This is a genomic window from Leclercia sp. G3L (assembly GCF_021117075.1).
In the GTDB taxonomy this organism is placed as follows: Bacteria; Pseudomonadota; Gammaproteobacteria; order Enterobacterales; family Enterobacteriaceae; genus Enterobacter; species Enterobacter adecarboxylatus_C.
Window position 1 is genome coordinate 57,672 of sequence record NZ_CP088265.1, and the last position, 114,950, is coordinate 172,621.

Below are 114,950 nucleotides of genomic sequence, written 5' to 3' on the forward strand. Positions count from 1 at the left end.
GGTATGTTCGTTCGTGCAAGCCTGGAAGAAGGGACTAACCCAACCGCACTGCTGGTTCCACAGCAGGGTGTGACCCGTACGCCGCGCGGCGATGCCAGTGCAATGGTTATTGGCGCTGAAGACAAAGTCGAAGTCCGTCAGATCACCGCCACTCAGGCGATTGGTGACAAATGGCTGGTCACTGACGGTCTGAAAGATGGCGATCGCGTCATCATTACCGGTTTACAAAAAGTTCGCCCGGGCGCCCAGGTTAAAGCGCAAGAGGTCAAGTCTGACAATCAACAACAAGCCTCCGCAGGCGGCCAGTCAGAACAACCTAAGTCTTAACTTAAACAGGAGCCGTTAAGACATGCCTAATTTCTTTATCGATCGCCCCATTTTTGCGTGGGTGATCGCCATAATCATCATGCTAGCCGGGGGACTTGCGATCCTGAAGCTGCCTGTCGCGCAATATCCAACCATTGCGCCGCCAGCAATTTCAATCGCCGCAACCTACCCTGGGGCTGATGCCAAAACGGTGCAGGACACCGTAACCCAGGTTATCGAACAGAACATGAACGGTATCGATAACCTGATGTACATGTCCTCCAACAGTGACTCCACCGGTACGGTGCAGATCACGCTGACCTTTGAGTCCGGTACAGATGCGGATATCGCTCAGGTTCAGGTGCAGAACAAACTGCAGCTGGCGATGCCGTTACTGCCGCAGGAAGTACAACAGCAGGGCGTGAGCGTGGAGAAATCCTCCAGCAGCTTCCTGATGGTTGTCGGCGTTATCAACACCAACGGCACCATGACGCAGGAGGATATTTCCGACTACGTGGGCGCCAACATGAAGGATGCCATCAGCCGTACTTCAGGCGTGGGTGACGTGCAGCTGTTCGGTTCCCAGTACGCGATGCGTATCTGGATGGATCCGAACAAACTGAACAACTTCCAGCTGACGCCGGTAGACGTGATCACCGCCATCAAAGCGCAGAACGCCCAGGTTGCAGCCGGTCAGTTAGGCGGTACGCCACCGGTTAAAGGCCAGCAGCTTAACGCCTCGATCATCGCGCAGACCCGTCTGACCTCAGCAGATGAGTTCAGTAAAATTCTGCTGAAAGTGAATCCGGACGGTTCACAGGTTCGCCTGCGTGACGTTGCGAAGGTGGAGCTGGGCGGTGAAAACTACGACGTTATCGCCAAATTTAACGGCCAGCCGGCTTCCGGTCTGGGGATTAAACTGGCGACCGGCGCTAATGCCCTGGATACAGCAACAGCGATCCGTGCCGAACTGAAGAAAATGGAACCTTTCTTCCCGTCAGGTCTGAAAATCGTTTACCCGTATGACACCACGCCGTTCGTTAAGATCTCGATTCACGAAGTAGTGAAAACGCTGGTCGAAGCGATCATCCTGGTATTCATCGTAATGTATCTGTTCCTGCAGAACTTCCGCGCGACGCTGATCCCTACCATTGCCGTTCCGGTCGTTCTGTTGGGTACCTTTGCGATACTGTCGATCTTTGGCTATTCGATAAACACCCTGACGATGTTCGGGATGGTGCTGGCGATAGGCTTGCTGGTGGATGACGCCATCGTAGTAGTGGAAAACGTCGAGCGTGTGATGTCCGAAGAGGGGCTGCCGCCGAAGGAAGCCACCCGTAAGTCGATGGGTCAGATCCAGGGCGCACTGGTCGGTATCGCGATGGTGCTGTCCGCCGTATTTATCCCGATGGCCTTCTTCGGTGGCTCTACCGGTGCGATTTATCGTCAGTTCTCCATCACTATCGTCTCGGCAATGGCCCTGTCGGTACTGGTTGCGTTGATCCTGACCCCGGCACTGTGCGCCACCATGCTGAAACCGGTAGCCAAAGGCGATCACGGCGAAGGCAAAAAAGGCTTCTTCGGCTGGTTTAACCGCATGTTCGATAAGAGCACGCATCACTACACCGACAGCGTGGGCAATATCCTGCGCAGCACCGGTCGTTATCTGCTGCTCTATATCATCATCGTGGTCGGTATGGCGTACCTGTTTGTTCGTCTGCCAAGCTCCTTCCTGCCGGACGAAGACCAGGGCGTATTCCTGACCATGGCCCAGCTGCCAGCAGGTGCATCCCAGGAACGTACCCAGAAAGTGCTGGATGAGGTGACGGATTACTACCTCACTAAAGAGAAAGCCAACGTTGAATCGGTGTTTGCGGTTAACGGCTTTGGTTTTGCGGGTCGTGGCCAGAACACCGGTATTGCCTTCGTTTCTCTGAAAGACTGGGCTGAGCGTCCGGGCGAAGAGAATAAAGTTGAAGCCATTACTGGCCGTGCGATGGGCACCTTCTCGCAGATTAAAGATGCGATGGTCTTTGCCTTTAACCTACCTGCGATCGTCGAGCTGGGTACGGCAACCGGCTTTGACTTCCAGCTTATCGACCAGGGCGGTCTGGGCCATGAAAAACTGACTCAGGCGCGTAACCAGCTGTTTGGTGAGGTGGCAAAACATCCTGAGCTGCTGGTGGGCGTGCGTCCTAACGGCCTGGAAGATACGCCGCAGTTTAAAGTGGATATCGATCAGGAAAAAGCACAGGCGCTGGGCGTCACTATCAGTGACATCAATACCACGCTGGGCGCAGCCTGGGGCGGTAGCTACGTCAACGACTTCATCGACCGCGGTCGCGTGAAGAAGGTGTACGTGATGTCTGAAGCGCAATACCGTATGTTGCCGAACGATATCAATAACTGGTACGTCCGCGGCAGTAACGGGCAGATGGTGCCATTCGCCGCCTTCTCCACGTCACGCTGGGAATATGGCTCACCGCGTCTGGAACGTTACAACGGTCTGCCATCGATGGAGATCCTCGGTCAGGCGGCACCGGGCAGAAGTACCGGTGAGGCCATGAACCTGATGGAAGAGCTGGCGGGTAAACTGCCAGCAGGCATCGGCTACGACTGGACGGGGATGTCCTATCAGGAACGTCTGTCCGGCAACCAGGCCCCTGCCCTGTATGCCATCTCCCTGATCGTGGTATTCCTGTGTCTGGCAGCGCTGTATGAGAGCTGGTCTATTCCGTTCTCCGTTATGCTGGTTGTACCGCTGGGGGTCATTGGCGCCCTGTTGGCAGCCACGTTCCGTGGCCTCGGTAATGACGTTTACTTCCAGGTGGGCCTGCTGACAACCATTGGCTTGTCGGCGAAGAACGCGATATTGATCGTGGAATTCGCCAAGGATCTGATGGATAAAGAGGGCAAAGGGCTGATTGAAGCGACGCTGGAGGCGGTCCGTATGCGTCTGCGTCCGATTCTGATGACCTCCCTGGCGTTTATCCTCGGGGTTATGCCTCTGGTAATCAGTTCGGGTGCAGGCTCCGGTTCGCAGAACGCCGTAGGTACTGGCGTAATGGGCGGGATGGTTACCGCAACCGTACTGGCTATCTTCTTTGTTCCGGTATTCTTTGTGGTGGTACGTCGCCGTTTCAGCCGTAAAAACGACGATATCGAACACAAACATTCGGTGTAAGAGACCAGCATCCTGCTGTTAACAGCTAAAAAGGCCGCTAATGCGGCCTTTTTTTTGGCAATTGAAAATCATAAAATAAGCTTATTGGCGGTTTATATATTTTATGTCACCTTTAAACGGCTTATCATATTTAGCCCATTCTTCTTACACAAACTCTCAAATTGTTGCGCGGCTTCTTAGTTATTAAGAGTATTCCTGGTGTTTTTTTGTATATGATCGCGCCTGGTAGCGATTATAGAAACGGTAGAAAAATGTTGCCTGATGATAAGAGCGCTCCGCCTCGGGATAAAACAATATATAACATAGTGCTCGGGAAACCCTTTAACATGCTGCGTAATTGTAATTTTTCGTAATAGCGCGGTGAAATCCTATTCAGAGTAGATTATAGTTAAAGGCAAGAGGCATAACAGTAGTCGTTGACGTTAAGTCAGATGTACCCTTCCCGACAACGATGTTCGGTGAGTAAAAAATCACTCAAAAAGGGGATGCGCTATGGACGAATACTCGCCCAAAAGGCAAGATATTGCACAGTTGAAATTCCTTTGTGAATCCCTGTACCATGACTGCCTTTCCAATCTCGATGAAAGCAACCATGGCTGGGTCAATGACCCTACTTCTGCCATTAATTTGCAGCTAAACGAGTTGATTGAGCATATAGCAACCTTCGCCCTTAATTATAAAATTAAGTATAACGAAGATAATAAGTTGATTGAGCAAATTGACGGATACCTGGATGACACTTTTATGTTATTCAGCAGCTACGGCATTAACGCGCAGGATTTGCAGAAATGGCGTAAATCGGGCAATCGGCTTTTTCGTTGTTTTGTCAATGCAAGCAGGGCTAACCCGTTAGCTTCTCCGGTTAAAATTATTACAAACAATTAGGTGAATTTATGTCTGATAAACCATTAACCAAGACAGATTATTTGATGCGTTTGCGACGCTGTCAGTCAATTGACACCCTTGAACGTGTGATTGAGAAAAATAAATACGAGCTTTCTGATAATGAGTTAGCGGTATTCTATTCCGCAGCGGATCATCGCCTGGCTGAACTTACGATGAATAAGCTGTACGATAAAATTCCTACCGCCGTGTGGAAATTCGTACGCTGATTGGGTGACACACTTCAGAGGACATCACACCGCATTAGACGTTTAGACGCTGTTTTAGACCACCAGCATGCAGCTCCTCACCCGGATGGGCGACCGTTTTATCGCCCAGCGGAGACGCTGCGTCATACCGAAGAGATCCACCGCATCATCTGACCCGCCCTTTCCTGGCAACTGTTATGTTTTTTCTTAGCGTAACTGTTACTTTCCACAAACATTGTGGTCACTTAAAATACACGGATCCCCCGTTTTAAGTTGATTTGAGAAAGGGCAGAAGATGACCGAGATACAACGCCTGCTTACCGAGACCATTGATGACCTCAATGTACGCGAAAAGCGTGACAACAAACCGCGCTTTAGCATCAGCTTTATTCGCAAACATCCGGGCCTGTTTGTTGCTATGTATGCCGCCTGGCTGGCAACGCTGGTGGTGATGCTGCAGTCGGACACGCTGATCGGTTCCGTCTGGCTCCTAGTGGTATTATTCGTCGTCTTTAACGCCTTCTTCTTCTTCGACGTTAATCCGCGCTACCGCTATGAAGATATTGATGTGCTCGATTTTCGCGTCTGCTACAACGGTGAGTGGTACAACACGCGCTATGTGCCCAACCAGCTGATCGACAGCATCCTGCATTCACCTCAGGTTGAATCCCAGCAAAAAGAGAAACTGCAAAAAATGATCGCCACCAAAGGCGAACTCTCTTTCTACGACGTCTTTACCCTTGCCCGCGTGGCTGCCTGAAGTCCGCTCTGACCTGCCGCCGACAGCCTCGCTGTTAGCGGCAAGCTTCCTGTTCTGGCCTACCGTTTCTTCTTACGCCCCTGCACCGCCTTGAAGCGCGGATTGGATTTGCATATCACATACAGCCGCCCCTTACGTTTGACGATCTGACAATCCGCATGACGTTGTTTTGCGCTGCGCAATGAATTAAGAACCTGCATGTTTACCCCTTACAAATATGATTTGTTATAACATAACAATTAGCATATCCGAGTGGCGGTGGAAAAACAACTCAGGACGGATAAGCGGCACGTAAACTCATCTAAAATAGTTCTACACTTCAGCATAGCTTTCCGTTTTAATGTCATCGACTTGTGCGCCCCACGCCCGGCGTTATAAAAAGGAAACAGGAGCATGACAACCCGACACCTGGTTAGTGTGGTGACCTGCGTACTGATTATTGCAGTGCTTGTTCCTGTCTGCCTGAGCGTCTGGCTGGCGCATCGTAATGCGGAAGATAAGTTTGTTGATGACCTGAACGATTACTCTGCCCGCGTCCAGATCCGTACCGACAGAGTGATTACCCAGGCCAAATCCGCTCTGAACGAAATGCAATCCTTCAAAGGCATTCCCTGTAGTCGCGAACATGCGCTGGTAATGCGCCGCGCCTCTTTCTCCTGGCGCTATATCCAGGAAGTGATCTACGTTGACGATCTCAAGCCACGCTGTTCCTCCCTGGAACAGGAGAGCCACGCCGCCCCCTTTCCGCCAGCATTACGCATCACCCCCGACGGCTATCGGGCCTGGGTTACCTCGCACAACGATCTGAATCTTAAACGTTATATGGCCGCCATTGGTACAGGCCACTATATCGTGATGATCGACCCCGCCTCGCTGATCGACGTGATCCCCTTTGGATCCTGGCCGATCGACGTTGCGCTGGTGGGTATCCGTCGAAATATTGTTTTCGCCAGCAGTAACAGCCTGGATATGCAGGTGTTCAATGAAATGCAGCGCAATGGCAGCTCGCACTTCCAACATAACGGCGCTATGTATGATGTGCATAATGTGCCCGACCTGGGGTTTGCCATCGTGGCGTGGGCTTCCCTGAAGCCGTTAAAAGAGAGCTGGCATCACCAGCTCTATTTCTGGCTGCCTTTTGGCGTGTTGATCAGTTTGTTGACGGCATGGTTTGTCTTGCGCGTGTTACGCCGCCTGCAATCTCCCCGGCATCGCCTGCAGGATGCTATCAATGCCCGGGAATTCCAGGTCCATTTTCAGCCAATTGTCGCGCTGAACAGCGGCAGACTGACCGGAGCGGAAGCGCTCGCCCGCTGGCCACAGCAGGACGGCAGCTATCTGTCTCCCGATATTTTCGTCTCTCTGGCGGAGCAGACGGGCCTGATAAATCAGTTAACCGCCCTGATCGTTGAAAAAGTGTTTGAGGAGATGGGCGAATGGCTACGCCAGCATCCGGACCAGCATATCTCGATTAACCTTGCCCCCACGGATTTGATCTCGGGTGCAGTGCCCCCGCTATTGAGCCGTCTTCTGAATCAATGGCAGCTTCCGCCGTCGCAGATTGCGCTGGAGCTTACCGAGCGGGGTTTTGCCGACCCCACCGTCAGTGCCCCCGCCATTGCCGGGTTCCGGCGCGCAGGACACTCTATCTATATTGACGATTTCGGCACCGGCTACTCAAGTCTCAGCTACCTGCAGGATCTGGACATCGATACCCTGAAAATTGATAAATCATTCGTCGACGCGCTGGAGTATAAAAACGTGACGCCGCATATCATTGAGATGGCCCGATCGCTCAATCTGGCGATGGTGGCGGAAGGGATTGAAACCGAAGGTCAGCTGACCTGGCTGCGCAGCCACGGTGTGCAGTACGGTCAGGGTTGGTTTTACAGTAAGGCGCTGCCAAAAGAGGCTTTTATTCAGTGGGCTGAACAGAATCTCGACCCGGAATCATACGAATAACGCCCGGCGGGAAGTGCCGCCGGGCACCACGCCTATTCGTCCAGCAGCGGCGAGAAGCCGCCATAAATCATCCGTTTACCGTCAAACGGCATCGATTCGCCAAATTCTTTCATTCTGGGATCGTTCATCATCTTCTGATTCGCTTCGTCGCGAACCGCTTTTGAAGGATATTCGATCCAGCTGAAGACCACTTCTTCGTTCTCTTCCGCCTTCACTGCCAGGCGAAAGTCCGTTAATTTGCCGTCGGGTACATCATCTGCCCAACACTCTACGATGCGAAGCGCGCCAAACTCCTTAAACAGCGGTGCGGCTTTCGCTGCCATCTCGCGATAAGCCTCCTTATTATTCGCAGGAACGGCAACCACAAAACCATCGACATACTTCATCAGATAAACCTCCGAAGTGAATGTGCGGCCACATGGTGTGGCCGCATCAGCGATTAAGTTTAGTTCTGTTGCCAGCTAAAGGCGTAACGCACCTTTTTCCCCTGCAGGATAAACTCCGGCGACACGCTGGGGCTCCAGGAGTCATCGCCCCCGACCCCCATATGAAACGCATCCAGGTTCAGCCAGCAGCCGGGCTCTTCCCGTAACAGATGGTGATGGGTGGTCTCGCGCAGCTGCGTCTGACTATAGCGACTCACCCCGAAGTGGAAGTCGCCATCGAACTGATGCTGCCCCAGCTTCAGCTGGCGAGTATCGCAGCGCAGGCCGTTTTCGGTTGGGAAAATGTAAGGAGTATGCAACGCCGCCAGCGGCAGTTCCCAGCGTCCCTGGCGGGCGGCAAGCTTGCGATCCGGGTAGTTCTCACAGGGACCGAGCCCACTCCAGTTCACCGTTTGCGGCACCTGCGCCAGCTGACAGGTCAGCCCGATACGCGCGGGCTCCGGCATGTCGCTTGCCACCTGCACCTCAACATCGCCATGCAGCACGCCATGGTTATCGATGCGCCAGCATTTTCGGCTCAGGAACAGCACCTGGTTGTTGTACTCCCAGGCATGCAGGGTGGTGATGACCACTGCCTGCTCCAGCTGCTCGCCGTCGCACTGCAGCAGGCGTGGCGACAGACTGTACATCCCGGCCGCCTTCCAGCGTTCTACCCAGGCATTCGGATCGATACGGGTCGCTTCGCTGACGCCGATATCGTTATCCAGCGGAGCGCGGGTAAAGTTGTCGGTCAGCGGCGCGAGCAGCGTCGCCTCCCCTTCGCGCCACCACTGGGTCAGGTCGCCGCTGGCGCGGTTAAACTGCCAGCGCTGCTGCTGATGGGTGACTACCAACGCATCATCTTCACGCGTGAGCTGAGGGGTTAACCCGGCAACTTTCGGCGGAGCAATGAGTAACGGGGCGGGAAGCGACCATTGATCCCAGGCGCAGAGATGATTTTCCGCAGACCACGGCGTGGCCGCGGGCTGGAATACCTCAACGTTCAGCCACAGTTCGCCCGGGGTCGCCACCCACTGCGGCAGCGCGATCTCCAGCCGTTGTGTACTTTGCGCCACGATATTGAGCACCACCACATCAGAAGCCAGCACCTCGCCATCACGCATCACCGACCAACGCAGCTGCTCGTTATCGGTCTGACGGAAGAGATAGTCACTGTGCACCTCTATCACCAGCGGCGAGTGGCTGATCAGGGTAAAAGTGAAAAACTGCTGCGCACGCTGGGCCTCATACAGGGCCGGATGCGGCGTGCGGTCGGGGAAGACCAGCCCGTTCAGACAGAACTGTCGGTCGTTAGGTTTATCGCCAAAATCGCCGCCGTAGGCCCAGAAGGGGTTGCCCTGTTCGTCATGCTTCGTCAGGGCCTGGTCCACCCAGTCCCACACAAAACCGCCCTGCAGGCGAGGATGTTTGCGGAAAGCGTCCCAGTATTTAGCGAATCCGCCAAAGCTGTTGCCCATCGCGTGGGCATATTCGCAGAGGATCAGCGGACGTGTCTCATCCGGCATACCGATCCACTTTTTAAGTGACCATTTCGGTACCGCCGGGAAGGGCTGATCCTGATCGACGCGGGCATACATCGGACAGACGATATCGGTGGCAGCCGTATTGGCCCCGCCCCCCTCATACTGTACCGGACGGGTGGGATCGGTCGCCTTCACCCAGTGGTAAAGGGCATCATGACTGGCCCCGTGACCGGACTCATTACCCAGGGACCAGATAATGATCGACGGGTGATTGCGGTCGCGCTGCACCATACGGGTGACGCGCTCGCTCATGGCAGGCAGCCAACGGGGATCGTCAGCCAGACGGCTCATCGGTACCATGCCGTGGGTTTCGATGTTGGCCTCATCCACCACGTACAGCCCGTAGCGGTCGCACAGGCGATACCAGAGAGGGTGGTTAGGGTAGTGCGAGCAGCGGACGGCATTAAAGTTGTGCTGCTTCATCAGCTCAATGTCGCGGCGCATGGTGGCTTCATCCATCACCTGCCCGCGCTCAGGGTGATGTTCGTGACGGTTCACGCCCCGGATCAGCAGCGGCTTACCGTTAAGCTTCAACAGTCCGTTGCTGATTTCGACCCGGCGGAAACCGACATCGCAGGCTTCAACGTCCAGTACCTGGCCCTGCCCGTCGCGCAGCACAAGGGTTAAGCGGTACAGGGCGGAGATCTCCGCGCTCCACAGCGCAGGTTGATCCACCTTCAGAGAGACATTCACCCTCTCCTGCCAATGGCCACGCTCGTCGACAATGGCCGAGCCAGGCGTGCCGGTGGTGCTGGCGATACACTCCCCTGCCCGCCAAAGATTGACGCTAACCTCGCAGTCCTTGTAGTCGGCCCCACCGAGGGTCAGCGCCAGCTGCAATTGGGCGCGGTCGTAATCGGCGTTCAGCTCGGTCACGACATGGTAATCGGCAATGTGGGTGTCAGGTTTGTGCAGCAGGGTCACATCCCGGAAGATGCCGCTCATGCGCCACATGTCCTGATCTTCAAGGTAGCTGCCGTCGCACCAGCGAAGCACCATCACCGCCAGGCGGTTGCTGCCCACGCGCAGGAACGAGGAAACGTCAAACTCCGCAGGCAGACGGCTGTCCTGGGAATAGCCCACCCACTGCCCGTTGCACCACAGGTAAAACGCGGAATTAACGCCCTCAAACACCAGGCGCGTCTGCCCACTCTCCAGCCAGCTGGCATCCATGTCGAATGTGAGCGAGTAACAACCAGTCGGGTTCTCTGCCGGTACGAACGGTGGATTGACCGCGATGGGATAGGTGACGTTGGTGTAGATCGGAGTGTCAAAGCCCTGCATCTGCCAGTTGGAGGGAACAGGCATCACGACCGCATCAGCGCAATCTTCCTGCGTCCAGCTATCGGGAACCTGTTCCGGAGCGGCAAAGAAGCTGAACTGCCAGTCGCCATTCAGCGAGCAGATGGAGGAGGAGTCGCCCTCCTCCCGCGCAGTCTGCTCGTCGCGCCAGCCGCTGAGGGGCACGTGGGCAGGGAGTCGATTCCATTGGGTGACGCCTGGGTTTTCCCAGTCACGACGAGCAAGCAGAGTGCTGAGAATCAGCGGAGCGGGATGGGACATAATTACCTCTTTGCGAAGCGCTCACAATTTTTATTACAATGCCCTGCCTGGAGGACAGGGTAAAGCAGGAGAGCGTCATGAAGCGATGACGATCACAAAAGCGTTAACGGCGCGCCAGCTGTTCAGCCAGCAGGGCCAGGGATTTTAGCTGCTGAGCGAGATCTTCACTCCCCTGTGGGATCCCTTCCCGGGCGGTGGAGTGTCGTTCGACCAGGGTGACAGGGAGACGGGTTTGTGCGGGCTCCTGCCCGGCGTGACCCTGCTGCCCCAGCAGCCACTCCACGCTGCGCAGCCCGGCCTCGCGAAAGGCCTGGCGAACGGTGGTCAGTGGCGGGGTGAACCACGCGCTGTCGGTGGTATCGTCAAACCCCACCACCGAGAGCTGGCCCGGCACGGTAATGCCTTTTTCGGCGCAGGCACGCATCACGCCGAGCGCCATCTGATCGTTTGCCACCAGAATCGCCTGCGGGAGCGTGGCACCGGCCAACAGCTGATGGCCTTTCTCGTAACCCGAGGCAGCGCTCCAGTCGCCCTGGGCGATGGCGCAGGGCTCTACCCCAGCCGCCTCCAGAGTGGACAGCCAGCCCGCAAGACGGGCACGCGCCGAAACGGAACTTCGTGGCCCACCGAGCAGGGCGATCCGCTGATGGCCCAGCGCCAGCAGATGATGCGCGCCGAGCGTTGCGCCCTGTTCGGCATCAAACACCAGGCTGTGCACCCGGGCGGTGGGCGAGACATCAAGAAATAACACCGGCACCGGGGCGGCCTGCGCCTGCAAACTTTCTGCCAGCTCGTCCTCCAGCGGTACGTTGACCAGCAATCCCTCCACGCGCTGCGCCAGCAGCTCCTGCACTGCTGCAAGACACTGCTGCGGATTTTCGACCATGGAGATAAGCACGCTCGCCCCGCGCTCGCCTGCGCGCGTCTTGACCGCCGAGGCAATCTGCGAGGGGGCATGCAGGGCAAGGTCGGTGGTGATCAGCCCCAGGGTGCGGGTGCGCTTTCCGGCCAGCTGCTGGGCCCCGCGGTTGGGGACATAGTGCAATTCGGCCATCGCCTGGAGCACTTTTTCCCGGGTCCGGGCGGAGACATGCGCCGCATCATTAATGACCCGCGAGACGGTTTGATAGGAAACGCCCGCCAGGCGGGCAACATCGTAAAGGGTTATGGCTTTCATGCGCGTCGCGTTGCAATGACTGATGCGCGTATTCTGTCATAACCCATCGCGTAAAGCATGTGAGCGCTTCGCAAAATCAGACAACGCGCTCAGGCTGCGGAGCTAAGAGGCGCGGCTTCCGACGAAACCACGGCAGACAAATCTGGATCAGCGGGCCGATGCTTAAGGCATACAGCACGGTTCCCACACCAAAAGTGCCTCCCAGCACCCAGCCAAACAGCAGGACTGAAACCTCAATCGCCGTGCGCACGCTGCGTACCGACCAGCCGGTACGGGCGTTGATCCCGGTCATCAGGCCGTCGCGCGGCCCGGCGCCAAACCCGGCGCCAATGTACATGCCCGTCGCCAGCGCATTGACGATCACCGCGCTCACCAGTAACAGGCTGCGCGCCACCAGCGAGTCGATAGCCGGAATAAACGTCAGTGCGACGTCGGCCGCCAGGCCAATGGCAATCACGTTACTGATGGTGCCGAGACCCGGGCGCAGTCGCAGCGGGATCCACAGCAGCAGCACCAGCACGCCGGTCAGGATGATGACGGTGCCAATATCCATGGCCAGCAGTTTTGCCACCCCGAGGTGGAAGACATTCCAGGGATCGGCCCCCAGATCCGATCGTATAAACATCGCCGTTGACAGGCCATACAGGCTTAATCCGACGTAAAGCTGAAGTAATCGACGCAACATGATCTTTCTCCGGTTAGCGATGCTTTCATCATTACCTGAAATGGCACTATGATTAATATCCAGTTTTGAAAAAGTGGACTGCTTATGTCATCGCGTCGATTTGGAAGCCAGTCATTAGTTCGCCTGTTGGGCCACTGGCAGCAGGAGCCCTCCCGTACCCCGCTATGGCGTCAGCTGGCCGATGCGTTACGCCTGCTGATCCTCGACGGCAGGCTGGCGCTGGATACGCGCCTGCCGGGCGAGCGCGAGTTGGCCTTAACCCTGGAGGTGAGCCGTACCACCGTCAGCAGCGCACTTGCGCATCTGCGCGATGAAGGCTATCTCGAAAGTCGCCATGGCAGTGGATCCCGGGTGATCCTGCCCGACAGCCGCACGCCTCCGACCCGCGCCAATGCCAGCGCGGCGCTGGATCTCTCCACCGCTGCACTGGGCGCCGGACCGGAGATCCATCAGGCCTATACCCACGCCCTGACCGCTATTACGCAGCATCTGACGCAAACCGGCTACGACCAGCTGGGTTTGCTGGGGCTGCGCGAGGCCATCGCCGCGCGCTACAGGGCACGAGGACTGCCTACCCGGGCGGAAGAGGTGATGGTGGTGAACGGTGCCGTCAGCGGGCTGGCGCTGGTGCTGCGGATGTTCACCGGACCCGGCGACAGGGTGGTGGTGGATCACCCTACCTACCCGCTGGCTATCGCCGCCATTCAGGGAGCATCCTGCCGGCCAGTTGGTGTGTCGCTGCCGCAGACCGGCTGGGATATCGACGGCTTTGCCGCCACCCTCGCCCAGACCGCGCCTCGCCTGGCGTACCTGATGCCGGACTTTCACAATCCCACCGGCCGCTGCATGGACGCGGCCAGCCGTGAGGCCATTGCCGCCATTGCCGCCCGGGCCCGCACCACGCTGGTGGTGGATGAAACCATGGCCGATCTCTGGTTCGATGCCCCTCCACCGCCGCCGCTGGCGGCCTTCTGCCCGAACGGCAATGTCATTACGCTGGGCTCGGCGGGAAAAAGTTTCTGGGGAGGCCTGCGTCTGGGCTGGATTCGCGCCCCGGCGCGCACTATCGCAACCCTGGCGCAAACCCGCGATACCCTCGATCTCGGCTCGCCGCTGCTGGAGCAGCTGGCAACCCTGTGGTTGATTGATAACGGCGACGCATTTTTACCGGCGCGGCGTCAAATGCTGCGTGAACACCGCGATCGCTGTGCGACGTTACTGAGGGAACATTTTCCCCAGTGGCGTTTCCAGATCCCGGAAGGTGGGCTCTCCTACTGGGTGGAGCTGCCGGATATGTTAGCCACCCAACTGGCTACCCGCGCCGAAGCGGCAGGTATTCATCTGGGAACCGGTACGCGCTTCGGTCTTTCCGGGGCCTTTGATCGCTATCTGCGGATGCCCTTTTCGCTGGAGCCGGCGGAGCTGGAAAGCGCGCTGGTGCGGATCAAGCCGCTGTGGCTGGCGCTGAATGAAAGCGGACAAGTGTTAAAACGCCCCCTGGTATAATCGTCTGCCTGCAAAGGAGCGACTGTAACAGCGACATTTATTACCGGGAAGAAGTGAGCGGGCGCACAAATAACGGCGTAAAAACGACGATTTAAAAATGTCTGACTGTAATAGTTACAGTCAGACATTTTCAGCAGGAAAGAAGTCAGTGCTGAGCAGGGATAGGGAAACCTTTCAGGGAAATAACAAAACTATCGCCTTCTTTCTTTATTTTTGCGCCGGTATCACACCAATCAGACGCAATTCGAAAGAACTCATCACTGCCAACATCCCAGCCCAGGCGGACATGTTTGACATAGCCAGAGCGCAGAAGCGTGCAGGCTTCCGAGTAGCTGCTGGCGGTGGATTGCTGATATTGTTTCATTTTTTCTTCTTCAGAATTTTTCTTAATGCTTTGATTTCTTTAGGAGTAAAAGGTGCTACGTTCTCTTCTTCCGTATGTTGATTGTCGATATCCTCTTCCGTTACTCCCGCCTCGTCTGCTACAGCAAAGGCCATTTGCAGCAGTTTCTCTGTGGTAACGCTGAGATTCTCATTGTTCACTTCTGCGTAATGACGAAGCTTCTCTTTCAGCGCTTCGTCGATTTTTACATTCAGCACGGCAGTGGTCATGGTGGCTACGTCCTTGACATCAATTTGTTAAATTAATACACGAAGTTATCATTATTATCCAGATATATATTGCCTGCTTATATATCATAAAAATGTCACACTTACCCTGCACAACATTTATGACAGAATAATGACAACCACATTTCAGTATGATGACAATTAACGAAATAAACAGGTCAGTTCAGAAATATATAATGTGCTTAGGGTTGCTATGGGTAAACGAAAAGAAGTTGGGCCTGTGGCATGAAAGTGCTGAATGATGGGAGAAGACGAGAAATTTTGCGGAAGGCAGAAATGGGTGGGGGCCCTGCCAGCTACATCCCGGCACACACGTCGTCTGCCCTGGCTGCTTCCTTCCGGACCTGACCTGGTGAACAGAGTAGCGTTGCGGGAGAACCAACAGAGCCCCCATTGAGAGCGTTGTTAACCAACGCGCTGGCGCATTATCACTGTACCAGATAGCAATTGCAAGTTAACGGCGTCCGGGTGATGGTTTATTGCGCAAAGCGTTTACAGAGTGCACGCTTTCTTCCTGTCTTGCCGGGTAATCTTTATTATGCCCTCAACACAGGAGCAAAAAATGGATGAGCACGACTCTTTTCCTCAGCGAGTCTGGCAGATAGTAGCCTCAATTCCCGAAGGTAGCGTCACCACCTATGGCGAAGTAGCACGCCTGGCAGGTTCTCCACGCGCTGCACGGCAGGTGGGCGGCGTACTTAAACGGCTACCGGAAGGCAGTACCCTGCCCTGGCATCGGGTGGTGAACCGCCACGGGGCGATCTCCTTAACCGGCCCTGATTTACAGCGTCAGCGTCAGGCCTTGCTCAGCGAAGGGGTACAGGTATCAGGTAGCGGGGAGATTGATTTGCAGCAATACCGCTGGCGGTATTAAACAGCCCCTCTCAGGCGAGAGGGGCTGGCGACATTAAAGCTGGGTAGGTGCCGGGGTGGCCGTAGACGGGCTCACCTGAGTTGGCGAAGTGGAAGGTACGGTCGTGGGCGCACCGCCGCCAGGCTGTAACGGCAACTCGGTCTGCTGTACCGGCACCAGCACCAAATCGGCTTTGGTCCCGCCCTGATTAATTACCGGTTTCACGATATCGGTCACCAGTACGACCTTATCGTTAATGGTGATCGCGGCACTCAGCAGAATACGCGCGTTAGGCTGCACGTCCGCCGGGTTAAACGGCAGTTCAAACTTGAACGGAGCCTGTTTACCTTCGGTACGGGTCGCCTGCTGCGCCAGTACTTTCGACGGTGAGTCGGCCAGAGAGGCATCAGACAGGGTGACGGTTAATACCGCATCCGGCGGCAAAGCCACTTTCTGACGGATCCAGATGGTCCCGGAAACATTTGGCTGCTGAATGGTCGGTTGAGCCGCCACGGCAGCAGTGTTTGGGTTTGGCGCTGGCGTCTGGATATCTGCACTTTTATCTGCACAGGCAGAGAGAGCAACCGCTACCGCTAAACCACTTAACGCGTGCACGAGTTTCATTGAGTTCTCCTTATCATCAATGCACCAGCGGGATCGATACCGCCAGATGAGTGGTTAATACCAGGTTAACGAGAGTAAGTGTGGCACACATCAATTATTTATGCCTGGAATCTCCCTGTTATTCAGATTATTGCACCCATCGGACCACTTCCATTTCTGCGTTATACTCTGCCTATCTTTCGCCACGGCGTTTTAATTGAGGACGACTATGAGTCAGGCACTAGGCAATCTGCTGACATTATTAAACCTGGAAAAAATTGAAGAAGGACTCTTTCGGGGACAAAGCGAAGATCTGGGCTTGCGCCAGGTATTCGGCGGTCAGGTTGTGGGGCAAGCCCTCTACGCAGCTAAAGAGACAGTACCTGCGGAACGCTTTGTGCACTCCTTTCACAGCTACTTTTTGCGCCCTGGCGACAGCCAAAAACCAATCGTTTATGACGTAGAAGTCCTGCGTGACGGCAACAGCTTCAGCGCCCGCCGCGTGGCCGCGGTGCAGAACGGTAAGCCGATCTTCTATATGACGGCGTCGTTCCAGGCACCGGAGCCGGGCTATGAGCATCAGAAAACGATGCCCCCTGCCCCGGCACCGGACGAATTAAAGTCTGAAACGGATATTGCCCGCGCGCTGGCGCATCTGCTGCCCCCGCAGGTGAAAGAGAAGTTTCTCTGCGACAAACCGCTGGAGATCCGCCCGGTTGAGTTCCATAACCCGATGAAGGGCCATACCGCCGAGCCGGCGCGTCAGGTCTGGATCCGCGCCAACGGGACGGTGCCGGAAGATTTCCGCGTCCATCAGTATCTGCTGGGTTACGCGTCCGATTTCAACTTCCTGCCGGTCGCGCTGCAACCGCACGGCGTAGGTTTCCTTGAAAAAGGGATGCAGGTTGCCACTATCGACCACTCGATGTGGTTCCACCGTCCGTTCGATATGAACGACTGGCTGCTGTACAGCGTGGAGAGCACGTCGGCGTCGAGCGCCCGTGGGTTTGTTCGCGGTGAGTTCTATACGCAGGACGGCGTGCTGGTGGCTTCTACCGTGCAGGAAGGGGTGATGCGTAATCGAGGATGATGTGAAAAAGCCGGGCGGCGGCTTCGCCTTACCCGGCCTTCAAAAGCATAATCCGTAAGCCCGGTAAGCGTAGCGCCACCGGGCAATACCTCTCATCACGCGTTATACGCATTCTCGCCGTGGCTGTTGACGTCCAGACCTTCACGCTCCTGCTCTTCCGGCACGCGCAGACCCACCGTCATGTCCGCCAGTTTGTAGCCGATAAAGGCCACTACGCCCGACCAGACCACCGTGATGGCGATACTTTCCAGCTGAACCAGAACCTGATGTCCCATGGTCACGCCTTCTGCGTAGCCGACGCCGCCCAGTGAGGTAGAGGCGAAGAAACCGGTCATGATACAGCCGATGATGCCACACACGCCGTGCACGCCAAAGACATCACAAGGATCGTCCACACGCAGCACACGTTTCAGCGCAGTGACGCCCCACAGACCGGCCAGACCCGCGACGATACCGATGATCAGCGCACCGCCGACACCGACAAAACCACAGGCCGGGGTGATGCCAACCAGACCGGCAATGGCACCGGAACAGGCACCCAGCAGGGATGGTTTACCGCGTACCGCCCACTCGCCAAAGATCCACGAGAGGATAGCGCCCGCCGTGGCCACAACGGTGTTCACGAAGGCCAGCGCCGCAATTTCGTTGGCTGCACTGGCGGAACCGGCGTTAAAGCCAAACCAGCCGAAGTAAAGGATTGCGGTGCCGGTAAAGACCATCGGCAGGTTATGCGGTTTGAAGGCCTCTTTGCCAAAACCGACGCGTTTACCGATCAGGTATGCCCCCACCAGGCCCGCCACTGCGGCGTTGATGTGAACCACGGTACCGCCCGCAAAGTCCAGCGCGCCATGTGAGCCCAGCAGACCGCCGCCCCAGACCATATGCGCCACCGGCACATAGGAGAGCGTCAGCCATACCACGACGAAGATCAGCACCGCGGAGAAGCGAATACGTTCCGCCAGCGCCCCGACAATCAGGCCGACGGTGATACAGGCGAATGAACCCTGGAACGCCACGTGGATGTACTGATAGAAGCTGCCCATCACCGCGGTCAGCTCGATATTTTTCAGCATCGCCCAGTTGAAGCTGCCGAAGAAGGCATTACCTTCACCGAAGGCCAGCGAGTAGCCGTAAACCACCCACAGGACGCACACCAGGGCGAAGGTCACCGTCACCTGAGTGAGCATGGAGAGGACGTTTTTGCCGCGGATCAGGCCGCCGTAAAACAGCGCAATCCCCGGAATGGTCATAAACAGCACCAGCGCGGTGCAAATCATCATAAAGGCGTTATCGGCTTTGTCTGCCACCGCTGGTGCAGCCATTGCCAGCCCCGGCAGCAGTGCCAGAGACCCCAGACCTGCTTTGAATGTTGTTGTGTTCATTTTCTCGATCCCTATCACTGTGTGCCTGATTTTTTACAGTGCCGCTTCGTCGGCTTCGCCTGTACGAATGCGAATAACGCGTTGCAGCTCAGCAACGAAAATTTTGCCGTCGCCAATTTTGCCGGTGTAGGCTGCTTTGCTAATCACGTCGATAACGTCATCCAGCTGATCGTCGGCGATCGCCACGTCAATCTTCACTTTTGGCAGGAAGTTGACGCTATACTCGGCGCCACGGTACAGCTCCGCATGACCTTTCTGTCGCCCAAAGCCTTTCACCTCGGTGACGGTCAGTCCCTGAATACCCATTGAAGAGAGTGCTTCACGCACGTCTTCGAGCTTGAATGGTTTGATGACCACGGTAACCAGCTTCATATATCTCTCCAGTCAGAATTCGGTAATGGCTCGCGAACGGATTAGGTATTGCAAGCGGTGTGCCAGAATTGAAAAGAGAGGGGGGACGAGGCGTGGCGTAGAGAAGGCGAAAAAAAACGCACCATGACAGTGCATGATGCGTTTCATTTTTGCACCAACCGATTCAGCGGCTGGCAGGTTGCTTAATTTTAGTGCATCAGGCGCTGAGCGACTCTTCGCGCGTGCTGGCAGCCAGCTCTTCACCGGCCAGTTGCAGCTGATACATCTGCCAGTAACGCCCTTTCGCCTCAAGCAGTTGCTTATGGGTACCGCGCTCAACCGCCTGGCCGCGATGAAGCACCAGAATGGTATCCGCCTCAACAATGGTCGACAGGCGGTGGGCGATCACCACCAGCGTAGTGTGTTCACGTACCGCGGTCAGCGCCTGCTGGATCGCCTGCTCAGTGCCGGAGTCAATGCTGGCCGTGGCTTCATCGAGGATCAGCACCTGCGGCGTATCAATCAGCACCCGCGCCAGGGCCAGCAGCTGTTTTTGCCCCACGGAGAGGTTATTCCCCTGCTCGCCGAGGCGGGTGTGAATGCCGTCATGCAGGCCACGCGCCAGTTCTGCCAGCTGCACTTTCTCCAGCACGTCCCAAACCTGCTCCTCGTTAAACGGCCGCCCGAGCGTGACGTTGGCGAAGAAGGTATCGGCCAGCACCACCGGATCCTGCTGCACCATCGCCACCCCTTTACGCAGCGCGGCGTGGCTCAGGGTCGAGAGCGGACGCCCGTCGAGGCGAATTTCCCCTTCGGTGAGCGGGTAGTACCCCATCAGCAGGCTGGCGAGGGTACTTTTACCGCTGCCGGTATGGCCTACCAGCGCCACAAAGCTCCGGGATGGGACCTTCAGATCGATATCCTGCAACACCAGCCGATCGTCGCGATAGGCGAAAGAGACCTTATCAAACTCAATGGTGCCGCTTTGCAGGTCGCGATTGTCATGACCGTAGGCCTGACGCGGACGATCCATCAGCTCAAAGACGCGCTCGCCGGCAACCACCGCCTGTTGCAGCATCGACTGCTGGGTGGTCAGCTCGATCAGCGGCTCGTTAAGACGGCCCAGATAGCTGATAAAGGCATAGAGCACGCCGACCTCAATGGTGCCGCCAGCGGCAAAACCAAACTGCATCAGCAGTCCGCACAGCACCAGTGCCGAGAACAGGCTGAGCAGCGGGCGCAGGAGAAAACCATCCAGCCGCAGGGTCTGCATGCGGGCCATATAGTGGGAGCGGCTGGCCTCGCCCATCCGCTCGCCAAAGCGCTCCTGCTGGCGGAACTGCTGGATAACGCTCATGCCGTTGATAACTTCGTTGAAGCCATCGTTGATATCCGCCAGATAAGCCCGCACGCGACGGACAATCGGCGTGCTGTAGCGCTGGTAGATAATCATCACAATCATCACCGCCGGGAAGATGGCCATCGCCACCAGCGCCATGCGCCACTCGAGGCTGAACATCGCCACCAGCATGGCGCCGACAAGGGCGGCGCTGCGCAGCACCGTGGCGACCACCGTGACATAGAGATCGCGGATCACTTCCGTATCGTTGGTGACGCGGGAGATGATCTGCCCGACGGGCTGGGTATCGAATTCGCTCAGCGGCTGGCGCAGGGCGGCATCCATTACGTCAGTACGCAGTTGCTGTACCACCCCAACGGCGGCCTGGTTAAACAGCAGCGACTGGGCATAGTGCAATCCGGCCGCAAGCAGTTGCAAGCCAACATAGGCCACAGCCAGCCCGGTCACCAGGCCGAGCGGGAGATAGTTCTTTGCCACCATATTGTCGATGAAATAGCTGATCAGCAGCGGGCCGGTCACTTCGGCGATCGCCGCAATCCACAGCAACACCACCGCCAGCGAGAGGGGTTTGCGCCACGGCGAGCCATACGCCAGCAGGCGTTTAAGGGTCGGCCACAGCTGGGAAAAACTACGCATCGGCGGCCTCCTCGTTCATTTCCGGCACGTCATCCAGCGCCGCTTCCAGTTGTTGATAGCGATACATATCGCGATACCATCCCGACTGGTCCGCCAGCTGTTCATGCTGCCCACGCTGGGCGATATGGCCGTGCTGCATCACCAGAATTTCGCTCGCCTCGGTCAGGGCCGACAGACGATGGGCGCTGATAATTACCGTGCGCCCTTCCCCCCACTGGCGCAGGTTATGCAGGATCTGGTGTTCGGTGCGGCCATCGACGGCGGAAAGGGCATCGTCGAGGATCAGGATCTCGGCATTAAGCAGCAGCGCGCGGGCGATGGAGATACGCTGCTTCTGCCCGCCCGAAAGCATCACGCCGCGCTCGCCCACTTCGGTTTCATAGCCTTGGGGCAGGCGCAGGATATCCTCATGCACGCTGGCAAGACGAGCGACATGCTCGATCGCTTCCCGGGTCGCCTGCGGGCAACCCAGCGCAATATTGTTGGCGACAGTGTCGGAGAAGAGGAACGGCGTCTGGCTCACTACCGCCAGCCGGCTGCGCCAGCTATCCAGCTGCAGCTGCGGCAGCGGGATGTCGTGGAAACGGATCTCGCCCTGGTCAATATCAAAGTGGCGCTGGATCAGCGACAGGATAGTGCTTTTTCCGGCGCCCGTTGGGCCACAGATGCCCAGCATCTGTCCGGGTTGCAGCCTGAAGCTAACGTTTTCGAGCGTCGCCTGCTCCGTGTGCGGGTAGCTAAAGGCGCGGATAGCAACCTTCAGCTCGCCGCGTCCCTCCGGCACACGTTCGCTGCCATCGTTGACCACTGGCGCTTCGGCCAGCATAGCGCGGATCCGGCTGTAGGCCGCGCTGCCGCGCTCGACGATATTAAACATCCAGGCCAGGGCCAGCATCGGCCAGATCATCAGCCCCAGATACATGGCAAAGCTGGTCAGCTGGCCGAGGGTCAGCGAACCGTTAATCACCATCCAGCTGCCACCGCCAATCGCCAGCAGGTTGGCGGTGCCAATGGCGATATAGATCGTCGGATCAAAGCGGGCGTCGATGCGGGCGACGCGCAGGTTTTTAGCCCCGGTATCCGCGGCATCGGCGGCAAACAGCGCCGACTGGCGATCTTCCAGGCCGAAGGCTTTGATCATCCGGATACTGGTCAGGCTCTCCTGGGTACGGTCGTTGAGTGAGGAGAAGGCCGCCTGCGCCAGCTTGAAGCGTTCATGCAGCTGGTCGCCGTAGCGTTTGATCGCCAGCGCCATAATGGGCATTGGCAACAGGGCCAGCAGCGTCAGCTGCCAGCTGATCTGCGTGGACATCACAATCAGCACTGCGCAGCCCATCACCAGCGAGTCCACCAGGGTCAGTACGCCCTCCCCGGCGGCAAAGACCACGCGGTCCACATCGTTAGTGGCGCGGGCGATCAGGTCCCCGGTGCGGTGGCGCAGATAAAATTCCGGATGCTGGCGGCTGAGCTGGCGGTAAAAATCTTCCCGCAGTTCCACCGCCAGCTGGTAGGAGGCCCCGAACAGCAGCACGCGCCAGACATAGCGCAGCAGATAGACCACCACCGCCGTCAGCACCAGGGTGCCGATCCACATCATCACCCGTGCGGTGGTGTAATGCTGTTCCGTTACGCCATCCACGACATAGCCCACCACTTTCGGCGGGATGAGCTGCAGAACGGCAATGATAATAAGCAGGGCCACTGCACCGAGATAGCGTTGCCACTCCCGGCGGAAGTACCAGCTTAACTGAGCAAATAATCGCACGCGGTCTTTTCCTGAGGATCGTATTCCGGCAGGGCCGGGAAGTTATTCAATGGGTAAGGCGGTGGTGTATTTTATCTGTTCCATCGCAAAGCTGGAGGTGACATTCGACAGACCTGGCACGCTGTTGACCAGCCGTTTATAGAAATCATCATAGCGTTTCATGTCCGCCACCTGAACGCGCATCAGGTAGTCGTATTCGCCCGCCATCCGCCAGAAGCCCAGCACTTCCGGCATCTCCGATACTACGCTGACGAATCCGCAGTACCAGTCGCTGCTGTGGTGCTGCGTTTTTATCAGAACAAACGCGGTCAGTCCAAGCCCCAGTTTTTCAGGATCGAGCAGCGCCACGCGTCCCAGCAGGATGCCTTCGTCTTCAAGTCGCTTAAGGCGTTTCCAGCAGGGCGTGGTGGTCAGATTAACGGCATCCGCCAGCGCCTGCAAAGAGAGGGTGCAGTCGCTTTGCAGTAAGGACAGCAGCTTACGGTCAATTTTATCTAGCATACCCACCCTCCAGAGAAAATTTTTCTCCTTACATTCTATTTTAAAGGCCAGATAGCAACAATTTTTTCTGTGCTTTTCGCTATGCTGGGCACAAAATGACAAACGGATTACCGAGATGAATAGCGCCTGGGTTAAAAACGCCATCAGTGAAATTAACGCCGATTATCAGCGATCGGCGGACACACACCTCATTCGCCTGACCCTGCCGGGTTTTGCCGGTATTCAGCTCTATCTGAAAGACGAAAGCACCCACCCGACCGGCAGCCTGAAGCACCGTCTGGCACGCTCGTTGTTCATTTACGGGCTATGTAATGGATGGATCAAAGAAGACTCGACAATCATCGAATCCTCTTCGGGGTCCACTGCCGTCTCGGAAGCCTGGTTTGCCCGCCTGCTCGGCCTGCCGTTTATCGCCGTGATGCCTTCCTGTACGGCAAAACGCAAAATCGAACAGATCGAGTTTTACGGCGGCCGCTGCCACTTTGTGGAAAGCGCCTGCGAAATTTATGCCGCCTCAGAGATGCTGGCCCGGGAGCTGAACGGTCACTATATGGATCAGTTTACTTATGCGGAGCGGGCAACGGACTGGCGCGGCAATAACAACATTGCCGACAGTATTTTCCGCCAGATGCAAAACGAGCCTCATCCGGTGCCGGCCCATATCGTGATGAGCGCCGGGACCGGCGGCACCTCGGCCACCATTGGCCGCTATATTCGTTGCCAGGGCTACGATACCCGCCTGATGGTGGTGGATCCGCAGAACTCGGTGTTTCTCGATTACTGGCAGCAGCGCGACCCTGCCCTGCGCAGCCCGGTGGGCAGCAAAATCGAAGGGATTGGCCGCCCGCGCGTCGAGCCGTCGTTTATCCCTGACGTAGTGGACGAGATGCTCCGCGTGCCGGATGCCGCCAGCGTCGCCACCGCCCACTGGCTGGAAACGCAGCTTGGCCGGAAGGTTGGGGCCTCTACCGGGACCAATATGTGGGGCGCGTTGCAGCTGGCCGCGCGGATGCGGGAGGCAGGACAAACCGGCTCCATCGTTACGCTGTTATGCGACAGCGGTGAGCGCTATCTGGATACCTACTACAACGCAGAGTGGGTGCAGACCAACATTGGCGACGTAACGCCGTGGCTGGCGGAGATTACCCGGCTGGTAAAATAAAAAAAGCCAGACTCTCGTCTGGCTTGCTGGAAGGGTCTCACTATTCGGGGGAATAAGGAAGATCAGGTGTATCCAGCCAATGGGTTAAGAAATGGGACACGGCCTCGTTGCGGCAGTGTCCGATAACCGGTAAATGCGAGAGCTCAGCGATCAGTTGTGGCATCGCATTGCCCATAATCAGGCCGCGGCCCACGCTGCCCAGCATCTCGCGATCGTTCATCGCATCGCCAAACGCCATACACTCCTGCAACGTTAAGCCAAGATGATCGCTCAGCACCGCCAGGGCAGAACCTTTGTTGCACCCGACCGGCAGCACTTCCAGACAATCGATCGCCGAGAAGGTGAGATGCGCGCGACTCCCCAACGCCTCGTTAAGCTGGATGCGCAGGCGGCACAGATCGTCGTGATCGCCACAAAAACAGATTTTGGTCACCGCATGGGCCGGAATACGGCGCAGATCGGTCAGCTGATACTGGAAGCCGCTGTAGACGTGCGCCTCCAGCAGTGCCGGGATTTCCTTTCCGGTCAGCCAGCCGGTGTCGTTAAACACGTGAATGCTGGCCTGGGTATCCCAGGTGGTGTGCAGCACCTGCTCCGCCACATCCGGGGCGAGATCCTGACGATAGAGCACCTCCCCCTCCAGAGAGTGAATGCGCGTCCCGTTGCCGGTAATCAAAAAGGCATCAAGGCAGAGCGCGCCCATCAGGTGGCGCATCTCCAGCACATGTCGGCCCGTGGCAAAAGTGAGCGTAATGTCGCGCTCGTGCAGCCGCTTAAGCACGCTCAGCGTCTTGTCGCCTAAACGGTGGTCCGGCATTAACAAGGTGCCGTCCATATCAAATGCAGCCAGCCGCGCCATGGGAACTCCGAAAAATGTGAGGGGGTTAACTTGTGCATCAGTATTGCGTGATATATACGGAAGTAATACTGAATAGATAAAAATTATTGTTCCGGGTTTCCTATGCGCCAGCTCAATCGACTTAATCAGTACCAACGGCTGTGGCAACCCTCAGCCGGTTCGCCACAGCAGGTGAGCGTGGCTGAACTGGCCAGCCGCTGTTTTTGCAGTGAACGACACGTGCGTACGCTCTTGCGTCAGGCCCAGGAGGCGGGCTGGCTAAGCTGGCAGGCCCAGTCCGGGCGCGGTAAGCGCGGCGAGCTGCGCTTTCACGTCACGCCGGAATCATTGCGCAATACGATGATGGAACAGGCGCTGAAAAACGGCCAGCAGCACAATGCCCTGGAACTGGCCCAGCTGGCACCCCAGGCGCTGCGCGCCCTGCTGCATCCTTATCTCGGTGGGCAGTGGGAGAACAACACCCCGACGTTACGCATTCCCTATTACCGGCCACTCGATCCGCTCTATCCGGGCTTTTTACCCGGACGTGCCGAGCAGCATCTGGTCGGGCAGATCTTTTCCGGCCTGACGCGGTTCAACGACACCAGCAGCGAGCCGGGGGGCGACCTGGCACATCACTGGGAGATCGCCGCTGATGGATTACGCTGGCACTTCTACATTCGCTCCACGCTGCACTGGCATAACGGTGACAAAGTCGAGGCGGCCCAGCTACAGAGCCAGCTGGCACGACTGCTCACCCTGCCCGCGCTGCGTAAACTGTTTAACAGCGTCAAACAGATTGAGGTGACCCACCCCCAGTGCCTGACCTTCGTGTTACATCAACCGGATCACTGGCTGGCGCATCGCCTGGCAAGCTACTGTAGCCGTCTTGCCCACCCCGAACAGCCCCTGACGGGGAGCGGGCCGTTTCGGCTGGCGATCTTCGATGCGGATCTGGTCCGGCTGGAAAGCCACGAGCAATATCATCTGGGGCATCCGCTGCTGAAAGCGATTGAGTACTGGATCACTCCCCAGCTTTTTGCCCAGGACTTAGGCACCAGCTGCCGTCATCCGGTGCAGATCGCCATTGGCGAACCGGAGGAGCTTGCCAGTTTGCGGCTGGTCAGTAACAGCATCAGCCTCGGCTTTTGTTATCTCACGCTGAAGCAGAGCGGTCGGTTAAGCGAGGCGCAGGCCCGCAGGCTGATCGACATCATTCATCACACCTCGCTGCTGCATACGCTGCCGCTGGACGAGAATCTCATTACCCCAACCCAGGAGTTGCTGCCGGGCTGGTCAATCCCACAGTGGCCGCAGGCGAACACCACCGCTCTGCCGACGGCGCTCACCCTGATTTACCACCTGCCGGTGGAGTTACACACCATGGCGGAGCAGCTTAAACGCTATCTGGCCCATGAAGGCTGTCAGCTGACGGTGATTTTTCATGACGCGAAAACCTGGGATGGCTGCACTGCCCTGCCGGATGCCGATATCATGATGGGCGACAGGTTGATTGGCGAGGCCCCGGAATATACCCTGGAGCAGTGGTTGCGCTGCGATGCTCTCTGGCCGCACCTGCTCAGCGCCCCGCAGTTTGCGCATCTGATGGCGACCCTGGATGCGGTTCAGATTCTGCCCGACGCCGCAGCGCGCCATCTGGCGTTGAAAGAGGTGTTCTCCCAATTGATGGAGCGTGCCGTCCTGACGCCGCTCTTTAACTATCAGTATCAAATCAGCGCCCCGCCGGGGGTAAACGGCATCCGCCTGAATCCGCGCGGCTGGTTTGATTTTACCGAGGCCTGGCTACCGGCCCCGAAAACGTGAAGAAGCTGGTCGCCGCCACGGGCAGACGCTACCATAGGTTTTTAACCGTCCAAGTTGGGAAGATTTATGAAACGTGCCGTTGTCGTGTTCAGTGGAGGTCAGGACTCCACGACCTGTCTGGTTCAGGCTCTGCAGCAATATGATGAAGTCCACTGTGTGACTTTTGACTATGGTCAGCGCCATAGCGAAGAAATTGAGGTCGCGCAGAAACTGGCGGTGAAACTCGGTGCACGGGCGCATAAGGTTCTGGATGTCACCCTGCTCAACGAACTGGCGGTGAGCAGCCTCACCCGCGACAGCATTCCGGTGCCGGATTACGAACCGGATGCCGAAGGGATCCCGAATACCTTCGTGCCGGGACGTAATATTCTCTTCCTGACCCTGACTGCCATCTACGCTTACCAGGTGAAAGCCGAGGCGATCATTACCGGCGTGTGCGAAACCGACTTTTCCGGTTACCCGGACTGCCGCGACGAGTTTGTGAAAGCCCTTAACCATGCCGTGAATCTGGGGATGGCCAAAGATATCCGCTTCGAAACGCCGCTGATGTGGCTCGATAAAGCCGAGACCTGGGCGCTGGCCGATTACTGGGGCAAGCTGGAGCTGATACGTAACGAAACGCTGACCTGCTACAACGGCATTCAGGGCGATGGCTGTGGCCAGTGCGCTGCCTGTAACCTGCGTGCCAACGGTCTGAACCACTATCTGGCCGATAAAGCCGGAGTGATGGCAGCCCTGAAAAAGAAAACCGGTCTTAACTGATCCGGGCCAGTCTGCCGGGGGAAGTCTCCGCTTCACCCGGCATCAGAAGCGGCGTTATTTGATTAACAGCTCCAGCTTCTCACGTAACTCTCCTTCCAGCGGCAGCGCTTTTTGCGTTTTTAGATCAATGCAAACAAAGGTAATTAACGCATCTGCCACCACCTGCCCTTCCGGCTCGAGAGTTACTACCTGACTCAACACTCCACTTTTACCGTTCAGCTGTTGTAGCTGGCTGGTGACGGTGAGGAGATCGCTGAGGACTGCGGGACGGCGATAGTTAATGTTAATGTTCGCCACCACAAAGGCGATACGCCGCTCGGTCATCCACTGAAAGCTGTCGCTGTTTTCCAGCCCTTCCCAGCGCGCCTCTTCGAGAAACTCAAGATAACGAGCGTTATTAACGTGTTGATAAACATCAAGGTGGTAGCCGCGTACTTTGATTTGGGTCTGCATAGCGCAATAGCCTTAAGAGTTGTTATTTATAAGATTCAGAGGTCATAACTGGTATGACCTCTTTATCCTGGCAAATTTTTGCCACTGTGCAAGTGATTACAGCGTCAAATACGCAAGGTTACGCTCCACCAGCGCTCCGCCCATGCCGGGCACCTGCTTGAGATCGTCGAGGGTTTTAAACGGGCCGTATTCTTCACGGTAGCTGACGATCGCCTGGGCTTTCTTCAGCCCCACGCCGTTCATCACCCGCGCCAGCGCCTCCGCCGAGGCAGAATTGATGCTGATCCGCCCCTTCTCCGCTTCCGCCGCTTTCGACTGCTGGGGTGATGTGGCGAGGGGTGGCGCATCAGACTTGCCTTGTGCAGCCTGCGTTTTGGCGGCTGGTGTCGCCGCCAGCGCGCAGTGGCTCATTCCTGCAGACGCAAGGGCAAGCGTAATAAAAAGGGCTTTGATTCCAGGTTTCATGCTGTTTTCTCCTTGTTTGTTGACAGCCCACTCACCATAAACGGGCCGCTTTTGCGGGACAAACAGCAGATTGCAGAAATGGAAAAGGCCGCGAAAGCGGCCTTTTAGTATTGCAGTACGTTGCTCAAATTTGCGAGCAGCAACGTAATTACTGCTGGGTGATGATATCGCCCAGCTTGATTTTGGCTTCTTTACGCAGGTTGCTCATCAGTGCTTCGAAAGCAATTTGCGCGTTGTTCTGGGTGATACCCTGAACCATTGCTTTCTTCTGCGCTTCCGGCATGGTGCCCGCTTTCACTTCGTCCAGCGCCAGAACCACTACGTTGCCCTGCATATCGTTGGCGATACCGAAGCTTGGCTTGTCTTTTGCCGGCAGGCTCAGACCGAATGCCGCCTGGCTGATCGGATCCTGACCGGTACGGCTCAGCGTTTTGGCCTCGCCAAAGCTCAGGCCAGCCGCTTTCAGCGCCTCGTCACCTTTACCGGCTTTCAGCTCAGCCAGCAGCTTCTCAGCGTCCAGCTTCGCCTGTTGCACGGCTTTGTTATGCTTAACCAGCGCTGTAATCTGATCTTTCACTTCTTCCAGCGGCTTGATCGCTTCAGGCTTGTGCTCGCTCACGCGCAGCACAAAGGCGCGGTCGCCGTCGACGGTGATGATGTCAGAGTTGCTGCCCGGTGTGCCGTTTTCGCCTACCAGACCACCATTGAAGATGGCATCCGCAACCGGTTTGAAGTTCAGCTCTTCCGGCAGGTTGTCATGACCAAACCAACCGGTAGTCACCGCTTTTGCACCCGCAGCCTGCTCAGCGCCGACCAGCGACTCGTTGTCATTGCTGGCCGCGTCGCTCACTTTCTGCTGCAACGCATAGAAACCATCCAGCGCTTTCTCCTGCTTCACTTTCGCCGCGATATCATCGCGAACGTCAGCCAGCGGTTTGGTGGTCGCAGGGGTGATGTCATCCAGACGCACCACCAGGAAACCGACAGAGGATTTAATCACACCAGAAAGTTGATCTTTCTCTTTCAGGCCGGCATTTTTCAGCTCGTCCGGTGTGGTGCCCTCTTCCAGCCAGCCCATATCACCGCCGTTTTTGGCAGAGATGATGTCGGTAGATTTCTCTTTCGCGACCGTCGCGAAGTCGGTGCCTTTGTTCAGCTCGTCCAGTGCTTCTTTGGCCTCGGCTTCAGTTTTAGTCTGAATGATGCTGAAACGGTTACGCTGTGGCTGGGTAAACTGATCCTGATGCTGATCGTAGTAGGACTGGATCTCCGTATCGGTTGCGTTTTCCTGCATCGCAGCCGCATCCAGCTTGATGTAGCTCACGCGGAACTGCTCCGGGGAGGTAAAGTTGTTTTTGTTCTGCTCGTAGTAGCTTTTCACCTCTTCGTCGCTCGCCTGCTGTTTCGCAGCAAGGGCGTTAACGTCGAAAGTGGCTTCACGCACGATGCGCTGCTGAGAAACCAGCGTCGCCAGCTCATCCGCTTCGCCTTTGAGCATGAAATCCGTACCCACCACTGCGTTGATCAGCTGCTGAGTGGTCAACTGGTTACGCAGCGCCTGAGCGTATTGATCCGGCGTCATCCCCATCTGATTCACGATCGCGTTATAGCGGGTATTATCGAATTTGCCGTCATTCTGGAAAGCCGGGGTAGAGAAAATGGCTTTCTTGACCTGATCGTCGCTGATGCTCAGACCGATTTCACGAGCGTACTGATCCAGCAGCGCTTCGTCGATAAGACGGTTAAGCGTCTGCTGACGCAGGTTTTTCATGTACCCTTCATTCGCCGCCAGCTCAGAGAACTGATCGCCCAGCTGTTGCTGCATGCGGTTACGTTCACCGGCAAATGCATTCTCAAACTGCCCACGGCTGATTTCCTGGTCGTTCACTTTTGCGGCGTAGTTTGCACTACCGCCAATCAGGTATCCGCTCACGCCGGTCAAAATGAACGACACGATAATGATACCGAAAATAATCTTGAGCACGAGACTGTTAGCAGCCGTGCGTAAGCTGTCCATCATGGTGTAACCACACTCCGCTGTAGGTGACTGGTGACCTGACGCTGGCGGAAATCCTGACCGCAGCGCGTAAAGACGTATTGTGACAAGAAACCGGGGCGATTGTCAGCCCACAACTCGCATAAACTCACATAAATCAGGCCTGGACAAACAAAAAAGGCACATCAAATGATGCGCCCTTGTACTTTTCGACTTCCCTGACGTAAGAAAGCGATCAGTTTACTGCGTCTTTCAGCGCTTTGCCGGCGCGGAAGCCCGGAACTTTAGCAGCAGCGATGGTGATCTCTTTACCGGTCTGAGGGTTGCGGCCAGTACGGGCAGCACGCTCTTTAACAGCAAAAGTACCAAAACCTACCAGCGCCACGTCGTCCCCAGCCTGCAGAGATTCGGTAACAGAAGCAATCAAAGCATCTAACGCACGTCCAGCCGCAGCTTTGGAGATATCAGCACCCGCAGCAATTTTGTCAATCAGTTGAGATTTATTCACTCTTCTCTTCCTCTCTTTATAATTTATATCGCGCCTGAATCCTTCAAAACGCGACCGCGCAGCAGTTATATCAGGCCTGCCATGACCTTACAACACCCGTTGTTGATGGCTGGCCCAATCAGCAATCTAAATTAGCTATACAAAAAAAGGCTGGCAAGCCCGAAATCGCTCACCAGCCTTGTTTTTATTGACGCTCTTTGCGCGAGGTCACTATTTTGCGGTTACAACCTGCATTCCGTAAGGCTCGTTCTGCAGTGCAAGGGTCAGAACTTCCTCAATACGTTTCACCGGATGGATATCCAGATCGGCGATAACGTTATCCGGAATCTCTTCCAGATCGCGCTTGTTTTCATACGGGATCAGGACCGTTTTAATGCCGCCGCGGTGAGCTGCCAGCAGTTTTTCTTTCAAGCCGCCAATCGGCAGAACCTGGCCACGCAGGGTGATTTCGCCGGTCATCGCCACATCAGCACGCACCGGGTTGCCGGTCAGGCAGGACACCAGGGCGCTACACATTGCGATACCCGCGCTCGGGCCATCTTTCGGCGTTGCCCCTTCCGGCACGTGAACGTGAATGTCGCGTTTTTCGTAAAAGTCCGGATTAATACCCAGTTTTTCCGCACGCGCGCGCACCACGGTCAGCGCAGCCTGAATGGACTCCTGCATCACTTCACCCAGCGAGCCGGTGTAGGTCAGCTTACCTTTACCCGGCACACAGGCGGTTTCGATGGTCAGCAGATCGCCGCCCACTTCCGTCCACGCCAGACCGGTCACTTGGCCGACGCGGTTTTCGCTGTCCGCACGGCCATAGTCGTAACGCTGAACACCCAGGTATTCGTGCAGGTTGTCGCCATTAATCACAATGTGCTTCAACGTCTTGTCGAGCAGCAGCTGTTTCACCGCCTTACGACACAGCTTGGAGATTTCACGCTCCAGGCTACGCACGCCCGCTTCACGGGTGTAGTAACGAATAATGCCGATAATCGCGCTGTCATCAACGGTCAATTCGCTCTCTTTCAGGGCGTTACGTTCAATCTGCTTCGACAGCAGGTGACGGCGGGCAATGTTCAGTTTTTCGTCTTCGGTGTAGCCAGAAAGCCGGATCACCTCCATACGATCCAGCAGCGGGGCCGGGATATTCATGGAGTTGGAGGTCGCCACGAACATCACATCGCTCAGATCGTAGTCCACTTCCAGGTAGTGATCGCTGAACGCCACGTTCTGCTCAGGATCCAGCACTTCCAGCAGGGCTGAAGCCGGATCGCCACGCATATCGGAGGACATTTTGTCGATCTCATCCAGCAGGAACAGCGGGTTTTTAACCCCCACTTTTGCCATTTTCTGGATCAGTTTGCCCGGCATTGAACCGATATAGGTTCGACGGTGACCGCGGATTTCCGCTTCGTCACGCACGCCGCCCAGCGCCATACGGATGTACTTACGTCCGGTCGCTTTAGCAATGGACTGGCCCAGGGAGGTTTTACCCACCCCCGGCGGCCCCACCAGGCACAGAATTGGGCCCTTGAGCTTGTTAACACGGCTTTGAACCGCGAGATACTCGAGGATACGGTCTTTGACGCGCTCCAGACCGTAGTGGTCGGTATCCAGGATCTCCTGGGCCTGACGCAGGTCTTTTTTGACCTTGCTGCGGGCGTTCCATGGAACCTGAACCATCCACTCGATATAGCCGCGTACAACCGTCGCTTCCGCTGACATCGGAGACATCATTTTCAGCTTCTGCAGCTCTGCTTCGGCCTTCTCTTTTGCCTCTTTCGGCATTTTCGCCGCGTCGATCTTACGTTTCAGCGCTTCGTTTTCGTCCGGTGCGTCATCCATCTCACCGAGCTCTTTCTGAATGGCCTTCATCTGCTCGTTCAGATAGTACTCACGCTGAGATTTCTCCATCTGCTTTTTCACGCGGTTGCGAATGCGCTTCTCAACCTGCAGCAGATCGATTTCAGACTCCATCATCGCCATCAGATATTCCAGACGTTCGTTAACGTCGGACATCTCCAGCACGGACTGTTTGTCAGCCAGCTTCAGCGGCATGTGCGCTGCGATGGTATCAGCCAGACGTGCAGGATCGTCGATGCTGTTCAGCGACGTCAGCACTTCTGGTGGGATTTTTTTGTTCAGCTTGATATAGCCTTCAAACTGACTGATTGCGGTGCGAACCAGCACCTCCTGCTCACGCTCGTCAAGCTGAGGCGAGTCCAGGTATTCGGCTTTTGCTGCGAAGTGTTCGCCATCATCAGATAGCGTGGTAATACGCGCACGCTGCAGCCCCTCGACCAGCACCTTCACGGTGCCATCAGGCAGCTTCAGCATTTGTAAAATAGAGGCCACGGTCCCGACGGTGAAAAGATCGTTTACACCCGGCTCATCCGTTGATGCTTCTTTCTGCGCAACCAGCATGATTTTTTTATCATGATCCATGGCGGCTTCAAGGCAACGGATAGATTTTTCCCGCCCTACAAATAAGGGTATGACCATGTGCGGATAAACCACCACATCGCGCAACGGCAATACGGGGATTTCAATGCGTTCAGAACGCTCAGGATTCATAGAGCTCTCTCTTAGTTTAGTGTCCGCCAGGTAATCAGGTTGCAGGACTGTGCTTCATACAACCATTAACATGTAATCCAGTATATGGGGATGATTCCCACACATTCAACGCCATGTTTACGGAAAAATAAAAGGGGGGATTAAATCCCCCCTTTTTGATTAACTGCTTGTATGACCTGGTGAATTATTCGCCAGAGGCCTGCTGAGCTTCCGGGGTGCCGTAAATCAGCAGCGGCTTGCTTTGGCCTGCAATGACGGACTCGTCGATAACCACTTTTTCGACTTCTTCCATCGAAGGAAGATCGTACATGGTATCGAGCAGGGCAGCTTCAACGATTGAACGCAGACCACGTGCACCAGTTTTACGCGCCATTGCTTTTTTAGCAATCGCGTCCAGTGCTTCGTCGCGGAACTCCAGCTCAACGCCTTCCAGATTGAACAATGCCTGGTACTGCTTAGTCAGGGCATTTTTCGGCTCTTTCAGGATCTGAATCAGCGCGTCTTCACTCAGTTCTGTCAGCGTGGCGACAACCGGCAGACGGCCAATGAACTCAGGGATCAGACCAAACTTGATCAGATCTTCTGGCTCAACCTGGGTCAGCAGTTCGCCCTCTTTCGCTTTTTCAGACTTCGCCTTCACCGTCGCGCCAAAGCCAATACCCGAGCCGGTTTCAACGCGGTTAGCAATGACTTTATCCAGGCCAGCAAACGCACCGCCACAGATAAACAGGATCTTGGACGTATCAACCTGCAGGAACTCCTGCTGAGGATGCTTACGACCGCCCTGCGGTGGAACAGCGGCAACCGTCCCTTCGATCAGTTTCAGCAATGCCTGCTGTACGCCTTCACCGGACACGTCACGGGTGATGGACGGGTTATCGGATTTACGTGAGATTTTGTCGATCTCATCGATATACACGATACCGCGCTGGGCTTTCTGGACGTCGTAATCGCACTTCTGCAGCAGTTTCTGGATGATGTTTTCCACATCCTCACCCACATAACCGGCTTCGGTCAGGGTAGTGGCATCCGCCATGGTAAACGGAACATCCAGCAGACGTGCCAGTGTTTCTGCCAGCAGGGTTTTGCCGGAACCGGTTGGGCCAATCAGCAAAATGTTACTTTTGCCCAGCTCAACGCCGTTGCTGTTATCCCCGTTACGCAGACGTTTGTAGTGGTTATACACCGCCACTGCCAGCACTTTCTTCGCCTGTTCCTGACCGATGACGTAGTCATCAAGATGATGACGGATCTCATGCGGCGTCGGTAACGCGCTGCGCTCACGGTGTGGTGCGACTTCTTTAATCTCTTCGCGGATGATGTCGTTACATAAGTCGACACATTCGTCGCAGATATACACGGATGGCCCGGCAATCAGTTTGCGCACTTCATGCTGGCTTTTGCCGCAAAAAGAGCAGTACAACAGTTTGCCCGATCCATCTTTGCGTTTATCTGTCATGAGTCAAAACCTCTTTTTAAGTTCTTTGTGCCGCACATGACGACGCAAATGCCATTCTCAGACGCAGGCTGCTCGTAAGCCAGGTGCCGCCCTACCATAGTATAGCGGCACACCCGCGCCGTGGGCATCAATTACGGTGGGTCAAAATGGAGTCGACTAAGCCGTACTCTACTGCCTCTGGTGCGGACAGGAAGCGATCGCGCTCGGTATCACGCTCGATCTGCTCTAGTGATTGACCCGTATGATGAGCCATAAGTTCATTCATGCGCCCTTTTACCTTCAGGATTTCTCGGGCATGAATTTCAATATCTGTCGCCTGGCCCTGATACCCGCCCAGCGGCTGGTGAATCATTACGCGCGAGTTTGGCAGGCAGAAACGCTTGCCTTTCGCCCCTGCGGTCAGCAGGAATGCGCCCATCGATGCCGCCTGGCCCATACAAATGGTGCTCACATCAGGCTTGATGAACTGCATGGTATCGTAAATGGACATCCCGGCAGTGATCACGCCACCTGGGGAGTTGATGTACAGGTAAATGTCTTTTTCCGGGTTTTCCGCTTCCAGAAACAGCATCTGCGCTACGATCAGGTTCGCCATGTGGTCTTCCACCTGGCCGGTCATGAAAATAACGCGTTCTTTAAGCAGACGGGAGTAGATATCAAAAGAACGTTCACCTCGAGAGGTCTGTTCAATAACCATTGGCACCAGCGCCATATGGGGTGCAAAGTTATCTCGTTCGCCACTGTATGACATTTCCGTCTCCTGGATAAAAAATGAAAATACCTGCTGTACTGATTGTAACCTTGCGGACGGATTATCAGCCAGTCTCTTTAATACTGCTTCCCCACTAATGGGGGCGGCTCAGCCCTATTTCAAGCATAACAATCTTTTGTTTTAACGCTAACACTGAAAAGGCGTTTTATCACGCTTCAAGGCCTGGAACTGTGATAAAAAAAACCCGCCGCCGGGAGGCAACGGGTTTTTTGCTCAAACTTTAAACAAAGCAGGCAGAATTAAGCCTGTTGGTTCATCAGTTCGTTGAAAGAAGTGGCTTTTTCGGACACTTTCGCTTTGGCCAGAACGGCTTCAACAGCCTGCTCTTCCAGTGCGACGTTGCGCATGTTTTCCATCAGCTCTTTGTTGCTGCCGTAGAAAGCAACCACTTCTGACGGATCTTCATAGGCAGAAGCCATCTCTTCGATCAGGCCTTTAACACGCTCTTCGTCAGCTTTCAGCTCGTGGGTACGAATCACTTCACCCAGCAGCAGACCAACAACAACGCGGCGTTTAGCCTGCTCTTCGAACAGCTCACGAGGCAGTTCCAGAGCTTGTTTCTCGTTGCCACCGAAACGCTGTGCAGCCTGACGACGCAGAACGTCGATTTCGCTGTCGATCAGTGCAGATGGGATCTCGATTTCGTTAGCTTTAACCAGACCTTCGATCGCCTGAGACTTAACGCGGTTACGCACGGCGCCTTTCAGCTCGCGTTCCATGTTTTTACGCACTTCAGCACGCAGGCCTTCAACAGAACCATCTTCAACGCCGAAACGCTTGATAAAATCTGCAGTCAGTTCTGGCAGTTCGCGGTCTTCAACTTTCTTCAGGGTAATCGCGAATTTCGCGGCTTTACCTTTCAGGTTTTCAGCGTGATACTCTTCCGGGAAGGTCACGTCGATAGTGAACTCTTCGCCTGCGCTGTGGCCTTTGATACCGTCTTCAAAGCCTGGGATCATACGACCCTGACCCATCGCCAGTACGAAGTCAGACGCTTTGCCGCCTTCGAACTCTTCGCCGTCTACAGAGCCGGAGAAGTCGATGGTGACACGGTCTTCTGCATCCGCAGCGCCGTCTTTGTCTTTCCAGGTCGCCTGCTGCTTACGCAGGGTGTCCAGCATGCCGTCAACGTCGGCTTCAGTCACTTCAACGATTGGTTTTTCAACTTCGATCGCGTCCAGACCTTTCAGCTCAACTTCCGGGTAAACTTCGAACTCTACCGCGTAGGTGAAGTCTTCGCCCAGTTTGTATTCACCCGGAACATAGGTCGGGGAACCGGCTGGATTGATTTTTTCTTTGATGATCGCGTCAACGAAGTTGCGGCTCATCAGGTCACCCAGCACGTCCTGGCGAACAGAAGCGCCATAACGCTGAGCAACGACATTCATCGGTACTTTGCCCTTGCGGAAGCCGTCAATACGGACTTTCTTTGCTACGTTGACCAGCTCGCTTTTTACAGCGTTTTCGATGCTGTCAGCAGCGATTGTAATCGTTACACGGCGGCCAAGGCCTTGAGTGGTTTCAACTGAAACTTGCATCTTGTTACCTCAAAAAAATCACAGTGCTCGGTCAACTCTGAATTTGCCTCGCAATACCGGGATGCTCTCTTAGCAGATTCACATTCCCTGTCGCCAGAATCATCCCGAAGACATTCATATTAAGACGCGGCATTATAGCGGCATCACTTTAGTGAGTCGAGAACGGTTGGCGCATGTTGCTGCGGCTTTTTTCACAATTTCAGGCTATTTTCGGCCTTAAAATCGCGCCACCGGCTCAAAACCCGGACAAAACAAAACGGCCCGCAGGCCGTTTTGACGTAATCTTTATGCAACATACTGGAAAAGCTCCCGCTGTTGCAAACAGGATTTGTTACGCGATCGTCCCTGCCCCCCGGCAGGGTGGCGACGCGAAAATCGTATCCTGTAAGCCCTTCCACTCTTTGATCGTATAAGTATGCAACGCCAGCGCATGGACTGTGGTCGAGAGCTCTTCCGTCAGGGTTCCGTAAATCATACGGTGACGATTAAGAAAACGCTCACCAGCGAAACGATCGCTGACCAGCACCACTTTAAAGTGGCTCTCAGAGCCTGCCGGTACGTTATGACGATAACTTTCGTCGACGACTTCAAGGAACACAGGTTCAAAGGCCGCCCTTAACTTATCTTCAATCTGTTCACGTATCATCATGAAATTACTCCTCCGACAACGCTGAGATGTCACCCATCCCTTTAAATATTAGCCGCTTTTACCGCTTGCATAACAAGAAGACAACAAAAATTTAGCTTTCATCTGATTTTCTCATTCAACCGAATGAAGTCCTATAAGGGGGAGTCGTTTTGTCGTCCGAATAACGGAAAAGCGTTTCAGTTGGTCAGTTTTCAGACAAGGCGATGAATTTACATGCGTTGACCACTTCCCCTTGCCGTTGGCGATGTTATGATGGCGGCAATTTTTTTCTATATATGCTTACGATTCGTTGAGAGCCTGAACATGTTAAAAAAACTCTTTTTCCCTTTAGTCGCCCTGTTTATGCTGGCCGGCTGTGCAACCCCACCCACCACCATTGATGTTTCTCCGAAGATCTCTCTGCCGCAGCAGGATCCAAGCCTGATGGGCGTCACCGTGAGCATCAACGGTGCAGATCAGCGTAAAGACCAGGCGCTGGCGAAAGTCACCCGTGACAACCAGTTGGTGACCCTGACGGCCTCTCGCGATCTGCGTTTCCTGCTGCAGGAAGTGCTTGAGAAGCAAATGACCGCACGCGGCTATATGGTTGGTCCAAGCGGCGCGGTTGATCTGCAGATCATCGTTAATAACCTTTACGCTGACGTCTCTCAGGGCAACGTGCGCTATAACATCGCGACCAAAGCGGATATCGCCATCATCGCCACCGCGAAGAACGGCAACAAGATGAATAAGAACTACCGTGCAAGCTACTCTGTTGAAGGCGCCTTCCAGGCCACCAACACCAATATCGCTAATGCCGTAAACAGCGTGCTGACCGACACCATCGCCGATATGGCGCAGGACACCAGCATTCACGAATTCATCAAGCAGAACGCACGTTAATTCAGCCTGCTGACCCGACTTCCGGTCGGGTCAGTTAACCTGCCCATGTCCAGTCAATACCTACGTATTTTCCAGCAACCTAAATCAGCTATCCTGCTGATCCTTGGTTTCGCCTCCGGTTTACCCCTTGCACTGACATCGGGCACGTTACAGGCGTGGATGACCGTAGAAGATATCGATCTTAAAACTATCGGCTTCTTCTCGCTGGTCGGCCAGGCCTATGTCTTCAAGTTTTTATGGTCGCCGATGATGGACCGCTACACCCCGCCTTTCCTCGGCAGGCGTCGTGGGTGGTTGCTGATGACCCAAGCGATGCTGCTGCTGGCGATTGCCGCGATGGGCTTCCTCGAACCTGCCTCGCAGCTTCGCTGGATGGCCGCGCTGGCGGTGGTGATTGCCTTCTGCTCCGCGTCGCAGGATATCGTTTTTGATGCCTGGAAAACGGATGTGCTCTCGGCCGAAGAGCGTGGGGCCGGGGCCGCCATCAGCGTGCTGGGCTACCGTCTGGGTATGCTGGTCTCCGGTGGGCTGGCGCTATGGCTGGCAGACCGCTATCTCGGCTGGCAGGGCATGTACTGGCTGATGGCCACCCTGCTGATCCCGTGCATGATCGCGACCTTCCTGGCGCCGGAACCGAGCGATGTTATTCCCGTTCCCCGCTCACTTGAGCAGGCGGTTGCCGAACCGCTGCGCGACTTCTTTGGCCGCAACAATGCCTGGATCATTCTGCTGCTGATTGTGCTGTATAAACTCGGTGATGCGTTTGCCATGAGCCTGACCACCACCTTTCTGATCCGCGGCGTGGGCTTTGATGCCGGTGAAGTGGGTGTGGTCAACAAGACGCTGGGATTAATCGCCACTATTATCGGCGCGCTGTATGGCGGAGTCCTGATGCAGCGTTTAAGCCTGTTCCGCGCGCTGCTGATCTTCGGCATCCTGCAGGGTGTGTCGAATGCCGGTTACTGGCTGCTCTCCATCACCGATAAGCATATGCTCAGCATGGCGGCGGCGGTATTCTTTGAAAACCTGTGCGGTGGGATGGGGACGGCTGCGTTTGTCGCCCTGCTGATGACCCTGTGCAACAAATCCTTCTCCGCTACCCAGTTCGCCCTGCTCTCTGCGCTCTCAGCCGTGGGGCGGGTTTACGTCGGCCCTATCGCGGGCTGGTTTGTGGAAGCGCACGGTTGGGCTGAGTTTTATCTCTTCTCCGTCTTTGCGGCCATTCCGGGACTGCTGTTGCTATTACTATGCCGCCGCTCGCTGGAATATACCCAGCAGACGGAACACTTTATGGTCAGGACGCGTTTCCCGTCAGCCTATCGCTTCGCGTTAAGAATATTGCTGGTGGGATGTCTGACGCTCGCACTGTGGCTCATCGTAACGATCGTCAATGCCACCACCGCCCTCGTACTGCCGTTTAGCCTGCTCCTGCTGGACATCGGCGCGCTGCTGGCGCTGACCGGGATCCTTACTGGAGCCCTCCTTGACTATCTGGCCATGCGTGAGAGCCAGAGGGTGTAAAACCGGCGCAAAATGTTATTTTCCGTTGTAATCACCCATGTAAATTATAACGGTAAATAAATTTGGTCATGGAAAAATAATATTTGTTGTTTCGTGCCTCTTAGAATTCCGGAAATTATTAGAGCATGGGATATAGGGTATTTTTCGTTAACCGATTCAGCAAACGAAACATTAATTTTACGTTTTTTATTTGTCTCTTTATTGATGATCATTTGTTAATGAATTGTTTGTTTTCAGCAATGGTTATACCAATTGCCCTTTTTACCCTACCTACAGAGTCTGTTTCGTTATAACGCCCGTCTGGCGGTGCTTGCGTCTGAAAAACGGTTATAATTTGCAACATCTGTGACTTCCCTGGCAGAACCTGGTAACACGTTCCTGACACAGGTCTAATGATGTTTACAGTAATGTAACGTTCCCGTAAAATGCCCCCACACTTTAAACGCCACCAGGTCCCCGTGGAATTGAGGTCGTTAAATGACACTTAGGAAATACAATAAAAGTTTGGGATGGTTGTCGTTATTTGCAGGCACTGTATTACTCAGTGGCTGTGATTCTGCGCTGCTAGACCCCAAAGGACAGATTGGACTGGAGCAACGTTCGCTCATTCTGACGGCTTTTGGCCTGATGATGATCGTCGTGATTCCCGCCATCTTGATGGCTGTTGGTTTCGCCTGGAAGTATCGTGCGAGCAACAAAGATGCGAAGTATAGCCCTAACTGGTCACACTCCAATAAAGTGGAAGCTGTGGTCTGGACGGTGCCGATTCTGATCATCCTGTTCCTTGCCGTACTGACATGGAAAACCACTCACGCGCTCGAACCTGCAAAACCGCTGGTTCACGATGAGAAACCGATTACGATCGAAGTCGTCTCCATGGACTGGAAATGGTTCTTCATCTACCCGGAACAGGGCATTGCTACCGTAAATGAAATCGCCTTCCCGGCGAACGTCCCGGTGCAGTTCAAAGTAACGTCTAACTCCGTGATGAACTCCTTCTTTATCCCGCGTCTGGGTAGCCAGATTTACGCGATGGCCGGTATGCAGACCAACCTGCACCTGATCGCGAATGAAGCAGGCACCTATGATGGTATCTCCGCCAGCTACAGTGGCCCGGGCTTCTCTGGTATGAAGTTCAAAGCCATTGCCACGCCTGACCGTGCCGCTTTCGACCAGTGGGTTGCTAAAGCGAAACAGTCTCCGAACACCATGTCTGACATGGCTACGTTCGAAAAAGTGGCAACACCTAGCGAATACAACAAGGTGGAGTACTTCTCTAACGTGAAACCGAATTTGTTCAAAGACGTTATTGGCAAATTTATGGACCACGGCAAGAGCATGGACGTGACCCAACCTGAAGGCGAGCATAGCAAGCACGAAGGGATGGAAGGCATGGACATGAGCCACGCGGAAACCTCTCACTAAGGGGCCGAGGAAGAAAATGTTCGGAAAATTGACACTGGATGCGGTGCCGTACCATGAACCAATTATCGTGGTTACGCTTGCTGCAATTATCATTGGTGGCGCAGCCTTAATTGGCCTGATCACTTACTTCGGTAAGTGGAGCTATCTGTGGAATGAGTGGCTGACTTCGGTCGACCACAAAAAACTCGGTATCATGTACTGCATCGTCGGTATCGTCATGTTAATTCGTGGCTTTGCCGATGCAATCATGATGCGTAGCCAGCAGGCGCTTGCCTCCGCTGGCGAAGCAGGCTTCCTGCCACCGCACCACTACGATCAGATCTTTACCGCGCACGGCGTGATTATGATCTTCTTCGTGGCGATGCCGCTGGTTATCGGTCTGATGAACGTGGTTGTGCCGCTGCAAATCGGCGCGCGCGACGTTGCGTTCCCGTTCCTGAACAACCTGAGCTTCTGGTTCACGGTTGTCGGTGTGATTCTGGTTAACCTGTCACTGGGTGTGGGCGAATTTGCTCAGACCGGCTGGCTGGCTTACCCGCCGCTTTCAGGAATTGAATACAGTCCTGGTGTAGGGGTTGATTACTGGATTTGGGCGCTGCAGCTCTCCGGTGTCGGTACGACCCTGACCGGTATTAACTTCTTCGTGACTATCCTGAAGATGCGTGCCCCAGGTATGACGATGTTCAAGATGCCAGTATTTACCTGGGCATCTCTGTGCGCCAACATCCTGATTATCGCCTCCTTCCCAATCCTGACTGTTACCGTCGCGCTGCTGACCCTGGATCGCTATCTGGGTACCCATTTCTTCACCAATGATATGGGCGGCAACATGATGATGTACATCAACCTGATTTGGGCATGGGGTCACCCTGAAGTGTACATCCTGGTTCTGCCGGTCTTCGGTGTGTTCTCCGAAATCGCAGCGACCTTCTCGCGTAAGCGTCTGTTTGGTTACACCTCGCTGGTGTGGGCAACCGTGTGTATTACCGTTCTGTCGTTCATCGTTTGGCTGCACCACTTCTTCACTATGGGTGCGGGCGCGAACGTAAACGCCTTCTTCGGTATTACCACCATGATTATCGCGATCCCAACCGGGGTTAAGATCTTCAACTGGCTGTTCACCATGTACCAGGGCCGTATCCAGTTCCACTCAGCAATGCTGTGGACTATCGGCTTCATCGTGACCTTCTCCGTAGGTGGGATGACCGGCGTACTGCTGGCTGTACCGGGTGCTGACTTCGTTCTGCACAACAGCCTGTTCCTGATTGCGCACTTCCACAACGTTATCATCGGCGGCGTCGTCTTCGGCTGCTTCGCTGGCGTAACCTACTGGTGGCCAAAAGCGTTCGGCTTCACGCTGAATGAAAAATGGGGTAAACGCGCGTTCTGGTTCTGGATCATCGGCTTCTTCGTCGCATTTATGCCGCTGTACGTGCTGGGCTTCATGGGTATGACCCGTCGTCTGAGCCAGCAGATCGATCCGCAGTTCCACCCAATGCTGGTTGTTGCAGCCGTGGGTGCAGCGCTGATTGCCTGTGGTATCGCGTCTCAGCTGTATATGTTCTACGTCTCTATTCGCGACCGTGAGCAGAACCGTGACCTGACCGGTGACCCATGGGGTGGCCGTACGCTGGAGTGGGCAACCTCTTCTCCACCGCCGTTCTATAACTTTGCCGTTGTGCCGCACATTCATGAGCGTGACGCATTCTGGGAAATGAAAGAAAAAGGCGAAGCGTACAAGCAGCCAGCGCATTACGAAGAGATCCACATGCCGAAAAACAGCGCAGCGGGCATGGTTATCGCCGCCTTCGCTACGGTATTTGGTTTCGCTATGATCTGGCACATCTGGTGGCTTGCGATCGTCGGCTTCGCTGGCATCGTGATCAGCTGGATTGTGAAGAGCTTTGATGAGGACGTGGACTACTACGTACCAGTCCGTGAAGTTGAAATCCTGGAAAAACAGCATTTCGACGAGATTGCTAAAGCGGGGCTGAAAAATGGCAACTGATACTTTAACCCACGCGACTGCCCATGCGCATGAACACGGGCACCATGATACAGGGCCGATGAAAGTCTTCGGCTTCTGGATCTACCTGATGAGCGACTGCATCCTGTTCTGCTGTCTGTTCGCGACCTATGCCGTTCTGGTGAACGGCACAGCGGGCGGCCCGACCGGTAAGGACATCTTCGAGCTGCCGTTCGTTCTGGTTGAAACCGCACTGCTGCTGTTCAGCTCCATCACCTACGGCATGGCCGCAATTGCCATGTATAAAAACAACAAGAGCCAGGTCGTCTCCTGGCTGGCGTTGACCTGGCTGTTTGGTGCTGGATTTATCGGGATGGAAATCTATGAGTTCCACCACCTGATCGTGGAAGGTTTCGGTCCGGACCGCAGTGGCTTCCTGTCAGCGTTCTTCGCGCTGGTAGGTACTCACGGTCTGCACGTAACCTCCGGCCTGATCTGGATGGCGGTACTGATGTTCCAGGTATCCCGTCGCGGCCTGACCAGCACTAACCGCACCCGTATTATGTGCCTGAGCCTGTTCTGGCACTTCCTGGATGTGGTTTGGATCTGCGTGTTCTCTGTAGTGTATCTGATGGGGGCGATGTAATGAGTCATTCAAACGATCATGGCGCTTCCCATGGCAGCGTAAAAACCTACATGACAGGTTTCATCCTGTCGATCATCCTGACGCTTATCCCGTTCTGGATGGTGATGAACGGTTCTGGTTCTAAAGCGGTCATTCTGGGCACGATTCTGGTGACTGCCGTCGTTCAGATCCTTGTGCATCTGGTTTGCTTCCTGCACATGAACACTAAGTCCGATGAAGGCTGGAACATGACGGCATTCATCTTTACCGTGATTATCATCGCAATCCTGGTAGTCGGCTCCATCTGGATTATGTGGAACCTTAACTACAACATGATGGTTCACTAAGAGCGGCGAGTATGTTTAAGCAATACCTGCAAGTCACAAAACCAGGCATCATCTTTGGCAACCTGATCTCCGTGATCGGAGGGTTCCTGCTGGCCTCTAAGGGCAGCATTGATTACACCCTCTTTATTAACACGCTGATTGGGGTGTCATTGGTTGTTGCGTCCGGTTGTGTATTTAACAACTACATCGACATGGATATCGACAGGAAGATGGAAAGGACGAAAAATCGGGTGCTGGTTAAAGGCCTGATGTCCCCTGCCGTCTCGCTGGTGTACGCCACCTTGCTGGGTATTGCTGGCTTTATGCTGCTGTGGTTCGGCGCCAACCCTCTGGCCTGTTGGCTGGGGGTGATGGGTTTCGTGGTGTATGTGGGCGTCTACAGCCTGTATATGAAACGTCACTCCGTCTACGGTACGCTGATTGGTTCGCTCTCCGGCGCTGCGCCGCCGGTGATTGGCTACTGCGCGGTCACCAACGAGTTCGACAGCGGTGCGGCTATCCTGCTGGCTATCTTTAGCCTGTGGCAGATGCCGCACTCCTATGCCATTGCGATTTTCCGCTTTAAGGATTATCAGGCAGCGAACATCCCGGTTCTGCCGGTGGTGAAAGGCATTTCCGTCGCCAAGAACCATATCACGCTCTACATCATTGCTTTTGCGGTTGCTACGCTGATGCTCTCTCTGGGCGGTTACGCTGGGTACAAATATCTGGTGGTTGCTGCGGCGGTGAGCGTCTGGTGGCTCGGCATGGCACTGCGAGGTTATAAAGTGGAAGACGACAAAGTCTGGGCACGCAAACTGTTTGTGTTCTCGATTGTCGCTATCACTTCCCTCTCGGTGATGATGTCCGTCGATTTTATGGTGCCCGATTCACAAAATCTGCTGACTTACGTGTGGTGAAATTCATAATCTGACCTTTGATTCAGTCAGCGACATTCGCGATTTGAATCACTGGTGATAGCGATTTTACTCTCTTGCAATCCACGTCCTCCGGGCGTGGATTTTTCATTTCCAGCCAGTACGTCTCCACATAATATTAACGCCGTTTATTTAATATGATGTTTGTAAAATTCAGTCACCTGTAAATTCCGACGCTACGATCCTCGTACCTTGATTAATTGAATAACTATCTCACCATTAAAGATTCACTATTCAGTTTAATAAAACACCTGCTACGATAGGTTCTGATGTGCATTGATTGCACATTGTCAACTATTCATTTAATAAGGAAATGAAAAATGAAAGAATTATCTTTGCACGAAATGGAAAATATCTCAGGTGCGGGTCTTTTTGATCTGCCATGTGCGCTGGTGAACTTCGGTATTCAAACGGGCCTTAATATTGCTAAAGCAGGCATTCAGGTAGGTTTTTGCGTAGCGACTTCGCTGCTTGAAGCCTCAGTAGACTTTGCCACTAACTCGACCAGCAACAACCCCTCCAGCCTCGACAGCATCCTTGAAAATCACTTAAACTCGTTTGATTTTGCGGCATCTGGGGTAATGACTCCAACTTACTGATAGTGTTTTATGTTCAGATAATGCCCGATGACCTTGTCATGCAGCTCCACCGATTTTGAGAACGACAGTGACTTCCGTCCCAGCCTTGCCAGATGTTGTCTCAGATTCAGGTTATGCCGCTCAATTCGCTGAGTGTAACGCTTGCTGATTACGTGCAGCTTTCCCTTCAGGCGGGATTCATACAGCGGCCAGCCATCCGTCATCCATACCACGACCTCAAAGGCCGACAGCAGGCTCAGAAGACGCTCCAGTGTGGCCAGAGTGCGTTCACCGAAGACGTGCGCCACAACCGTCCTCCGTATCCTGTCATACGCGTAAAACAGCCAGCGCTGACGTGATTTAGCACCGACGTAGCCCCACTGTTCGTCCATTTCAGCGCAGACAATCACATCACTGCCCGGCTGTATGCGCGAGGTTACCGACTGCGGCCTGAGTTTTTTAAGTGACGTAAAATCGTGTTGAGGCCAATGCCCATAATGCGGGCGGTTGCCCGGCATCCAACACCATTCATGGCCATATCAATGATTTTCTGGTGTGTACCGGGCTGAGAGGCGGTGTAAGTGAACTGTAGCTGCCATGTTTTACGGCAGTGAGAGCAGAGATAGCGCTGATGTCCGGCAGTACTTTTACCGTTACGCACCACGCCTTCAGTAGCTGAGCAGGAGGGACAACTGATGGAGATGGAAGCCACGGGAGCACCTCAAAAACACCATCGTACACTAAATCAGTAAGTTGGCACCATTACCTAACTGGTCTACATTCGTCAACAATGCAGCAAGCGACTGGAACAAAGTGGCTTCAGACTCTCTGTAACAGTTAAAGTAAGCCACCTGCGTTGCGGGTGGCGTACTGCCTTTCCTTCTTCCCCACTCGCTTGCCCCTCCTCCGAAACGCGTTTCGCTTTTCATTATCTATGCTTCTCCGTCAGTCTCTCTGTTCCCGGAAATGAGGGATTTACATTGTCGTAATATCTCTTAAACAAACATTTGTTTACGCCACCTTTCGCCCCGCCTAAACTGTGGCCTGCTTTTAGATCGAGGTGGTAATGAACGATTATAAAATGACGCCGGGTGAGTTGCGCGCGACCTGGGGTTTAGGGACTGTTTTCTCGCTGCGCATGCTTGGCATGTTTATGGTCCTGCCCGTTCTCACTACATATGGCATGGCGCTTCAGGGAGCCAGCGAAGCGCTGATTGGATTGGCGATTGGTATTTACGGTCTGGCTCAGGCGGTCTTTCAGATCCCCTTTGGTTTGCTCTCCGATCGCGTTGGCCGTAAACCGCTTATCGTTGGCGGGCTGCTGGTATTTGTGCTTGGTAGTGTGATTGCCGCCCTCTCCCACTCCATTTGGGGCATCATTCTCGGACGTGCATTACAGGGTTCCGGCGCCATCGCCGCTGCGGTCATGGCACTGCTTTCCGATCTGACCCGCGAACAGAACCGTACCAAAGCGATGGCCTTTATTGGCGTGAGCTTCGGCGTGACCTTTGCTATCGCGATGGTTCTCGGCCCGATCATTACCCATGCGCTGGGTCTAAACGCCCTGTTCTGGATGATCGCCGTGCTGGCGACCCTCGGTATCGCCCTGACAATCTGGGTTGTACCGGACAGTGAAAATCATGTGCTCAACCGCGAATCGGGGATGGTCAAAGGCTGCTTCAGCAAAGTGCTGGCGGAACCGCGTCTGCTGAAACTCAACTTTGGCATCATGTGTCTGCATATCCTGCTGATGTCTACCTTCGTCGCCCTCCCAGGCCAGCTGGCCGCGGCTGGTTTTCCGGCGGCAGAGCACTGGAAAATCTACCTGGTCACCATGCTCATCTCTTTTGTCTCCGTGGTGCCGTTTATTATTTATGCCGAAGTGAAGCGCCGGATGAAGCGCGTCTTTCTGGCGTGCGTCGCCCTGCTGTTGATTGCCGAAATTGTGCTCTGGGGCTCAGGTCCGCACTTCTGGGAACTGGTCGCGGGTGTGCAGCTGTTCTTCCTTGCCTTCAACCTGATGGAAGCTTTGCTGCCATCGCTAATCAGTAAAGAGTCCCCGGCAGGCTATAAAGGAACGGCGATGGGGATCTACTCCACCAGCCAGTTTATCGGCGTGGCGATCGGGGGATCTCTCGGAGGCTGGGTCGATGGCATGTTTGATTCACAAACCGTATTCCTGGCGGGAGCGCTGCTGGCAACGGTCTGGCTGCTGGTCGCCAGCACCATGAAAGAGCCGCGTTATGTCAGCAGCCTGCGGGTTGAAATTCCGCATGATGTCGAGGTGAGTGAGTCATTGAAACAGCGCCTTGAAGCTAAAGAGGGTGTCAGCGAGGTATTACTGGTGCCGGAAGAGCGCAGTCTGTATGTCAAAATCGACAGTAAAGTGACAAACCGGTTTGAAGTTGAGCAGGCGCTGAAAGCATGAAAAAAAGCCCGGCATCGCCGGGCTTTTTCTTAATCGCGGAAGTTCTTGAACTGGAATGGCTGGCCGAGATCGCCGCCACGCACCAGCGCCATCACACCCTGCAGATCGTCACGAGATTTGCCAGTAACACGAATCTCTTCGCCCTGAATTTGCGCCTGCACCTTCAGCTTGCTGTCTTTGATGAGCTTAACGATTTTCTTCTGCATCGCGCTCTCAATGCCCTGCTTCAGTTTGGCTTCAATAAACCAGGTTTTGCCGCTGTGAACGAACGTTTCCGGCACATCGAGAGAGGTCCCTTCGATGCCGCGCTTCAACAGCTTGGCGCGCAGAATGTCCAGCAGCTGGGTGACCTGAAAATCGGACTCGCTCAGGATCTTAATGGTCTTATTTGCGTCGTTCAGCTCAAAACTGGCCTCAACGCCACGAAAATCGAAGCGTGATTCAACTTCCCGGCTGGCGTTGTCCACGCCGTTACGTACTTCCTGGATATCAACTTCGGAAACAATATCGAAAGATGGCATCTTTTCTTCTCCCTTCACTTTTGTTGCGTTGCATAATACCCGCTACGGGGCATAACTCAACAGAAGCTTAGTTGTCGACGCTATACTACATGTTGTAACACCTGGCGCAGTTGCAGGTGAGGAGGAACGATGAAAATTACCGTGCTCGGATGCGGGGCACTGGGACAACTTTGGCTCGCCGCACTTTGCAAACAGGGACACGAAGTCCAGGGCTGGATGCGCGTGCCACAGCCCTATTGCAGTGTAAACCTGATTGAAGAAGACGGGAGTATCTTTAACGAATCTCTTATCGCTAACGATCCTGATTTCCTGGCGCAAAGCGATCTGCTGCTGGTTACCCTGAAAGCCTGGCAGGTTTCGGATGCCGTGCGGGCGTTGGCGTCCACTCTTCCGCAAACGTCGCCTGTTATGTTGCTCCACAACGGGATGGGCACCATCGAAGAGCTCAAAAGCATTCACCAGCCACTACTGATGGCAATTACCACCCATGCAGCCCGCCGTGACGGCAACGTAATTGTTCATGTTGCCAGCGGGATGACCCACATCGGCCCGGCCAGAGCGCAGGAGGGGGACTACAGTTATCTGGCGGATCGCTTCCAGCAGGTGCTGCCGGATGTTGCCTGGCACGATAACATCCGCCCGCAAATGTGGCGCAAGCTGGCGGTAAACTGCGTGATCAACCCGCTGACCGCCCTGCTGGATTGCCCAAACGGTGAGCTTAAAAACCATCCGCAGGCCATAGCAACGCTGTGTGCCGAGGTCGCGGCCGTCGTGGAGCGCGAGGGCATCCATACCTCGGTGGACGATATTCGCTATTACGTTGAAGAGGTCATTGAGAGTACCGCCCAGAATATCTCTTCGATGCTGCAGGATATCCGCGGGCTACGCCATACCGAAATTGATTACATTACCGGTTACCTGCTAAAACGCGCCCGCGCGCACGGTATCAGCGTGCCGGAGAATGTCCGACTGTATGAACAGGTTAAACGTAAGGAGAGTGAGTATGAGCGCGTCGGCACTGGTATGCCTCGCCCCTGGTAGCGAAGAGACCGAAGCGGTCACGACTATCGATCTGCTGGTTCGCGCCGGGATTAGCGTCACGACGGCGAGCGTCGCCAGCGATGGTAACCCGATCATCACCTGCTCGCGCGGGGTAAAAATTGTGGCCGATGCCCTGCTGGTGGAGGTCGCCGACGGTGATTACGACGTCATCGTCCTGCCGGGCGGCCTGAAGGGTGCGGAGTGCTTCCGCGACAGCCCGCTGCTGGTCGAGACGGTCAGGCAGTTCCACCATTCCGGGCGCATCGTCGCTGCCATCTGCGCCGCCGCGGCCACGGTACTGGTGCCGCACAACATCTTCCCGATTGGCAATATGACCGGTTTCCCGACGCTGAAGGATAAAATCCCCGAAGAGCAGTGGGTGGATAAGCGTATGGTCTGGGATCCGCGCGTCAACCTGCTAACCAGCCAGGGTCCGGGCACGTCGATTGATTTTGCGCTGAAGATTATCGAACTGCTGGTCGGGCGTGCAAAAGCCTATGAAGTGGCCTCATCGCTGGTGATGGCGGCGGGGATTTATAACTATTACGAAGCGTAGGTATTGCCCGGCGGCGCTACGCTTGCCGGGCCTACAGAGATCGACCAGGCCGGGCAAGACGACGTCGCCACCCGGCATTGCGACTACGGGCGATACACCTTCACATTGGTAAAGCCCTGCTCGCGCAGATAGAGCGCCTGCAGACGGCTCATCACCCCGCGCTCGCACCACAGCAGATAGGTTTTGCTCTTATCCAGATCGCCAAATTTGGTGCTCAGCTTGTAGAACGGTAGCGAAGCCACTTCCACACCTTCTGGCTCAAACGGCTTCGCGTCCTGTTCATCAACAGAACGGATATCCAGCAGCACGTCGTCAGGACCGAAACCGTTAACGGTTTCGACTTCCACCACCTCCTGCTCGGTCTGCTGGGCAATCTCGCGGATATCGATGTTATTGGCTTCAGCGACCACTTTCTCAAGAATGCTGAAATCGAAGTTCTCTTCTTCCGCTTCGATCTTCGCCTTCACCGCCTTCACGGTTGGGCTCTTCGAAATCACGCCGCAGTATTCCGGCATGGTGCGGGCGAAGTCTTCGGTACCGATCTCACGCGCCAGGTCGATGATGTGCTCTTTATCGTGGGAGATCAGCGGACGCAGGATCAGCGTATCTGACACGTTGTCGATAAGACGCAGGTTGGTCAGGGTCTGGCTGGAGACCTGGCCCAGCGCTTCGCCGGTGACCAGCGCCTGCACGCCGTAACGCTCAGCCACTTTCGAGGCCGCACGCACCATCATGCGCTTCAGCACTACGCCCATCTGACCGTCGTCCACTTTCTCAAGGATCTCGCCGACCACAGGCTCAAAGTTGATCGCCACAAAACGCACGCGGTGGGAGCTGCCAAAGCGGTTCCACAGATAGTGAGCCACCTGACGCACGCCAATTTCGTGCGCCGCGCCGCCGAGGTTAAAGAAGCAGTAGTGTACGCGGCAGCCGCGACGCATCAACATATAGCTGGAAACACCAGAGTCGAAACCGCCGGAGATCAGCGACAGCACATCTTCCTGCGTCCCAATCGGGAAGCCGCCGATACCTTCATAGCGGCCTTTCACAAGCAGCAGGCGGTCGTTTTCGATTTCCAGATTAACGGTCACTTCCGGGTTGGTCAAACGCACGCGCGCAGACTCAACGTGCTGATTCAGCCCGCCGCCCACGTAGCGTTCAACTTCAATGGAGCTAAACTCATGCTTGCCGCGACGCTTGGCGCGCACGCAGAAGGTTTTGCCTTCGATCAGATCGCGATACTGCGCCAGCGCTTTTTCGAAGATGTCGTGCAGGGAAGTGAAGGGAACATCCTCCACTTCCAGAATATGATGGATACCCGGAATCCGGGTTAAGGCATCACGAATGTCCAGGCGCTTGTTTTCATCTTTAGCGCGGACTTCAACGTGATCCCAGTGACGCACGACGGCCAGCGTCTCGTCGTAGTGCTTCAGAACGTTACGAATGTTCCCGGTTAAAATTTTAATAAAGCGCAAACGCACAGATTGGCTTTTGATGGTGATTTCCGGGAACAATTTAATGATAAACTTCATGGCGGCAATGTTTCTTTGGCAAGCGATAAGGCTTGTAATGGAAAAGTACAGCAGCCCACATTTCCAGGGCTGCATCCAGGCGCGGAAGTATACCACCATCGCGTGGCTCCTGTGCACATTGCGCGTTATTTGATAATTACCCTGAGTCCGATACCATATCAGGGATATAAAAACTGAGAGTCAGACATTCACTATGCCGAAGAAAAACGATGCACCCGCCAGTTTCGAAACTGCGCTGAGTGAACTGGAGCAAATCGTTACCCGTCTGGAAAGCGGCGACCTGCCGTTAGAAGAGGCGCTTAATGAATTCGAACGCGGCGTGCAGCTGGCGCGCCAGGGTCAGGTTAAGCTGCAGCAGGCGGAACAACGCGTGCAGATCCTGCTCTCCGATAGCGAAGATGCCGCCACGACCCCCTTCACACCGGATGCCGAGTAGATGGACTTTTCGAACCAGCTTCAGGCGTGCGTAGGGCGTGCTGACGACGCATTGCGCCGTTTTATCGCTCCGCAGCCTTTTCAGAACACTCCACTGGTTGAGGCCATGCATTATGGCGCACTGTTAGGCGGCAAACGCCTGCGTCCTTTTCTGGTGTATGCCACTGGCGGGATGTTCGGCATCAGCGCCAATACGCTGGATGCGCCAGCGGCTGCGGTGGAGTGTATTCACGCCTACTCGCTGATCCACGACGATCTGCCGGCGATGGACGACGACGATCTGCGTCGCGGCCAGCCGACCTGCCACATTAAGTTTGGCGAAGCGAACGCCATTCTGGCAGGCGATGCCCTGCAAACCCTGGCCTTCTCGATTCTGAGCGATGCGCCGATGGTGGAAGTGGCGGATCGCGATCGTCTGGCAATGGTTTCCGAGCTGGCAATGGCCAGCGGGGTGGCAGGCATGTGCGGCGGTCAGGCGCTGGATTTAGAGGCCGAAGGTCGTCAGGTTAATCTGGAACAGCTGGAGCGTATTCATCGCCACAAGACCGGGGCATTGATTCGCGCCGCCGTTCGTCTGGGCGCGCTGAGCGCGGGTGAGCAGGGTCGCAAAGCCCTGCCGGTTCTGGATCGCTACGCAGAAAGTATCGGTTTAGCCTTCCAGGTTCAGGATGACATTCTGGATGTCGTGGGCGATACTGCAACATTGGGTAAACGTCAGGGTGCCGATCAGCAGCTTGGCAAAAGTACCTATCCCGCCCTTCTGGGCCTTGAGCAAGCCCAACAAAAAGCCCGGGACCTGATTGCGGATGCCCGCCAGTCGCTTGAGCAACTGGCCGCGCAGTCACTGGACACTTCGGCACTGGAAGCGCTAGCGGACTATATAATCCAGCGTGATAAATAACGAAAACACCACGATGAGTCTCTGATGAGTTTTGATATTGCCAAATACCCGACACTGGCGTTGGTTGACTCCACCCAGGAGTTACGTCTGTTGCCGAAAGAGAGTCTGCCGAAGCTGTGCGACGAGCTGCGTCGCTATCTGCTCGACAGCGTAAGCCGCTCCAGCGGCCATTTCGCCTCCGGGCTTGGCACGGTGGAGCTCACCGTGGCGCTGCATTATGTCTATAACACGCCGTTCGATCAGCTGATCTGGGACGTGGGCCATCAGGCTTATCCGCACAAAATTCTCACCGGCCGTCGCGATAAAATTGGCACCATTCGCCAGAAAGGCGGCCTGCATCCTTTCCCGTGGCGCGGCGAGAGCGAATACGACGTGCTGAGCGTCGGCCACTCCTCCACCTCCATTTCTGCCGGGATCGGGGTAGCCGTCGCGGCGGCCAAAGAGAACAAACAGCGCCGTACCGTCTGCGTCATTGGCGATGGGGCAATCACCGCCGGGATGGCCTTCGAGGCGATGAACCACGCGGGCGATATCAAACCAGACATGCTGGTGGTGCTCAATGACAACGAGATGTCGATTTCCGAAAACGTCGGGGCGCTGAACAACCACCTGGCGAATCTGCTCTCCGGCAAGCTCTACTCCAGCCTGCGCGAAGGCGGCAAAAAAGTCTTCTCCGGCGTACCGCCAATTAAAGAGCTGCTGCGTCGCACCGAAGAGCACATCAAAGGCATGGTTGTTCCCGGCACGCTGTTTGAAGAGCTGGGCTTTAACTACATCGGTCCTGTGGACGGGCACGATGTGCTGGGGCTGGTCTCGACGCTGAAAAACATGCGTGACCTGAAAGGCCCGCAGTTCCTGCACATCATGACCAAAAAAGGCCGGGGCTACGAACCGGCGGAAAAAGATCCGATCACCTTCCACGCGGTACCCAAATTCGACCCGACCAGCGGCTGCCTGCCAAAAAGCAGCGGCGGGATGCCGAGCTATTCTAAAATCTTCGGCGACTGGCTGTGCGAAACCGCGGCTAAAGACAGCAAACTGATGGCCGTGACCCCGGCGATGCGCGAAGGCTCCGGTATGGTCGAGTTTTCCCGCAAATACCCGACGCAATATTTTGATGTCGCTATTGCCGAGCAACATGCGGTGACCTTTGCCGCAGGCCTGGCGATTGGCGGTTACAAGCCGGTCGTGGCAATCTACTCCACCTTCCTGCAGCGCGCCTACGATCAGGTGATCCATGACGTCGCCATTCAGAAACTGCCGGTGCTGTTCGCCATTGACCGGGCGGGTATTGTCGGCGCCGACGGCCAGACGCACCAGGGGGCATTCGATCTCTCCTTCCTGCGCTGTATCCCGGACATGGTGGTGATGACCCCGAGCGACGAGAACGAATGTCGTCAGATGCTGTTCACCGGCTATCACTATCAGGATGGCCCTACCGCCGTGCGTTATCCGCGCGGTAACGCGGTTGGCGTCACCCTGGAGCCGCTGGCGAAACTGCCGATTGGTAAAGGCGTTGTCAAACGTCGCGGTGAGAAGCTGGCGATCCTGAATTTCGGTACGCTGATGCCGGAAGCGGCAAAAGTGGCAGAGTCCCTTAACGCGACGCTGGTGGATATGCGCTTTGTGAAGCCGCTCGATGAGGCGCTGATTCTGGAGATGGCGTCACGGCACGAGGCGCTGATCACGCTGGAAGAGAATGCCGTTATGGGTGGCGCAGGCAGCGGTGTGAACGAAGTACTGATGGCGAAGCGTAAAGCCGTGCCGGTGCTGAACCTCGGCCTGCCGGATCACTTTATCCCGCAGGGTACGCAGGACGAAGCCCGCGCCGACATCGGCCTGGATGCTGCCGGTATCGAATCCCGTATTAACGCCTGGCTGGCATAATCCCTCCCCTTTCTGCTCCTGCTATGCTTAACGGTACGTTTTAAGTAATCAGCAGGAGTGGAACCATGCAATACAATACATTAGGAAAAACGGATCTTAAGGTTTCCCGTCTTTGCCTGGGCTGCATGACCTTTGGCGAACCGGACCGGGGTAAGCACGCCTGGACGTTACCGGAAGAGAGCAGCCGTCCGATCATCAAACACGCCCTTGAGGGCGGCATTAACTTCTTTGATACCGCCAACAGCTACTCCGACGGCAGCAGCGAAGAGATCGTTGGCCGGGCACTGCGTGAATTCGCCCGCCGCGACGAGGTGGTGGTCGCCACCAAGGTTTACCATCAGGTGGGCGATCTGGCGGAAGGCCTCTCCCGGGCGCAGATCCTGCGCTCCATTGATGACAGCCTGCGACGGCTGAACATGGATCACGTCGATCTACTGCAGATCCACCGCTGGGATTACAACACCCCAATTGAAGAGACGCTGGAAGCGCTGAACGACGTCGTCAGAGCGGGCAAAGCGCGCTATATCGGCGCCTCCTCGATGCATGCCGCCCAGTTTGCCGAAGCGCTGGCGCTGCAGGAACAGCACGGCTGGGCGCCCTTTGTCACCATGCAGGATCACTACAACCTGATCTATCGCGAAGAAGAGCGCGAGATGTTGCCCCTGTGCTATCAGCACGGCGTGGCGGTGATCCCGTGGAGTCCGCTGGCGCGCGGGCGGTTAACCCGTCCGTGGGGCGAAACTACGGCCCGCTCGGTATCGGACGAGTTTGGCAAAACGCTGTATGACGAAACCGAAGCCAATAACGCGCAGATTGCCGAGCGTTTAACCGGGATTTCAGAGGAGCTTGGGGTAACGCGCGCTCAGGTGGCGCTGGCATGGGTGCTGAGCAAGCGGGGCGTTGCTGCACCGATTATCGGTGCGTCGCGCGAAGAGCAGCTGGACGAGTTGATCAACGCCGTGGATATCACCCTGACCCCGGAACAGATAGCCGAGCTGGAGACGCCGTACAAGCAGCATCCGGTGGTGGGATTTAAGTAATAAAAAAGCCGGGTGGCGGCTTCGCCTTACCCGGCCTACGGTGCGTGCATGGTTTTGTAGGCCGGGCAAGCGCAGCGCCCCCGGCATCACGCAAAGTGGTCGTAACCCTTCCAGTCGAGCGTCACCGGCGAACCGTTCTGCACGAACTGCATCCCTTCGCTTTCCGGCATAATCTGGCCGATACAGGTAAATCCGGCCCCAAGATTGGCTAACGCCACATCCAGCGTGCCGCGGTTCAGCTCGGGAACGGTAAAGCACAGTTCATAGTCTTCACCGCCGGAGAGCGCCCAGCGCAGCGCCTGCTCGGGCTCCACGTGCCTGCGCATCGCGTCAGAGAGCGGGAACAGATCAAGGTCAATGCGCGCGCCCACGCCGCTGGCTTTCAGGATATGGCCGAGATCGGAGATCAGGCCATCCGAGAGGTCAATAGCCGAGCTGGCGCGATCGCGCAACGCCTGGCCGTGCAGTATCCGCGGCGTCGGGCGCAAATGGCGTTGCACAAAATAAGCCGCATCCCGGTCGTTATCGACCGCCAGGCGCTTCTGCAATATAGCCAGCCCTGCCGCGCTGTCACCCGGCGTACCGGTGACGTAAATCCAGTCGCCCGGTTTCGCGCCCGAGCGTTTCAGCGCCCGCCCCACCGGCACATAGCCGTGGATCGCCAGGGTCATCGACAGCGGTCCGGCGGTGGTATCGCCACCGATCAGCTGCATATCGTAATAGTTAAGCTGTTCAAACAGCGCGTCGCTAAAGGCCTCAAGCCAGCATTCATCGACCTTCGGCAGGGTCAGCGCCAGCGTTAACCACGCCGGATCGGCCCCCATCGCCGCCAGATCGCTCACGTTCACCGCCAGCGCTTTATACGCCAGATCGGCAGGATCGATATCCGGCAGGAAATGATGCCCCGACACTAAGGTGTCAGTGCTGATCGCCAGGGTCTGTTTTTCGGGGATATTGAGAAGTGCACAGTCGTCGCCGATGCCGGTTTCCACATCGAGACGCGAGCTTCTGACTCGGTCAAAATAACGGGCAATCAGGGAAAATTCGCCACATGCCATACGTTATGCCTCAGCAAAGAAAATAAAAAAACCGGAGCCCGCACCGCCCGAAGGCGATACGAAACTCCGGCTTGCGGATCACTTTTTACGGGGACGGATCGCAGGTGCAGCTTTATCCAGCACGCCATTCACAAATTTATGGCTGTCTTCAGCACCGAAGGTTTTCGCCAGTTCGATCGCTTCGTTGATGGCCACTTTGTAAGGCACATCATCACGCTTCGACAGCTCAAACAGTGCGATACGCAGCACAGCTTTTTCAACCTGGCCCAGCTCTTCGAGCAGACGGGACAGGTACGGCTTCATCAGACCGTCGAGATACGCGCTATTAGTCGCCACTCCCGACAGCAGTTCACGGAAGTACACGACGTCAACGTCTTTGACGTCTTGTTCCGCCAGGAACTGGTATTCAACATCAGCGATGTCGTTCTGGGACAACTGCCAGGAGTAAAGTGCCTGGACGGCACATTCACGGGCGCGGCGACGAGCAGCAGGTTTCACGGAATTCCCCTTACAAAAAAATCAGGCCTTGATGGCTTTCAATACATTGATCATTTCAAGCGCAGTCAGTGCAGCTTCTGCACCTTTGTTACCGGCTTTGGTGCCAGCGCGTTCGATGGCTTGTTCAATACTTTCAGTGGTGAGTACGCCGAAAGCGACAGGAATTTCTGCATCCTGTGCCACGTGCGCCAGACCGTTGCTTGCACCACCCGCAACATATTCAAAATGCGCGGTGCCGCCACGAATCACGGTACCCAGCGCGATAACCGCATCGTATTTGCCGGTTTTCGCCAGTGCGCCCGCTGCCAGAGGCAGTTCGTAAGCACCCGGAACCCAGACAACGGTAATGTTTTCGTCTTTCACCTGGCCGATACGTTTCAGGGCGTCAATCGCGCCATCCAGCAGGCTGTCGTTGATGAAGTTGTTGAAACGCGCAATGGTGATGGCGACGTGAGCGTCCGGGGTAGCAACGGCTGCTTCAATAATGTTCATACTCTTCCTTAACGGGTTCATTTGGTGGCCCCGCAGGGGGGCGGATTTTATCATAATATTTTGCGCACTGCTTCCCTATTTAGGCAAGCCTTACGCGGTGGTCAGGTGGAGACAGAAATCCGGTCCAACCGGGCGTATCTCGCTAAAGTTAAACGCGGGCGCATCCGCCAGTTTTTCCAGCCCTGGCAACACGCACAGGCCGCGTGCGTCGCTGCCTAACAGTTTAGGCGCCAGATAGACAATCAGCTCATCCACCAGCCCGGCCTGTAATAGAACCCCAGCCAGCGTTGGGCCGGCTTCAACCCAGATGCTGTTGATCTGATGCTGTTTACCCAGCAGCATCATCAGCACTACCAGATCCAGATGCCCGTTGTGCTCCGGCACCAGAATGCTGCGCACGCCTTCCGGCCAGCTGCGCGCATCTTCCCGGGTGCGGGCAAACCAGGTCTCGCCCGGCTGCTGCACAATGCGGTGCTCAGGGGTGACCCGATTCTGCCGATCAACCACAATCCGCAGCGGCTGGCGTAAATTCTCCTGCGGGTAGAGCGCCTGGGTATCAGCGTTTAGCTCATCCCAGCGCACGGTCAGCGCAGGATCGTCGGCCAGCACGGTGGCATGACTGGTGAGGATAGCATGGCTTTGCGCGCGCAGACGTTGCACATCGCGCCTTGCCTGCGGGGAGGTGATCCACTGGCTTTCGCCGCTGGCCATCGCCGTGCGGCCATCCAGGGAGGCGCCCAGCTTCAGCTGGATATAGGGAAAACCGGTCCGCATCCGTTTGAGGAAACCTTTATTCAGGCGCTCGGCTTCACTCATCATCAGGCCGTGGCTGACCTCAATCCCCGCCTGCTGGAGGCGATAAAGACCGCGACCGGCGACCTGCGGATTGGGATCCTGCATCGCCGCGACAACCCGTGCAACGCCCGCCGCAATAAGGGCATCGCAGCACGGCGGCGTGCGTCCGTGATGGCTGCAGGGTTCCAGCGTGACGTAGGCGGTTGCGCCGCGCGCCTTCTCTCCGGCCATGCGCAGGGCATGGACTTCAGCATGCGGCTCACCGGCACGATAGTGAAAACCTTCCCCGACGATCTCGCCATCCTTAACGATAACGCAGCCGACGTTCGGATTGGGATGGGTGGTAAACCGCCCGCGTTGCGCCAGCTTCAGCGCTCGCGCCATGTAAATCTCATCCTGCATGTGCTTAGTCCTGTAGACGGGCGATCTCTTCACCGAATTCTTTGATGTCTTCAAAACTGCGGTAAACAGAGGCAAAGCGGATATAGGCAACTTTATCAAGCTTTTTAAGCTGTTCCATCACCAGGTTGCCGATCATTTTGCTCGGCACCTCACGCTCGCCGGTGGCGCGCAGCTGGGTTTTGATGTGGTTAAGCGCCATTTCGACGTCATCTGCGCTGACTGGCCGTTTTTCCAGTGCTTTTAGCATCCCGCTGCGCAGCTTTTCTTCGTTGAAGGGTTCGCGGACGTCGTTACTTTTCACAACGCGGGGCATCACCAGCTCCGCCACCTCAAAGGTGGTGAAGCGTTCGTTACACACCAGGCACTGACGACGGCGGCGTACGGATGAGCCCTCTCCCACGAGACGGGAGTCGATTACTTTGGTATCCACGGCGAGACAGAATGGGCAATGCATACGGTGTCCTGGCTATCGGGTTGACTGAATTCCATTTTACCCCGAACTGGGCTGACAACAAAGAAGGAGCGTTTTTTGAGATAAAGGATCTATACGCCAGGGAGCTTCGTTGACTACCCTTAGCAGAATCCGTTATTTCAGGGAAATAATTGCCATGACAAGACGTTACCTACATGTTCTGCTGCTGGGCAGCCTTTTCAGCCTCAGCGCCTGCGCACAGCAAAGCGAAGTGCGCCAGATGAATCAGAGCATCAGTTCACTGAACACAACCATGAACAAGCTCAACCAGGAAACCGTCAAGATCACCCAGCAGAATGCGCTGAACGCCAAATCGACCAGCGGCGTCTATCTGCTGACGGGGTCGAATACCCCTGCCCGGCTGAACAGCCAGATTGGTACGCTGAAGATGTCGCTGGTGAACGTCGCGCCAAACGCCGACGGCACCCGGGCCACGCTGCGCATCCAGGGCGAATCAAACGATCCGCTGCCGGCTTTCAGCGCCACCGTTGAGTGGGGCCAGATCCAGGGCACCACCGACAGTTTCCAGGAGATGAACGTCCAGACCCAGCTGATTAATGCCCCGGCCAGCGTTCTGGCCCCCAGCGATGTCGACATCCCGCTGCAGCTAAACGGCATGACGCCCGATCGGCTCGGTTTTATCCGCATCCACGATATTCAGCCCGTCGCGCAATAATTCCTCAGCGGAACGTCTTTCACGTTCCGCCCCCGTCTTTGGTTACAAACATTGGCAACAGAAATGTTTGCTATTACAATCCGCTCCGTTAAAAATACGCAAACGTGAACGCAATCGATTACGTATGTGAGAGAACTGTGAAACAACACATATTTTTGTGAGCAAGGATTCCTATAATAGGCTCCCAGAAATACGAAATATTTAGAAACGCAATTCGCGCCTTTTTCACTCCCGTAAGGGATTTCAAATCAGTGGCATCATTATGAAAAAAACATTACTGGCAGCCGGTGCAGCGCTGGCACTTTCTTCAACTTTCGCTGTGCAGGCAGCAGAAAACGATAAACCAGAGTACGTTTCCGACTGGTGGCACCAGAGCGTTAACGTCGTCGGCAGCTACCATACCCGTTTCGGACCGCAGATCCGCAACGATACCTACCTGGAATACGAAGCGTTCGCTAAGAAAGACTGGTTTGATATCTATGGTTACATGGATGCGCCGGTCTTCTTCGGTGGTAACACTGATGCGAAGGGTATCTGGAACCACGGTTCCCCACTGTTCATGGAGATCGAACCACGCTTCTCCATCGACAAGCTGACCGGCACCAGCCTGGCGTTTGGTCCGTTCAAAGAGTGGTACGTCGCAAACAACTATATCTACGACATGGGCCGCAACAAGTCCGGTCGTCAGAGCACCTGGTACATGGGTCTGGGGACTGACATCGACACCGGTCTGCCGATGAGCCTGTCCATGAACGTGTATGCCAAATACCAGTGGCAGAACTACGGTGCCGCGAACGAAAACGAGTGGGATGGCTACCGTTTCAAAGTGAAATACTTTGTGCCAATCACCCAGCTGTGGGGCGGCAACCTGAGCTACATCGGCTTCACCAACTTTGACTGGGGTTCAGACCTGGGCAACGACGACTTCCGTGACCTGAACGGTAAGAAAGCGCGTACCAACGACTCCATCGCTTCCAGCCACATCCTGGCCCTGAACTACGATCACTGGCACTACTCTGTTGTTGCACGTTACTGGCACAACGGTGGTCAGTGGAACGACGATGCCAGCCTGAACTTCGGCGACGGCGACTTCAGCGTCCGTTCTACCGGCTGGGGTGGTTATCTGGTTGTGGGTTATAACTTCTAATCAGTGCCTGTATCGCCGGGTGGCGGCTACGCCTTACCCGGCCTACAAGACCTGTTGGACCCGTATGCCGGGTAAGCGAAGCGCCACCCGGCATAAAAGCCAGCTAAAAAGCTGGATTTTTTATTGCTTCACCTTCCTCAAAAAATCCGCCAGCGAACGATCCGCACTTTCGCTAAAGCGTCTGTCCGTCATCGTGATATTGAGACACCTGTGGAGCCGGAAACAGCGATAGTCATCGCGCCGTTCGCACCAAGCCGCCAACAGCCAGTGCTCGCCCCAGAAGAACAAACCCAGCGGCTGTACGTTGCGGGAGGACAACTGCCCACTCTCATCGCGATAGTGCAGCCCCAGCACCCGCTGAGCGGAGATCGCCTGATGGATCGCATCGAAACCGCTGCGGGAGTGGGGTTGCATCGCGATATCCGGGGCATAAATCCGGGTCTGCTCGGCCTTGCGGCGGCTCTCCTCCGGCAGGATCGCCAGCACCTTTTCCTGCGCAGACTCCAGCTCACGTGACAGCAACTCCCCGCCCCAGGTTTTAAGCAGGCGGATCGCCACCATCAGCGCCTCGGATTCTTTGTTGGTCAGCATCAGCGGCGGCAGGTCAAAGCCCGACATCAGCCGATAGCCGCTCCCCGCCTCCCCTTCCACCGGCACGCCAGAGAGGGACAGATCCCGGATATCGCGATAAACCGTACGTTCAGAAACGCCGAGCCTGTCCGCCAGATGCGCAGCCGTGGTCAGCCGCCTGCCACGCAGGATCTGCACAATCTGAAACAAACGGTCGGCGCGTCGGGTCATATTATCTTCAGCTCTCAGGCGGGTTGATGGAGGCCGACGCGATTGCCTTCGCTGTCGGTAAACAAAGCGATAGTGCCAATGCCGCGCGGTAGCTCCAGCGGCCCAAACACGCACTCACCGCCTGCCGTAACGATACGATCGAGCGTAGCTGCCAGATTGTCAGTATGGAGATAAATAATAGCGCCTTCATGAGACGGTACAATGCCGTCAAATTTTGCCAATGCACCGCCGGTGGCCGGATCCTCATGCGGGAAAACCGCAAGCTCGGCGCAATCCATTTTCTCGCGTCTCAGCGCCACCTGCAGCACTGGCTCGTAAAATTTGATGGCACGATCCATATCCGCGACCGGAATTTCAAACCAGTTAATCACACTTTTCATACATCCTCCTGCCTGTTGTTTGGGTTCAGAAGGAGTCTACGACAGGCCTCCTGACAGCATACTGTCAGGAGTGTTTGTCAGGAGCAGGCAAAAAAAATCCCGGCCATAAGACCGGGATTTCGCTGACAAATAAATGTCGTGTTACGGCAGAATGGACGGCTGATCCGCCCCTTCTTTTTCTACTTTCTGCTGAAGCAGGTGCTCGCGCTTCATGCCCAGCTTCAACGCCAGCGCGGACGCGACGTAGATGGACGAGGCCGTACCGATGGAGACACCGATCAGCATGGTCAACGAGAAGCCTTCCAGAATCGGGCCGCCGAAGAGATACAGCATCAGGATCACCATCAGGGTAGTCCCGGAGGTGATCAAGGTACGGTGCAGCGTCTGGGTCAACGACACGTTAAAGATTTCGTACGGCGTACCGCGACGGATCTTACGGAAGTTTTCACGGATACGGTCCGATACTACGATACTGTCGTTCAGCGAGTAACCGATAACCGACATCAACGAGGCCACGATGGTCAGGTCAATCTCGATATGGAACAGCGACAGAACGCCCATGGTGATCACCACGTCGTGCGCCAGAGCGATAACCACCCCGGCTGCCAGACGCCACTCGAAGCGGAAACCGACATACGCCAGGATACAGAGCAGCGCCACCAGCAGTGCCATCGCACCGGTCTGGGCCAGATCCGCACCCACGCTCGGGCCAACGAATTCAATACGTTTTACCGTCGCATTCTGGCTGGTCGTTTCGTTAATCACGGTCACAACCTTGCTGCCCAGCTCCTGGCTGCCGTTGGCATCTTTCACCGGCGGCATGCGCACCATGATGTCGCGGCTGCTGCCGAAGTTCTGCAGCAGCGGCTCTTCAAAGCCCGCCTTCTCGAGCGACTGACGCATCTGGTCCATATCGACCGGTTTTTCCAGGGTGATCTCAATGACCGTACCACCGGTAAAATCGAGACCCCAGTTGAAGCCCTTCACGCCGATGATGGCGATGGAGAGGATCAGCAGAAAACCTGATATGCCAAAGGCCCAGTAGTCCCAGCGCATAAAGTCCCAGACTTTACGGCCGTAGTTCAATTGTTCAACAGTATATTCCTGTGCCACAACGCACTCCTCAGATAGACAGCTTTTTAACGCGCTTGCCGCCGTACAGCAGGTTCACGATGGCACGGGTGCCGACGATAGCGGTAAACATTGACGTTGCCACACCAATACCGGTGGTAATAGCAAAGCCCTTGATCGCGCCGGTACCCACTGCATACAGGATAATAACCTTAATCAGTGTTGTTACGTTCGCATCAAAGATGGAGCTGAAAGCACCACGATAACCTTCGTCAATCGCCTGTTGGACAGAGCGACCGTTGCTCAGTTCTTCTTTGATACGTTCGTTGATCAGTACGTTGGCGTCGACCGCCACCGCAAGGGTCAGAACGATACCCGCAATGCCTGGCATGGTGAGCGTCGCCCCCGGCAGCAGGGACATAATGCCCACAATCAGCACCAGGTTAGCGATCAGCGCACTGGTCGCAATCAGGCCGAACTTCTTATAGAAGAAGATCATAAAGATGATGGAGATAATCAGACCCGCCAGGCAGGCTTCCAGACCCTGGGTGATGTTCTGCATACCCAGGGTTGGACCGATAGTACGCTCTTCCACAATCTGAATCGGCGCAATCAGCGCACCGGCACGCAGCAGCAGCGAGAGCTGACGCGCTTCGTTCGGGTTGTTGATACCGGTGATACGGAAGCTGTTACCCAGGCGAGACTGGATGTTGGCGATGTTAATCACCTCTTCCTCTTTCACCAGGATGGAGCGACCGTTAGCATCTTTTTTACCGCTGTCTTTGTACTCCACGAACAGGGTCGCCATCGGCTTACCGATGTTGTCCTTGGTGAAGTTAGACATAATGTTACCACCCGCGCTATCAAGCGAGATGTTAACCTGCGGCTGGTTGTATTCGTCCTGGCTGGAGGTCGAGTCGGTGATATGGTCACCGGTCAGGATCACCCGCTTGTACATGACAACCGGCTGGCCTTCACGGGTCTGTTTCACTTCAGAATCGCCCGGAACGCGGCCAGAGGTGACGGCGGACTGATCGACGCTGGTGTTCACCAGACGGAATTCGAGGGTCGCAGTCGCGCCCAGAATTTCTTTCGCACGCGCGGTATCCTGGATACCCGGCAGCTCAACCACGATACGGTCAGCCCCCTGACGCTGTACCAGTGGTTCAGCAACGCCAAGCTGGTTTACACGGTTACGCAGGATGTTGATGTTCTGCTGAACCGCGTATTCACGCGCTTCTTTCAGACGTTCATCGGTCATCACCGCACGCAGCTGGTTGCTGCCCTGAGAAGAGAGCACCAGGTCGCGATGACGCTGGGTCAGGTAATCCATCGCCTGATCGCGGGCGTTGCTGTCGCGGAACGCGATGCTCATCCCGTAATTATCTTCCTTACGCACGGTGGTGTAAGGGATGCCTTTGTCGCGCAGATCGCTACGCAGGCTGTCGATGTTTTGTTCCTGGAGTTTGCCGAGCGCGGTTTCCATATCCACTTCCATCAGGAAGTGCACGCCGCCACGCAGGTCGAGACCGAGTTTCATCGGCTCCGCGTTGATAGCAGCTAACCAACGCGGCGTTGCAGGAGCAAGGTTCAACGCCACGACATATTTATCACCCATCACGCCCATCAGCGCTTCACGAGCGCGGAGCTGCGTGTCGGTGGAGTCGAAGCGAGCAAGAATAGCGCCCTCTTCCAGTGCCACAGACTTAGCGGTAATTTTTTCTTCTTGTAAAGTTTTCTGGACCTGGATCAGCGTTTGCTCACTGGCGGCGACGCCGCGCGCGCCAGTGATTTGAACAGCCGGATCCTCACCATACAGGTTGGGAAGCGCATACAGCAGGCCGACGACAATGACGACGACCAGCATGACGTACTTCCACAAAGGATAACGGTTTAACACGGCAGTTCCCTTTGGGAAAAGTTAATTACAGCGCTTTCATGGTGCCTTTCGGCAGAACGGCAGCGACGAAGTCACGTTTAATCACTACTTCAGTAGTATCGTTCAGCGCGATAACGATGTAGCCGTTTTCTGCTACTTTGCTTACACGACCTACCAGACCACCGTTAGTCAGCACTTCATCGCCTTTCGCGATGGAGTCCATCAGCTTTTTGTGCTCTTTGGTGCGCTTCTGCTGTGGACGCAGGATCATGAAATAGAAGATCAGACCGAACACCACCAGCATCAGAATCAGAGACATCGGGCTGCCCTGCGCCGGTGCACCTGTTGCCGCTACCGCATCAGAAATAAAAAAGCTCATTAAAATTCCCTCATTAAATAAATTAATCAACGTTCAAAGGTGGAACATCCCGACCCTGTCGTTGGTAAAAATCGGTCACGAAGCTCTCTAATTTACCCTCTTCGATAGCCTTGCGTAAACCAGCCATTAAGCGCTGGTAATAGCGAAGGTTATGAATCGTGTTGAGACGCGCGCCCAGTATTTCATTACAACGATCAAGATGATGCAAATAGGCACGAGAATAATTCCGACAGGTATAGCAATCGCACTCGGCATCAAGCGTGCTGGTATCGCTTTTATGCTTCGCATTACGGATTTTTACCACGCCGTCGGTCACGAACAGGTGACCATTACGGGCGTTGCGGGTCGGCATAACGCAGTCGAACATATCAATGCCGCGACGCACGCCTTCAACCAGATCTTCTGGTTTGCCGACGCCCATCAGGTATCGAGGCTTATCTGTTGGAATTTGCGGGCAAACATGCTCCAGAATACGGTGCATATCTTCCTTCGGCTCACCCACAGCCAGACCGCCGACAGCGTAGCCATCAAAACCTATCTCTACCAGACCTTTAACAGAGATATCGCGTAAATCTTCGTAAACGCTTCCCTGAATAATGCCGAACAGCGCATTTTTGTTACCGAGGCCATCAAAGCGGTCGCGGCTGCGCTTCGCCCAACGCAGCGACATCTCCATCGAGCGTTTAGCGTAGTCCCAGTCTGCCGGGTATGGCGTACATTCGTCGAAGATCATTACAATATCGGAACCGAGATCGTATTGAATCTCCATCGATTTTTCCGGATCGAGGAAGATCGGGTCGCCGTTGATAGGGTTACGGAAATGGACGCCTTTTTCGGTGATCTTACGGATGTCACCGAGGCTGAAGACCTGGAATCCGCCGGAGTCGGTCAGGATTGGGCCCTTCCACTGCATAAAGTCATGCAGATCGCCGTGCAGCTTCATCACTTCCTGGCCCGGGCGCAGCCACAGGTGGAAGGTGTTGCCGAGGATAATTTGCGCGCCTGTGGCTTCAACTTCTTCCGGCGTCATCCCTTTTACGGTGCCGTAGGTGCCCACAGGCATGAAAGCAGGCGTTTCTACTACGCCGCGATCGAACACCAGACGGCCACGGCGAGCGCGACCATCGGTGGTATCAAGTTCAAATTTCATTTTTTCTCCAGCGTCAGAAAAACAGTCCGGCGCGTTAGACCAGTGCCGCGGCGTTATTCCCCGACACGTTCATTCAAAGCCTGCGGATTGTACGTGATAAACATCGCGTCACCGTAGCTAAAAAACCGATATTTTTGTTCTACCGCAGCCTTGTAGGCATTCATGGTGTTTTGATAACCAGCAAAAGCCGATACCAGCATGATCAAAGTCGACTCCGGCAGGTGGAAGTTGGTCACCAGCGCATCGATTACCTGATATTGATAACCCGGGTAGATGAAGATTTGTGTGTCGCCAAAGAAGGGTTCGATCAGATCGTTTTTGGCAGCCTGGGCAGCGCTTTCCAGCGAGCGAACCGAGGTGGTACCGACTGCAATGACGCGGTTACCGCGCGCTTTCGCCGCCATCACGGCATCCACAACCTCCTGCGGCACTTCGGCGTACTCGGAGTGCATGATGTGGTCTTCAATGCTGTCCACCCGCACCGGCTGGAAGGTGCCTGCACCCACATGCAGGGTCACAAACGCCATCTCAATGCCTTTTGCACGCAGCTTTTCCAGCAAAGGTTCATCAAAGTGCAGGCCCGCCGTCGGCGCAGCTACCGCGCCAGGCTTCTGGCTGTAGACGGTCTGATACAGCTCGCGGTCAGCCTCTTCATCCGGACGCTCAATGTACGGCGGCAGCGGCATGTGGCCGATGGTGTTCAGAATATCCAGCACCGTACGCTCGTCATTAAACTCAACTTCAAAGAGCGCGTCGTGGCGCGCCACCATGGTGGCGTTGATGCTCTCGTCATCGCCCAGCAGCAGCTCCGCGCCCGGCTTTGGTGCCTTGGAGGCGCGAATATGTGCCAGAATACGTTTATCATCGAGCATTCTTTCGACCAGCACTTCGATCTTGCCGCCGCTGGCTTTGCGGCCGAACAGACGGGCCGGGATCACCCGGGTGTTGTTGAACACCAGCAGGTCGCCTGGGTTGAGCTTGTCGAGCAAATCGGTGAAAGTACCGTGCGTCAGCGCACCCGTCGGCCCATCCAGCGACAATAAGCGGCAGCTACTGCGCTCAGGCATAGGATAGTGGGCAATCAGGGACTCGGGTAAATCAAAGGAGAAATCGGCGACGCGCATGGCATATACTCGTGACTTAAAAACAGGCGGCTTAGTCTAGTGCTCACACCTCTTTGCTGCAACAACTAGCCGACCCCGGATAACGAATCGCATGAATTTTCTCGCTCACCTGCACCTCGCCCATCTCGCTGACAGCTCTCTTTCCGGCAATTTGCTGGCCGATTTTGTGCGCGGCAATCCCGCCGAGGATTACCCCGCCGATGTCGTAGAGGGCATTTTTATGCATCGCCGGATCGACGTCATGACCGACAATCTGCCCGAAGTAAAAGAAGCGAAGGAGTGGTTCCGCCCGGAGACCCGCCGTGTCGCCCCCATTACGCTGGATGTGATGTGGGATCACTTCGTCTCCCGCCACTGGGAACAGCTCTCCCCGGAGATGCCCCTGCCGGCGTTCGTACGCTATGCCCACGCCCAGGTGGCAATCATTCTCCCGGACTCTCCCCCGCGCTTTGTGAATCTGAATAATTACCTGTGGTCGGAGCGCTGGCTTGAGCGCTATAGCGAGATGGACTTCATTCAGCGGGTGCTTAACGGGATGGCCAGCCGCCGCCCGCGTCTCGACGCCCTGCGCGACTCCTGGCAGGATCTGGATGCCCACTACGACGCGCTGGAGACCCGCTTCTGGCAGTTCTATCCGCGAATGATGGAGCAGGCGAAATCTAAGCAGCTTTAATACAACCGCGATTGATAGGTAAAAGCTGGATTAACGATTGTCAGCGCCTCTTTGTCTTTAGGGCGAACACTCTCTATACTGGCCCGCGTTGCGTTCCAAATAACCTTAGTATCTACAGGAGAATCATATGGTTCTGGTAACTCGTCCGGCCCCGGATTTTACAGCTGCAGCCGTTCTGGGCAACGGTGAAATCGTTGAGAACTTCAACTTCAAACAGCACACCAACGGTAAAGCCACCGTTCTGTTCTTCTGGCCAATGGACTTCACCTTCGTTTGCCCGTCTGAACTGATCGCGTTCGACAAGCGTTACGAAGAATTCCAGAAGCGTGGCGTGGAAGTGGTTGGCGTCTCCTTCGACTCTGAGTTTGTACACAACGCATGGCGTAACACCCCTGTCGACAACGGCGGCATCGGTCCAGTGAAATACGCGATGGTTGCGGACATCAAACGTGAAATCCAGCAGGCTTACGGTATCGAGCATCCGGACGCGGGCGTTGCCCTGCGCGGCTCCTTCCTGATCGACGCTAACGGTATCGTGCGTCACCAGGTCGTGAACGATCTGCCACTGGGTCGTAACATCGACGAAATGCTGCGTATGGTTGACGCGCTGCAGTTCCACGAAGAGCACGGCGAAGTGTGCCCGGCTCAGTGGGAAAAAGGTAAAGAAGGTATGGCCGCTTCTCCAGCAGGCGTTGCTAAATACCTGACCGAGAACGTATCCAGCCTGTAATCGGCACGGTTTACGAAAAAGGCCCGCAGATGCGGGCCTTTTTTATGGAGGCGGTTTAGGCGACCCCGCTTTTTGTAGGCCGGGCAAACGTAGTGCCGCCCGGCAACGCAAAGGATTAATTGCCGAACCAGACGGTGGCAGAGATCGCTGGAAGAGAGAGAACGCCCTCCTGCGCCACCCCTTTCCCCTCTTTTAGCTGCCACTGATTGACCTTCAGCAGCGGCGAATCGTCGATCACCACCTCACAGGCATCGCCCCGATTGATGGCTACCAGCACCCGCTGCTGGTTGTAGACGCGCATAAACACCACCACGTTGTCATGGGCGTAGACCACCTGGCAACCGCCGTAGCGCAGCGCCTGGCTCTGTTTACGCAGTTTAATCAGCCGCTGATAGAGCTTAAACAGTACCGGGTCCTGCTTTTCGGTCTCCCACGGGAAGGTCTTACGGCAGAACGGATCGTTATTGCCGTCCAGCCCCACCTCGTCCCCGTAATAAATACACGGCACGCCAGGCCAGGTAAACAGCCAGGTGACCGCCAGCGGCAGGCGCGCGACATCCTTGCCGAGCAGCGACTTAAAGCGGGCAGTGTCATGGCTGTCGAGCTGGTTAAACATGCGGAGCTGCTGCTGATGCGACAGGCTGGCGCGATAGTTATCCATCCATTTCATGCAGGTTTCAGCGTCGATGTGCTGCGGATCGTAGGAGATATCGGTATTGGCGAGGAAGCCCCACAGCGGGAAGGTGAAGCCGCGGTAGTTCATCGCCGAATCTTCCGCATCGGCCTGCAGCCACTGGCGGGCGTCACCAAAATGCTCGCCAAAGACGAAGGCATCGGGTCGGGCCTGCTTCGCGGAACGGGTGATCCCGGCCACGTGCTGCAGGTTATGGCGTGCCCCGCCCCCTTCTCCCAGCATGTGCACCACATCCAGCCGCCAGCCGTCCATATTCCACGGCGCTTTCAGCCAGTGGCGGACGATACTGTCCTCGCCGCCGTAGATCTCGTTTACCAGCGTCGGGGACTGGTAATCCAGCTTAGGTAAGCTGGCATAGCCCAGCCAGTCGAGGGCGCGGCCCTCGTCGTCAAAGCTGTACCAGTCCCGCTGGGACGAGTCCGGGTTATGGCAGGCGCCGCCGGTTCCGCGGTTATGGCGGTCGAACCAGGCGTGGGAATCGCCGCTGTGGTTAAACACGCCGTCCAGGATCAGGCGCATCCCTTCCCGGTGGGTATTTTCCCGCAGGCGTAACAGGGCCTCATCGCCGCCAAACTGCTCATCCACGTGACGGTAATCTTCGGTGTCGTACTTATGCACGCTGGGAGCGACAAACACCGGGTTGAGGTACAGCGCCGTAACGCCGAGTTTTTTCAGGTAGGGCAGCTTCTCGCTGATGCCGTCCAGATCGCCGCCGTAAAAGGTTGAGCCCCCCGCCTGGGCGGTGACCGGTTCATCCCATTCATGGAAGATGGTCTCGTGGCCGGCGGCATGGTGATAGTGCGTTTTGTCCCGCTCCGGATCGCGCTGCTGGCTGCGGGCGAAGCGGTCCGGGAAGATCTGATAAAAGACCTGTTCCACCACCCACTCTGGCCCGGCATCCGGGTAGTCGACGGCGAACTGCTCCAGCCGGGCGGGTGGAAAGCGGCTGAACCCCTGCGGGGTGAACCACAGCTGGCGGTTATGCCAGAGCATTTTAAAGCTGTAGCGGTGGCGCGGCTGCCCTTTGGTTGTGTCGATGGTCGCCCGCCAGGCGGTGACGCCGGGCTGCGGCTGGCTGCGCAGCTTGTGCATCGGCAGCGAGGTCTCTTCATTATCGAATTCAGCGCGCATTGTCACCCGCTCAGGCAGGTGCTCACCCGTCAGCCACAGCGTGATGACGAGTTTATCGTTGTTTTGCTTAACAAATGGGGCAACCGGCAGGTGCCATGCATTCAACATCTCTTATCCCCTTTCCCAGAAATGAGGTCACCTTGCCACAGGGTAGTTGATGTTCACTCCTCACGAAGAGGTTTATTGGGGGAGGAGGAAGGGGGAGGAGAAAAATGCCCGGCTTTTGCCGGGCATTCTGATTACTGCACTTCCGCTAACTGGCGCTCGCGGCGGCGTTTAAATACCCAGCCCACCAGCAGCAGGGCAATCCAAGCGAAGCCGACATACAGCGAGATGCGGGTTTCCGGGTGGTAACCAATCAGGCCGATAATAAAGACCAGGAAGATCAGACCGCCAACGGTACTTGCCACGCCGCCCGGCACTTTAAACTTCAGCGCTTTTACCTCTTCAGGCGACAGACGACGACGGAAGCCAATCTGCGACATCAGGATCATGATCCACACCCAGACGGTGGCGAAGGTCGCCAGGGAGGCAATCACCAGGAAGACGTTCTCCGGCATGATGTAGTTCAGATAGACCGACAGCAGCAGCGCAACGGTCATCACCAGCACCGTCACCCACGGCGTGCCGCGGCTGGAGGTTTTGGCGAAGGCCTTCGGCGCGCTGCCCTGCTCTGCCATGCCGTGCAGCATACGCCCCACGCCAAAGACATCGGCGTTAATGGCGGAGAGCGAGGCGGTCAGCACCACAAAGTTAAGGATGCTGGCGGCAAAGGTGATCCCCAGATGCTGGAAGGTGAGCACAAATGGGCTGCCGTTAGTACCAACCTGGTTCCACGGGTAGATGGACATGATCACGAACAGCGTCCCCACGTAGAAGACCAGAATACGCATCGGCACCGAGTTGATGGCGCGCGGAATAGACTTCTCTGGATCTTTCGCTTCACCGGCGGTAATGCCGATGATTTCGATCCCGCCGTAGGCAAACATCACCATCTGCAGCGACATCACCATGCCTATCCAGCCGTTACTGAAGAAGCCGCCGTTGCTCCACAGATTATGGATCCCGGTCGGTTGTCCGCCGTTGCCAATTCCCCAGATGATGATGCCAATACCGGCAGCAATCATGATGATGATGGTGGCGACTTTAAAGAAGGAGAACCAGAACTCCAGCTCGCCAAACACCTTCACGCTCATCAGGTTGATGGCGCAGATGATCAGCACCACGCTGAGTACCCAGACCCAGTGCGGCACGGTCGGGAACCAGACGCCCATATAGATGCCAAAGGCCGTCACGTCGGCGATGGCCACAATCAGGATTTCGAAGCAGTAGGTCCAGCCGGTGATATAGCCGGCGAGCGGGCCTAAGTTTTCCTGGGCATAGCGGGAGAAGGAGCTGGCCGACGGGTTATGAACGGACATCTCCCCCAGCGCACGCATGATGATGTAGGCGGCAACACCGCCGATAAGATAAGCCAGCAGAACGCTGGGACCGGCCATTTTGATGGCATCTGCCGAGCCATAAAAAAGACCGGTGCCGATTGCAGAACCCAGCGCCATAAAGCGGATGTGGCGGGCGCTCAATCCACGCTTGAGTTTGTTAGTGCTTTCCATTTGTTGTCATGCCATTCAGACTAAAAAAAACAAAAAACCACGGGGCATTACGCCCCGTGGTTTAACATTCAGCCGTTGATTAGTGCGCGTTCGATGTAACCTGACGCCCTGCAGCACGATCCCAGATAATAGCCAGTACCAGTGCAACAACGGTAGGCATCAGCCACGCCAGACCCTGTTCAGACAGCGGCAGACGCTGTGTCCAGGCGGGCAGCATGGCGCTGATTGCCGATGCCTTAATACCGTCAAGCATACCAAAAAGCAGACTGATAAACATGGCCGGAGCGATAATTCGTGTGGAATTATTCCACCAGCCGCGGGTGAAGCTCAACACCACCAGCACGATGCACGGCGGGTAGATGGTGGTCAGCACCGGAATAGAGACCTGAATAAGATGGCTCAGCCCCAGGTTCGACACCGCCATCGAGAAGCCGCCGAGGATAAACACCAGCGTACGGTAAGAGAGCGGAACGTACTGAGCAAAGAACTCCGCACAGGCACAGGTCAGGCCAACCGCCGTCACCAGACAGGCCAGGAAGATCAGGATAGCCAGCATCATGCTGCCCGCGCCGCCAAAGGTGTGCTGAACGTAGGCATGCAGAATAGCCGCACCGTTCGCGCCCTGGTCAACCAGCACGCTGCTGTCGGAACCCAGACGGAACAGCGCCAGATAGAGCAGCGCCAGCCCAGCGCCCGCCATCAGGCCAGCCCAGACGGTGTAGCGGGTCAGCAGACGCGCTTCGGTCACGCCGCGGGAACGCGCAGCGTTAACGATCACGATACCGAATGCCATTGCGCCCAGCGTATCCATGGTCAGGTAACCGTTCACGAAACCGTTAGAGAAAGCGGCGTTCTGATAGGCTTCGGTGGCGGAGCTCAGCGGGCCAGCAGGCCAGACAATCGCCGCTACAGCCAGCACCAACAGGGCCAGAATCTTCATTGGGGCCAGGAAGTTGCCCACGGTATCCAGCAGCTTGCCAGGATAGAGCGACACCAGGATCACGATGGCGAAATAGACCAGGCTGTAGATAAACAGCGGCAGCGGGCCATCGCCGGTCAGCGGGGCAATTCCCACTTCGAAGGAGACGGTCGCGGTACGCGGGGTCGCAAACAGCGGACCGATCGCCAGGTAGCAGACCACGGCCAGCATCACCCCGGCGACTTTACCAATTGGCGCGCTGAGGCTGTCGACGCCGCCGCCTACTTTCGCCAGCGCCACGACGGTCAGTACCGGCAGGCCCACTGCGGTGATCAGAAAGCCGATCGCCGCGGTCCAGACGTGTTCACCCGCCTGAAGACCCACCATTGGTGGAAAGATGATGTTGCCCGCGCCAACGAACAGCGCAAATGTCATAAAGCCCAGTGCGATGATATCGCGCGATTTCAATTGATGGGTCATAAAACCTTACTGCCTGTGGATGTGGTGTTGAAAACGTTGAATTTTTCGCTATCCCATGCGGAACAAAACAGCGGAAAAAATGTGCAATTTCAGCGGGAAATGCTCCCCTGCTGCCGTGGTCAGGAATATTTTTTCGATTTACCACGCAAATACAGTCTGTCCGACAATATCAGGAGGGCAATTTAAACGCTTATAACGTTTAAAGGCAATATGGGATCGCAAAACCAGAACAATATGCCAGGTTGAAAGTAAGACCTGAAACATTACACCAATTATCAGAAAAACCCATGGCTAATCATGCGAACAAAAAAGCATCAGGCGTATAAAATTTACCCGCGCTTCGGTTGACTGCAAAGCAAACAGGCCAGCTTACGCTGGCCTGTGGCAATATCTGATTACAGGAGGGTCGTCAGGCGCTGTTACTGGCAATCAAACGTTCCGGGATCACGAAACTGAAACGCGTGCTTTTACCCGGCGTGCTGACGATATCGAGACGGCTGTCGTGGTGATTGATGGCGTGCTTCACGATAGCCAGCCCCAGTCCGCTGCCGCCCGTCTGGCGAGAACGGGCTTTATCCACCCGATAAAAACGCTCGGTAAGACGGGGAATGTGCTCCGGACCGATACCCGGGCCATTGTCTTCCACGCTGAACTCCGCCCCCGTGGGCGCATGCTGCCAGCGCACGGTAATGTGGGTGCCCGCCGGAGTGTGATTCACCGCGTTATAAACCAGGTTGGAGATGGCGCTGCGCAGCTCATCGGTACTGCCGCGCACTTTGAGGCTGTTATCCACCTCGAAGGTGAGCTGATGTTGCTGCTGGCTCAGGGTTTGCGCCTCGCGCTCTAACATCCGCAACATCATCGGCACGTCGATGGTTTCGTTGAGCGCCAGGGTTGGCGCAGCCTCAATACGGGAGAGGGTCAGCAGCTGCTTCACCAGCCCTTCCATGCGCTGCGTCTGCTCGCGCATGGTCTGGAGCGCTTTTTCCCGCGGCGCGCCCTCCAGGGTCTGCTCCTGCATCATCTCCAGATAGCCCTGCAACACCGTCAGTGGGGTGCGTAACTCATGGCTGACGTTGGCGAAGAAGTTGCGCCGCGCCCCTTCCAGCTGGTGCATTTGCGTCACATCGCGTGCCACCATCAGCCACTGTTTGTCGCTGTAGGGCATGACGCGGATCTCCAGATGGCGACCGTTGTTCAGCACCAGATTGTGCGGGCGGGTGAAATCGCGTTTCTTCAGATACTGCGCAAACTCGGGGTAGCGCAGCAGGTTGAGGATGTTCTGTCCATTATCGTCAGGCCAGCGCAGGCCCAGCAGCTGTTGCGCCAGTCCGTTACACCAGAACATCGCTCCCTCTTCGGTGGTGAGCACCACTGCATCCGGCAGAGATTCCGCACCGCTGCGAAAGCGTTTGATCAGGCTACCCAGCTCGCGTCGGCGTTTTTTATTACGCATCTGCATCTGGTGAAGACCATACAGAAGGGGTTCCCAGCTGCCGCTGCCCGGCGGTGGGGTCATACTTCTGTCAACCCACAGCCACCATGAGAGGCGGAGCAGATTCCAGAAGTGCCAGATCAGCAATCCCGTGACTGCTGTCAGCAAAAACCAGGGTAAATAACCGAAAACGGCCCCGAGGATCAGGGCCGGGATACAGCAAAGGACCAGTTCAAAACAGAGCCTTTTCCATGACAGACGTTCCAGCACGCGTCACACTCCTGTCATTGTTCAGAAACGGGTTGAGAAACGATAACCCGTGCCGCGGACGGTCTGTACCATGCGATCGTGACCGCTGGTTTCCAGGGCCTTACGCAGACGACGAATATGCACATCCACCGTCCGGTCTTCAACATACACGTTAGTGCCCCAGACATTATTGAGCAACTGCTCGCGGCTGTAGACGCGTTCCGGGTGGGTCATGAAGAAGTGCAGCAGTTTGAATTCGGTCGGTCCCATATCGAGAGGATTTTCACCGGTCATCACGCGGTGCGAAGTAGGATCCAGGCTCAGGCCCTGCATCTCAATCACCTCTTCCACCGCCATCGGTGAAATACGGCGCATCACCGCCTTGATACGCGCCACCAGCTCTTTCGGGGAGAAAGGTTTGGTAATGTAGTCATCCGCCCCGGTCTCCAGACCGCGAACGCGATCTTCCTCTTCGCCGCGGGCCGTCAACATCATCACCGGGATATCGCGGGTTAAGGCTTCACGTTTGATATGTTTGATGAATTGCAGACCAGAGCCGCCGGGCAACATCCAGTCGAGCAGGATCAGATCGGGCCAGGGTTCGTTGAGCTGATTCACCGCGCTGTCGTAATCTTCGGCTTCCACCGGTTGAAAGCCATTTTGTTCGAGCACGAAACAGACCATTTCACGAATGGGTGCTTCATCTTCTACGACCAGAATACGTCTCGCCATACTTAGCCCTGTCTTATTTAGGTTACATGTTTGTAATACGGCGTCATTATGCGTCAGATTTATGACAGATTTATGAAAAACCTGCCCACCAATAAAGGCAAGCCGTTGTTTTCTGGCCGCCCTGATTGTAGCGGTTATCTTCCTTCCCCTGAATGTTTATAATCCCGCTTACTTTTTTTTGCCACGGATCTGTTATGCGCATACTTCACACCTCGGACTGGCATCTGGGACAAAACTTTTACAGTAAAAGCCGCGCCGCCGAACATGAAGCGTTTCTCAACTGGCTGCTTGAGATGGCACAATCTCACCAGGTGGATGCCATCCTCGTGGCCGGGGACATCTTCGACACCGGATCGCCGCCCAGCTATGCGCGAGAGCTGTATAACCGTTTCGTGGTCAATCTGCAGAAGACCGGCTGCCATCTGGTGATTGTTGCGGGCAATCATGATTCCGTGGCCACGCTGAATGAATCCCGTGAGATTCTGGCGTTTCTCAACACCACCGTGGTCGCCAGCGCCGGTCACGGGCCGCAAGTTCTGCACAAACGCGACGGTACCCCCGGAGCGGTGCTCTGTCCGATCCCGTTCTTACGTCCTCGCGACGTGATGAAAAGCCAGGCGGGCCTCTCGGGGATGGAGAAACAGCAGCAGCTGTTAGCCGCCATCACCCACTATTATGCCGATCAGTATACCGCCGCCTGCCAGCTTCGCGGCGACAGCGTCCTGCCGATTATCGCCACCGGGCACCTCACCACCGTCGGCGCCAGTAAAAGTGACGCAGTACGTGACATCTATATCGGGACGCTGGATGCCTTCCCCGCCCAGCATTTCCCGGCGGCGGACTATATCGCGCTGGGCCATATCCACCGCGCCCAGAAGATTGGCGGCTGCGACCACATTCGCTACTGCGGATCCCCTATCCCCCTCAGCTTTGACGAAACCGGCAAAAGCAAATGCGTGCATCTGGTGAGTTTTGACCAGGGTAAGCTCAGCGCCGTTGAATCTCTGGAGGTGCCCATCACCCAACCGCTGGCGGTGCTGAAGGGCGATCTGGCGGCCATCGCCGCCCAGCTGGAGCAGTGGCGCGGCGTGGAGCAGACGCCCCCCGTCTGGCTGGATATCGAAATTGCCACCGAGGAGTACCTGCACGACATGCAGCGTAAGATTCAGCGCCTGACGGAAGATCTGCCGGTGGAGGTGCTGCTGGTGCGGCGCAGTCGAGAGCTGCGCGAGAAGCTCCTCGCCAACAGCCTGCGTGAAACCCTCAGTGAGCTGCGCGTGGAAGAGGTGTTCGAACGCCGCCTGGCGCAGGAGACCCTCGACGACGCCCAGCGAACCCGGTTAAACGAGCTGTTCAGCCATGCGCTGCACGCCCTGGATAACGAGGAGGATAACGCATGAAAATTCTCAGCCTGCGCCTGAAAAACCTCAACTCGCTCAAGGGCGAATGGAAAATCGATTTTACCGCCGAGCCCTTCCTCAGCAACGGCCTGTTTGCCATCACCGGCCCTACCGGCGCCGGGAAAACGACCCTGCTGGATGCCATCTGCCTCGCGCTCTACCACGAGACGCCGCGCCTCAACACCGTATCGCAATCGCAGAACGATCTGATGACCCGTGACACCGCCGAGTGTCTGGCGGAGGTGGAGTTTGAGGTGAAAGGGGTGGCCTATCGCGCCTTCTGGAGTCAGAACCGGGCGCGCAATCAGCCGGACGGTAATCTCCAGGTGCCGCGCGTGGAGCTGGCCCAGTGCGAGGACGGCAAAATCCTCGCGGATAAAGTGAAAGATAAGCTGGAGCTTGTCGCCTCGCTGACCGGGCTGGACTATGACCGCTTTACCCGCTCGATGCTGCTCTCCCAGGGGCAATTTGCCGCTTTCCTCAACGCCAGGCCGAAAGAGCGCGCCGAGCTGCTGGAGGAGCTGACCGGCACCGAAATTTACGGCCAGATTTCGGCGATGGTATTTGAAAAACACAAAGCGGCGCGCAGCGAGCTGGAAAGACGTGAAGCTCAGGCCGCCGGCGTGGTATTACTCAGCGACGAGCAGCAACTGCAACTTCAGCAAGGTTTGCAGGTACTCACTGACGAAGAACAACAGCTGCTGGCTCAACAGGAAGCGCAGCAGAAAGATTTTCACTGGCTGACCCGCCACGATGAGCTGTTGCGTGAGCAGCAACGGTCGATGACCGCCCGGCAGCAGGCGCAGCAGGCCCTGGCCGACGCTACGCCAGAGCTGGAAAAGCTGCATCTGGCCCAGCCCGCCGCCCTGCTGCGTCCGCAGTGGGAGCGGCAGCAGGAGCAGAGCATCCGCCTGGCGCAAACGGAACAGCAGATGCTGGATGTGAATACTCGCTTACAGTCCAGCGAGGCGCTGCGCGCGCGGATCCGCAACGGAGCGCTGCGTGCGCAGGAACAGCTGCAGACCGAGCTCACCACCCTGACGCAGTGGCTGGCCGACCACGACCGCTTGCGCCAGTGGGGTCAGGAGATGGCAGGCTGGCGTGCACACTTTACCCAGCTGAATCGCGATAAAACGCAGCTCGCGACGCTGACCCGGCGTATTGCGGAATTACGGCAGAAGCTGGCAGGTCTGCCGGAAAACAGGCTGACGCTCACGGCGGAACAAGTCACCGCCGAAATGGCGCTGCAAAACCAGGCCCGCGCGGCGCGCCAGCGTCTGACCACCTTGCATGCCCGCTATCAGCCTCTGCAAAAGCGCCTCAGCCAGAATAACGAAAGCGTGCAAAAGGCGCAGGGCGAGCTCGCAAAACTCAACGAAACGCTGACGCTGCGCCGCCAGCAGTACAAAGAGAAAAACCAGCACTATCTCGATCTGAAAGTCCTGTGCGAGCAGGAAGAGAAGATCAAGAAGCTGGAGAGCTATCGGGCCGAACTGGAATCCGGAAAACCCTGCCTGCTCTGTGGCTCCACCGAACATCCGGCGATCGCGCAGTACCAGGCCTTAGCGCTCACGGAAAACCAGCGCCGCCGGGACGCGATGGAAAAAGAGGTCGCCGCCCTCAAAGAGGAAGGCCTGCTGCTGCTGGGCCAGGTGAATGCCCTCACCACCCAGCTGCAGCGGGAAACAGACGAGGCGCAGACGCTGGCCCGGGACGCGGAGGCGCTCACCGAGGAGTGGCAGCAGGTTTGCGCTTCCCTGACGGTGACGTTGAATATTCAGGATGATATCGCCCCCTGGCTGAATCAGCAGGAGCAGTACGAGCAGCAGCTTTACCAGCTTAGCCAGCGCCTGACGCTGCAAAACCAGCTGAATGAAGAAGAGGCCCAGGAAGAAGGCTATCTCCAGCAACTGGCCGCAGCCCGCACCGCGATGGAGAAATCCCTCCAGGAATTGTCGCTGGCGATGCCTGAGGACGGTGGGGAGCCGGTCTGGCTCGCGGAACGTGAAAAAGAGTCGCAGCGCTGGCAGGCGCAGCAGTCTCAGCACAGCGCCCTGCGGGAACGCATGGCTGCCCTGACGCCGCTGCTGGAGACCCTTCCGGCGACGGAGTCCATTGAAGCAGAAAGCGTTATTCCGGAGAACTGGCGCGAAATTCATACCGAATGCGTCTCCCTGCACAGCCAGCTTGCCACCCTGCAACAGCAGTTCAGGCTGGAAAGCGAACGCCTGCAACACGCCCAGGAACAGTTTGCCGCCGCGCTGGCCGCCAGCGTCTTCAGCGATCGCGAGGCGTTTCTCGCGGCCCTGCTGGATGATGCGACCCTTCACCGTCTCGAGCAGCTGAAACAGACTCTGGAAAATCAGATCCAGCAGGCCACGGCGCTGCTTCAGCAGGCCGGCCAGCGCCTGAACGAACATCTGGAACATCGCCCGGACAACCTGACGACAGACGTGCAGCTTTTACAGGCGCAGCTACAGCAGCTCGCGCAGAAGCTGCGTGAAAACACCACCCGCCAGGGGGAGATCCGCCAGCAGCTCAAGCAGGACAGCGATAACCGCCTGCACCAGCAGGCCCTGATGCAGGAAATTGCGGCCGCAGCCCGGCTGGCGGATGACTGGGGTTATCTCAACGCACTGATCGGTTCTAAAGAGGGGGATCGCTTCCGTAAGTTTGCCCAGGGCTTAACCCTCGACAACCTGGTGTGGCTCGCCAACCAGCAGCTGACCCGCCTGCATGGCCGCTACCTCCTGCAACGCAAGGCCAGCGACGCGCTGGAGCTGGAAGTGGTAGATACCTGGCAGGCGGATGCCGTGCGCGATACCCGCACCCTTTCCGGCGGCGAAAGTTTCCTCGTGAGTCTGGCGCTGGCGCTGGCGCTCTCCGACCTGGTGAGCCACAAAACGCAGATTGACTCGCTGTTCCTTGATGAGGGTTTCGGCACCCTGGACAGCGAAACGCTGGATACCGCCCTGGATGCCCTGGATGCGCTGAATGCCAGCGGCAAAACCATCGGCGTCATCAGCCACGTCGAGGCGATGAAAGAGCGCATTCCGGTACAGATCAAAGTGAAGAAAATTAACGGGCTGGGGTACAGCAGACTGGATAAAGAATTTGCCGTTTCGTAGGCCGGGCAAGCGCAGTGCCGCCCGGCATTCACACGATCAGTGTGGCCATAACCAGGCGGCGCCGCGCACGCCGCTGGAGTCGCCGTGTACCGCTTTGCGGATCGGCGTTTCACATTCGCCGCCAAACACCCACTGCTTCACCAGCTGCGGTACGGTGGTATAGAGGCGATCCACGTTGCTCATCCCGCCGCCCAGCACGATCACGTCCGGATCGAGAATATTCACTACGTGCGCCAGCGATTTAGCCAGCCGCATTTCGTAGCGGCTGAAGGCCAGCTCCGCAACGGCGTCCTGCTCTTCCACCAGACGCATGATCTCATTGCCTTTCAGCGGATGTCCGCTCAGACGACGATAATCGGTGGCGAAACCGGTGCCGGAAATAAAGGTTTCGATACAGCCCTGTTTTCCGCAGTAGCACGGCACTTCGGCGCGGTACTTCAGCTCGTCCTCATCCATCCACGGCAGCGGGTTATGTCCCCACTCGCCTGGGGTGCCGTTGCCGCCGATATGGGCCCGGCCACCAAAGGCCACGCCTGCCCCACAGCCGGTGCCGATGATTACCGCGAATACCGTCTGCGCCCCCGCTGCCGCGCCGTCGATCGCCTCCGATACTGCCAGGCAGTTGGCGTCGTTCGCCAGCCGCACTTCCCGGTTCAGGCGCTGGCTTAAATCGCGGTCGAAGGGCTGGCCGTTAAGCCAGGTGGAGTTAGCATTTTTCACCACCCCGGTATAGGGCGAAATCGAACCTGGAATGCCCATGCCCACCGTGCCCGTCTGGCCGGTGGCCTTTTCGGCCTTCTCCACCAGGCTAGCAATGGTTTCAATGGTCTGCCGGTAATCATCGCGCGGGGTCGGCAGGCGATGGCGGAACAGCTGTTCCCCCTGCTCGCCCAGGGCAATGACTTCTGTTTTGGTGCCGCCGAGATCAATACCAATTCGCACAGGACGTTCCTCATTTTTTTGATTATCAACAGAGTAGAAGCCTGCTACCCGATTAGCAATGCAAGCGATGCGACAATTCGCTATCATGCCCGCTGAATTAAACGACAAGACCGTGGAAATTATCATGCTGTGGTTCAAAAATTTGATGGTTTACCGTCTCAGCCGCGACATCGAGCTGCGCGCCGACGAGATGGAAAAACAGTTAGACCTTTACGCATTTACCCCGTGTGGCAGCCAGGACATGGCGAAAACCGGATGGGTTCCGCCTATGGGATCACAGAGCGATGCGCTGACCCACACCACCAATGGTCAAATCATTATCTGCGCGCGTAAGGAAGAGAAGATCCTGCCGACGCCAGTAGTGAAACAGGCGCTGGAAGCCAAAATTTTCAAGCTGGAAGCCGAACAGGGCCGTAAGCTGAAAAAAACGGAAAAAGATTCGCTGAAAGATGAAGTTCTGCATTCGTTGCTGCCGCGTGCCTTTAGCCGCTTCAGCCAGACAATGATGTGGATCGACACGGTTAACGGCCTGATTATGGTCGACTGCGCCAGCGCCAAAAAAGCGGAAGATACGCTGGCATTGCTGCGTAAAAGCCTCGGTTCGCTGCCGGTGGTGCCGCTGACGATGGAAAACCCGATCGAGCTGACCCTCACCGAGTGGGTGCGGGCCAACAACGTCCCGCAGGGTTTCCAGCTGCTGGACGAAGCCGAGCTGAAAGCGATCCTTGAAGACGGCGGCGTTATCCGCGCCAAGAAGCAGGAGCTGGTCAGCGACGAGATCGCGGTGCATATCGAAGCCGGCAAGCTGGTGACCAAGCTGGCACTCGACTGGCAGCAGCGTATTCAGTTCATGATGTGTGACGATGGCTCCATCAAGCGCCTGAAGTTCTCCGATGAGCTGCGCGATCAGAACGACGATATCGACCGGGACGACTATGCCCAGCGTTTTGATGCTGATTTCATTCTGATGACGGGTGAACTGGCGGCGTTGATTCAGAGCGTGGTGGAAGGGCTAGGCGGCGAAGCACAGCGTTAATGCTTCATGCCAGGCTTTATGCCAGAAACAGGAGCCGGGTTAACCCGGCTCTTTTTTTTACAGATAACGACACAGATAGGACGCAGGCTCAGCCACCTGCAGATGGAATTCGCTGTGGCCTGGCACGTTGAAAACATCGCCCGGGTTATAGACCTTCCACTCGGTTTCCCCCGGCAATAACACTTTCAGTGAACCGCTGACCACGGTCATCTCTTCAGGCTGCGCGGTACCGAAGGCATACTCCCCTTCAGCCATCACGCCAACACTGGCACGGCCAGTAATGCTGCTGGTAAAACCAATGGACTTCACTTTACCGGAAAAGTATTCATTACTCTGAAGCATGGACGGGTCCTTATTGTCATTGGATGTGAATCCAATATAGGGGTGACGCTCCATGCCTGTCACGCAAAATCATCAGACCAGCAATTCCGAGGCCAGCCGGGCGACCAGCACGTTTGACAGCAGCACCGGCACATCCAGGGTTTTTTGCAGTAAATCGCGGTGACGTTGATGGAAACCGAGGCAATCGAGCATCAGCACGTCCGCGCCGCGCTCCAGCAGATCGCGCCCGGCGGCGATCAGTTTTGTTTCGCTGTCCCAGAATGGATTGGCCACGGCGAGCAGTGGGGTATTCACCAGCCCACGCCACTTATGCGACTGGTTTTCCAGCAGTTCGGGGATCGGCACGATCACCCCCACCTGATGGCTGTCGACAATCGATCCCACCAGCGGCGGGATGATCCGCATCGGCTCAAGCAGGATCGCATTACGGGCAACGAGACCGGTGACAGGCGCCGTGCTCATCAACAGGATCACCTCATAGTCCCGGTTATCGAGGACTTCAATCACGCTCTGCAGGGCGCGTTCGATCTTTGGCAGCGAAACGTTGCCCAGCTCGCCGTCGCTGAGCAGGGTTGGCAGCAGCGCCTCACCCGGTTCAGGGGCGTAGTCTTCCATGACCTCTTCCCTGCTCAGCGTACCGAGCAGACTGTGGTGCGTGATCTGTTGTTCAGAGATATGCTCCGTTAAGAGCGGGAGCACTTCGCTTACCGGGACTACCCCAATGGTGAGGATCGCCAACGTCGCTTTCATCATTCTCGCCTTTCTTTACTACCACCGACCGTGACACAGAGACAGGCTCGCTTCGCTGTACAGTGCGCTGTTCAGGAAAAAGTGCTGAAAAGCGTAGCAGCAGATTAACGTACCGGAATGTAAAGATCCGCGAGCCTGACAGGATGTGTCTGTAAAACCTGTACATTACCCTCCGTTTAAGGTTATCGCTTTTTAAATAGTATGATTAGCGTTCGGTTTTTTCCGCTTTCAGATTTTGATCAGGCCTTATCCGGGTCTTCGTAACGCACTTTGGCATCCTGCGCTTCGAGCTCCGTTTCGTGCTCGCTGATCAGCGAATCGGGTTTTGGGTGGTCAGCACGCAGCTGATACCAGGTGACAGTCTGGCCCGTCGCACCTTTTTCAACGGCAACGATACGGGCTTCACGCGGATAGGGAGGTCTGGTTGGCATAGTTCATCCTTTTTTTAATGGCTGAACTATCAGTATAGACATCAGTTAGCTGGCGCATGCCAGATGCAGTGCGGTTACGATATTTTGTACCACCTGGGCCGGTGGCAGCGAAGCATCGACGACGTGGTGAGCGGCTTCGCGATAGAGGGCGTCGCGCTCTGCCAGCACCGCACTCACCTCTTCGCTGATGGGCTTGCCGGTCAGGGTCGGGCGCTGGCCCTCTTCCGGGAAGGCTTCGAGGCGTTCAACCAGCACCGGCACCGGCGCGCTAAGGTAAATCACAGTACCCTTTTCGCGCATAAACTGCCGGTTCCAGGCCGACAGAATAATGCCGCCGCCGGTAGCAATAATGCCGGAACCCGCCGTCACCGCCTCGAGGGTCGCCGTTTCGCGGGCGCGGAAACTCTCCCACCCTTCCTGCTCAACGATCTCGGCAATGCTTTGACCGGCGTGGGTCTGCAACCAGTGATCGGTGTCGACAAATTCGCTCTGGCACAGACGAGCCAGTTCCAGACCGACGGTTGTTTTTCCACAGCCGCGGGGGCCAATTAAAAAAATAGGCTGGGTCATAACCAGAAGTTCCCTTTGAGGCCGCGCACATGCGGTAGGTAAAGTCGAAAAGCGTGCAATGATACCATTAAACTAGTACATAAGTTAATCGTAAAAATATTATTACACCAGATGTGGTATTAAAATGACATTCCAGTCAACCCCGGATATATAAAGGGGGATTCTGTAAAGAAATAATGGCACTGAATGGTGCGCTCACCTTACCTGAAGCCACCCGCCGTTGACAACCCCGGAACGGGGTAATCCTGGTCAAATCATATGTCATGGTGATGATTAACCCTGGCGGCGCTTCACTTCCAGCAGCCATTTATCGAGTTCGGCGGCAAACAGCTGCCTGTCGCGCGGGGATAAACTGTCCGGCCCGCCGGTCTGCACGCCGCTGGCACGCAGGGTATCCATAAAATCGCGCATCGTCAGCTTTTCGCGAATGGTGGCCGGGGAGTAACGTTCCCCGCGCGGGTTCAGCGCCGCCGCCCCTTTCTCCAGCACTTCTGCCGCCAGCGGGATATCGGCGGTGATCACCAGGTCGTCGGCGCTGCACAAACGCACAATTTCGTTATCGGCCACGTCAAAACCGGCCGGTACCCGCAGGGTGCGAATAAAGCGGGACGGCGGTACCCGCAGGTTCTGATTCGCCACCAGCGTCATCGGCATCTGGACGCGCTCGGCGGCACGAAACAGGATCTCTTTAATGACATTCGGACACGCATCGGCATCCACCCAAATCGCCATCTTCTCTCTCCGGCATATAATGCTGCGTAATAAAACCTGATAGGCTAAAGTTCCACAATCATAACAAAGTTTAAGAGGGAGACGTGATGGAGAAGAAAATCGGTTTTATCGGCTGCGGTAATATGGGCAAAGCCATTCTCGGCGGTCTGATTGCCAGCGGTCAGGTCCTGCCAGGCCAGATTTGGGTCTATACCCCCTCGCCGGACAAAGTCGCCGCCCTGCACGACCAGTACGGGATCAACGCCGCGCAAAGTGCTCAGGAAGTGGCGCAGGTAGCCGATATCGTCTTCGGGGCAGTGAAGCCGAACATGATGGTGAAAGTCCTGAGCGATATCACCTCCAGCCTGAATAAAGAGACGCTGGTGGTCTCCATCGCCGCAGGCGTCACCCTCGATCAACTGGCGCGCGCGCTGGGCCATGATCGTAAAATCGTCCGCGCCATGCCTAACACGCCGTCGCTGGTCAATGCGGGCATGACCTCCATCACCCCTAACGCGCTGGTGACCGCCGAAGAGGTGGCCGATGTGATCAACATTTTCCGCTGTTTCGGGGAAGCCGAGGTGATTGCCGAGGCGATGATCCACCCGGTGGTCGGGGTCAGCGGATCGGCGCCCGCCTACGTATTTATGTTTATCGAAGCGATGGCCGATGCGGCCGTTCTCGGCGGGATGCCGCGCGCGCAGGCCTATAAATTTGCCGCGCAGGCGGTGATGGGCTCAGCCAAAATGGTACTCGAAACCGGTAAACATCCGGGCGAGCTGAAAGATATGGTCTGTTCCCCGGGCGGCACCACTATTGAAGCAGTGCGGGTGCTGGAGGAGCGCGGCTTCCGTGCCGCCGTCATTGAAGCCATGAATAAGTGCATGGAAAAATCAGAGCTGCTGAGTAAGTCCTGACCGACTGCCGGACGTCAGGCCGCCACTTCGGTGCGGTTACGTCCGGCATTTTTCGCTTTGTAGAGCGCGATATCCGCCGCTTTAAGCCACTCCTGATAATGCACCATCGACGTCGTGAGCGGCGCTACGCCGACGCTGATGGATATCTTTACCTGAGGCGATCCCGGCAGATGTAAATCTGCCAGCCGTTCGTGTACCCGCGACATTGCCGCAATGGCGCTTTCCGCCTGCGTGCCGCTCATGATCACCGCAAACTCATCACCGCCAAAGCGGCCAATCATATCGCTGGCGCGTAGCGTGAGCTGTAGCTGCCGGGTGACGGCGACAATCGCCTGATCGCCAACGTCGTGGCCCCAGGTATCGTTAATGCTCTTGAAGTGATCGATATCGATCAGCAGGAGCGTGGCGCTACGGTGGTAGCGGCGGCAGTTTTCATATTCTGTGCGCAGCAAAACTTCCCAGTGGCGACGATTAAACACCCCCGTCATACCATCAAGAGTACTCATCAGCTCAAGCCGGCGCTTATGTTCCACCAGACGACTCGTCGTATGGAAACTCACCCAGGCAAACAGCATCGGGTAAAAGACGATCACCGGCAGCGCGAGCCAGAGTTCCAGCGGCGTGCTGACGTAGTCCGGCGTCACGCGCGTGAGCTGCAGGGAGACCAGCGCCGCCAGTGCGGTCATCATCACCCCGGGGCCGTACAGCCGGATCCCGCCCACGCCAATAAGGTTCATGCTTATCATCATGACCAGCGCCGCGCTTGGCATGGCATTAATTCCCATCACCCCAATCCAGACCCCGGCCACAATGGCGTCGACTTTGAGGTTAAACATCTCGCCGTTCCAGGGATCGGTAGAACGCGCTGCTAATTGCCAGGCCAGATGGGGCCAGACAAACGCCCAGCCAACCAGCAGCAGCCACCAGACACCGTTGACCGGCTGCGCGACCAGCACGCTGGCAATCGGTAAGAAGAGAATGCCCAGACCCACCGCTCGCGGCCAACGCAGCCGACGAGCCAGTCGGATACCCGCACGGTGATACTCATCCGCTGAATGCGCCTGACTCATTCCTTCCCGGGCATAGACTTTGCTGTAAAAGTTTTCATCATTCATAATTTTTGGGAACACTCAAAAGCATTTTCCCAAATTATAGAAAGGCTTACTCAAGGCTAAGTATGATATTTCGGGTGAGCCACCGGGCTCGCTCACCCGTTTGAACTAGCCGTTTTTCTTCAGACAGGCACTCATAAACTTATTTCGATCGTCGCCTTTAAGGGATTGTTGGGTCGCCTGACTGTTGCATTCGCGCATCCTTTGTTGCTGCGGCGTCAGGCTTTTTTCGCCGGGTTTAGAGGAGGCGTTTTTCAGGCAGTCGCTCATATAGGTCTTACGGGAATCGCCCTTCAGCGCCTGGGCGGTGGCCTGTTGATTGCAGGTGGTCATACGTTGCTGCTGCGGGGTTTGCTGTTTATCCTGGGCCCCCACCGGGGTAAGAGAAAACAGACCAAAGAGCAGCGTAACCAGCAGTGTGATTTTCATAGCACTTTCCTTCTGTGGATGATCACAGTAAGTCTGGTTCGTGCTGCTGAAAAAACCACCCGTTAGGTGTTTTTTCGTGCCGGGCAGTGGAGTCGGTAACGCCATCTGGCTTGCCGGATTTTTTATCAGGCGCATAGTGGGTATATTGCCCGGTCAGGGGCAGGCTGGGTGATATCACCCTGGGCGGCACGATTATTCAGAACCCTGGTCGATGCCACAGTTTCAGCATAAATTGTGGGGGTAAATAACAGGGACAGTAATGCAATATAAAGTGCGCTCTGTTTCACTTATTTTTTCCATGTAGAAATACATAAAAAAATAAAACAGAGCGACTATAGGCAACCGATGTGACGGTTCTATGACATGAAATTACGTCAGATGACCGTTCAGTTGCGCGGGTGCCGTAACAGCTTTTTTACGTATTGCTGCAGCATTTCGCTGTCCTGCTCAGAGACCTGTGTGTCTGGTCGGGCCTCATCCAGCGCGCCTTCCACGCTATCAATCAGCGCCTGCTGCTCACTTTGCGCCATCTGTCGTAACAGCGCGGTTACCACAATTTCTAACGCTTCGACCTGGGCCACCAGCTCTTTTGACTCTTCTTCCTTTTGTGCAAGCTTCAGCAACAACTCAGCAATGAGATTTTTCACAGCGCTATTTCCTTATGAGATTTTTTCCGACGTTATCATTATGCCTGAGGCTTGCAAAGTAGTTAAAAGTACTATTTTTAGCCGGACAACACACTCCTGATAAATTAATCTGCCGGGCAGCCGGGAAAGAGGCACTTTAAATTAAATTAAAGCGTCGAGGCAGTGCAAAATAAAAGCAGAACCGCCATTTCAAATAAAAGATAATGACAGCCCTGCTTAAATATATTATACAGCAAGGCTACAACCGCTTATTCTCCCGGATGCTGGCTTCCTGCTGGCGTCGCCGCCGCATGGCCCATGCCAGCTGGATTATATTCAATAAGACCACCACCGCGGTGGCGGCAAAAACCCAGCGGAAACCGGCCATCGCCGAGACTGCCGCCCCCATCAGCGGACCGGCGACGTTCCCCAGATACATAAATGACTGGTTATAACCGAAGATCCGCCCGGTCACCCGATCGCTGGAGTATTTAATCAGCAGCGTCTGTACGGCAGGCAGCATGGCACCATCGGCAAAGCCCAGCAGGAAGCGCAGCACCCCAAGCTGGAAGGGGGTGGTGACAAAGGACATGGCAAAAAAGAGCACCACCGCCACGATAAGCGTCGCCATCAGAATGCGACCGGTGCCGATGCGATCCCCCAGCTTGCCCAGACGCGGGGCAGACATCAGCGCGGAGATGCCCGGCACGGCGGCAATCATCCCGCTGAGGAAGGCGATATTATTGCTGTCGGGCGCCATCGACTGAATAAACAGTGCGAGGATCGGCCCCACCGAACCGTTACAGAGCTGGATCACCATAGTGGTGATAAACAGGCTGAGCATCAGCCATGGGTAGGGCAGCGAGGCAAACACCGCCTTACCGCTCAGCCGCTCCGCCTTGCTCGTCGTCGGACGAGCCCCCTCTTTAATCAGAAACAACGTCACCAGAAAGCTGATCACCAGCAGGACGGCGGTGATGAGGAACACCGCGCGCAGGCCCACGTGGTCAGCCAGAAAGCCCCCCATCAGCGGGCCGCCGATCACGCCGCTGATCTGCGCCGTCGACAGGGTACTGATGGCCCAGCCGCTGCGCTCCCGGGGCACCTGTGAGGCCACCAGCGCCATGGCATTCGGGATATAGCCGGAGGTCAGCCCCATCAGCGCACGCAGCAGGAACAGTTGCCAGACGTTAGTGGCAAAAGCCTGGAGCAGGATCGCAATCGCCATTCCCAGCGAGGCGCGCAGCAGCATCAGCTTGCGCCCTTTGCGGTCGGCCAGGCTGCCCCACATTGGCGAGACAATGGCCGAGACCAGAAACGTGACGCTGAAAGTCAGGCCCGACCACATCGACAACGCCTCGTGAGACGAGACGCCAAGCTGGGACACGTACAGCGGCAAAAAGGGTAAAATCTGGCTGATGGCAAGGCCGGTGAAAAAACAACCGAACCAGACCGAAATGAGGTTAACTTTCCACGATTCCATAGGCGGATACTGTCTTCGTTTTGCATGAATTCGCTATCAGATTACCAACTCAGGCTGTGCCGAAAGTTATCAGAGATGCGCCTGCCGCGACTTCGGTGTTTTATCTTCCCAGTCATCATATCTGTGAAACATGTCACATATTTTTGCCTTCTATCTGGTGATTTATACTTTGCGGGCAGTAGCCAAAACCGCGCATGCCCAGATGAAAATGGTTGGCGTGGGCGGCATTGTAATCCGGGCCGAGGGCATTGCCGAAGTAGCCGCAGCTGGCCCCGAGCAGCGCCCGCAGCCACGGCTGGGTGGTGGCGTTTTGCCAGCCGCGCAGGACCGAGATCCGCTGCCCGTTCTCCAGCGTAAAGCCGCTGATATCCAGCGCCTCGGCGCTGGCATGCTCGCTGCGCCGGGCATTGGGACGATGATAGATGTTCCGACAGGCAAAGCTGCCCAGATGGTCAATGCGCGACAGGCTGCTGCCCATCATGGTTTGGGTAAGGGGCCGGGCCTGCTGGTTGACGAACAGCGCCGAGCTGAGCGCCAGCGGGCAGCTGGCGAGAAAGCTGCTGCTGAGGCTGACGCTGCCAAAGCTACGCACGCGCACCACGTCGCTCAGCGGACACTCTCCCGTGCTGTCGGCCACCGTCTGGGTGCGGATCAGCTGGCGCGCATTGGCCTGCGCCAGCAGTATTTCACAATGCTCAGGGGACAGGCGCCTGAGCTTAAACTGGGTCAGGGTCCCGGGAGGATCGTCGAGAGATAGCGGGGCAAAGGGGTTGTAATACGACGGCAGCCAGCGGTAACTTGCGATGGCCGCAGAAATGACAGCAAGACAGATAATCAGGCTTTTCCCTTTCACTCACCCTCCTGAAACAATGTGCCAAAACATTATGGCAGAAGGCGGCGAATTCCGCCGGGCATCGTGATAGGGTAAGCGTTTTGAGTCAGAGTGGATGAGCGAAGTGATGGCGAAGTTGCGGGTAGGTATTGTCTTTGGGGGAAAATCAGCCGAGCACGAAGTGTCGCTGCAATCGGCCAAAAATATTGTTAACGCGATTGATAAGAGCCGCTTTGAGGTCGTGCTGTTAGGCATTGATAAACAGGGTCAATGGCACATTAACGACGAGCAGGGCTATCTGCTCAACGCTGACGATCCGGCGCACATCGCGCTGAACCCGTCTGAGATTAGCGTTGCCACTGTGCCAGGCATGATGCAGGGCCAGCTGATCAATGCCAGTACCGGGCAGACACTGTCACAGATCGACGTCATTTTCCCGATTGTCCACGGCACGCTGGGCGAAGACGGCTCCCTGCAGGGGATGCTGCGGATGGCTAACCTGCCGTTCGTCGGCTCCGACGTGCTCGGTTCCGCCGCCTGTATGGATAAGGACGTCACCAAGCGCCTGCTGCGCGATGCCGGGCTGAACGTGGCCCCCTTTGTCACCCTGACCCGCGCCAACCGCGACCAGCATACCTTTGCCGATCTCAGCGCCCGCTTTGGCCTGCCGCTGTTCGTCAAACCGGCGAACCAGGGCTCCTCCGTCGGCGTCAGCAAAGTGAACAGCGAAGCGCAGTTCAGCGAGGCAGTGCGTCTGGCCTTTACCTTCGATCACAAAGTGGTGGTGGAACAGGGAATCAAAGGCCGTGAGATTGAGTGCGCGGTGCTGGGGAATGATTTCCCGCAGGCCAGCACCTGTGGTGAAGTGGTGCTGAACAGCGATTTCTACTCTTACGACACCAAATACATCGACGACCAGGGCGCTCAGGTGGTGGTGCCCGCCGCGCTGGATCCAGAGGTGAACGACGCGATCCGCGCCATTGCCATTGAGGCGTATCAGGCGCTGGGCTGTCGCGGCATGGCGCGTGTCGATGTCTTCTTAACGGCGGATAATCGCGTCGTGATCAATGAAATCAACACACTGCCAGGCTTCACCAACATCAGCATGTACCCGAAACTGTGGCAGGCCAGCGGCCTCAGCTACCCGGATCTGATTACCCGCCTGATTGAACTGGCGCTGGAGCGACATGCCGCTGACAGCGCACTACAGATTTCCGTTAACGGTTAATCCGCGTCGTTCGCCGTCGTCTCTTCCGGGCGACGGCGAATGATAAACCCTGCCAGCCAGAAACTGATAACCCAGGTCACCAGCCCTACCGCATAGGTTTGCCAGCCCTTCGCTTCGAAGCCCAGCAGCCCCACCACCCCGTTCAGAATAAAAATCAGCCCAATAGCAAAGGCGTAGAAGTGCCAGTCACGGCGGATTTTGGCAGGCAGTTTCATGGTCGCTCCAGAAGAAAAAATCTATCCTCGCACAGTTTTGTCGTCAGGTCTGCGGCGTATGCGGAAAATCTGAAATGAGAGTGAATTTCACTTAAGTAAAAAATCTGTGATGCGCGGCAAAAATTGCACATCCAGGAGAATTCTCCAGGCCAAATTACCATCATTCCGATATTGACATCCGCCATGAGCTGTCAAACTCAGCGTGTACAACAGGCATATAGCCAGGCAGAACATTCCGGAGGTAGTTATGGCAGACTTTACTATGTCGAAGCCGATTTTCAGCACCAGACAACCTAAGACCTCCACGGCAGGAAATATCGCATACGCTCTGTTTGTGCTGTTCTGCTTCTGGGCAGGCTCACAGCTGCTGAATATCCTTGTGCATGCTCCCGGCGTGTATGAGCACCTGATGCAGGTCGAAGACTCCGGTCGCCCGCGCGTGGAGATTGGGCTGGGCGTCGGGACCGTATTCGGGCTGATCCCGTTCCTTGTGGGGCTGGTGGTGTTGGGCGCCGTTGCCCTGGTCGTGCGCTGGCGCCGCTACCGCTAATTCAGCGCCATACACTTCGCCCGGCGATCGTCAACGCGCTGGGCAAACCAGGCGGTAGTCAGATTGCGGGTGATTTTCGGGCTCTCAAGCTGGATCCCCGGTAATATCGCTTTCGGGAGTTTCTTTCCGCTCTTCTGCTCCGCCAGCTTGTACACCTGCTGATAAAGTTCGGTTTTCTCAAATGCCAGGCTGTCGCCTTTCGCCAGCTGCTGGCGAATCTCACTGTCGCTCATATCCAGCTTGCTTTTAAGCTTACGCACCGCCAGTTCCGTCTTCCCTGCCTCGCTGCTGCCATAGACGATCAGATCTCCGTCCAGCGCCAGCTTCACCCCGCTGGCGCGGCTGACTGCACTCTGGAATGCCGCATTGCGGCTGGCGTACCAGCCGGCGTTGAAGTCAGCAAAGCGGTAGAGCGGCACATCGTAGCTGGCGGGATAGTTCAGCAGATGGTAAGTGCCAAACCACAGGCCGCCGCGCAGGGAAAAGACCTCCTGACGCACCGTATTCTCGATTTTCCACGGATAGCCGTCGGTATGCTTTTCCGCGAAGGCGATACTGACCTGCATTGGCCCACCGGTATGCACCGGGTTCAGGGAGCCAAACAGGGTCTGCCCCATCGGCACCGTACCGATCATATCGTCGAAGATGGCGCTCAGCTGTTTCTCGGTTTTCACCGTATCCAGCCGCTCGCTGTAGCTTTTCCCGTTCGGCGAGGTGATTTTCAGCGCCGTATGGACCAGGAACGCCGGGATGTGCAGCTTTTCTGCCCGGCGATCGATCTCTTTCCAGGCGATTTTGTTCAGCCCCGGCACCGCCGGATCGGACTGATACAGCGACTCCTGCTGCGCCACCGCCAACACCGAGCAGATATTCTCCTCGGTGGGGGCAATCTTCTGGCTCTCAAAGGTTTTTGCCAGCGCCGAGGCCCACTGGTCCCGGTCTTTCACCGTGGCGGGCATTTTTTGTCGCACGACGCTGGCCACATCGACGGGCTTTTCGCCCTTTTTCAGTGGCGCAGCTTCCCTCTCAGCACACCCGGCTAACACCAGGGCGGCAAGCAGCGAAAAGGGTAATGCACGCGGTACGATAAAAGACATAACGACTCCCTGTATTAGCTCAATGTATGGGTCACTTCCTGTAGATCCTGACCATCCAGCTCACGTTCAAAACTGCGTAAACGTTTATAGATTGACATCAGCTCCACCAGCGTGGTCCATGAGCTGATCAGATACTGGAACGACCCCCGTACCTGACCAAACACATTGGTGATTTGCGTCATAAGACCCAGGGTGATAGTACCGGCCACAATCGACGGGAACAGCAGGAACAAGCCGAAAACGTTATCCACCTGCAGATAAAGGATGCGGGCGATGTTGAAGTACATGTAGTGGAAATAGAGGCGGAAATAGTTGCGACGCACCGCGCCGAACAGTTCGCGCACCGTCGGCGGCGAGGCGCGGCTGGCGTCGTCTTCGCCATAGACCAGCTCTTTACGGTAGGCCGCTTCGACGCGCTGGTTTTTAAACTCCAGCCCCGGCAGTTTGATCCCCACCGCCGCCAGCAGACCCGTACCCATCAGCGACCAGACAATCGCGGCGATCACCAGGCCGTACGGCAGATGGCCGACAATTGGCAGTTCCGGCACGTGGGCAGACAGCGTAACCAGCACCGGCAGGAAGGCGATCAGGGTCATGATGGCGTTGATAAAGCTGACCCCCATATCTTCAAGGGTGGATGCGAAGCGCATGGTATCTTCCTGCACACGCTGGGCGGCACCTTCGATATGGCGCAGCTGCTGCCAGTGGGCCATATAGTATTCGTTCATCGCGGTGCGCCAGCGGAACACGTAGTGGCTGACAAAGAAATTATTCATCACGCCAATAACAACGGCGATCAGCGCGATCCCGAGGAACACGCCGACTTCATGATAAAACTGGTTAATAGTGACTTTGTGCGGCGCGCTGAGCGCGGTCTGGATCAGATCGTAGAACGGCGCATACCAGGCGTTGACCGCCACCCCGACCTCCACCAGAAACCAGGTGACAAAGATAATCAGCGAGGTACCGAGAATCGACCAGTACTGCCAGCGGTGCGGCGAGTAGATAAACCAGAACAGGGCAAACGCCCCGATGCAGAAGGCGTAATAAGCATAAAAGAGCAGATAGCCCGGCGACCAGAAACGCGCCGCGCTGATTGGCACATCGCCTGTGGCACCGACCAGACGCGCAAAACCGTCAGCGCCACCGGCCTGCCAGAAAATGACAGCGATCAGGGCCCAAATAAAGGCCGAAAGGAAAAAGGGCCCCGGTTTGGGGAAAAACGACTTAAACATAACGCTTCCTTCTTGTAGTTATCGCTACTGCTGTGGACGACGGATTATCAGACCTGCCGGCCTGGTTTTAGTTCGCCGTCAACCGCCACCTGCACGGAAAAGTAAATGAGCTGACAGGTATCATAAGCGCAATGTCACAAAACATGAGATCGGTAATAACGAAATTGTTTGTATTTACCCATGGTTACGTTTTTCACGCTATCGTTATGCTGTTCAGGCCTTTGCAATACGCCGTTTAGTAGTATAAATACGCATACTTTTCTCATTCACTTCATGGATGCTTTCGTTGAAACGTAGTCTGTTACTCTCCGCCGCGCTGTATGCGGCCAGCCTCACCTGCGTGCAGGCTGCCCCTGCCCAGCCGATTGCCGATCCGGCCTTCGCTTCGGATGTGGTCGATCGCTATGCGAATCTTATTTTTTACGGCAGCGGCGCAACGGGGATGGCCCTGGTGGCGATTGACGGTAACCAGCGCGTATTCCGCAGCTTTGGCGAAACACGTCCGGGTAATAATGTTCACCCGCAGCTGGATTCGGTGGTACGCATTGCCTCTCTGACCAAACTGATGACCAGTGAGATGCTGGTTAAGCTGCTCGATCAGGGCGTGGTGAAGCTAAACGATCCGTTAAGCAAATACGCCCCGCCGGGGGCCCGGGTGCCGACATATCAGGGCGCGCCCATTACGCTCGTCAACCTTGCCACCCACACCAGCGCCCTGCCGCGCGAACAGCCCGGCGGTGCCGCCCATCGTCCGGTATTTGTCTGGCCGACCCGGGATCAACGCTGGAACTGGTTATCGACGGCGACCCTGAAATCATCACCGGGTTCGCAGGCCGCCTACTCAAACCTGGCCTTTGATCTGCTGGCCGATGCGCTGGGCAACGCGGCGGGCAAACCCTACGCTCAGCTGTTCGACGAGCAAATCGCCCGTCCGCTGGGAATGAAAGACACCACCTTTACCCCCTCCCCCGATCAGTGCAAGCGCCTGATGGTGGCGGAAAAAGGGGCCAGCCCGTGTAACAACACTCTGGCGGCAGTGGGCAGCGGCGGGGTTTACTCCACCCCGGGCGACATGATGCGCTGGATGCAGCAGTTCCTCTCCTCTGATTTCTACGCGCGCAGCAATCAGGCCGACAGAATGCAGACGCTGATCTATCAGCGCAGCCAGTTAACGCGAGTGATTGGCATGGATGTGCCAGGCCGCGCGGACGCGCTGGGCCTCGGCTGGGTCTATCTGGCGCCGAAAAACGGTCGTCCGGGCATTATCCAGAAAACCGGCGGTGGCGGCGGATTCATCACCTATATGGCGATGATCCCGCAGTCTAACGTTGGGGTATTTGTGGTGGTGACGCGCTCGCCGCTTACGCGTTTCGTCAATATGAGCGACGGCGTCAACCAGCTGGTGGTGGAGCTGAGCGAGAACAAGCCGCAGGCGATCACCGCTTCCCTGGACTAATATTCAGCGGGCAAACGGTTGACGCTAACCAGTTTGCCCCGCTCCATCGTGATGTAGTTCCCCTGCCGTAACGCCGCCAGCACCTCTGCCACCACCGAACGCGAAATACGCGTGCGGCGCTGAATGTAGCTCATCACCCCCACCCGCATACGTAACGCTTCATCCCACTGGGCCATATCCAGCAGCGTGGCGCGGATCTGGCTGTACGAGTTATTGCCCACCAGCTGCTTGTCGCGGATCTCCATCACCTGGTGGTGCCAGGAGAGCCAGCAGAACGCATCAGACCATAAACCGGCCTGCTGGATCAGATGGCGGGCGCTGGCGGCGGGGAGATAGAACCCGGAACAGGGCGATTGTGATATCAGCAGGTACTCTGTGCTACAGCCCATCATGCCGGCGTTAATCCCGAAGATGTAGGGCGCGGCGACAATCTCGACCAGTAAATCATCCTGCTGGCGGTGAATGCTGAGCGATCCAGACTGCAGCACCACCGCGCAGTGATTTTCTTCGTTGCGCTCGCCAAACACCGGAAGCTGGGCAGACAGTTTGAACGGCGTGCTGTGCGCAGAGAGGCACTTTTCGAGCCGGGAGAATTCAGAAAGGGGTTTTGCATACCGGTTCATGCAGGTCTCGAGTCATCCTTAACTGACGCTAAAAAGCGGGGAGGCACGCCTCCCCGCATCAGGCGTGTTACCAGGTGTATTTCACACCGAGGTTGGCGCCCCAGTTTTGATCAACATCACCACCACCGAGGTAAGTGGCATCAGTGTAAGCACTGAAGTTTTTGGTGAAGCTAAACTGCGTACCCAGTCCCACACGCACCGCGGAACCTTTCACACCGTTATCGATGTTGTCGCCGTTAACTTTGGCATCTTCACCGGCATCGTCGTAGACGTACGCCAGTTTGAAGAACGGCGTCAGCGCCTGATCGTCGCCGTAACCGAAGGTGTAACCCGCGTCGAAACCGGCTTCATAACGCATGCTGTCGTAGGACTGGCTGCCCACGCGCAGATCGTTGCTCAGACGATAATCGTCGCCAGACTGGAACAGGCCGGAGATGGCGGCATACGGGGTGAGGTAACCGGCATCGTTCGGTTTCCAGTCGTAGTCCAGCTTCAGCCCGAAGCCCCAGGCGTCGGTGGTGGTGTTGCCATCGACGTACTCGCCATTGCTCATGTTGGCAGAGAGATCGTTATTGAAGCGCGAGTAGCTCAGGGAGCTGTCGATGAAGACATCGTTAGCAAAGCGCGCGGCGGAGTACAGCATCGCGGTCTGGCTGTCCTGATCCACCTGGCCGCTGCGATCGTTCATATCGGCTTTGGCAAAGCCCGCTGCCGCACCGAAGATCCAGTCGGCGTTGTTGCCATCAATATGGGTATCGAGGCCCACCATGATGCCGCTGACGTCCTGATCGTAGTGAATAGTGCCGTTATCGCCGTCAAAATTGCCGCCGAAGACGTTCACCCATGCGCCACCCTTGTCGGCCAGGCCGTGACGGCTGTTGGTCAGACGGTTAGCCAGGGCATCCTGTTGCAGATGCCAGATGTTGGTGTTGGCAGACGGAATGCTCAGCGCCATGTTGGCATAATCGGTCAGGCGCTCCTGATGCAGCACCACGGTGTCGCCCTGCTGCTGAGCCTGGTAAGTATAAGCCCCGAGATCCGCTTTGTTGGCCGCGGTGAAGCTGGCCTGCGTATCCGCATTGTTATCGTAAATGCGGACGATCTCTTTGTTTTTGTAGTCGGCAACGGAGCCGGCACCGGTCGCGTTATCCAGACGGACTTTATAGTTACCGGACACTTCACCGTTCACCGCCAGGTGACCATCCGAGTTTAGGGCGATTGTCCCGTAATCGTACTCTGCCTGATGGATATCGTTGGTGACGTAGCGGGCGTTGTTCAGATCGGAATTGAACACGTAGTGCGACTGGCAACGTTCAGCACGCCGCCGTCGGTCAGCACCAGTTTATGGGTGTCGACCTGGCCCAGACCCAGCGCCAGCTCTGCACGGTTATCCACGGTGATGGTGTTGGCATACAGCTCTGCCGTCTCCTGAGTCAGGGTGGCGAGACTTGAACTGTCGAGGTACAGGCTGTCGGTTGCCACTTCACCGGAATCGCCGATGTTCATGGTCGACGCGTTGGTCAGGGTGATGCTGTCAGCCAGCAGGCCGGAGCTTTCGACATTAACCTGCGAACGGTTGTTAACGGTCAGGGCATCAATGTTGGATTGCTTACGGGTGTCCCATTCGGAACCGTTATCCAGGGTGACGTTGAACAGACCGCTCTGATAAACCTGATTGCCCACCAGATGACCGTTGCTGTTGAAGGTCGATTCAGGCCAGATGCTGTTTGCTGCCAGGGTACGCCAGTCGACGCTGCTGTAGCCCAGACCATACATCTGAGAAGGCCCGATCGCCTCGACGCTGGAGACGGCGGCACCGACCCACTTGCTGCCGTTGGTGAGGGTCAGATCCAGCTTGTCGGTACCGTCCCAGCCGTTGGTGGTCGGGTTATAAACGCCGTCAGCAGTGGTATCGGTAGCCGGATCGCCATTCGGATAGAAGTTGTTGTCGAAGGTGCTGGTGAACAGCACATCGCCGGTCAGGGTGGAGTGATCGAAGTTTGCCGTGGTGCGCATGGCGTTATCCGCGCGGCTGGCCGACACGATCAGCGCCGCATCGTCCGACGCCGTAGCGTTATTTTCGCCGTAATCGCTTGGTTTTGCCGACTGACCATAGAAGCCGCTGGTGCCCAGATCGCTATAAGCGCCAGAGGTCACAACGGAATCTTTCACCTGCAGGGTGTTGGTGAAGACGTGGCTGTTGTCTTCAATACCGGTGTCAGCATCGTACGGTGTGTTGTCCAGCTGGTGATAGCCCTGAGTCAGGGTGATACCGGCGATGCGGGAGTTGTTCTGGATAACGATGTCAGACTCCACGTCAAGGGTAATGGCGTTGCCCAGCGCGTGAGTATCCCAGTATTGAGTGGTGGTTGTAGAGCCGTTCACCACATCGTAAGCGTAATGCTCATAGGTGTCGTTGATGGTGGTATTGTCCACCGTCAGCGCAAAACGATCGTACTGCTGATGGGTAGTGCCGTCGGCATTCAGACCGCCCGCACATTCGGTGGTCATACACTCAGAGGTGATCATCCCGTTGATAGTGCTGTCAGAGATGTTCAGTGAATTTGCACGACCGCCCACGCCATCATCCAGGTAATACGTTGAGATAACGCCGTTTACGGTGGATTTGTTGATGACAGGATAGATATCGCTGTCGTGCGTTGCGCTGGAGTCATTCCAGTCGGAATATCCATTAAACCAGGCTGACGTCGCGGTATTATCATAACCAAAGGTGTTGTAAGTGCTACCAGAAATATCTTTTGCATTGGCCTGAGAAGCGATAGCCAGCGTGCAGGCTAATGCAAGTTGAGATACAACAAGTTTCTTTTTCCATGTTTGCATTGGGTCATCCCTCCTCAGGGACGTAAGCAAGTTTGTCCGTAAATACAGTGCAAATATATTGCGAGGAGAATTATGCAGCCTTAAAACAAAATGGTTCAATGAATCCGACAATTAAGTCCGAAAACAGACAGAATAATAAAAATACTTTTTAAAATATAAAAAATAACCATATATTTCAATTCATTATATTTATTCGAAAGGAAATTTATATAAGGTGAAAGATCATTGTAAGTTATAAAATAAAAGCAAATGAGACATAAAATAAATACGTAACGCTGAGAACCGTAAAAAAGAATCTGGCCTGGTTAGGATATTACCTGGACAGGATATATTTTTTGAACCAACTTTATCCTGCATAGAGAGAGCGTAAACTTATTTCGGGCGATAAATTGAAAAAGCAGGAAATAACGGCTGGACATCCCGCCCCACATTCTGCGGGCTAAACGACAACTTTAGTAAAACAGCCGACGGCCATTTCGGGTACACTGTCCCTCTTTGATTCACACTCGTCAGGCATATCATGAACGATTTAATTGCTCGTCCCCGTCGTCTGCGCAAATCCCCGGCTCTGCGCGCGCTTTTTGAAGAGACAACACTGAACTTAAACGATCTGGTGTTGCCGATTTTTGTTGAAGAAGAGATTGATGACTACAAAGCCATCGAGGCCATGCCGGGCGTCATGCGTATTCCGGAGAAACACCTGGCACGCGAAATTGAGCGTATCGCCAACGCTGGCATCCGGTCGATCATGACCTTCGGCATCTCCCATCATACCGACGCCACCGGCAGCGATGCCTGGAAAGAGGACGGTCTGGTGGCGCGCATGTCGCGCATCGCCAAAGAGACGGTGCCAGAGATGATCGTCATGTCCGACACCTGCTTCTGCGAATACACCTCCCACGGCCACTGCGGCGTGCTGTGCGATCATGGCGTGGATAACGACGCGACCCTGCTCAACCTGGGCAAACAGGCCGTCGTGGCCGCCGCCGCAGGCGCTGACTTTATCGCCCCGTCTGCCGCTATGGATGGCCAGGTGCAGGCCATTCGCCAGGCGCTGGACGCCGCGGGCTTCACCGATACCGCGATCATGTCCTACTCCACCAAGTTCGCCTCCTCCTTCTACGGTCCGTTCCGTGAAGCGGCAGGCACCGCGCTGAAAGGCGATCGCAAAACCTACCAGATGAACCCGCTGAACCGCCGCGAAGCGATCCGCGAATCTCTGCTCGACGAAGCCCAGGGCGCCGACTGCCTGATGGTGAAACCGGCAGGTGCCTACCTCGACATCCTGCGCGACATCCGCGAACGCACCGATCTACCGCTGGGCGCCTATCAGGTGAGCGGTGAGTACGCGATGATCAAATTCGCCGCGCAGGCGGGGGCGATCGACGAAGAGAAAGTGATCCTCGAAAGCCTGGGGGCGATCAAACGCGCGGGCGCGGATCTGATCTTCAGCTACTTCGCGCTGGATCTGGCCGAGAAGAAAATTCTGCGTTAATCGGCAGTGCCGGGTGGCGGCTTCGCCTTACCCGGCCTGTGACAAACCTTCACCACACTGCAATACAACCGACATCTGGCGCTTCTACTGTCTGAGCAGTACAGCAGGAGGTGCCACCATGTTTAGTCTCGACAGCGTTCTCGATGACCTTTGGCCGCAGGCGAGGCCTGCACCCTGGCAAAAAAGGCTGTTAAAGAAGTTATTCCACGAAGAGGAGTTCCGGCAGTTTGCCGCCGACCACCGCCACCTGAAAGGGCTGGATATGGTGGAACAGGTTCTGGACCATCTCGATATCCTCTGTACCCTTCCGGCTCACGACCTCGAACAAATCCCCGCTCACGGCCCGCTCATTGTTATGGCTAACCACCCTACAGGTACGCTGGATGGACTGGCGCTGCTGTATGCCGTCTCCCGGGTGCGCCGCGATGTCAAAGTTGTCACTAACCGCATGCTGACGCATCTGGAGCCGCTGAGTTCGCTGTTTATTCCGGTGGACAACATGGGCGGACGGACGGCGAAATCGTCATTCACCCTGATGGAGCAGCACCTGCAAAACGCCGGAGTGCTGATTTTCTTCCCGGCGGGGGAAGTCTCCCGCCCGACGCGCACCGGGATCCGCGATAAAAAGTGGCACCCCGGCTTTATCAAGCTGGCGGGAAAATTCCGCGTGCCGCTGCTGCCGGTGAGTATCCAGGCCCGCAACAGCCTGCTGTTCTATGCCAGCACCCTGCTCTCCCCGAACCTGTCGATGCTGCTGCTGATGCAGCAGATGTTTCGCCGTCGCCACAGCCGCCTGCCGGTGAAAATCGGTCAGCAGATCGGCTGGAGCCACTGGTTCAGCCCCACGCTCTCCCCGCGGGAGATGGCCGAACGGTGCCGCCAGCACGTGCTGCGTCTTGGCAAAGGGCTACCGGGGGTGTTCAAAACCGAGTCCGCCATAGCCCGTGCGGAAGACCGGGCCACCCTGAAGCGCGAGCTGGCGCAGGCGGAGTGTCTGGGCACCACCGCCGATGGCAAAACCATTTACCTGTGGCAGCGCAACGGCCAGGAAGATGTCCCGATCCTGCGTGAGCTGGGGCGGCTACGGGAGATCGCCTTTCGCGCGGTAGGAGAAGGCAGCGGCAAGCGCCGGGACACCGACAGCTACGACGATGACTATCTGCACCTGATTTTGTGGGATAACGAGGATCTGGAGATCGTCGGCGCATACCGTTTTATCCCGACGGCGATGCGGGAGCCGGAGGCGCTCTACAGCTACAGCTTGTTCCACTACGATGACAAAATGCAGGACATCCTCGAGCATGGGATTGAACTGGGGCGCAGCTTTATTCAGCCGCGCTACTGGGGACGGCGCGGGCTGGACTACCTGTGGTCCGGGATTGGCGCTTATCTGGCGCGCTATCCGCACTACCGCTACCTGTTCGGCCCGGTATCGATTTCCGGTGGGTTACCGCCCGCGGCGCGGGATCTGCTGGTGGCCTTCTACCGGCTGTGGTTCCCGGCTAGCCATCCGCTGGCCGCCTCGCGACGCCCTTATCCCGCCTCGCTACCCGAGGTGCTGGCGCAGTTTAGCGGCGAGGATTACGTGGAGGATCTGACCCGGCTGAAATCATTGCTCGGCAATCTGGGATGCGGCATCCCGCCGCTGTACAAGCAGTACTCCGAGCTGTGCGAGCCCGGCGGCGTGCAGTTTATCGATTTTGGCAGCGATCCGGCGTTCAACAACTGCGTGGACGGACTGGTGCTGGTGGATCTCTGTTATCTGAAAGCCAACCGCTATCAGCGTTATATCGAAGCGCATCTGTAACGCCCGGTGGCGGCTACGCCTTACCGGGCCTACGGGAATCACGGCGCACATTTGTCACCCCCGGTGGCGCTACGCTTACCGGGCCTACGGGAGCGGGTGTTGTAGGCCGGGTAAGGCGTAGCCGCCACCCGGCAATCAGCCCGCACGGAAGAAAGGTTTATCCCCCAATATCGTTGCCCGGTGCATAATCCGTCGCTGCGGCAGGTAATCGGCATTGGCGTAATGCTGCGTCACCCGGTTATCCCAGATCGCCAGATCGTTCTCCTGCCAGCGCCAGCGCACCTGGAACTCCGGCTTCGTGATATGGGCAAACAGGAACGTGAGCAGCGCCTCGCTCTCTTTCTCGCTCAGATCCACAATCCGCGTGGTGAAGCCCTCGTTTACGAACAGCGCCTGCTTGCCGCTAACCGGATGGGTACGCACCACCGGGTGCAGCAGCGGCGGGTGTTTGGCGACCGCCTCCTGCCAGCGCTGATGCTCCTCTTCCTTTTTACGGTACTTGTACTCCTGGAAGGATTTTTTGAAATCATGCTCCGCCCGCAGGCCGCTCAGCAGCTGCTGGAACGGGGCGGATAAGGCCTCAAAGGCCGCAATCCCGCTGGCCCACAGGGTATCTCCCCCGCTCTCCGGGAGCTGTTTGGCCGCGAGGATCGCCCCGGCGGGCGGGGTCTCAATAAAGGTGACATCGGTGTGCCAGTTGTCATTGTCCGGCGGGTTATCGTTGTGGGTATCCAGGACGATGATCTCCTCCACCCCCTCGGCGTGCGGATAGACCGGGTGAATATGCAGATCGCCAAAACGGAGCGCCAGGGCGCGCTGCTGCTGCGGAGCGATCGCCTGCTCGCGCAGGAACACCACCTGATGGCGCAGCACCGCGTGATAGAGCTGCTCAAACTGGTTATCGCTTAATGGCCGGGTCACATCCAGGCCGGAAATCTGCGCGCCAATGTACGGCCCCAGCGGGGTAATGGTCAGACGTTCACTCATTGTCTCTCTCCATGCCAGGGCGTCAGGCGGCGCTGTAACGCGCGCAGCCCCAGTTCTAATCCGAAGGCGATCACGGCGATCACCGCGATCCCTGCCAGTACCACGTCCGTCGCCAGGAACTCCCCCGCCGACTGGACCATAAAGCCTAACCCGCGCGTGGCGGCGATCAGTTCTGCTGCCACCAGCGTCGACCAGCCTACCCCGAGCCCGATACGCAACCCGGTCAGGATCTCCGGCAGCGCGCCGGGTAAAATCACAAACCACAGCACCTGCGCGCGGCTGGCACCCAGCGACTGCGCGGCGCGGATCCGCACCTGCTGGGCGCTTTTGACTCCCGCCACCGCCGACATCGCCACCGGGGCGAAAATCGCCAGGTAGATCAGCAGGATCTTCGAGGTCTCGCCGATGCCAAACCAGATCACCATCAGCGGCAGATACGCCAGCGGCGGCACCGGACGATAAAGCTCAATCAGCGGATCGAGGATCCCGCGCACCGTCGGGCTTAAGCCCATCGCAATACCCACCGGGATACCGAGGATCACCGCCGCCAGCAAGGCCACCAAAATGCGTCCCAGGCTGGCCGCCAGATGCTGCCCCAGGGTGGCATCCATAAATCCTTGCGGACCGGCGATAGTGAACAGTTTCACCAGCACCTGGCCCGGCGGTGGCAGGAACAGCGGGCTGACCCACTGCTGCGCCGCCACGGCCCACCACACGGCCAACAGCACCAGCAGGGTGCTGACGCTGAGCGTCAACTGGCGGGAGAAGGGCCAGCGCAGGGTCAGGCGTTTACGCGCCGTTTTGTCATTCACCACAATGCTCATGAGAAGGCCTCCCGCTGTTCAAACACGCGGCTCAGCACGTATTCGCGCTGGGCAATAAAATCGGGGTCGGACTTAATGCTGCGCACCGGCTCGCCTGCGACAAAGCGGTGGGCAAAGTTGAGCGGCAGGCGCTCCAGCACCCGGCCCGGCCCCGGCGACAGCAGCACCAGTTCGGTCGCCATAAACACCGCTTCTTCGATGTCATGGGTGATGAGCAGTACCTGCTTGCCGGTTTCATGCCACAGACGCAGCAGCAGGGTTTGCATCTGCTCACGGGTAAAGGCATCCAGCGCCCCGAACGGCTCATCCAGCAGCAACAGCTGCGGATTGGCGGCCAGCGCCCGGGCGATGCCGACGCGCTGACGCTGGCCGCCGGAGAGCTGCCAGATATAGCGCTTCTCCGCCCCCTCCAGTCCCACTTTTTTCAGCATCTCCCGGGCGATGGTCAGTCGTTCTTCCCGCGAGGTGCCCGCCAGCTGCAGCCCAAAGGCGACGTTCTCCTGTACGTTACGCCACGGCAGTAGCCCTTCGTTCTGGAAGACCACGCCGCGCTCGGCGCCGGGCCCCTCCACCTTTTTACCTGCCAGTTGGATGGTGCCGTGCTGCCAGGGTACAAACCCGGCGATCAGATTCAGCAGCGTGGTCTTCCCGCAGCCGGACGGGCCGAGCACCACCAGCAGCTCGCCGCTATCCAGCGTCAGGTTGATATCCTCCAGCGCAGGCTTGCCAGCGTAATCTGCGTGCAGATTTGTAATATTCAGCATACGGCCCCCTTACTTCACAAAGCGGTCGGTCACGTACTGGCTGTAGTCAGCCGCCACCGCGGGTACTTTGCCCTGCTCTTTCAGGAAGCCTGCGGTATCCAAAATCGCTTTATTCACCGGTCCCGCCAGCTGCTGCAACTGCTGGGCAGGCGTCAGGTAGGTATTGCCCTTCACCAGTCCCGGCACGTCGGCCTCCGGCACGCCGCTCAGGCGGGCAAGTTTCTCGAGGTTGGCTGGCTGCTTCAGCCACTCATCCGGGTTGGCAATGTAGGGCTGCTGGGCGTCGATGGCGCTTTTCGCGAAGGCTTTCACGATCTCCGGGTGCTTCCCGGCAAAGTCTTTGCGCACCACCCAGACGTCGAGGGTTGGCGAGCCCCACTGGCCCACCTGGGCGGAGTCGGTCAGCACGCTGCCGTCTTTCTCCAGTTCGTTTACCGCAGGCGACCAGACATAGGCCCCGTCAATATCGCCCCGCTGCCAGGCGGCGATAATTGCCGGGGGTTGCAGGTTGATAATTTCCACCTGCCCCGGCTTGATGTTCCAGTGTTTCAGGGCCGCGAGCAGACTGTAGTGAGTGGTAGAGATAAACGGCACCGCGATGCGTTTGCCGATCAGATCTTCGGGCTTAGTGATGTTTTTCTTCACCACCAGCGCTTCGGAATTACCGAGCTGCGAGGCCAGCAGGAAGACTTCGATCGGCACCTGCTGACTGGCGGCTACCGCCAGCGGGCTGGAGCCGAGGTTGCCAATCTGCACGTCGCCGGAGGCCAGGGCCCGCACGATACTGGCGCCGCTGTCGAACTTACGCCAGTCGACTTTCGCACCGCTCGCTTTTTCGAAAGTGTTATCCGCCTGCGCCACTTTTGCTGGCTCCGCGGAGGTTTGATACGCGATGGTGACGTCCACCGCCTGCGCCTGAACGGCCCACAGCGCCAGCGCGCCAAATAAGGTAAACCGCGATGAAATTGCCATAATGTCTGCTCCCCTGGTTGTTATGGAGGCAGTATTTCCGGCGGCGGAATTTTGATAAAGGAATTAAAAAGCATCGTTAATGCCGAATCGTTTTTAGAAAAAAAGCGGCAATAGATAGTGAATTTTGTGCGGTCAGCATTGCCCGGCGGCGCTGCGCTTGTCGGGCCTACAAAATCGCCACCCGGCATTTATTGCATTTTTGTTACATGGGTTACATAACCGCAGCCGCACAATTGCCAGCCCGACGCGGACAGGCATCATAGAGACACTATTCCGCAAAGGTATCTGAGATGATCAAAGTGGTGCTGGTGGACGATCACGTGGTGGTGCGTTCCGGGTTTGCCCAGCTGTTAAATCTGGAAGACGATCTGGTTGTCGAAGGCCAGTACAGCAGCGCCGCCGAGGCCTGGCCCGCCCTCACCCGCGATGCCATCGACGTGGCGGTGCTCGACGTCGCCATGCCCGATGAAAACGGCCTGAGCCTGCTCAAACGCCTGCGCCAGCAGCGCCCGGGGTTTCGCGCGATAATCCTCAGCATCTACGATACGCCTGCCTTTGTGCAGAGCGCGCTGGACGCCGGGGCCAGCGGCTATCTCACCAAACGCTGCGGCCCGGAGGAGCTGGTGCAGGCCGTGCGTTCCGTCGGGATGGGCGGCCATTATCTCTGTGCCGATGCGGTTAAAGCCCTGCGCGGCGGCGAACCGGTGTCCCAGGCGCTGGCGGTGTTAACCCCGCGCGAGAAAGAGGTCTTCGAGCTGCTGGTTCAGGGGGAAAGCGTGAAGGAGATCGCCTTCACGCTCGAGCTCAGCCATAAAACCGTCCACGTGCATCGCGCCAACGTGCTGGGCAAACTGCAGTGCAACAGCACCATCGAACTGGTGCATTTTGCCCTCGACCACCAGCTACTGACCGGCCACTGATGCGGCGATCCCTGCGGCACATCATCCTCTCGCTGTTTATTATGCTGGCCTGGGGCACCGGCTGGCTGATGCTGTGGACGCTCAGTTTTTACCTCACCCGCAACGGGCAGCAGGCGGCGCTGTTTTTGCCCCAGGGCGTCTATCTGGCGCTGCTGATCGTGCTCTCGCGCCGCTTCTGGCCGGCGTTGATCCTCCCCCCGCTGGCCGCCATGCTCTGGCTGCACGGCGAACAGCTTTTGACCCATTACCTGATGCTGGTCGTGCCGCTGGTAGGCACCGTCTGCGCGTGGCTGGCGCAACGCTACTGGCACCGCTTTCCTCTTTACTGGCAGCGCCTGTCGCTGCTGATCGCCGCGGTGACCCTTAACGCCCTGCTCCAGACCCTGATCCTGGCGCCGTTTCTCGGCAGCCCGACCACCCTGCTGGCGCTGGCCTCCTTTACCGGCGGGGTGCTGCTGACCCCGTTCGTCTATCTGGTATTTGAGTTTTTACGCCAGCAGCACCGCTATCACCTGCTGGGGCTCGATACCAGCAGCCCGCCCCTGCGCACCTCGCTGATCATCTGGTGCAGCCTGTTTTTTATCATCGGCATCGGCACCCAGATGGTGCTCTCTCCGGCCCTGGAGCGGCTGCTGCTGATCGTGGTGTTCCTGCCCAACGTGGTGATGGCGTGGAAGTTCGGCTGGCAGGGCGGCGTGCTCTCCGGGCTGCTGGGCAGCATGATGATCACTATCGCCCGTCAAGTCGGGGTGGGGTTCAGCGACCTGCTGGAGCTGGAGATTTTCCTCGCCACCCAGTCGCTGCTGGGGATTGGGCTGGGGATCGCCATCAGCCGCCAGCAGCATCTGGCGATGAACCTCGATCACTACCGCCGTCGGCTGGAGGCTGAACTTCAGGCCCGCCGCGCGCTGGCAGAAAAGCTGATCCACACTGAAGAAGATACCCGCAAGCACCTGGCCCGGGAGCTGCACGACGAAATCGGGCAGAACATTACCGCCATTCAGATCCAGTCCCAGCTGGTGAAGCGGGCGGGCGATACCCCGCAGGCGTTAGAAGCCGCCGGGCAGATCAACGAGCTGGCGCGGCGCATCCATCACTCCACCCGCCAGCTGCTGCGTCAGCTGCGCCCCCCGGTGCTGGATGAACTCTCCTTAAACGAGGCCCTGCACCACCTGGTGAACGAGTTCGCCTTTGCCGAGCGCGGGATCCAGTGTCGGTTTGATTACCGGCTCACTGCCCCACCGCAGAGTGAAACCCTGATCTTTACCCTCTATCGCCTGCTGCAGGAGCTGCTGAATAACGTCAGCAAACACGCCGATGCCAGCGAGGTCAGCGTCCTGCTCTGCGAGCACGGTAGCCAGCTGCGCCTGGAGGTGCGGGATAACGGCAGCGGCATCAGCCCGCAGCAGATCCCCGGTTTTGGTATTCAGGGGATGCGCGAGCGCGTGCATGCCCTGGGCGGAGAGTTAACCCTTGAGTCGCAGGGCGGCACGCGCGTAATTGTTAACCTGCCCACAGTTTTGCAACAAACACACCGCTAACCAGGAAAAAGTCTTAGCCACGCCAGACTTTCTCTCATCCCTTTTTCGTCGCGCTTTCATACAGTCATTGCAAACGGAGAACGCCATGCCCGCACTGTCAGCTGAACAGGTTACTCAACGCTACCGCCGGCTGCGCCCGCGACTGCTGATCTGCATGGTGATTGGTTACGCCGCGTTCTACCTGACGCGCAAAAGCCTCAACTACGTCCTGCCGGCATTGCAAATGGATCTGGGGCTGAGCAAAAGCGACATCGGCCTGATCGGGTCGCTGTTTTACCTCAGCTATGGCCTGTCGAAATTTGCCGCCGGACTGTGGCACGACAGTAAGGGCCAGCGGGCGTTTATGGGCATCGGCCTGATGGCGACGGGCGTGCTGAACGTGCTGTTCGCCTTCGGCGACTCCCTGCCGCTGCTGCTGTTTATCTGGACGCTGAACGGCTTCTTTCAGGGATGGGGATGGCCGCCCTGCGCCAGATTGCTTACCCACTGGTATTCGCGCAACGAGCGCGGCTTCTGGTGGGGATGCTGGAACACCTCTATCAACATCGGCGGAGCCATTATTCCGCTGATCTGTGCCTTCGCCGCCCATCGCTGGGGCTGGCAGGCGGCGATGCTGACACCGGGGATCATCAGTATCGTGCTCGGCCTGTGGCTGACCACACAACTGCGGGGCACACCGCAGGAAGAGGGTCTGCCGTCGGTCGGGGAGTGGCGCAACGATCCGCTGGAGTTGCGCCAGGAACAACAGAGCCCGCCGATGGGGCTGTGGCAGATGTTACGCACCACCATGCTGCAAAACCCGATGATCTGGCTGCTCGGGGCGTCCTATGTGCTGGTCTATCTGATCCGCATCGCCCTCAACGACTGGGGCAACATCTGGCTGGCGGAGAGCCACGGGGTCAACCTGCTGAGCGCCAACGCCACGGTGATGCTGTTTGAGGTCGGCGGCCTGCTCGGGGCGCTGTTTGCCGGATGGGGGTCGGATCTGCTGTTCAGCGGCCAGCGGGCGCCGATGATTTTGCTGTTTACGCTGGGGCTGATGGTATCGGTCGCCGCCCTGTGGCTGGCCCCGGTTCACCACTACGCCCTGCTGGCGATGTGCTTTTTTACGGTGGGATTTTTTGTCTTTGGTCCGCAGATGCTCATCGGCCTTGCCGCCGTGGAGTGCGGGCACAAGCAGGCGGCGGGCTCAATTACCGGTTTTCTTGGCGTGTTTGCCTATCTGGGGGCGGCGCTGGCCGGGTGGCCGCTGTCACAGGTTATCGAACGCTACGGCTGGTCGGGAATGTTCAGTTTGCTCTCGATTGCCGCCGTGCTGATGGGTTTACTCCTGATGCCCCTACTGATGGCGGGCATCACCGCTTCTCGCAGTCACATAACGTCATAACAAGGGCTGAATAATGAAAACAACGCTTCTCTCTACCCTCATTGCTTCCGGGATCGCGCTGGCCACCTTAACCGGTGCCGCACAGGCCAAAGGCCGTCTGGTGGTCTACTGCAGCGCCACCAACGAAATGTGCGAAGCCGAAACCAAGGCGTTTGGCGATAAGTACGACGTCAAAACCTCGTTTATCCGCAACGGCTCCGGCAGCACCCTGGCGAAGGTGGATGCCGAGAAGAAAAACCCGCAGGCCGACGTCTGGTACGGCGGCACCCTGGATCCGCAATCCCAGGCCGGCGAGATGGGGCTGCTGCAGCCGTACAAATCCGCCAACCTCGAGCAGATCATGGAGAAATTCCGCGATCCGGCGAAGGTGAAAGGCAACCTTTCTTCGGCGGTCTACGTGGGTATTCTGGGCTTTGGCGTCAACACCCAGCGCCTGAAAGAGAAGAACCTGCCGGTGCCGCAGTGCTGGAAAGATCTGACCAAACCGGAATATAAAGGCGAGATCCAGATTGCCGATCCGCAAAGCTCCGGCACCGCCTACACCGCACTGGCGACCTTCGTCCAGCTGTGGGGGGAAGATCAGGCCTTCGACTACCTGAAGCAGCTCAACGGCAACGTCTCCCAGTACACCAAATCCGGTATTGCCCCGGCGCGTAACGCCGCGCGCGGTGAAACCGCCATCGGCATCGGCTTCCTGCACGACTACTCGCTGGAAAAAGAGCAAGGCGCCCCGCTGGAGCTGATCTCTCCGTGCGAAGGCACCGGGTATGAAATCGGCGGGGTCAGCATCCTGAAGGGCGCGCGTAACGAAGAGAACGCGAAGCTGTTCGTGGACTGGGTGCTGTCGAAAGAGGCCCAGGAGCTGGCGTGGAAGCAGGGCAAGTCCTATCAGATCCTGACCAACACCACCGCAGAGACCTCCCCGAACTCGCTGAAGCTGGATGACCTGAAGCTGATCAGCTACGACATGGACAAGTACGGCTCAACGGACGTGCGCAAAGCGCTGATCAACAAGTGGGTCAGCGACGTGAAGATGGGTAAATAAGCCCACTCCTGCGAACATTTGCCAGGTGACGGCGTAAACGCCTTACCCGGCCTACAACACCGGAATACCTATGTCACAGACACTCGCTCTTCATCCCGTGAAAAAACGGGATGCGGTCTTCCTTTGGGTTTTCGTTGGCTGGCTGGCATTTGTCCTGCTGCCAAGCTGGAGCCTGGATTATGGCCTGCTGGAATCCACAAGCGACGAGATCCTCGATGCCTACAGCTGGTCGCACTTCAATATCAGCTGGCTGTGGTATCTGCTCCCCACGCTGCTGTTGGTACGCCCGTTTAGCGAGGCGAAGCGCGAACAGCGCAGCCGCCACTACCTCGACGCCGGCTGGGCGCTGCTGTGTATGGCGTTTATCGTCATCAGCGCCACGATTGAAGGGCGTGGTTTAGGCTACGCCACCATCGTGCTGTTTGTGGCGCTGGGGGCGATCATGACCCTGGCCCTGACCCGCCTCGAGTGGCTGGGCGGCGACCGCTTTGTGATTGCCTCGCTGATCGCCATCGTCGCGCTGATCGGCATCTTTATCGTCTGGCCGAGCATCGCCATCTTTATTCCGATGTTCACCAACGACGCGGGAGAGTTCGCCCCGCTGGCGTTTATGAACGTGCTGTCGCAGTCGCACATCATTCAGGTGATCGTTAACTCGATCCTGCTCTCCATAGCGGTAGGGATCGGCTGCACCTTCTTCGGCCTGGTGCTGGCGATCTACACCACCCGCATCGCGAAGCGCAGCGCCATCATTGGCCGCATCTTCTCGATCCTGCCGATCGTCACTCCGCCGTTCGTGGTGGGTCTGGGCGTGACGCTGATGATGGGGCGCTCCGGCTACGTCACCGAGCTGATGGTCGACTGGTTTGGCCTGACTAACACCAACTGGCTGTACGGCTTCACCGGGATCTGGCTGGCGCAGGTGCTGGCCTTCACGCCGATGGCCTTTATGATCCTCGACGGGGCGATCAAAACCATCCACCCGTCGCTGGAAGAGGCGTCATACACCCTGCGCGCCAGCCGCTGGCAGACCTTTAACGGCGTCTTTGTCCCGCTGCTGAAACCGGCACTGGCGAACGCCTTCCTGATCGTCATCGTGCAGTCGCTGGCCGACTTCAGTAACCCGCTGGTGCTGGGGGGTAACTTCGACGTACTGGCGACGCAGATCTACTTCTACATCACCGGCTCCCAGCTGGATTATCAGGCGGCCAGTACCCTCGGCGCGTTCCTGCTGCTGTTCTCGCTGCTGGTGTTCTGCATTCAGTACATGTGGATCGGCAAGCGCTCCTACGTCACCGTGTCCGGTA

General features: G+C 56.6%; 106 protein-coding genes, 1 other RNA gene and 3 pseudogenes (2 of these 110 cut by a window edge). 45 read left to right on the forward strand and 65 right to left on the reverse strand.

Going from position 1 to position 114,950, the window contains the following annotated elements; translation table 11 throughout:
- From acrA to LRS40_RS01725, 5 genes are all read left to right on the forward strand, one after another.
- A protein-coding gene (gene acrA, locus LRS40_RS01705) for a multidrug efflux RND transporter periplasmic adaptor subunit AcrA (protein ID WP_142488465.1) crosses the window boundary here: on the forward strand, positions 1-327 show its final stretch. It extends 867 nt beyond the left edge of the window; 327 of the gene's 1,194 nt are visible here — the last part of the coding sequence; its start codon lies beyond the left edge, outside the window; the stop codon is at positions 325-327.
- Between the two features lie 22 nt (positions 328-349).
- Positions 350-3,490, forward strand: a complete 3,141-nt coding sequence (gene acrB / locus LRS40_RS01710) for a multidrug efflux RND transporter permease subunit AcrB (RefSeq protein ID WP_231312957.1) — start codon at positions 350-352, stop codon at positions 3,488-3,490.
- A 492-nt stretch (positions 3,491-3,982) separates the two neighbouring features.
- Positions 3,983-4,375, forward strand: coding sequence for an Hha toxicity modulator TomB (tomB, locus tag LRS40_RS01715; RefSeq protein ID WP_231312958.1), 393 nt, complete (start codon positions 3,983-3,985; stop codon positions 4,373-4,375).
- 8 nt (positions 4,376-4,383) lie between these two features.
- Positions 4,384-4,602: an HHA domain-containing protein gene (locus LRS40_RS01720; RefSeq protein ID WP_032616864.1), complete on the forward strand. Its 219-nt coding sequence runs from the start codon at positions 4,384-4,386 to the stop codon at positions 4,600-4,602.
- Between the two features lie 274 nt (positions 4,603-4,876).
- The gene (locus LRS40_RS01725) at positions 4,877-5,341 is read left to right on the forward strand and encodes a YlaC family protein (protein WP_142488462.1); all 465 of its coding nucleotides are present in this window, start codon (positions 4,877-4,879) and stop codon (positions 5,339-5,341) included.
- Between the two features lie 59 nt (positions 5,342-5,400).
- Here the strand turns inward: LRS40_RS01725 and ykgO are convergent, their stop codons facing one another.
- A complete protein-coding gene (gene ykgO / locus LRS40_RS01730) occupies positions 5,401-5,541 on the reverse strand; it encodes a type B 50S ribosomal protein L36 (RefSeq protein WP_142488461.1) in 141 nt (46 codons plus the stop codon).
- Positions 5,542-5,734: 193 nt separating this feature from the next.
- Here ykgO and LRS40_RS01735 point away from each other — a divergent pair, with 193 nt between their 5' ends.
- The gene (locus LRS40_RS01735) at positions 5,735-7,303 is read left to right on the forward strand and encodes an EAL domain-containing protein (protein ID WP_231312959.1); all 1,569 of its coding nucleotides are present in this window, start codon (positions 5,735-5,737) and stop codon (positions 7,301-7,303) included.
- Between the two features lie 32 nt (positions 7,304-7,335).
- Here the strand turns inward: LRS40_RS01735 and LRS40_RS01740 are convergent, their stop codons facing one another.
- From LRS40_RS01740 to LRS40_RS01755, 4 genes are all read right to left on the reverse strand, one after another.
- Complete coding sequence (locus tag LRS40_RS01740; RefSeq protein ID WP_142488459.1) at positions 7,336-7,689, reverse strand: DUF1428 domain-containing protein; 354 nt, start codon at positions 7,687-7,689, stop codon at positions 7,336-7,338.
- A gap of 59 nt (positions 7,690-7,748) precedes the next feature.
- Positions 7,749-10,835 (reverse strand): beta-galactosidase, encoded by a 3,087-nt coding sequence (locus LRS40_RS01745; protein WP_231312960.1) that lies wholly within the window; start codon positions 10,833-10,835, stop codon positions 7,749-7,751.
- Between the two features lie 103 nt (positions 10,836-10,938).
- Positions 10,939-12,012, reverse strand: coding sequence for a LacI family DNA-binding transcriptional regulator (locus LRS40_RS01750; RefSeq protein ID WP_142488457.1), 1,074 nt, complete (start codon positions 12,010-12,012; stop codon positions 10,939-10,941).
- Positions 12,013-12,088: 76 nt separating this feature from the next.
- Complete coding sequence (locus tag LRS40_RS01755) at positions 12,089-12,697, reverse strand: YitT family protein (RefSeq protein WP_231312961.1); 609 nt, start codon at positions 12,695-12,697, stop codon at positions 12,089-12,091.
- An 84-nt stretch (positions 12,698-12,781) separates the two neighbouring features.
- Here LRS40_RS01755 and LRS40_RS01760 point away from each other — a divergent pair, with 84 nt between their 5' ends.
- A complete protein-coding gene (locus LRS40_RS01760; protein WP_231312962.1) occupies positions 12,782-14,203 on the forward strand; it encodes a PLP-dependent aminotransferase family protein in 1,422 nt (473 codons plus the stop codon).
- A 145-nt stretch (positions 14,204-14,348) separates the two neighbouring features.
- On the opposite strand, the gene LRS40_RS01765 is transcribed toward LRS40_RS01760, so the two are convergent.
- From LRS40_RS01765 to ffs, 3 genes are all read right to left on the reverse strand, one after another.
- Complete coding sequence (locus LRS40_RS01765) at positions 14,349-14,567, reverse strand: hypothetical protein (RefSeq protein WP_142488454.1); 219 nt, start codon at positions 14,565-14,567, stop codon at positions 14,349-14,351.
- The gene (locus LRS40_RS01770; protein ID WP_142488453.1) at positions 14,564-14,815 is read right to left on the reverse strand and encodes a hypothetical protein; all 252 of its coding nucleotides are present in this window, start codon (positions 14,813-14,815) and stop codon (positions 14,564-14,566) included. The genes LRS40_RS01765 and LRS40_RS01770 overlap by 4 nt, the downstream gene beginning before the upstream one ends.
- A gap of 305 nt (positions 14,816-15,120) precedes the next feature.
- Positions 15,121-15,217, reverse strand: an RNA gene (gene ffs, locus LRS40_RS01775) — signal recognition particle sRNA small type.
- Between the two features lie 166 nt (positions 15,218-15,383).
- Here ffs and LRS40_RS01780 point away from each other — a divergent pair.
- Positions 15,384-15,707, forward strand: a pseudogene (locus LRS40_RS01780) (MGMT family protein); the annotation flags it as partial.
- Between the two features lie 33 nt (positions 15,708-15,740).
- Here LRS40_RS01780 and LRS40_RS01785 read toward each other — a convergent pair.
- Positions 15,741-16,310 carry a YbaY family lipoprotein gene (locus LRS40_RS01785; protein WP_156263098.1) on the reverse strand — a complete coding sequence of 190 codons (570 nt, stop codon included), beginning with the start codon at positions 16,308-16,310 and terminating at the stop codon, positions 15,741-15,743.
- Between the two features lie 208 nt (positions 16,311-16,518).
- Here LRS40_RS01785 and tesB point away from each other — a divergent pair, with 208 nt between their 5' ends.
- Complete coding sequence (gene tesB, locus LRS40_RS01790) at positions 16,519-17,379, forward strand: acyl-CoA thioesterase II (RefSeq protein WP_106992157.1); 861 nt, start codon at positions 16,519-16,521, stop codon at positions 17,377-17,379.
- A 95-nt stretch (positions 17,380-17,474) separates the two neighbouring features.
- Here the strand turns inward: tesB and amtB are convergent, their stop codons facing one another.
- The 5 genes from amtB to LRS40_RS01815 all read right to left on the reverse strand — a co-directional run bounded on the left by amtB (position 17,475) and on the right by LRS40_RS01815 (position 23,374).
- Positions 17,475-18,761, reverse strand: a complete 1,287-nt coding sequence (amtB, locus tag LRS40_RS01795) for an ammonium transporter AmtB (protein WP_142488450.1) — start codon at positions 18,759-18,761, stop codon at positions 17,475-17,477.
- A 33-nt stretch (positions 18,762-18,794) separates the two neighbouring features.
- Positions 18,795-19,133, reverse strand: a complete 339-nt coding sequence (glnK, locus tag LRS40_RS01800) for a P-II family nitrogen regulator (RefSeq protein WP_142488449.1) — start codon at positions 19,131-19,133, stop codon at positions 18,795-18,797.
- 196 nt (positions 19,134-19,329) lie between these two features.
- Entirely contained in the window at positions 19,330-21,108 is a 1,779-nt protein-coding gene (locus LRS40_RS01805) for a SmdB family multidrug efflux ABC transporter permease/ATP-binding protein (RefSeq protein ID WP_142488448.1), read from the reverse strand.
- Positions 21,101-22,873: a SmdA family multidrug ABC transporter permease/ATP-binding protein gene (locus tag LRS40_RS01810; protein WP_231312964.1), complete on the reverse strand. Its 1,773-nt coding sequence runs from the start codon at positions 22,871-22,873 to the stop codon at positions 21,101-21,103. The genes LRS40_RS01805 and LRS40_RS01810 overlap by 8 nt, the downstream gene beginning before the upstream one ends.
- 42 nt (positions 22,874-22,915) lie before the next feature.
- A complete protein-coding gene (locus tag LRS40_RS01815; protein WP_106992153.1) occupies positions 22,916-23,374 on the reverse strand; it encodes an Lrp/AsnC family transcriptional regulator in 459 nt (152 codons plus the stop codon).
- 115 nt (positions 23,375-23,489) lie between these two features.
- Here LRS40_RS01815 and LRS40_RS01820 point away from each other — a divergent pair, with 115 nt between their 5' ends.
- Positions 23,490-24,536: a PLP-dependent cysteine synthase family protein gene (locus LRS40_RS01820; RefSeq protein ID WP_156263095.1), complete on the forward strand. Its 1,047-nt coding sequence runs from the start codon at positions 23,490-23,492 to the stop codon at positions 24,534-24,536.
- A 40-nt stretch (positions 24,537-24,576) separates the two neighbouring features.
- On the opposite strand, the gene cof is transcribed toward LRS40_RS01820, so the two are convergent.
- Complete coding sequence (cof, locus tag LRS40_RS01825; RefSeq protein WP_142488444.1) at positions 24,577-25,395, reverse strand: HMP-PP phosphatase; 819 nt, start codon at positions 25,393-25,395, stop codon at positions 24,577-24,579.
- Between the two features lie 102 nt (positions 25,396-25,497).
- Between cof and LRS40_RS01830 the strand changes: the two genes are divergently transcribed.
- Positions 25,498-27,198: an SgrR family transcriptional regulator gene (locus LRS40_RS01830; RefSeq protein ID WP_231312965.1), complete on the forward strand. Its 1,701-nt coding sequence runs from the start codon at positions 25,498-25,500 to the stop codon at positions 27,196-27,198.
- A gap of 66 nt (positions 27,199-27,264) precedes the next feature.
- Positions 27,265-27,960 carry a 7-cyano-7-deazaguanine synthase QueC gene (gene queC / locus LRS40_RS01835; RefSeq protein WP_142488442.1) on the forward strand — a complete coding sequence of 232 codons (696 nt, stop codon included), beginning with the start codon at positions 27,265-27,267 and terminating at the stop codon, positions 27,958-27,960.
- Positions 27,961-28,014: 54 nt separating this feature from the next.
- On the opposite strand, the gene LRS40_RS01840 is transcribed toward queC, so the two are convergent.
- The 9 genes from LRS40_RS01840 to bolA form a co-directional block, all read right to left on the reverse strand.
- The gene (locus tag LRS40_RS01840) at positions 28,015-28,413 is read right to left on the reverse strand and encodes a YbgC/FadM family acyl-CoA thioesterase (protein WP_156263093.1); all 399 of its coding nucleotides are present in this window, start codon (positions 28,411-28,413) and stop codon (positions 28,015-28,017) included.
- 96 nt (positions 28,414-28,509) lie between these two features.
- Positions 28,510-28,878, reverse strand: coding sequence for a helix-hairpin-helix domain-containing protein (locus LRS40_RS01845; RefSeq protein WP_142488440.1), 369 nt, complete (start codon positions 28,876-28,878; stop codon positions 28,510-28,512).
- Positions 28,879-29,026: 148 nt separating this feature from the next.
- Positions 29,027-30,898, reverse strand: coding sequence for a peptidylprolyl isomerase (gene ppiD, locus LRS40_RS01850; RefSeq protein WP_231312966.1), 1,872 nt, complete (start codon positions 30,896-30,898; stop codon positions 29,027-29,029).
- Positions 30,899-31,109: 211 nt separating this feature from the next.
- Positions 31,110-31,382 carry a nucleoid-associated protein HU-beta gene (gene hupB, locus LRS40_RS01855; protein WP_002444653.1) on the reverse strand — a complete coding sequence of 91 codons (273 nt, stop codon included), beginning with the start codon at positions 31,380-31,382 and terminating at the stop codon, positions 31,110-31,112.
- A gap of 210 nt (positions 31,383-31,592) precedes the next feature.
- On the reverse strand, positions 31,593-33,947 hold the full coding sequence (lon, locus tag LRS40_RS01860; protein WP_142488438.1) for an endopeptidase La: 2,355 nt from the start codon (positions 33,945-33,947) through the stop codon (positions 31,593-31,595).
- A 184-nt stretch (positions 33,948-34,131) separates the two neighbouring features.
- Positions 34,132-35,406, reverse strand: coding sequence for an ATP-dependent protease ATP-binding subunit ClpX (clpX, locus tag LRS40_RS01865; RefSeq protein ID WP_032616836.1), 1,275 nt, complete (start codon positions 35,404-35,406; stop codon positions 34,132-34,134).
- 127 nt (positions 35,407-35,533) lie between these two features.
- The gene (gene clpP / locus LRS40_RS01870; RefSeq protein ID WP_032616835.1) at positions 35,534-36,157 is read right to left on the reverse strand and encodes an ATP-dependent Clp endopeptidase proteolytic subunit ClpP; all 624 of its coding nucleotides are present in this window, start codon (positions 36,155-36,157) and stop codon (positions 35,534-35,536) included.
- A gap of 260 nt (positions 36,158-36,417) precedes the next feature.
- Positions 36,418-37,716 carry a trigger factor gene (gene tig / locus LRS40_RS01875; protein ID WP_142488437.1) on the reverse strand — a complete coding sequence of 433 codons (1,299 nt, stop codon included), beginning with the start codon at positions 37,714-37,716 and terminating at the stop codon, positions 36,418-36,420.
- A 331-nt stretch (positions 37,717-38,047) separates the two neighbouring features.
- Positions 38,048-38,365: a transcriptional regulator BolA gene (gene bolA, locus LRS40_RS01880; protein WP_039032378.1), complete on the reverse strand. Its 318-nt coding sequence runs from the start codon at positions 38,363-38,365 to the stop codon at positions 38,048-38,050.
- A gap of 303 nt (positions 38,366-38,668) precedes the next feature.
- Between bolA and LRS40_RS01885 the strand changes: the two genes are divergently transcribed.
- The 8 genes from LRS40_RS01885 (at position 38,669) to LRS40_RS01920 (ending at position 46,647) form a co-directional block, all read left to right on the forward strand.
- Positions 38,669-39,247: a lipoprotein gene (locus LRS40_RS01885; protein WP_142488435.1), complete on the forward strand. Its 579-nt coding sequence runs from the start codon at positions 38,669-38,671 to the stop codon at positions 39,245-39,247.
- A 45-nt stretch (positions 39,248-39,292) separates the two neighbouring features.
- Entirely contained in the window at positions 39,293-40,768 is a 1,476-nt protein-coding gene (ampG, locus tag LRS40_RS01890; protein WP_231312967.1) for a muropeptide MFS transporter AmpG, read from the forward strand.
- 477 nt (positions 40,769-41,245) lie between these two features.
- Positions 41,246-42,193, forward strand: coding sequence for a cytochrome o ubiquinol oxidase subunit II (cyoA, locus tag LRS40_RS01895; RefSeq protein ID WP_142488433.1), 948 nt, complete (start codon positions 41,246-41,248; stop codon positions 42,191-42,193).
- A gap of 16 nt (positions 42,194-42,209) precedes the next feature.
- On the forward strand, positions 42,210-44,201 hold the full coding sequence (cyoB, locus tag LRS40_RS01900; protein ID WP_142488432.1) for a cytochrome o ubiquinol oxidase subunit I: 1,992 nt from the start codon (positions 42,210-42,212) through the stop codon (positions 44,199-44,201).
- Entirely contained in the window at positions 44,191-44,805 is a 615-nt protein-coding gene (locus LRS40_RS01905) for a cytochrome o ubiquinol oxidase subunit III (RefSeq protein ID WP_142488431.1), read from the forward strand. Before cyoB ends, LRS40_RS01905 begins: the two co-directional genes overlap by 11 nt.
- Positions 44,805-45,131, forward strand: coding sequence for a cytochrome o ubiquinol oxidase subunit IV (locus LRS40_RS01910; RefSeq protein WP_142488430.1), 327 nt, complete (start codon positions 44,805-44,807; stop codon positions 45,129-45,131). The genes LRS40_RS01905 and LRS40_RS01910 overlap by 1 nt, the downstream gene beginning before the upstream one ends.
- An 11-nt stretch (positions 45,132-45,142) precedes the next feature.
- The gene (gene cyoE, locus LRS40_RS01915; protein ID WP_142488429.1) at positions 45,143-46,030 is read left to right on the forward strand and encodes a heme o synthase; all 888 of its coding nucleotides are present in this window, start codon (positions 45,143-45,145) and stop codon (positions 46,028-46,030) included.
- 338 nt (positions 46,031-46,368) lie between these two features.
- Entirely contained in the window at positions 46,369-46,647 is a 279-nt protein-coding gene (locus tag LRS40_RS01920) for a hypothetical protein (RefSeq protein ID WP_231312968.1), read from the forward strand.
- On the opposite strand, the gene LRS40_RS01925 is transcribed toward LRS40_RS01920, so the two are convergent.
- A protein-coding gene (locus LRS40_RS01925) for an IS1 family transposase (RefSeq protein ID WP_231312969.1) occupies positions 46,641-47,338 on the reverse strand; the annotation gives its coding sequence in 2 pieces (ribosomal slippage) (positions 46,641-47,089 and positions 47,089-47,338; 699 coding nt in all). The two genes, LRS40_RS01920 and LRS40_RS01925, sit on opposite strands and share 7 nt — an antisense overlap.
- 354 nt (positions 47,339-47,692) lie before the next feature.
- Here LRS40_RS01925 and LRS40_RS01930 point away from each other — a divergent pair.
- Complete coding sequence (locus LRS40_RS01930; protein ID WP_231312970.1) at positions 47,693-49,054, forward strand: MFS transporter; 1,362 nt, start codon at positions 47,693-47,695, stop codon at positions 49,052-49,054.
- A 29-nt stretch (positions 49,055-49,083) separates the two neighbouring features.
- Here the strand turns inward: LRS40_RS01930 and LRS40_RS01935 are convergent, their stop codons facing one another.
- Positions 49,084-49,575: a YajQ family cyclic di-GMP-binding protein gene (locus LRS40_RS01935; protein WP_231312971.1), complete on the reverse strand. Its 492-nt coding sequence runs from the start codon at positions 49,573-49,575 to the stop codon at positions 49,084-49,086.
- Positions 49,576-49,704: 129 nt separating this feature from the next.
- On the opposite strand from LRS40_RS01935, the gene panE reads away from it, so the two are divergent.
- Positions 49,705-50,616: a 2-dehydropantoate 2-reductase gene (panE, locus tag LRS40_RS01940; protein ID WP_156263088.1), complete on the forward strand. Its 912-nt coding sequence runs from the start codon at positions 49,705-49,707 to the stop codon at positions 50,614-50,616.
- A complete protein-coding gene (gene yajL / locus LRS40_RS01945; RefSeq protein ID WP_231312972.1) occupies positions 50,579-51,172 on the forward strand; it encodes a protein deglycase YajL in 594 nt (197 codons plus the stop codon). Before panE ends, yajL begins: the two co-directional genes overlap by 38 nt.
- Positions 51,173-51,255: 83 nt before the next feature.
- Here yajL and thiI read toward each other — a convergent pair whose 3' ends face one another.
- Positions 51,256-52,704: a tRNA uracil 4-sulfurtransferase ThiI gene (thiI, locus tag LRS40_RS01950; protein ID WP_142488425.1), complete on the reverse strand. Its 1,449-nt coding sequence runs from the start codon at positions 52,702-52,704 to the stop codon at positions 51,256-51,258.
- Positions 52,705-52,897: 193 nt separating this feature from the next.
- On the opposite strand from thiI, the gene xseB reads away from it, so the two are divergent.
- The 4 genes from xseB (at position 52,898) to LRS40_RS01970 (ending at position 56,967) form a co-directional block, all read left to right on the forward strand.
- Positions 52,898-53,140 (forward strand): exodeoxyribonuclease VII small subunit, encoded by a 243-nt coding sequence (gene xseB / locus LRS40_RS01955; RefSeq protein ID WP_156263086.1) that lies wholly within the window; start codon positions 52,898-52,900, stop codon positions 53,138-53,140.
- The gene (gene ispA, locus LRS40_RS01960; protein ID WP_231312973.1) at positions 53,141-54,040 is read left to right on the forward strand and encodes a (2E,6E)-farnesyl diphosphate synthase; all 900 of its coding nucleotides are present in this window, start codon (positions 53,141-53,143) and stop codon (positions 54,038-54,040) included. It begins immediately after the preceding gene.
- 24 nt (positions 54,041-54,064) lie between these two features.
- Entirely contained in the window at positions 54,065-55,927 is a 1,863-nt protein-coding gene (dxs, locus tag LRS40_RS01965; protein WP_142488422.1) for a 1-deoxy-D-xylulose-5-phosphate synthase, read from the forward strand.
- A gap of 65 nt (positions 55,928-55,992) precedes the next feature.
- On the forward strand, positions 55,993-56,967 hold the full coding sequence (locus LRS40_RS01970) for an aldo/keto reductase (protein WP_231312974.1): 975 nt from the start codon (positions 55,993-55,995) through the stop codon (positions 56,965-56,967).
- A gap of 86 nt (positions 56,968-57,053) precedes the next feature.
- On the opposite strand, the gene thiL is transcribed toward LRS40_RS01970, so the two are convergent.
- The 5 genes from thiL to nrdR form a co-directional block, all read right to left on the reverse strand.
- Positions 57,054-58,025: a thiamine-phosphate kinase gene (gene thiL / locus LRS40_RS01975; protein WP_231312975.1), complete on the reverse strand. Its 972-nt coding sequence runs from the start codon at positions 58,023-58,025 to the stop codon at positions 57,054-57,056.
- 78 nt (positions 58,026-58,103) lie between these two features.
- Positions 58,104-58,523 (reverse strand): transcription antitermination factor NusB, encoded by a 420-nt coding sequence (gene nusB, locus LRS40_RS01980; RefSeq protein WP_032616814.1) that lies wholly within the window; start codon positions 58,521-58,523, stop codon positions 58,104-58,106.
- Between the two features lie 21 nt (positions 58,524-58,544).
- A complete protein-coding gene (gene ribE, locus LRS40_RS01985; protein WP_156263082.1) occupies positions 58,545-59,015 on the reverse strand; it encodes a 6,7-dimethyl-8-ribityllumazine synthase in 471 nt (156 codons plus the stop codon).
- A gap of 90 nt (positions 59,016-59,105) precedes the next feature.
- Complete coding sequence (gene ribD / locus LRS40_RS01990) at positions 59,106-60,212, reverse strand: bifunctional diaminohydroxyphosphoribosylaminopyrimidine deaminase/5-amino-6-(5-phosphoribosylamino)uracil reductase RibD (protein WP_231312976.1); 1,107 nt, start codon at positions 60,210-60,212, stop codon at positions 59,106-59,108.
- 4 nt (positions 60,213-60,216) lie between these two features.
- Positions 60,217-60,666, reverse strand: coding sequence for a transcriptional regulator NrdR (gene nrdR / locus LRS40_RS01995; protein WP_032616812.1), 450 nt, complete (start codon positions 60,664-60,666; stop codon positions 60,217-60,219).
- A 154-nt stretch (positions 60,667-60,820) separates the two neighbouring features.
- Here nrdR and LRS40_RS02000 point away from each other — a divergent pair, with 154 nt between their 5' ends.
- Positions 60,821-61,360 carry a DUF3251 domain-containing protein gene (locus tag LRS40_RS02000; RefSeq protein ID WP_231312977.1) on the forward strand — a complete coding sequence of 180 codons (540 nt, stop codon included), beginning with the start codon at positions 60,821-60,823 and terminating at the stop codon, positions 61,358-61,360.
- 262 nt (positions 61,361-61,622) lie between these two features.
- Positions 61,623-62,507, forward strand: a complete 885-nt coding sequence (locus LRS40_RS02005; protein ID WP_231312978.1) for a nucleoside-specific channel-forming protein Tsx — start codon at positions 61,623-61,625, stop codon at positions 62,505-62,507.
- Positions 62,508-62,627: 120 nt separating this feature from the next.
- Here the strand turns inward: LRS40_RS02005 and LRS40_RS02010 are convergent, their stop codons facing one another.
- The 7 genes from LRS40_RS02010 to queA form a co-directional block, all read right to left on the reverse strand.
- Positions 62,628-63,308, reverse strand: coding sequence for a YafY family protein (locus LRS40_RS02010; protein ID WP_231312979.1), 681 nt, complete (start codon positions 63,306-63,308; stop codon positions 62,628-62,630).
- 14 nt (positions 63,309-63,322) lie between these two features.
- Complete coding sequence (locus LRS40_RS02015) at positions 63,323-63,688, reverse strand: VOC family protein (RefSeq protein WP_156263078.1); 366 nt, start codon at positions 63,686-63,688, stop codon at positions 63,323-63,325.
- A 141-nt stretch (positions 63,689-63,829) separates the two neighbouring features.
- Complete coding sequence (secF, locus tag LRS40_RS02020) at positions 63,830-64,801, reverse strand: protein translocase subunit SecF (RefSeq protein WP_142488414.1); 972 nt, start codon at positions 64,799-64,801, stop codon at positions 63,830-63,832.
- A 10-nt stretch (positions 64,802-64,811) separates the two neighbouring features.
- Positions 64,812-66,659 (reverse strand): protein translocase subunit SecD, encoded by a 1,848-nt coding sequence (secD, locus tag LRS40_RS02025; RefSeq protein ID WP_142488413.1) that lies wholly within the window; start codon positions 66,657-66,659, stop codon positions 64,812-64,814.
- 25 nt (positions 66,660-66,684) lie between these two features.
- A complete protein-coding gene (gene yajC, locus LRS40_RS02030; RefSeq protein ID WP_142488412.1) occupies positions 66,685-67,017 on the reverse strand; it encodes a preprotein translocase subunit YajC in 333 nt (110 codons plus the stop codon).
- 22 nt (positions 67,018-67,039) lie between these two features.
- Positions 67,040-68,167, reverse strand: coding sequence for a tRNA guanosine(34) transglycosylase Tgt (gene tgt, locus LRS40_RS02035; protein WP_106992120.1), 1,128 nt, complete (start codon positions 68,165-68,167; stop codon positions 67,040-67,042).
- A 53-nt stretch (positions 68,168-68,220) separates the two neighbouring features.
- Positions 68,221-69,291, reverse strand: a complete 1,071-nt coding sequence (queA, locus tag LRS40_RS02040; RefSeq protein ID WP_156263077.1) for a tRNA preQ1(34) S-adenosylmethionine ribosyltransferase-isomerase QueA — start codon at positions 69,289-69,291, stop codon at positions 68,221-68,223.
- A 91-nt stretch (positions 69,292-69,382) separates the two neighbouring features.
- Between queA and acpH the strand changes: the two genes are divergently transcribed.
- On the forward strand, positions 69,383-69,964 hold the full coding sequence (gene acpH / locus LRS40_RS02045) for an ACP phosphodiesterase (RefSeq protein ID WP_231312980.1): 582 nt from the start codon (positions 69,383-69,385) through the stop codon (positions 69,962-69,964).
- Positions 69,965-70,091: 127 nt separating this feature from the next.
- Positions 70,092-70,694, forward strand: a complete 603-nt coding sequence (locus LRS40_RS02050; protein ID WP_142488409.1) for a peroxiredoxin C — start codon at positions 70,092-70,094, stop codon at positions 70,692-70,694.
- Between the two features lie 115 nt (positions 70,695-70,809).
- Here the strand turns inward: LRS40_RS02050 and malZ are convergent, their stop codons facing one another.
- From malZ to phoB, 5 genes are all read right to left on the reverse strand, one after another.
- Positions 70,810-72,627 (reverse strand): maltodextrin glucosidase, encoded by a 1,818-nt coding sequence (malZ, locus tag LRS40_RS02055; RefSeq protein WP_231312981.1) that lies wholly within the window; start codon positions 72,625-72,627, stop codon positions 70,810-70,812.
- Positions 72,628-72,758: 131 nt separating this feature from the next.
- Positions 72,759-74,132, reverse strand: a complete 1,374-nt coding sequence (gene proY, locus LRS40_RS02060) for a proline-specific permease ProY (protein WP_156263075.1) — start codon at positions 74,130-74,132, stop codon at positions 72,759-72,761.
- A gap of 79 nt (positions 74,133-74,211) precedes the next feature.
- Positions 74,212-75,531, reverse strand: coding sequence for a branched-chain amino acid transporter carrier protein BrnQ (gene brnQ / locus LRS40_RS02065; protein WP_142488406.1), 1,320 nt, complete (start codon positions 75,529-75,531; stop codon positions 74,212-74,214).
- A 409-nt stretch (positions 75,532-75,940) separates the two neighbouring features.
- Positions 75,941-77,236, reverse strand: a complete 1,296-nt coding sequence (gene phoR / locus LRS40_RS02070; protein WP_142488404.1) for a phosphate regulon sensor histidine kinase PhoR — start codon at positions 77,234-77,236, stop codon at positions 75,941-75,943.
- A 21-nt stretch (positions 77,237-77,257) separates the two neighbouring features.
- Complete coding sequence (phoB, locus tag LRS40_RS02075; RefSeq protein ID WP_032616792.1) at positions 77,258-77,947, reverse strand: phosphate response regulator transcription factor PhoB; 690 nt, start codon at positions 77,945-77,947, stop codon at positions 77,258-77,260.
- A 194-nt stretch (positions 77,948-78,141) separates the two neighbouring features.
- Between phoB and sbcD the strand changes: the two genes are divergently transcribed.
- Together sbcD and sbcC are read left to right on the forward strand one after the other, a co-directional pair.
- Positions 78,142-79,347 carry an exonuclease subunit SbcD gene (gene sbcD, locus LRS40_RS02080; RefSeq protein ID WP_231312982.1) on the forward strand — a complete coding sequence of 402 codons (1,206 nt, stop codon included), beginning with the start codon at positions 78,142-78,144 and terminating at the stop codon, positions 79,345-79,347.
- Entirely contained in the window at positions 79,344-82,475 is a 3,132-nt protein-coding gene (gene sbcC, locus LRS40_RS02085) for an exonuclease subunit SbcC (protein ID WP_231312983.1), read from the forward strand. Before sbcD ends, sbcC begins: the two co-directional genes overlap by 4 nt.
- Positions 82,476-82,511: 36 nt before the next feature.
- Here the strand turns inward: sbcC and mak are convergent, their stop codons facing one another.
- On the reverse strand, positions 82,512-83,417 hold the full coding sequence (mak, locus tag LRS40_RS02090; RefSeq protein WP_231312984.1) for a fructokinase: 906 nt from the start codon (positions 83,415-83,417) through the stop codon (positions 82,512-82,514).
- Positions 83,418-83,541: 124 nt separating this feature from the next.
- Between mak and rdgC the strand changes: the two genes are divergently transcribed.
- Positions 83,542-84,453, forward strand: a complete 912-nt coding sequence (rdgC, locus tag LRS40_RS02095) for a recombination-associated protein RdgC (protein WP_156263070.1) — start codon at positions 83,542-83,544, stop codon at positions 84,451-84,453.
- 57 nt (positions 84,454-84,510) lie between these two features.
- Here rdgC and ppnP read toward each other — a convergent pair whose 3' ends face one another.
- The 5 genes from ppnP to LRS40_RS02120 all read right to left on the reverse strand — a co-directional run bounded on the left by ppnP (position 84,511) and on the right by LRS40_RS02120 (position 87,278).
- Positions 84,511-84,795 carry a pyrimidine/purine nucleoside phosphorylase gene (gene ppnP, locus LRS40_RS02100; RefSeq protein ID WP_106992107.1) on the reverse strand — a complete coding sequence of 95 codons (285 nt, stop codon included), beginning with the start codon at positions 84,793-84,795 and terminating at the stop codon, positions 84,511-84,513.
- A 72-nt stretch (positions 84,796-84,867) separates the two neighbouring features.
- The gene (locus tag LRS40_RS02105; protein ID WP_142488399.1) at positions 84,868-85,545 is read right to left on the reverse strand and encodes an AroM family protein; all 678 of its coding nucleotides are present in this window, start codon (positions 85,543-85,545) and stop codon (positions 84,868-84,870) included.
- A gap of 239 nt (positions 85,546-85,784) precedes the next feature.
- Positions 85,785-85,976, reverse strand: coding sequence for a protein YaiA (gene yaiA, locus LRS40_RS02110; RefSeq protein ID WP_142488398.1), 192 nt, complete (start codon positions 85,974-85,976; stop codon positions 85,785-85,787).
- Between the two features lie 45 nt (positions 85,977-86,021).
- Complete coding sequence (gene aroL, locus LRS40_RS02115; RefSeq protein ID WP_156263068.1) at positions 86,022-86,546, reverse strand: shikimate kinase AroL; 525 nt, start codon at positions 86,544-86,546, stop codon at positions 86,022-86,024.
- Between the two features lie 273 nt (positions 86,547-86,819).
- Positions 86,820-87,278: a YaiI/YqxD family protein gene (locus LRS40_RS02120; protein ID WP_156263067.1), complete on the reverse strand. Its 459-nt coding sequence runs from the start codon at positions 87,276-87,278 to the stop codon at positions 86,820-86,822.
- Between the two features lie 86 nt (positions 87,279-87,364).
- Here LRS40_RS02120 and proC point away from each other — a divergent pair, with 86 nt between their 5' ends.
- Positions 87,365-88,174, forward strand: a complete 810-nt coding sequence (gene proC / locus LRS40_RS02125; protein WP_142488395.1) for a pyrroline-5-carboxylate reductase — start codon at positions 87,365-87,367, stop codon at positions 88,172-88,174.
- Between the two features lie 14 nt (positions 88,175-88,188).
- On the opposite strand, the gene adrA is transcribed toward proC, so the two are convergent.
- From adrA to LRS40_RS02155, 6 genes and pseudogenes are all read right to left on the reverse strand, one after another.
- Complete coding sequence (adrA, locus tag LRS40_RS02130; RefSeq protein WP_231312985.1) at positions 88,189-89,304, reverse strand: diguanylate cyclase AdrA; 1,116 nt, start codon at positions 89,302-89,304, stop codon at positions 88,189-88,191.
- Positions 89,305-89,394: 90 nt separating this feature from the next.
- The gene (gene psiF / locus LRS40_RS02135; protein WP_142488393.1) at positions 89,395-89,715 is read right to left on the reverse strand and encodes a phosphate starvation-inducible protein PsiF; all 321 of its coding nucleotides are present in this window, start codon (positions 89,713-89,715) and stop codon (positions 89,395-89,397) included.
- An 82-nt stretch (positions 89,716-89,797) separates the two neighbouring features.
- Positions 89,798-90,002: pseudogene (locus tag LRS40_RS02140) on the reverse strand (alkaline phosphatase); the annotation flags it as partial.
- 99 nt (positions 90,003-90,101) lie between these two features.
- Positions 90,102-90,362 carry an anti-adapter protein IraP gene (gene iraP, locus LRS40_RS02145; protein ID WP_142488392.1) on the reverse strand — a complete coding sequence of 87 codons (261 nt, stop codon included), beginning with the start codon at positions 90,360-90,362 and terminating at the stop codon, positions 90,102-90,104.
- 238 nt (positions 90,363-90,600) lie between these two features.
- On the reverse strand, positions 90,601-91,824 hold the full coding sequence (locus tag LRS40_RS02150; protein ID WP_231312986.1) for a multidrug efflux MFS transporter: 1,224 nt from the start codon (positions 91,822-91,824) through the stop codon (positions 90,601-90,603).
- A gap of 133 nt (positions 91,825-91,957) precedes the next feature.
- Positions 91,958-92,677 (reverse strand): extensin family protein, encoded by a 720-nt coding sequence (locus LRS40_RS02155; protein ID WP_231312987.1) that lies wholly within the window; start codon positions 92,675-92,677, stop codon positions 91,958-91,960.
- 106 nt (positions 92,678-92,783) lie between these two features.
- Between LRS40_RS02155 and ddlA the strand changes: the two genes are divergently transcribed.
- Entirely contained in the window at positions 92,784-93,884 is a 1,101-nt protein-coding gene (gene ddlA / locus LRS40_RS02160; RefSeq protein ID WP_231313857.1) for a D-alanine--D-alanine ligase, read from the forward strand.
- On the opposite strand, the gene LRS40_RS02165 is transcribed toward ddlA, so the two are convergent.
- Positions 93,881-94,099 carry a DUF2754 domain-containing protein gene (locus LRS40_RS02165; RefSeq protein WP_142488388.1) on the reverse strand — a complete coding sequence of 73 codons (219 nt, stop codon included), beginning with the start codon at positions 94,097-94,099 and terminating at the stop codon, positions 93,881-93,883. The two genes, ddlA and LRS40_RS02165, sit on opposite strands and share 4 nt — an antisense overlap.
- A 247-nt stretch (positions 94,100-94,346) precedes the next feature.
- Between LRS40_RS02165 and LRS40_RS02170 the strand changes: the two genes are divergently transcribed.
- Positions 94,347-94,649 carry a DUF2755 family protein gene (locus tag LRS40_RS02170; RefSeq protein ID WP_106992096.1) on the forward strand — a complete coding sequence of 101 codons (303 nt, stop codon included), beginning with the start codon at positions 94,347-94,349 and terminating at the stop codon, positions 94,647-94,649.
- Here the strand turns inward: LRS40_RS02170 and LRS40_RS02175 are convergent.
- Complete coding sequence (locus LRS40_RS02175) at positions 94,646-95,746, reverse strand: DUF1615 domain-containing protein (RefSeq protein ID WP_142488387.1); 1,101 nt, start codon at positions 95,744-95,746, stop codon at positions 94,646-94,648. The genes LRS40_RS02170 and LRS40_RS02175 overlap by 4 nt on opposite strands.
- Positions 95,747-95,760: 14 nt before the next feature.
- Positions 95,761-96,981 carry a peptide antibiotic transporter SbmA gene (sbmA, locus tag LRS40_RS02180; protein WP_142488386.1) on the reverse strand — a complete coding sequence of 407 codons (1,221 nt, stop codon included), beginning with the start codon at positions 96,979-96,981 and terminating at the stop codon, positions 95,761-95,763.
- Positions 96,982-97,267: 286 nt separating this feature from the next.
- Between sbmA and ampH the strand changes: the two genes are divergently transcribed.
- The gene (gene ampH / locus LRS40_RS02185; RefSeq protein ID WP_156263059.1) at positions 97,268-98,437 is read left to right on the forward strand and encodes a D-alanyl-D-alanine-carboxypeptidase/endopeptidase AmpH; all 1,170 of its coding nucleotides are present in this window, start codon (positions 97,268-97,270) and stop codon (positions 98,435-98,437) included.
- On the opposite strand, the gene LRS40_RS02190 is transcribed toward ampH, so the two are convergent.
- Both LRS40_RS02190 and LRS40_RS02195 read right to left on the reverse strand, forming a co-directional pair.
- Positions 98,434-99,060, reverse strand: coding sequence for a helix-turn-helix domain-containing protein (locus LRS40_RS02190; protein ID WP_231312988.1), 627 nt, complete (start codon positions 99,058-99,060; stop codon positions 98,434-98,436). The genes ampH and LRS40_RS02190 overlap by 4 nt on opposite strands.
- 67 nt (positions 99,061-99,127) lie before the next feature.
- Positions 99,128-101,901, reverse strand: a pseudogene (locus tag LRS40_RS02195) (autotransporter outer membrane beta-barrel domain-containing protein).
- A gap of 520 nt (positions 101,902-102,421) precedes the next feature.
- On the opposite strand from LRS40_RS02195, the gene hemB reads away from it, so the two are divergent.
- Together hemB and LRS40_RS02205 are read left to right on the forward strand one after the other, a co-directional pair.
- On the forward strand, positions 102,422-103,396 hold the full coding sequence (gene hemB, locus LRS40_RS02200) for a porphobilinogen synthase (RefSeq protein WP_231312989.1): 975 nt from the start codon (positions 102,422-102,424) through the stop codon (positions 103,394-103,396).
- A gap of 118 nt (positions 103,397-103,514) precedes the next feature.
- On the forward strand, positions 103,515-105,203 hold the full coding sequence (locus LRS40_RS02205; RefSeq protein WP_231312990.1) for a lysophospholipid acyltransferase family protein: 1,689 nt from the start codon (positions 103,515-103,517) through the stop codon (positions 105,201-105,203).
- 135 nt (positions 105,204-105,338) lie between these two features.
- On the opposite strand, the gene tauD is transcribed toward LRS40_RS02205, so the two are convergent.
- The 4 genes from tauD to tauA are packed head-to-tail and all read right to left on the reverse strand — an operon-like array spanning position 105,339 to position 108,750.
- Positions 105,339-106,190, reverse strand: a complete 852-nt coding sequence (tauD, locus tag LRS40_RS02210; protein ID WP_231312991.1) for a taurine dioxygenase — start codon at positions 106,188-106,190, stop codon at positions 105,339-105,341.
- Positions 106,187-107,014 (reverse strand): taurine ABC transporter permease TauC, encoded by an 828-nt coding sequence (tauC, locus tag LRS40_RS02215; RefSeq protein WP_231312992.1) that lies wholly within the window; start codon positions 107,012-107,014, stop codon positions 106,187-106,189. Before tauC ends, tauD begins: the two co-directional genes overlap by 4 nt.
- Entirely contained in the window at positions 107,011-107,778 is a 768-nt protein-coding gene (gene tauB, locus LRS40_RS02220) for a taurine ABC transporter ATP-binding subunit (RefSeq protein WP_142488379.1), read from the reverse strand. Before tauB ends, tauC begins: the two co-directional genes overlap by 4 nt.
- 9 nt (positions 107,779-107,787) lie before the next feature.
- Positions 107,788-108,750 (reverse strand): taurine ABC transporter substrate-binding protein, encoded by a 963-nt coding sequence (tauA, locus tag LRS40_RS02225; RefSeq protein ID WP_231312993.1) that lies wholly within the window; start codon positions 108,748-108,750, stop codon positions 107,788-107,790.
- A 290-nt stretch (positions 108,751-109,040) separates the two neighbouring features.
- Between tauA and LRS40_RS02230 the strand changes: the two genes are divergently transcribed.
- From LRS40_RS02230 to LRS40_RS02250, 5 genes are all read left to right on the forward strand, one after another.
- The gene (locus tag LRS40_RS02230; protein WP_231312994.1) at positions 109,041-109,670 is read left to right on the forward strand and encodes a response regulator transcription factor; all 630 of its coding nucleotides are present in this window, start codon (positions 109,041-109,043) and stop codon (positions 109,668-109,670) included.
- Complete coding sequence (locus LRS40_RS02235) at positions 109,670-111,211, forward strand: MASE1 domain-containing protein (protein WP_231312995.1); 1,542 nt, start codon at positions 109,670-109,672, stop codon at positions 111,209-111,211. The genes LRS40_RS02230 and LRS40_RS02235 overlap by 1 nt, the downstream gene beginning before the upstream one ends.
- A gap of 85 nt (positions 111,212-111,296) precedes the next feature.
- Positions 111,297-112,598, forward strand: a complete 1,302-nt coding sequence (gene uhpC / locus LRS40_RS02240; RefSeq protein WP_231312996.1) for an MFS transporter family glucose-6-phosphate receptor UhpC — start codon at positions 111,297-111,299, stop codon at positions 112,596-112,598.
- Between the two features lie 13 nt (positions 112,599-112,611).
- Complete coding sequence (locus LRS40_RS02245; RefSeq protein WP_106992080.1) at positions 112,612-113,643, forward strand: ABC transporter substrate-binding protein; 1,032 nt, start codon at positions 112,612-112,614, stop codon at positions 113,641-113,643.
- Between the two features lie 70 nt (positions 113,644-113,713).
- On the forward strand, positions 113,714-114,950 hold the 5' portion of the coding sequence (locus tag LRS40_RS02250; protein ID WP_231312997.1) for an iron ABC transporter permease. 842 nt of this gene lie beyond the right edge of the window; the window shows 1,237 of its 2,079 coding nt (coding positions 1-1,237); the start codon lies at positions 113,714-113,716; its stop codon lies off the right edge, out of view.

Bases quoted from the DNA above. Each gene is read 5' to 3' on its own strand.
- acrB (WP_231312957.1), top strand. From the start codon at position 350: ATGCCTAATTTCTTTATCGATCGCCCCATTTTTGCGTGGGTGATCGCC.
- tomB (WP_231312958.1), top strand. From the start codon at position 3,983: ATGGACGAATACTCGCCCAAAAGGCAAGATATTGCACAGTTGAAATTC.
- LRS40_RS01720 (WP_032616864.1), top strand. From the start codon at position 4,384: ATGTCTGATAAACCATTAACCAAGACAGATTATTTGATGCGTTTGCGA.
- LRS40_RS01725 (WP_142488462.1), top strand. From the start codon at position 4,877: ATGACCGAGATACAACGCCTGCTTACCGAGACCATTGATGACCTCAAT.
- ykgO (WP_142488461.1), bottom strand. From the start codon at position 5,541: ATGCAGGTTCTTAATTCATTGCGCAGCGCAAAACAACGTCATGCGGAT.
- LRS40_RS01735 (WP_231312959.1), top strand. From the start codon at position 5,735: ATGACAACCCGACACCTGGTTAGTGTGGTGACCTGCGTACTGATTATT.
- LRS40_RS01740 (WP_142488459.1), bottom strand. From the start codon at position 7,689: ATGAAGTATGTCGATGGTTTTGTGGTTGCCGTTCCTGCGAATAATAAG.
- LRS40_RS01745 (WP_231312960.1), bottom strand. From the start codon at position 10,835: ATGTCCCATCCCGCTCCGCTGATTCTCAGCACTCTGCTTGCTCGTCGT.
- LRS40_RS01750 (WP_142488457.1), bottom strand. From the start codon at position 12,012: ATGAAAGCCATAACCCTTTACGATGTTGCCCGCCTGGCGGGCGTTTCC.
- LRS40_RS01755 (WP_231312961.1), bottom strand. From the start codon at position 12,697: ATGTTGCGTCGATTACTTCAGCTTTACGTCGGATTAAGCCTGTATGGC.
- LRS40_RS01760 (WP_231312962.1), top strand. From the start codon at position 12,782: ATGTCATCGCGTCGATTTGGAAGCCAGTCATTAGTTCGCCTGTTGGGC.
- LRS40_RS01765 (WP_142488454.1), bottom strand. From the start codon at position 14,567: ATGAAACAATATCAGCAATCCACCGCCAGCAGCTACTCGGAAGCCTGC.
- LRS40_RS01770 (WP_142488453.1), bottom strand. From the start codon at position 14,815: ATGACCACTGCCGTGCTGAATGTAAAAATCGACGAAGCGCTGAAAGAG.
- LRS40_RS01785 (WP_156263098.1), bottom strand. From the start codon at position 16,310: ATGAAACTCGTGCACGCGTTAAGTGGTTTAGCGGTAGCGGTTGCTCTC.
- tesB (WP_106992157.1), top strand. From the start codon at position 16,519: ATGAGTCAGGCACTAGGCAATCTGCTGACATTATTAAACCTGGAAAAA.
- amtB (WP_142488450.1), bottom strand. From the start codon at position 18,761: ATGAACACAACAACATTCAAAGCAGGTCTGGGGTCTCTGGCACTGCTG.
- glnK (WP_142488449.1), bottom strand. From the start codon at position 19,133: ATGAAGCTGGTTACCGTGGTCATCAAACCATTCAAGCTCGAAGACGTG.
- LRS40_RS01805 (WP_142488448.1), bottom strand. From the start codon at position 21,108: ATGCGTAGTTTTTCCCAGCTGTGGCCGACCCTTAAACGCCTGCTGGCG.
- LRS40_RS01815 (WP_106992153.1), bottom strand. From the start codon at position 23,374: ATGCTAGATAAAATTGACCGTAAGCTGCTGTCCTTACTGCAAAGCGAC.
- LRS40_RS01820 (WP_156263095.1), top strand. From the start codon at position 23,490: ATGAATAGCGCCTGGGTTAAAAACGCCATCAGTGAAATTAACGCCGAT.
- cof (WP_142488444.1), bottom strand. From the start codon at position 25,395: ATGGCGCGGCTGGCTGCATTTGATATGGACGGCACCTTGTTAATGCCG.
- LRS40_RS01830 (WP_231312965.1), top strand. From the start codon at position 25,498: ATGCGCCAGCTCAATCGACTTAATCAGTACCAACGGCTGTGGCAACCC.
- queC (WP_142488442.1), top strand. From the start codon at position 27,265: ATGAAACGTGCCGTTGTCGTGTTCAGTGGAGGTCAGGACTCCACGACC.
- LRS40_RS01840 (WP_156263093.1), bottom strand. From the start codon at position 28,413: ATGCAGACCCAAATCAAAGTACGCGGCTACCACCTTGATGTTTATCAA.
- LRS40_RS01845 (WP_142488440.1), bottom strand. From the start codon at position 28,878: ATGAAACCTGGAATCAAAGCCCTTTTTATTACGCTTGCCCTTGCGTCT.
- ppiD (WP_231312966.1), bottom strand. From the start codon at position 30,898: ATGATGGACAGCTTACGCACGGCTGCTAACAGTCTCGTGCTCAAGATT.
- lon (WP_142488438.1), bottom strand. From the start codon at position 33,947: ATGAATCCTGAGCGTTCTGAACGCATTGAAATCCCCGTATTGCCGTTG.
- clpX (WP_032616836.1), bottom strand. From the start codon at position 35,406: ATGACAGATAAACGCAAAGATGGATCGGGCAAACTGTTGTACTGCTCT.
- clpP (WP_032616835.1), bottom strand. From the start codon at position 36,157: ATGTCATACAGTGGCGAACGAGATAACTTTGCACCCCATATGGCGCTG.
- tig (WP_142488437.1), bottom strand. From the start codon at position 37,716: ATGCAAGTTTCAGTTGAAACCACTCAAGGCCTTGGCCGCCGTGTAACG.
- bolA (WP_039032378.1), bottom strand. From the start codon at position 38,365: ATGATGATACGTGAACAGATTGAAGATAAGTTAAGGGCGGCCTTTGAA.
- LRS40_RS01885 (WP_142488435.1), top strand. From the start codon at position 38,669: ATGTTAAAAAAACTCTTTTTCCCTTTAGTCGCCCTGTTTATGCTGGCC.
- ampG (WP_231312967.1), top strand. From the start codon at position 39,293: ATGTCCAGTCAATACCTACGTATTTTCCAGCAACCTAAATCAGCTATC.
- cyoA (WP_142488433.1), top strand. From the start codon at position 41,246: ATGACACTTAGGAAATACAATAAAAGTTTGGGATGGTTGTCGTTATTT.
- cyoB (WP_142488432.1), top strand. From the start codon at position 42,210: ATGTTCGGAAAATTGACACTGGATGCGGTGCCGTACCATGAACCAATT.
- LRS40_RS01905 (WP_142488431.1), top strand. From the start codon at position 44,191: ATGGCAACTGATACTTTAACCCACGCGACTGCCCATGCGCATGAACAC.
- LRS40_RS01910 (WP_142488430.1), top strand. From the start codon at position 44,805: ATGAGTCATTCAAACGATCATGGCGCTTCCCATGGCAGCGTAAAAACC.
- cyoE (WP_142488429.1), top strand. From the start codon at position 45,143: ATGTTTAAGCAATACCTGCAAGTCACAAAACCAGGCATCATCTTTGGC.
- LRS40_RS01920 (WP_231312968.1), top strand. From the start codon at position 46,369: ATGAAAGAATTATCTTTGCACGAAATGGAAAATATCTCAGGTGCGGGT.
- LRS40_RS01930 (WP_231312970.1), top strand. From the start codon at position 47,693: ATGAACGATTATAAAATGACGCCGGGTGAGTTGCGCGCGACCTGGGGT.
- LRS40_RS01935 (WP_231312971.1), bottom strand. From the start codon at position 49,575: ATGCCATCTTTCGATATTGTTTCCGAAGTTGATATCCAGGAAGTACGT.
- panE (WP_156263088.1), top strand. From the start codon at position 49,705: ATGAAAATTACCGTGCTCGGATGCGGGGCACTGGGACAACTTTGGCTC.
- yajL (WP_231312972.1), top strand. From the start codon at position 50,579: ATGAGCGCGTCGGCACTGGTATGCCTCGCCCCTGGTAGCGAAGAGACC.
- thiI (WP_142488425.1), bottom strand. From the start codon at position 52,704: ATGAAGTTTATCATTAAATTGTTCCCGGAAATCACCATCAAAAGCCAA.
- xseB (WP_156263086.1), top strand. From the start codon at position 52,898: ATGCCGAAGAAAAACGATGCACCCGCCAGTTTCGAAACTGCGCTGAGT.
- ispA (WP_231312973.1), top strand. From the start codon at position 53,141: ATGGACTTTTCGAACCAGCTTCAGGCGTGCGTAGGGCGTGCTGACGAC.
- dxs (WP_142488422.1), top strand. From the start codon at position 54,065: ATGAGTTTTGATATTGCCAAATACCCGACACTGGCGTTGGTTGACTCC.
- LRS40_RS01970 (WP_231312974.1), top strand. From the start codon at position 55,993: ATGCAATACAATACATTAGGAAAAACGGATCTTAAGGTTTCCCGTCTT.
- thiL (WP_231312975.1), bottom strand. From the start codon at position 58,025: ATGGCATGTGGCGAATTTTCCCTGATTGCCCGTTATTTTGACCGAGTC.
- ribE (WP_156263082.1), bottom strand. From the start codon at position 59,015: ATGAACATTATTGAAGCAGCCGTTGCTACCCCGGACGCTCACGTCGCC.
- ribD (WP_231312976.1), bottom strand. From the start codon at position 60,212: ATGCAGGATGAGATTTACATGGCGCGAGCGCTGAAGCTGGCGCAACGC.
- nrdR (WP_032616812.1), bottom strand. From the start codon at position 60,666: ATGCATTGCCCATTCTGTCTCGCCGTGGATACCAAAGTAATCGACTCC.
- LRS40_RS02000 (WP_231312977.1), top strand. From the start codon at position 60,821: ATGACAAGACGTTACCTACATGTTCTGCTGCTGGGCAGCCTTTTCAGC.
- LRS40_RS02005 (WP_231312978.1), top strand. From the start codon at position 61,623: ATGAAAAAAACATTACTGGCAGCCGGTGCAGCGCTGGCACTTTCTTCA.
- LRS40_RS02010 (WP_231312979.1), bottom strand. From the start codon at position 63,308: ATGACCCGACGCGCCGACCGTTTGTTTCAGATTGTGCAGATCCTGCGT.
- LRS40_RS02015 (WP_156263078.1), bottom strand. From the start codon at position 63,688: ATGAAAAGTGTGATTAACTGGTTTGAAATTCCGGTCGCGGATATGGAT.
- yajC (WP_142488412.1), bottom strand. From the start codon at position 67,017: ATGAGCTTTTTTATTTCTGATGCGGTAGCGGCAACAGGTGCACCGGCG.
- tgt (WP_106992120.1), bottom strand. From the start codon at position 68,167: ATGAAATTTGAACTTGATACCACCGATGGTCGCGCTCGCCGTGGCCGT.
- queA (WP_156263077.1), bottom strand. From the start codon at position 69,291: ATGCGCGTCGCCGATTTCTCCTTTGATTTACCCGAGTCCCTGATTGCC.
- acpH (WP_231312980.1), top strand. From the start codon at position 69,383: ATGAATTTTCTCGCTCACCTGCACCTCGCCCATCTCGCTGACAGCTCT.
- LRS40_RS02050 (WP_142488409.1), top strand. From the start codon at position 70,092: ATGGTTCTGGTAACTCGTCCGGCCCCGGATTTTACAGCTGCAGCCGTT.
- malZ (WP_231312981.1), bottom strand. From the start codon at position 72,627: ATGTTGAATGCATGGCACCTGCCGGTTGCCCCATTTGTTAAGCAAAAC.
- proY (WP_156263075.1), bottom strand. From the start codon at position 74,132: ATGGAAAGCACTAACAAACTCAAGCGTGGATTGAGCGCCCGCCACATC.
- brnQ (WP_142488406.1), bottom strand. From the start codon at position 75,531: ATGACCCATCAATTGAAATCGCGCGATATCATCGCACTGGGCTTTATG.
- phoB (WP_032616792.1), bottom strand. From the start codon at position 77,947: ATGGCGAGACGTATTCTGGTCGTAGAAGATGAAGCACCCATTCGTGAA.
- sbcD (WP_231312982.1), top strand. From the start codon at position 78,142: ATGCGCATACTTCACACCTCGGACTGGCATCTGGGACAAAACTTTTAC.
- sbcC (WP_231312983.1), top strand. From the start codon at position 79,344: ATGAAAATTCTCAGCCTGCGCCTGAAAAACCTCAACTCGCTCAAGGGC.
- rdgC (WP_156263070.1), top strand. From the start codon at position 83,542: ATGCTGTGGTTCAAAAATTTGATGGTTTACCGTCTCAGCCGCGACATC.
- ppnP (WP_106992107.1), bottom strand. From the start codon at position 84,795: ATGCTTCAGAGTAATGAATACTTTTCCGGTAAAGTGAAGTCCATTGGT.
- LRS40_RS02105 (WP_142488399.1), bottom strand. From the start codon at position 85,545: ATGAAAGCGACGTTGGCGATCCTCACCATTGGGGTAGTCCCGGTAAGC.
- yaiA (WP_142488398.1), bottom strand. From the start codon at position 85,976: ATGCCAACCAGACCTCCCTATCCGCGTGAAGCCCGTATCGTTGCCGTT.
- aroL (WP_156263068.1), bottom strand. From the start codon at position 86,546: ATGACCCAGCCTATTTTTTTAATTGGCCCCCGCGGCTGTGGAAAAACA.
- LRS40_RS02120 (WP_156263067.1), bottom strand. From the start codon at position 87,278: ATGGCGATTTGGGTGGATGCCGATGCGTGTCCGAATGTCATTAAAGAG.
- proC (WP_142488395.1), top strand. From the start codon at position 87,365: ATGGAGAAGAAAATCGGTTTTATCGGCTGCGGTAATATGGGCAAAGCC.
- psiF (WP_142488393.1), bottom strand. From the start codon at position 89,715: ATGAAAATCACACTGCTGGTTACGCTGCTCTTTGGTCTGTTTTCTCTT.
- LRS40_RS02150 (WP_231312986.1), bottom strand. From the start codon at position 91,824: ATGGAATCGTGGAAAGTTAACCTCATTTCGGTCTGGTTCGGTTGTTTT.
- ddlA (WP_231313857.1), top strand. From the start codon at position 92,784: ATGGCGAAGTTGCGGGTAGGTATTGTCTTTGGGGGAAAATCAGCCGAG.
- LRS40_RS02165 (WP_142488388.1), bottom strand. From the start codon at position 94,099: ATGAAACTGCCTGCCAAAATCCGCCGTGACTGGCACTTCTACGCCTTT.
- LRS40_RS02170 (WP_106992096.1), top strand. From the start codon at position 94,347: ATGGCAGACTTTACTATGTCGAAGCCGATTTTCAGCACCAGACAACCT.
- LRS40_RS02175 (WP_142488387.1), bottom strand. From the start codon at position 95,746: ATGTCTTTTATCGTACCGCGTGCATTACCCTTTTCGCTGCTTGCCGCC.
- sbmA (WP_142488386.1), bottom strand. From the start codon at position 96,981: ATGTTTAAGTCGTTTTTCCCCAAACCGGGGCCCTTTTTCCTTTCGGCC.
- LRS40_RS02190 (WP_231312988.1), bottom strand. From the start codon at position 99,060: ATGAACCGGTATGCAAAACCCCTTTCTGAATTCTCCCGGCTCGAAAAG.
- hemB (WP_231312989.1), top strand. From the start codon at position 102,422: ATGAACGATTTAATTGCTCGTCCCCGTCGTCTGCGCAAATCCCCGGCT.
- LRS40_RS02205 (WP_231312990.1), top strand. From the start codon at position 103,515: ATGTTTAGTCTCGACAGCGTTCTCGATGACCTTTGGCCGCAGGCGAGG.
- tauD (WP_231312991.1), bottom strand. From the start codon at position 106,190: ATGAGTGAACGTCTGACCATTACCCCGCTGGGGCCGTACATTGGCGCG.
- tauC (WP_231312992.1), bottom strand. From the start codon at position 107,014: ATGAGCATTGTGGTGAATGACAAAACGGCGCGTAAACGCCTGACCCTG.
- tauB (WP_142488379.1), bottom strand. From the start codon at position 107,778: ATGCTGAATATTACAAATCTGCACGCAGATTACGCTGGCAAGCCTGCG.
- tauA (WP_231312993.1), bottom strand. From the start codon at position 108,750: ATGGCAATTTCATCGCGGTTTACCTTATTTGGCGCGCTGGCGCTGTGG.
- LRS40_RS02230 (WP_231312994.1), top strand. From the start codon at position 109,041: ATGATCAAAGTGGTGCTGGTGGACGATCACGTGGTGGTGCGTTCCGGG.
- LRS40_RS02235 (WP_231312995.1), top strand. From the start codon at position 109,670: ATGCGGCGATCCCTGCGGCACATCATCCTCTCGCTGTTTATTATGCTG.
- uhpC (WP_231312996.1), top strand. From the start codon at position 111,297: ATGCCCGCACTGTCAGCTGAACAGGTTACTCAACGCTACCGCCGGCTG.
- LRS40_RS02245 (WP_106992080.1), top strand. From the start codon at position 112,612: ATGAAAACAACGCTTCTCTCTACCCTCATTGCTTCCGGGATCGCGCTG.